Genomic DNA, 115,343 nt, shown 5'->3' on the forward strand with positions numbered 1-115,343 from the left:
ATGGAGACCGAATTCGACGACCCGACCGGAGCAGTCGATGTCGCCGGGACTGATGGGCGCTTCCTCGAACCGCTCGTCGAGCTGGCCAGTCGCGCTGAGATCGAAGCCGAGCAAGAACGGCGGGTGTTGGAACTTGTCGATTATGCATGGACGAACTCCGGCTTCTACAGAGAGTTCTGGGGCGCAGCAGGCGTCACGCCCGCCGACATCACGTCCATCGCCGACTTTTCCGAGAGAATACCGTTGGTGACGAAGGACGATATCCGGTCATACCGCGATCGAACCGGCGACTCGTTCGGAGGCCTACTGTGCGTTCCTTCGACGCAACTGACCTCCGTGGTCACGAGTTCGGGGACCTCCGGTGAACCGGAGCTGATGGCGGAAGTGTGGGACGAGATCCCGCCCATACCCGCGGTGTGCTTGCGCGACATGTGGCAGTGGGGTCTACGTCCAGGGGATCGCGTGATCGCCGCGTCGGGGACATTCAAGAATTATTGGGACACGTTGTACTCCGCCATGGGCGTGATTCCCGTTTACGTCGATTCGTGGATCGGCAATGGTGAGCGACTACTGGAGATAATTCACAGGTACGAGGTGTCGTACGTCCAATTGGTGATGCCCCTACTGCGCGAGCTGGAGTCGCTGGAAGCCAAATACGACATGCGAAAGATGTTGTCCAGTCTGAAGTTCGCGGCGTTCGCCGGACAACCAATGGGCGATGCGTTACGTCGCAAAGTCACCGAAGACTGGGACGTACGCATTGCGATGTATACCAGTGCAGGCGACTGCGGATTGGCCTGGGAGGGAACTGATCGCGACGGCATGTACCTGTGGGAGGACACCATCCTTCCCGAGGTCATCGACCCGTTGTCCTTACGCGGGGTCGACGACAACGAGATCGGTGAACTGGTGTGCACCGATTTCGACAATCGTGTGGCGCCGTACATCCGGTTCAGGTCCGGCGATTTGGTACGCCGGACCAGATCGACGTCGAGTCTCGGGCGCAACCATTCGCGCATGTGGGTAATCGGCAGAATGGGTGACCAGATCCTCGTTGCAGGCAAACCTGTGGTGGTCAGCGAGGTATGGCGAATTCTGGAGTCGCTTCCCGAGACCAGCGACGGCCTTTTCCAGATCATCAAGCATTCGTCGACTATGGATAGACTTCGCATCCGCGTGGGTTACGCCCCGGAAGTGACGGGAGATCCAAGCGAACTCGAAACTCGGATCGTGCGGGTGCTCGAGTCATCGCTAGGACTCGAGATAGACCTGCATCTGATGACTAGTGATGAGATCTTCACCTACTGTTCCAGCGTCGCAAAATTCCCCAGGGTGGCCAAGCAATGACACGCACATCGATGATTCGGGCAACGCATTCCAACGAACGTGCTGCGATCTACGGCCTGGTAGCGACCGCGATCGGCGGTTCCGAGGTGGAATACGAGATCAGTTGGGAAGATCACGAACGTGATCGCGAATGGGCGCGCACCATGGTCGCCAGGGTAGGCATCGGCGCGGAGGATTTCGTTCTCAGTATCACTCCGAACCACGAACTGCCCTGGACGGGGCCGTTCATTCGGGCATTTCGGGATGCGGGTGCCACGTACGTTCCGGTAGAACAACACGGTTGGGATACACCGCGATTCCTTTCAGTGTTGAAGCGGCTACCCATCACGGTAATCTTCGGACTCCCCTCGGAGACACTGGATGCCCTTACCGCCGACAGCGAGGCCATGTCGGTGCTCACGACCAAGCCACGCCTGATCTGGGCTCGCCCCTCGGCCTACCGCGCTCTGCGCCGGCAGAATGTCGAGTGCCTTCCGATGTCACTCATCGGTCCGGCGTTGGGAATCGGGCTCCCGGGCTCGGGCGACGCCATGAACGTCGACGGCACCCAATGGCAGGTCACCTCCAGAGCGAACCGCATCTTTGTGTCGGGGGCAGCGCAACGGGCATCCGGCCTCGGCGATCTCGGGACCGGCCTCACGGGGACGGTCGAGCGCACCGGATCAGACACGCTCGTCACACTATGAACAACAGCTTTCCACTTGGCGGTAGCGTTCCCGTATGACTCCACGCTCCACCGACAGATCGACGAACAGCGTCACCGCAGGGCTACGCGAACGCCGCGTCGAGGCGATTCGCGTTGCCCTCACCGACACAGCGTTGAAGTTGTTCGACGCGTCGTCGTTCGATGCTGTGTCGGTCGCTGATATCGCTTCGGCTGCGGGGATGTCGGAGCGCACCTTCTTCCGTTACTTCCAATCCAAAGATGACGTAGTCCTGCAGTACGAACGAGCCCTCGATGCCCGACTCGTCGACGCGTTGGCACGCAGACCCCCCGGCGAACCCCCACGGGACGCGCTGATGAATGCGTACATCGAAACAGCGGAGACACCGCCCCGGTACCGCGAGAAAGTGCGCAGGCGCGGACAACTGATGTCCGCGGCACCCGGTCTCCAGATTCGAGCGTGGGGCGAAAGACAGTCGCGGGTCGACGCGATCAGTGCCGTTCTGCAGGAACGGCAGTCCATCAACCAGGGGTCCGACGACGAGTGGGCATTGCGCATCCTCGCCGTCGCCATGTCTGCGGTCGCCACCGAAGCATGGACTACGTGGGTCGATAACGGCGGTTCAACGAACCCGGCCGATACTCTCCGGCGTGCTTTCGCCATCGCGAACTCACGCTGGGCGGAGTCCGCGGACCGCGGGGCCGAACACTCCTAGTTCGTCCCGCGAAACACGAACAGCCTGACAGTCAGGGCCGCAACCCGCATGGGTTGCGGCCCTCACTGTTTTACGGCACCCGCTATTGACAGTGACTGACATATAGTTATATCAATTAAAGAATGCCGCGACATTTGACCGAAAGAGACCCGACTGTGCAGACCGAACTCGACGCCGCCGCACTGAACGATTGGATCGGAGACCGACTTCCCGATTCCGGATCGGAACTTCGTGTGGAGCGGATGGCGCCGGGTACCGGCGTCGCCAACGAATTATTCTGGCTCCGACGCGGATCCAGTGTGTGGGTGCTGCGACGCCCTCCCGCCGTGACCAACACCCCCGGGGCCTCGGACATGAATCGTGAGTGGCGAATACTCGGGGCACTCGAGGGCACCACGGTGCCGCACCCGACGCCGTTGCTGCAGGGAACTGCCACCGACAGCCCGATGGGGGTGCCGTTCTTGATCATGGGTGCGGTCGACGGTTTCACCCCGGTCGGACGATTGCCATCCCCATATACATCCCCCACCGCGCGTCGCGAGCTCGCGTTCGCCATGGTCGACGCTGCCGCGGACCTCGGACAAGTCGATTATGTCGAGCGGGGCATTGCTGACCTCGGAAAACCCACAGGCTTCCTCGAACGCCAGGTCTCACGGTGGACCAAACAGGTGGATAGCTACAGCACGCGTGACATCCCCGGTTACAACGCTCTGGCTAACTGGCTGGACGACAACCGGCCCCACACCAATGACGTCGGACTGATGCACGGTGACTACAGCCCGTTCAATGTCATGGCGTCGCAGCACGACACTACGAGACTCGCTGCAGTGGTCGACTGGGATACCGGCACGATCGGTGACCCACTGCTCGATATTGCTCATCTGCTGGCGCGCTGGACCGAGCCCGGCGAAGAACCCGCCATCGGCACCTGGGACATCGGTGACGGAGCAGCAGAACATCGCGACGGCTTGCCCTCCCGGCACGAGATGGCGCAGCGGTACGCACAGCAATCCGGTCGAGATCTGACTTACCTCCCGTTCTATCAGGCTCTGGCACTGTTCAAGCTTGCGTCGATTCTCGAAGGTCGAGTTTCACGGGCACAGTCCCCGGACGATGCGGCCGGCTGGTCCCGCATGGTAGACCGGCTCGTCGATTTCGGTCGGCAATTCGCCGCGGGAGCACGCCGATGATGGCGCGGCAGGTCTCCGACATGTTCGACCTGTCCGGTCGAGTAGCAGTTGTCACTGGTGGAAGCCGTGGGATCGGGCACTCGATAGCCATGGCTCTGTCGCGCGCGGGTGCGTCGGTCGTCGTTGCAAGCCGCAAAATCGATGCTTGCGAACGCGCTGCTTCTGCGATCCAGACCGAAACCGGGAACCGTACGTCGGCGATCGCCTGTCATGTCGGTCGCTGGGACGACTGCCAGAACCTGCTGGACAGCGTGACCTCCGAATACGGACGCTGCGACATTCTTGTCAACAATGCTGGGATGTCACCGCGATACGAGTCGCTCGTCTCGGTGACGGAGGAGTACTACGACAAAGTCGCTGCCGTGAATCTCAAGGGTCCGTTCCGCCTCGGCGCTCTGTTCGGCGATTCGATGACGCGGACTGGGCGCGGCAGTATCATCAATGTCAGCACCATCGGCTCGCTTCGCCCCGGCGCGGACGAACTCGTCTACGCCTGCGCAAAAGCAGGATTGAATGCTCTGACCGTCGGCCTCGCTGAGGCATATGGACCGCATGTGCGTACGAATGCGATTCTTCCGGGCGGCGTGGCAACGGACATAGCCGCGAACTGGCCGCCAGGAATGCTCGAAGAGGCAATCACCGGAACACCGTTGGCTCGAATCGGCGTACCCGACGACTTCGTCGGCGCCGCAACCTGGTTGGCAAGTGATGCCTCCTCCTTCGTAACAGGGGCGCTGATCAGGATCGATGGCGGACGCTACCGCCAGACCAGTTGAGGTCGACAGACCGCATACCTACCATCACGGAGTCACTTGATGATCGACTTTTCCATTCCAGCCGAGACTACCGAACTGCGGGCGCGCGTTGCGAAGTTCATCGACGAGTTAGTTCTCCCCTACGAAGAGCAGGTCGGCACACGCCCGTTCGCCGACATCGTGGCCGAATTGCAAAAGCTCGCTCGCGCCGCAGGCCTCTGGTGCCCGTTCATTCCGACCGAATGGGGCGGTATGGGGTTGGGCCATGTTGCCAACGCCGTCATCCAATTGGAAGTCGGTAGAACCTCCTTGGCCGCCTGGGCGATGAATTGCATGGGCCCGCAGGACGCGACGATGCTGACCTTGCTCGAGTTGGGCACGGACGAGCAGAAAGAAAAGTACCTCCGCCCACTGGTGAACGGCGAACTGCGCGTCTGCTTCGCGATGACCGAGAAAGCCGCTGGAGCCGACGCGACAGGGATGCAGACCCTCGCGGTGCAGGACGGTGACGAATGGGTCATCAACGGCGAGAAGTGGTTTGCCAGTGGTGCCAGCCGGTCGGATTTGGTTCTGTTGATGGCGAAGACGAACCCCGACGCTCCGCGCCACCGGCAGTTCACGACCTTCCTGGTCGAACTTCCCAGCAATGGATTCGAGATCGTGCGCGACATTCCTACTTTGCACGACGCGATCGAACCGAGTTGGCAGGGCGAATTCGTGACCGGGCACGCCGAGATCAGGCTGACCGACGTTCGTGTTCCGTCCGCCAACATCATCGGCGAACTCGGGGGCGGTTTCGAGTCCGGACAGCACCGCCTCGGTTACGGACGCATCCGGCACGGAATGTGGAGCATTGCACGCGCCCAGCAGGCCATGGACCTAGCGGCCGGACGAGTGTTGTCTCGCAGCACCTTCGGACAGGCTCTCGCTGACCGTCAGGGCGTCCAGTGGATGCTGGCGGATTGCGCGCGAGACCTGTACATCGCACGCCTGATGGTCCTTCACATCGCCTACTGCATGGAACAGGGTATCGACATCTCGCAGGAGAATTCGATGGCTAAAAATTTCATTGCGGACATGCTGAGCAAGGTCGTCGACACCGCATTGCAGCTACACGGGTCACTGGGATACACGATGGACACACCCCTTGCTGCCTGGTACGCGGAAGCGCGTATGCAGCACCTGGTCGACGGGCCCGACGAAGTACACCGATGGCGCGTCGGCAAAAAGGTTCTCGCGGCGTTCGAAAGGCACGGGACAACCGCGTCCGCTGCCGGCGGCAGACTCTTCTGACCCAGCCTAAGACCAGACCTTTCCACCCATTCGACCCCTTCCGAAAGCTAGTCCCAACCGAGGAGATGCGATGTCATCTGGACCTGCTCACACCCCACCGGACGCCGCGCCGGATCTGACCGTCGAGCAAATCTCGGCGAGACTCGATCGACTACCCATGAGTGGTGTGAGCCGACGGATTCTCCTGGTGATGGGGGCGGCCTTCTTCTTCGATCTCGCCGACCAGAGCATTCTGGGCATAGTGGCCCCGACTCTGCGCGCCCAGTTGGGTTTCGAACTCGGCGACATCGCAATCCTCGTGTCCTGCACCTATACCGGCCTCTTCCTCGGCGCTGTGCTCGGAGGACGAGCTGCGGATCGGCTCGGACGGCTCCCTGTCATCGTGGCGGCACTACTCACCGCATCCTTGGGATCCGGGTTGCATGCCCTTACGGAGAGCTTGCAAATTTTCATGGCACTCCGGCTTCTCTCGGGCATCGGAATGGGCGCACTGTTCGTCACGGCCCTGACCTACGTCGTCGAGATCAGCCCTCTGCATCGCCGTGGGTCGCGGACCGCCCTGACCTACTTCGCGGGAATGTGCGGGTCCGCCGTCATCGCCACGTTGTCCCGCTTCATCATTCCCAGTGGACCGGACGGATGGCGCGTCTTCTTCGCGCTTGGCGTGTTCGGCGTAGTGGTCATTCCGCTACTTCGCGGAATTCCCGAGTCTCCGTTGTGGCTCCACAGCCGTGGCCGGCTCCAAGACGCCGAATCGGCATTGGCCCGACTGGAAATCGGCACCGCGAACGGTCAGTCACTTCCCGCCGTCGAGACCACCGAATCGAACGCATCCGTTCAGGTCCAGGACGAGAGCAGTTCTGGAGAATGGCGTAACCTGTTCCGCGGCAGTCTCCTCCGCACCACTATCCTGCTGTGCTTGATCTGGATTGTGTACGCATCGATCACGCAGACATTCAGTAGCTGGCTACCTACAATTCTGCAGCTTCGCGGTTTCAGCGGTGAGTCGCTGTTGACCATCAACGCGATTGCAATCTACGGCTCGCCCCTGGGCTGCCTGCTCGCCTTCCTCGTAGCCGATCGTCTTTCCCGCCGAGTCCTGATGGTTGGTACCGCAGTCGGCGCGGCTCTGTGTTCAGCCATCTACGGAGCCGTGCCCGTAGCGGGCATCATCGCCGGCGCCGCATTCGGTCACTTCGTCATGATTGCCTGGTTTGCCCCGCTCCTCGCCGCTCTCATGGCGGAGAGCTTCCCCAGCAACTTGCGGTCGACCGGCAGCGGCGTCGCTTTCGGGGCAGGCCGGATGAGCAACATCGTAGTTCCCTTCACACTGTCGGCCGCGCTCACTTCACTTGGGCCATCGTTCGTCGGGTGGTATATGGCACTCGGCTGGCTGGCCGTTGCCGCAGCAGCGGCTGTTTTGATGTCCAAACGCAAAAGTACTGCGGAGGTTTCCATTCGCGAACCCAAACGCATCGGAACAGAATGACGAGCGTCATCGGACACTCGTAGACCGTCGCCGCTAAGAGCGTGTCTTCATGTGGATGAAGTGCCCTGTGGGACAGGTGTGACTCGTGGTAGATGAGTTGTCGCTGAGGTTGGTTCCGGTGGCATTGTGGGAGATAGTCGAACCGTTGATTCCTCCTTTTGCCGCCCGGCCGCAGGGAGGTGGCAGTGCGCCAGCCAATGACCGAGCGGTGTTCACCGCGATCGTGTACGTGCTCACCAGCGGATGTGTGTGGCGGCACCTGCCGCCCTCGTTCGGGGTAACCGTGCCGACCGCGCATCGACGGTTCAGTGCGTGGTTGCGGGATGGGGTGTTCGAGAAACTCCATCGTGAGGTGCTCGATCGACTCGGTAGCGCGGGCGAACTCGACTGGACGGCAGCGATCCTGGATGCGGCAAGCGTGCGGGCGAGAAGGCGCGCTCACTGACGGGTACCAGCCCGGTCGACCGCGGCTAGAAGGGATCGAAGATCCACGTCCTGTCCGAAAAGAATGGAATCCCACTGGTCGTGGGCGCGACCGGGCGAACACCCATGACAGCACCATGCTGCAACCATCGGTGGCAGCGATTCCGGGCGTGAAGTCTCGGCGCGGGCCGCGCCGACGCAAGCCGGGAAAGCTTCGCGCCGACAAGGGCTACGACTACGACATTCACCGACGGTGACTGCGCGAACAAGGCATCGTCCCCCGGATCGCCCGCCGCGGCATCGAGCGAAACGATCGCCTCGGCCGGTACCGATGGAAGATCGAACGCACCATCGCCTGGCCCACCGGCTACCCGCGCATGACCATCCGCTACGAGCGCCACAGCGAACACTTCGCCGGCTTCCTTCACCTCGCCGCCGCACTCACCTGCTTCAAGAAGCTCCCCACATGAGACACGCTCTTAGGCGCGGACCGGAGCCTTTCAGTCCGATGTCGACTGGGACGATCTCTCCAGGACTCAGTCAATTATCAAGCAGCGCAGCACGAACCAACGGCAATGACACAACCTACTACCGAAACATCTTTAATCGTTATCGGCGAATAGCAGACTGACTGACTGACACAGGACCACATACTCTGTGCCACAGTAGCTTCGGAACACCAATAACGAATATTCCGCCAACTAGACGGCCGCTGCTCGCCGCCGAGGACGTTCCCGCGGTCCTGCGATCCTGGCCGAAGGGCTCCGTGGTGCGGTCCTGGTTGCTCGACCTCATGGTGCAGGCACTGTCCGAGGATCCCCGCCTGGCCGCGATCTCCGGCTACACCGAGGATTCCGGCGAAGGCCGCTGGACCGTCGAAGAAGCCATCGCACACGCGGTTCCCGCACAGGTCATCTCAGCCGCACTATTCCCCGCTTCGCGTCCCGCAAGGACGACTCCCCGGCAATGAAAGCCGTGCCGGTGCTGCGAAAACAGCTCGGCGGGCATGCTCACCGGCTGGCCGAGACCGACGGGATCGCCTGAACCGCAGCCACTCCGACATCTGACATTACTCGCTCCTCGGAGTGGCAGGAGTTGAAGTCCCACCACGTGGGCATAGCCGACCTGCACCTGCGGGAGCTGTTCGACACCGACCCAGGGCGTGGCCGTAAGACCAACGCATCCTCGCCGAGGCATCGTCAAGTTGTTGGCTTGCCCGAGTCTCTGCGACGATCGGCGGTCGTGGCCACTGCAGCGTCGTACAAAGGATTCCGGTATCCGAGCGAGATCATCGCCCACTGTGTGTGGCACTACCACCGCTTCACGTTGAGCCTGCGTGACATCTCGGAGATGATGCTCGAGCGCGGCGTCGTGGTCTCCCACGAAACGATCCGCCAAAGGTACGCCAAGTTCGGCCAGGTCTACGCAAATCAGCTCCGCCGGCGGCGACCCCGACCGGGAGACAAGTGGCATCTCGACGAGGTGTTCATCCGGATCAACGGCAAGCAACACTACCTCTGGGCGCGCCGTCGACCAGGACGGCAACGTCCTCGACGTCCTGGTCCAGTCCCGCCGAAACGCCTTGGCCGCAATGAAGTTCTTCCGGCGGCTCCTCGAGCGATTGCAGTACGTGCCACGCGTGCTCGTCACCGATAAACTGGGCAGCTACCAGGTCGCGCATCGAGAGGTGATGCCGTCGGTCGAGCACCGACGATCGAGGTACCTCAATAATCAGGCGGAGAACTCCCATCAGCCCACGCGACGACGCGAGCGGGGGATGAAACGGTTCGCCTCGCCCGGGCGGGCGCAGCGGTTCCTCTCGGCGTTCGGCGGCATCGCACGGCACTTTCAGGCGCGGCGACACCTGCTTACTGCTTCCGGATGGCGACGCGAGATGACTGACCGATTCGCCGTGTGGAACGAGGTCACCGGTGTCTCTGCCGCAGCCTGAACGATGCGACTCCGACAGGCCCCCCGGCCCCGCATCCAGCAGCCCCGGGCCCAGCAGCCCCGGGCCCAGCCAAGTTGACGATGCCTACCTACACAACACCACACCGCATGCCGATTCACCAGCGGACGCGCCGTAAGTCGTGTGCCTACAGATTTTCGCGTTCCGGCCGCCCTACACCGCCCACACTTTCATTCCTGGAATGGCCCGGTAATGCCTACGGACTGCGGAAGTCCGGACTGTTCAAGGGCCATACTTCACGAATCCAGTCGCCGGTATAGCCGGCGGTTCTCGATTGCAACGGTTGACTGCGAGGCGAGAGCCTCGAGCAACGCGATGTCCACCCACTCGAAAGAGGACTTACGCCGGGTTGCAACGTAGAGGCGCGGTTACGGCACGTCCTCGGATGGAACGTTCGCGAAGTGCGCCTACGCGGGACGCAGCACAGCACGCTTGGTGCAATCGGCACCGATTGTCGCCTACGCCGATCAAAGGGCGTCGGGTGATCCGTCGGGGATCGCGGTCCAACCGGAGAAACTGGACATGATGTGCGTATCAAACGGCGGTGGCAGTTGGGCCGAAACTCCCTCGATGCCGTCCGGAGGTCTCTACTCACGGCTGGGTATACTCGCGGCTGAGTCTCCCATCGAGCGCGGTGTCGAGGTTTTCAGGCCTTCTTCCACGTACGAAGCACGAAGAAGTCTCAATCGCCTACCCACCTCGAAGGCAAGCTCATCGACTGCCGCCGCGGCTGCCGACACCGTCGGGGTCGATCCAAAGTAGCCGTGAACGAACCCTGTGCGCGTCCTGAAGTCGACATCCACACCACTGATGAGCAGTCGCGAAGCGAATGATCGCCCCTCATCGCGCAACGGATCGCGTTCAGCGACCTCTATGATGGCGGGTGGAAGGCCTGCCAAAGCTTCTGCGTAACATGGAGACACCCATGGAAGCCGGTGGTCGTCGAGATCGGGCGCGTACTGTCTCCAGAACCAGCGCATCATCTCAGCTGTAAGACCGTGCCCTCTCGAGTAGTGTCTATACGATTCGCTAGCCATGGCCGAGTCCAGCGGTGGGTACGCCAGCACCTGAAGATCTGGGCCTTGCGCACCCGTGTCACGCGCGCGTAGCGCTACCGCCGCGGCGAGTGTACCTCCAGCGCTGCTACCGGCAATCGCGAGCGATCGTGGATCACCACCGCAGCTAGCGCCATGTTCACGCGCCCACACCATTGCGTCGTAAGCGTCGTCCAGTGCCGCTGGATACGGAAATTCCGGCGCTAGCCGGTAGTCGACGCTGACGACCAAGCATTGTCCATGCACTGCGAATCGTCGACACGCGTCGTCTTGTGTGTCCAGACTTCCCGAAACCCATCCGCCGCCGTGGAGATACACCACGATCGGTAGTCGACCGTCCATGCTGGGTCGGTAGATTCGCACCTCGAGACGGTCGAGAATTCGCACCGTTCTCACATTCGCGACCGCCGTCACTACGTGCCGCACCCCGTCGGTCTGGCGTATGGTCCTGGCGTGCCGGAGGGCCTGGGTATAGTCCACGAAGGCGGCCGCCGGCACTACACCAGGTCCCGTCGGAGGGGGTAATGCTTCCGTCCCCACGGTGCTTACTTCGACCGAACCTGCGCGGACGACAATCGTCTGAGTATGCGCAGCAGCCCAACGTATTTGAGCATTCCGTCGGGCCATTGCGTCACGATGCGACCCGATTCGGCGGAGAAGTAGTTGTTCGCTTGCGTCCACGCGGTTCCTTTCATGCGATCTTGCAACCACACGTTGTATATGTCCGAGTAGACCTGCTTGACCTCGAGGGCACTGATGTTCTCGCGTGCCATACGGCGAATATCGGAAACCACGTAGTCCGCTTGCCGCTCGTGGAAGTAGGTGACAGGTGCCCCTCCGTTGGTATTCGGCCCGTACAGCATGTACAGGTTGGGGAACCCTGGGACCGTCATCCCGAGGAAAGCGAAGGCGCCCTCTTTCCAGACTTCGTGCAAATCAAGCCCACCGCGTCCACGAACGTCCAGGGTATTGAGGTAGTTCGATGCCGTGAAACCGATTGCAGTGACGATTAAGTCGACTTCTCGCTCTGTACCTCGGTTGTCCACGATGCCCGTTCCGGTGAGGCTGTCGACTGCGGTCGGTACCAATTCCACGTTGTCTCGCAACAGTGCAGGGTAGAAGTCGTCGGACAGAACTCGTCGCTTGCCCGAGAACACGTACTTCGGCGTGACTGCATCCCTGAGATCCGGTCGATCCCGAAAAGTCGAATCTATATATTCTCGCGCAGCGCGCTCCGCAGCCCGGTGCACCGCCGAACCCGTCCGATACAGCGCCCCGCCCCACTGAGATCGCTCGAACCGGACGAAATCCAGATACCTGCGAATTTTGTACACCAACGGGTTCGACAGTCGACGCGCCTCGGCCGCGGAGTAGTCGCGATCCCCCTTCGGCAACACCCATCCGGGCTCGCGCTGAAACACGTACAGCTGTTTGACCTTCGGAGCTATCGTCGGAATAACTTGAGCTGCAGTCGATCCAACGCCGACCACTGCGACCGTCTTACCTTCGTAGTCGTAGTCGTGGTCCCACTCTGCGGTGTGAAAACGCGCTCGCTCGAATTGGTCGATCCCTGGCCACGTCGGAATCTTCGGGACACTGAGGAACCCGACAGCGCTGACAACGACGTCGAACTCGAACTCCTCGTCACGATCAGTGACAACTTTCCACACGTGGGTGTCGTCGTTCCAGGTGAGAGAGACGACTTGGGTGTCGAATCGAAAGTGCCCCCGTAGATTCTGCTCGTCGATCGTATTCTGGATGTACTCCAACAACTCCGGTTGGCGTACGTGCGTGCGATTCCATGTGCGGGTACCGAATGAGTACGAGTACATGTCGGACGGGACATCGACCTCGCAACCCGGGTAGTCGTTGATCCACCAGGTACCACCCGGGCCGCTCTGCGCCTCGAAGATGGTGAACGTATCGATGCCCGCTCGTTTCAGTTTGGTGCCCATCGCAACACCTCCCAGCCCACCACCGATCACTGCGACGCGATGTCTCTTTGTCTGCTTGGCCATAAGTCTCTCCATCACACGTTGTCCGGCCACCCGGTGACGATGCGTCGGTATCGAGCCGAAGCACGACCGCTCAGATGAGTTGTGTTGTTGCTCTGTCTTTTTCAGAGCCATTCGAGGGCTGCACCCTCGTATCCGGTCGTAAATCCACCGTCCGCCATGTACAGCGCACCTGTGACGAACCGTGCCGCATCGGACAGAAGAAATCCGACGACCTCCGCCACGTCTTCGGGATCACCGAGTCGCCCGACTGCAGTCCGCGCCGACATCGCGGCGCGTCGAGCCGGACTGACGTCGCGGCGCATGAGTGGTGTGTCGACATACCCCGGGCCTACGACGTTGACGCGTATGCCGTCTGGACCGTATTCGAGCGCAGCTGCTTTCGTGAGTCCGATCAGTCCGTGCTTTGCTGTCACATAGGCCGAGTTCCCCGCGGTGGCCCACACCCCGGCCACCGACGCGACATTGACGATCGCGCCACCGCCAGCGGCGGCCATAGCGGGAATCACCGCACGAATTCCATAGAAAACGCTGGTGAGATTGACATCGATGACCTTGCGCCAATCCTCGTCGGAAAGCTCAGCGATGAACGGGCCGACGTGCCCGAGACCGACGTCGTTGACCGCATAGCGGAGTGCTCCGTACCGGTCGAGCGTCGCATCGACTGCCCCCTTCAGAGACTTCGGATCGGTTACCTCCGTGTGCACCGCCGTGGATTCCCCACCTGCGTCGGCTATTCGTTTCGTCGTCTCCTGCGCTCGATCCAGATTATTGTCCGCCACGACCACCGGCGTACCGGTTCGAGCGACGTGGCTCGCGATTGCCGCTCCGATTCCGGACCCTCCGCCGGTCACGATCGCAGCGGGATTGGATACGGGCATGTTCGACGGACTGTTCATCTCGACAACCTCTTCCAGACTGAACTTCTCGGTTAGAGGCGACGACCCAGGACGCTTGCGTGATCCGGCTCACAGCTCTAGTTTAATTAGTACACATAGTAATCGGATTGCTGGTGTGACGTCCAGCACTTGACCCAACGAAAACAGAGGAGAACATGGTGCCATTGATCGCGATCGTCGAACTGCACATCGATGTGACCAAAGCGGACGATGCAAAAACGGCCATCCGCGAAATGCTTTCGGAAACGCGATCGTTTGACGGATGCGAACGTGTCGACGTGCTCGTCGACCAGGACGATCCGGGGCATCTACGTCTGTACGAAGTGTGGGAGACCAAAGAACACAATGCTGCGTACAGCCAGTGGCGCCGCGGACCCGGCCGATCCACGTCGCTGGGACCGCTCCTGACCACCACACCAGCCTCCGCGAAGTTCGCGGTAGATGACTCGATCTGACCCGAGCCCGAAACGACAAGGAGAGGCTCCGAGTGGAAATCCGAACCGAAACGATGGCAACCCTCGAAAAGCGGATCGCGTACCTGGAAGATGTCGAATCGATTCGCGAAGTCGTTGCCCGGTACGGCTTCAATGCCGATCTGGGGCTTGCGCGAGGCTACGTCGAGAACTTCGTGGCCGACGGTGTATACGAGACAGGCGGAAACGGGAACTTCCGCGGGCGCGACGAACTCAACGAGTTCATCACCGCTCCCGACGGAGTGCACAAGAAGCAAGTGGAAGGCCGCGGTTCCCAGCACACCGGCCTGAACCTCGTCGTTCGTGTGGACGGTGACACCGCATGGGCAGAGGGATATTCGGTGGTCGTGGTTCGATCGGGAGAGGCCGAGTTCGGCATCTACACCGCGGGCTACAACCATTGGGATTTCGTGCGCGTCGAAGGACGGTGGAAAGTCAAGCGTCGTCACCGAGTGGACGTGGGCGATTTGCAGAGACAGCCCGACGGAATCTGGGGTGGAGACGTCATGACCGAATTCCAGACCACAGAGTCCACACGATGACAATGCAGTTCTCGCTGAACGGCAAGCGCGATCGTGACCGGTGCGAGCCGAGGCATGGGTTCTCCGGTCGCCGAATTGTTCGCCGAACACGGTGCCTCGGTGGCTCTCGTCGGGCGCAACGAGAATGATCTGACTGCGGTCGCCGAACGAATAGAGGAATCCGGAGGGTCGGCCCACATCGTGCCGGCCGATCTGACGGACCCCACTGCGGGCGCTTCGGTGGTCGACAGTGCAGCATCGCGTCTGGGCGGGGTCGACATTCTGGTGAACAACGCGGGAGGAGCGTGGCCTAGGTGAACAACGGAAGCAAAGGAATCTTCGAGACGCCGCTCGACGCTGTCAGCAAATTGTTCGATCTCAATGTAACGTCGGCGTTCGCTGCAGGTGCCCAGGCTGCAGAGATAATGCGGCGACAGGGCACCGGCGGAAGCATAATCAACAACACATCGATTGCTGCGCTGGCACCGGACGGCTCTCTCGGTGCTCACGGCGCAGCTAAAGCTGCGCTACAGAACCTCACCACTGCGTGGTCGGTCGAACTGGCACGCCTCCGGATCCGGGTCAATGCTGTGGCTCCTGGCGGGGTCGAGACCGCGAACACGATTCTACGAACCGGCACTCCGGAACAACGTGCGATCGAAGTGTCGAAGATTCCTATGGGCTGGCTGGGGAGTCCGACTGACGCGGCCGCTTGCTTCTTGTTCTTCACCTCGGATGAATCCCGCTTCGTCAGCGGTGCCACCTTGCTTCTGGCGGGGGGCCGTACCCATATATGACACACGACGCAGCCACCCGCCCACTAGGACGGGTGGCTTCGGTTTCGTCAACGAACGGGCTCACCGGCCAGGTCGCTGGTCTCGCGAGTCCACTTCGGTAGCAGACCTTCGATGTCGGCCTTGATGGACATCGCTAGGAACGGGACATTCGGTCGGGCGGTCTGGATGCCGGCCAACATGAACCACAGTCCTGGTTGGGGTGTCGGAACCCAGGCGTGGGCGAACTCTCCGTCGACCAGTGGTGTTCCGATGATGTCGAATCGAGACGCGATTTCCTTGTCGAACCACAGCCCCAGCTCTGCGGCTCGGTTCTGATAGCCGGTTGCCAGTACGACGACGTCGGCCTCGAGAATTGATCCGTCCCGCAAGCGGACACCCTCGGGGACAAATGTTTCGACGTCGCGGTATTGCGTGACGCCGATCGCTCCGCTTGCGACCATTTCCGAGGCACCCACGTTGAGGTAGTAGCCGCCGCCCCGATTGAGGAACTTGCCCAGCCAGCCCGTTCCGTCGTCTCCGTCGTCCATCTCGAATCCTGCTGCCCGCAACTGCGCGTGCAGATCGGCGTCGAGTTCGTTGCCCATCTTCTGGAACGCACGCATGTCCCCTGCCGAACGAGGATGTCCAAGGCCAGCGAAGAACCGCAGATCAACGAGCTCCGGGTCGTAACCGAGGTCGTAGTCGCCATACGCGAGGTTTGCAGTGCTGACGTTCGCAACGGTGATCGGCCCACGTTGCAGCATTGTCACCGGGCAACCGTTCTCCGCGAAATCCTGGGCGACGTCATGAGCACTCGTAGCAGCGCCGACCACGACGGCACGCTTGCCCGCCCAGCCTGCAGCCCCGTTGAAGGTCGACGAATGCTCGACAACCCCTTCGAAGCTCGCCAGCCCTGGCAGATCCGGGATGTTGGGCAGCCCGCCGATTCCACCGGTTGCCAACACAACGTGCTTGGGTCTCAGGACGCGTTCGGTGCCATCCGCACGTGAAATCCGCGCCGCCCATCGTTCATCGGATGGGTTCCATTCTGCGCCGATGAAACTGGTGGCGAGCCACATCTTCAAATCCAAGCTGTCGGCGTAGTACTCGAGGAAGTTCGCCAGCTTGTCCTTGGGGATGTACTGGGGAAACGTGGGTGGAAACGGAACGAATGGAAAATGATTCATCTCGATAGGGTTGTGGAGTGCCAAGTTGTGGTAGCGGTTACGCCAGTTGTCGCCTACCCGTGCATTACGCTCGATGATCAGGTTCTCGACTCCGAGTCGGTCGAGGTGCGCGGCGAGCATCATGCCGCCGTGCCCACCGCCCACGATCAGAACCTCAGGGTCACGGTCATCGAATTTCTGACGGGCATTACGGTTTTCGAGCCAGTTCTGCTTCGGCGTCGTCTTGGTGAACCCGTGTCCGCGAGGAAACGGCGGCGCCGGTGGGTGATTGGCCAGCTCCTCGAGTTTCGTGAACAGGTGGTAGGCACGGAACCCGTACCGCGAGTACTGGTCCGGAGTTGCCCACACGACACCGAGGCCGCGTCCGACAGAGGTACGGTACTCGAACATGAACTCCAGAAGAGTACGTCCGCTCGAGATGACCTCGCCAGGACTGTGGAAGCGATCGGTGATGGTCAAGTCGGCGGGTGACGTGTCCGCCAATCGCGACAACAGTAGTTTCTCGAACGCCTCACGTCCGTGAACCTGCTGAAGAGTCCATGTGAAGGAAAGGTTGTCGCGCCACGTTGCATCTTCAGAGAACAAGTCGGCGAACAATTCCGCGTCGTATTCGTCGAGGACGCGGATGAAGTCGTCCAACCATGGTTGAACATCAATAGGAACCAGGTGGTCTCGGGCATCAGTGGACATCTACGGTGAAGCCTTTCGATTCGGCGCGCCGATTCTCGGCGGTCTGTTAGTGGGGCTGAGCTACTCGCCTACCTTGTGGTGTCGCTGCGTACCGCTCATTGATCAGCAATCCCTTTCCATGCGTACGCGTCCCCTTCTCGACTGATCCGGCCCCACCGCAGCCCCGGAAAATGAGAGCCCACACAGGGAAGCTCGTCACGACAGGCCAACTCACGGATCGCAAGAATCGACCGGCGTGCTGCGGCCTGGTCTTCAGCGACCAAGAACGGCCACACCTCGAGAAACTCGGGAATCGTATGGACGAGATCTCCGAGTATCAGCCCACGCTCGCCACTGGACGACAACTCGAACACTACAGTGCCCGGTGTGTGACCGGGGGCATCGATCGTCGTTATCCCGGGCAGGATTTCGCACCCTCCCCCTTCCCAGAATCTGATGCTGTCACGAAATGGGGCGAACTTGATCGGCGCTGCATCCGTCTCGGGCGTCGACGCCATCGACTCCCATTCGGGAACATGACGATGACCGTCGACGAAGAAGTCCCAGTCACGTTTATCGCAGTGCAGGGTCGCGTTGGGAAAGACAGCCTCACCGTTGTGTGAGATCCATCCGTAATGATCGAAATGCAGATGGGTGAAGACGATGTCCGTGACCTCCGCAGGGTCCACACCGAGCGCGATCAACGACGATCGCAGGGCACCGCCGGTCATCGGGTAGATCGGTTTGGGCCCGAGACCCACATCGAAGAGAACGACTTTGTCGTTGTATCTCACCAGAAACGAACCGATACTCACCACGAACGATCCCGTCACGGATTCGTAGTGATTGGTGTACTTCTCGAACTCGGCCGGATCGACATCGGGGTAGATGAACTCCGGCGTGCACAGATTCTCCCCGTCAATGACCGAGTCGATAAGCATCGAACCTATTTTCATCTTTCTCCTGACTCGATTGACGCGTGCAGACCTGCCGACGACCGATACGAAAATTCGGGGCGCGGACGCATGATGCGACTACTGCACCGCGGTTGCGTCTGCAGTACGAGTGATTGGATTCACACTAATGATCTGTCTTAGTTAGCTATTTGTCAATCACGGATGTTCGCCACCTCCGCTCGGGGAGTGACGGTTCCACCCTCGACCCCATCGCCCACCGCGACACGTTGACGCGCCTCCCGACGGAAGATATTGACGCCGGCAAGCGACAACAATCCAACCACTGCCGCGACAGTGATGAACCACGAAGGCGAGACGAGCTGGTCGGTCCGGAGAACGAGAAGTGAACTGATCAGCGGAGCAAACCCGCCGCCCACGATGTTTCCCAGATTCTGAGCAGTGGATGCAGCCGAGTAGCGCACGAGGGTCGGAAACAGCGAGATGACCAGTCCGAGCATGGGTACAGTCTGAAAAGACACAAGCGAAAGCAGGACGAAATACGCAGGGATGATCACGAAAAGACTGGTTGTCGCTTCCATGATGAGGAACAAGGGGTAGGACAGCAATGCGACGGCAAGCGTCGAAGCACCCAACACCCGCGTTTTTCCGTACCGATCGGTGAACCACCCCGCCAGCGGACTCGCGCAAACAGCGGCGACCGTGAGTGTGCCCGCCACAATGGAGTAGGACTCCCCTGCCGAGAAGTCGTGAGCAGTCTTGAGAAATGTCACCACGTAGGTGTTTGCGACGTAGCCGGTGGTGGTCGCCGCGAACGTCAGTCCGGATGCAAAGAGCAGCATCCACCGGTGCGTCCTCAACACTTCGACGAACGGGAGTCGCGTCGTAGAGGCATTGCTGTGCTCGCGCTCACGGTCCTGCGCGTTGGAGAACTCGGGACTGTCCTCCAACCGGAGGCGCAGCAAGAGGCAACAGATCGTGAGCGGCAGGCAGAGCAGGAACGGAATGCGCCAGCCCCAGTCGTTCATGCCGTCCGTTCCGACTACGTACGTCGTCACCGCAACGACTCCGGTGGCAGTAGCGAATCCGAGCTGCGAGCCAGCCGGAGTGAGCGATACTGCAAGCCCTCGACGTTTGGGCTCGCTCGATTCGGCGGCCAGCGTGACAGCGCCCATCATCTCGCCACCTGCCGAGAAACCCTGCAGCACACGGCAGATAATCAGCAAAGCCGGTGCAAGCAGGCCTATCTGATCGTGCGTGGGCAGAACTCCGATTACGAAGGACGAAGCGCCCATCAGTGCGATTGTGCCTAGCAACGCCGGCCGTCGCCCGCGTCGGTCGCCCAACCACCCGAAGAATATCCCCCCTAGAGGCCTGAATACGTATGCAGTCCCGAACACGGCGAGCGCGGACAGCACCTCAGTGGTCGAACTTTCCGAGGGGAAGAAAGACGTCGCGAAGTACACGGCGAGAAACGCATAGACACTGAAGTCGTAGTACTCGACCAATGTGCCGAACAGTCCAGTAGTTGCGGCGAGCCGGGGCGAACGGCGACGCGCGGTGTCGGCCCGTTTCACCGGGCCCGCACCCGAAGTACTTTCCATCAGTCCTCCATATACAGTGCGAATAGTTGACTATTTGCACTGTATATGGAAGTGGTCCAAATCACTACGGAACGGCAGGTATATCGAACGAAAGTCGCGTGCCAAGAGGTTAGCGGTCTGCAGCGTCACGAACCGTCAAGTAGGTCGAGGACGGAGTGCATCGCCCCGCTTTCCTTCAAACGCCGTCCCGTGTCGAGAATGTGTTGCCGCCAAAGTTCTTCAGCCTCCGCAGCGCGCCGTTGCTCGATAAGCTTGACAACCGCCCTATGGGCTTCACGGCTCCGGGAGGCAGCCTCCTCTCGGACATCCGGGCGGTCGGCGACTTCTCGAAGATATTTGCGATTGGCCAGGTCGATCACGTGCCGCAGCGACTCGATCAGTACTTCGATTGCACCGTTCCCCGCGCGTATGACCAGGAGACGGTGAAACTGGTCCTGACACTCCCACAATCCCTCGGGCGAGCCCGCCCGGCTCTCCGATTTCAGTGCCTCGCCTAATGCAGCCAGATCAGCGTCGGTGTGGAAATCGGCAAGCCGACGCACGCATTGCGGCTCCAGTTCGCACACCGCGGCGTAGACATCGTCGACAGTTGCCTTTTGAAACTCCAGTACGAGTCCCACATATGATGCCACCATCGCGACGCCTGGCGCTTGAACCACCGGCCCGCTGTGCGAGCCTCGCCGGGTGGCAAGCAACGACTCGGCTTCGAGAATCCGGAGGGCCTCGCGGAGGGTCGGCCTCGAGACTCCGAATTCCGCTGCGAGTTCCATCTCCGCGGGAAGCACATCGCCCCGCTGCAGCTCCCCTCGAACTATCCGACGACGAATCGAAGAGGCCACCGCTGAGGATGCCCGGACGGATGTGCGGGCGTCGCCTGCCGGGGCTCGTGATCCGGTGTTCATACGTCGAGCGTACAGACGGCCTTGACTGCACCGAGCGAGAACTCTACGGGATAGCCGAGCCTCCGTCCACCGGCAGAACGGCGCCGGTGATGTAGCGAGCCGTGTCCGATGACAGGAACATCACGGCTTCCGTGATGTCGTCGCAGTCTACGAAGGGTATCCCCATCGGGCTGACCGATCTCGCACGCTCGACGAAATCGAGTTCGTTCGGTTGGTCAAGGTCAGGGGCGAACACCCGGAACATTCCTTCGTTGAGCAACATCGAGGTCTTGACGTTGCCCGGAGCAACGAGATTGACGCGGATGCCGTCGGACGCCAGTTCACGGGCCGAGGACCGCATCAGGCCCACCAGAGCATGTTTCGCCGCGACGTACGCACCGACGTTCGGAAGCCCCTTCAAGGACGCACCCGAACCGATGAGGACAATGGACCCGGCACCATCCCCAATTCGCATATGTCCCGCCGCTGCTTTCAATACGTGCCACGACCCCACGAGATTGACGTCGACGACGGCACGAAAAGTGTCCTCTTCGATGTCCCACACCTTCGGGCCGACCGAGGTGACTCCGGCGTTCGAGACCACGGTGTCGATGCGTCCGAATTGCTGCATTGCGGCGTCGAACACCGACCGGACGTCTTCCCACACCCGAACGTCGACCTTTTGTGTCAGAACGTTCGCACCCAAGACGCGACAAGATTCTGCCGTGCGATCCAAATCGTGCTCGGTTCCGATCTCGTGTGACGCCTCCGGAATCGGGGAGCACACATCGAAGAGCACGAGGCACGCCCCCTCCGCCGCGAATCGGATCGCGTGATTGCGCCCTTGTCCGATTGCCGCCCCGGAAATCGCAACAACCTTGCCGTCGAACCTACCCGCCATGTTTCCCTCGATGATGTCGATCGTCCGTGTAACCGACAAGGTGCAGCTGCAATATCGACCGCGACTTGCCTGCGTCTTCTGTAATCAGTTTACCTATTGTACTGTAAGAGCGTTGTCAACAAGAGTTGTTGCCCGACCCGTCCGTTTCGAGGCGGCGTGTCCCGCCGGACAACCACCGCTCGCGCACTTTTGTCGGCCTTACAGCGGAAGGAACGATGATGATTGGTAACCTGCATCCCAGTACCCGTGGAGGATCCTCGAGGTGAGTTCGTCGACCGAATACGCATCCATCGTCCAAGCGCAGGCGCGCAAATGCCCCGAGCGCGTCGCCCTCGAGTTCCGGAACGAAACCTGGACATACGGGCGACTCGAGACGTCGATCGTCGAAGCAACCAACGCTCTCAGGCGCCTCGGAGTGAAGCCGGGTGACCGCGTTGCGCTTCTGTTGGAGAGCACACCAACCTATGTGGTCTGTCAGTTCGCCATCGCACGCCTTGGCGCCACGTTTGTTACGCCGAACCCGAGTTGGACTGTCCACGAAACACGGCATGCGCTCGAAGCCGCGAACGTCCGGGTGTCGATTGTCGACGCCGATCACGGCCGGCACTCTCTCGACGGCTCATCGATCATCCAGACTGCCGACATCGTTCGGTCCAACGAGAGTGAACCGGCGGAGGACGGGGATTCCCGGCTCGGTCCGACTTCGGAACTGTTCATCCCGTTCTCCTCGGGGACAACAGGATTCCCCAAGGGCGTAATTCACACGGTGGGTAGTGTCGACGGTGCAATAGATCAGCTGATCCGCCACACCGAGCTCGGGCCGGACGATCACCTGCAAGTATCGATTCCGCTGTGCCACATCTTCGGCACAACCATGCTCTCGGCCGCACTGAAAGTCGGTGCGCGAGTGACACTGTTCGAACGCTTCGATTTCGACGAGTGCATCGGTCAACTTCGTACCGGCAATGTCACCGTCTGGCCGCTGGCAGGTTCGGTCGCACATCGGCTGTCCCGCCGAGGAGACCTGTCCGTCGACGACTTTCCGGCGCTGCGATTCTTCATGTGGGGTGGCAGCCCCGTCCCCGCGGAACTGGCCCGACGGATAACCGATGCGACAGGCGTGGGTTTTCTGTGTTCGTACGGCATGACCGAAGCCATGATGGTCACCTTCAACCCGGTGGACGACCCTTCCCGATGGAGTCTCGACTCCCCCGGATTCGCTACGGAGGGAACCGAGCTCAGACTCGGAGACGACAACGAACTCGAGGTACGCGGTCCGAGCGTAGCGACCGGTTACACGCTCGCGACCGATGACGTCGCCGCTCCGGCAGAGTCTCCCTTCAGCGAGGACGGATGGTTTCGAACCGGCGACATCGCAAGGATCGACAGTACCGGCCGGGTATGGATCGTCGACCGCAAGAAGGACATGATCAAGGTGTCCGGCTTCCAGGTCGCGCCCGTCGAAGTCGAGACCGAACTACTCCGCCACCCCGCAGTACTCGATGCCGCAGTCGTCGCGGAGTCCGACGAACGAACCGGGCAGCGCGTTGTCGGGTACATCGTCACGTCCGAGCAGATCGATATGGACCGTTTGCGCGATGCCGCATCAGAACGCCTTGCCTCGTACAAGGTCCCTAGCGAAATTCGGATTGTCGATGCGATTCCCCGTACTAACACGGGGAAGCTTCAGAGAGCTCGGCTCACCGCTGTTCCGATCGAAAATCCTTGATCGGGCAATCAGCTCTGATGCCCGCGTTCGGACAGAACACACAGAGCTCATTGCCTATGCCGGACCAGCAAAACCAACATTCGAGACCAGGAGATGTCATGCGTGAGCGCTTCGCTTCGGTGTCGCGCTCATAGCGCACATGGACTTCGTCCTCGACACCCTGGGCGCGACTTTCGCAATACAGTCGGCCGCAGAATGAATCGACGAACTCCAAAACCCGGACGCTGACCCAATCGACCTTGCCCGGAGGCCGTTCTCAATCTCGAAAACGCCGATCGAAGCCTCGCATGTTCCACCGAATCTGGATCACTGCACGCGCGACGGGGTGATACACCGTCGCCCGTTATACCCCCGCCGACCTAGTATCACTGTCCGAGAGAGGCGTGATCTGACTCATGAGCTTTTAGTCACGACAGAATCTCAACGAGCGTTGCTTCGGAGCTTCCGACCATGCACTTCTCAACGCCGTCGAAGTGCGTGCGCACAACGCCTGGGCTGCAGATACATCGCTCTCACGCAGCAGTGTCACGAGTTTGCTGTACGCCCGGTGCGCTGCCCGATGCGCGGGCCGTTCACGGTCGGGCTCGTGGGCAGCAACGAACTGCTCGTTATGCCTGGAAATTATGTAATAAAGCATGCTCGCGATTACGGTGAGCGCCTTGTTGTCGCCCAGTTCGACGATCGTGCTGTGCGCGCGCGTCCACCGTGCGAATTGGACGGCGTCACCGACGAGATCAGCGCCCTTGTCCACCTCCGCCTGCCGGACACTTCGATCGACGTGCGCGCACGGTAGACGTCCACCAGCGGCGTGCCCTGGTACTGCAGCAGCAGCCCGGTGAAGTTTGCAGCGACCTCGGCGCTGAGAGCGAGAACTCGAGCACCGCCGTGGGCTCCCCGAAGAGCCCTGATGATCGACTCGCTCTCAAGGATTCTGAACGCCTCGCGGAGCGTCGGCGGAGACACCCCGAATGCTCTAATGACGATGCCTCGCTAGGAAGGCGGATCTCCGGGCTGCAGCTCGCCAGTCACGATCTGACGTCTGAGCTGGCCTGCTACCAATTCTCCCGCTTTGGGCACCCTCACGCGTCGCGATCCAGTGTCGACGACCACGGTCGTGCTCCTTGCCATACGACTGTTGCGGGGCGAGCATTGAAGAAATTCGGCCGATATAGCCAGAACTATGGTTTGTTCGGCTCAGCCGAAACCGGGCCTGACCATCGTTACGATCCGCCCCGAGTGCCGGCGTCCGACAGGGTTCTCACGCTGACGGAAACAAGGCGTCGTGCACCAGACAACGGCCCCGGGTTTCTACTCCGCTCGGGGCTCGAGGGACATTCATCCGATCAACGTATGTCTGTCCAGAACCGACTCCAACGGGGAAGGTTCTGAGGCGCAGTTCTGTTCTCGCACCGCAGCACCGCTACCGGAGGTCCAATTCTCCACAGCTGTGTCCTTGCGTGTGTCAGGAACCTGTCGCTTTTTTCTGTCGCTTTCGTTCCGCACGGAATCTCACCGATCCACGATGGATTTCAAGTTGCGTCACTCGATCCCGCAGTCCGGTTCCATCGCCCGCCTCGAATGGACGACTGGCTTTGATGACCAGGCTCCCCCAGCGCCTTCGGAGCGAAACCCTTGACATATGGACGCCTGTTCGACCATTCCGGCCGCCACGGTGGCCCAGGAAGGATCGATTCGTCCGGTCTGATGTGTCACGGACTCATGTCAAGCGAACTCCTGGAACGGAAGCCGCCCTCGTTCGCAGATACCCGCCGATCTCGAGCACCTCCTCACCGCTCAATGGCTTCGGGAAATTGACTGCGCAGAGGGCAAGATCGACCCGCCCGGCTCGGTTGAGCAGGGGTGTACCAATCCATTCCACCTCACGAGGGGTCGGATCGGAGAAATCGACGATAAGATACTGTTCCCGTCTGAGTTCGGTCATCCATTCCTGAAAGGACTCCGGATCCGGAGTCTCGCTGTGCTTGCGATTCTCTCGGAAGATCATCCCTTCGGCTAGCGCCTTCGTTCCAGAACGAGCCGCCGCCGCCACTCCCCGTGAACGCAGAAGTTCCAGCGCGGCCATCACCATGTCAACTTCTCTGCTGTCAGGCTCCGGATAGGCTCGCCCCAGCCATTCCTGCAGTTCGCCCATGGAACGACCGAACAAGAACAGCACTCCGAGCGGCGGAGCGAACGGCTGCGTGCGTTCACCGACGCGGAACAGAGTCGTCACCCGAGAAGGCTCGCCGGCGGCAGCCAGCGGTACCACCCATTCGCCCAGTTGAGCCGTCAGGATGCAATGGGCGTTCAGTTCGTCTGCAATCTCGTTCATGAGTGCACGAAGCGAGCTCACCAGGTGACCCCGCTCCCCCAACGCTGCCTCACCGAGTCCTGTCAATGCCGGCCCGAGGTGCAGACGTCTGTCGCTGTCGCGCAACAGGTAACCTGAGTTCAACAGCGTCTCGGCCAAGGGATGCAAAGTGGATTTACTGATACCGGTCTCCCGCGCGAGATCGGACAAGGTCAAGCTTCTGCCCGGGCGCTGGGCGAGGCAATTGAGCACTGCCACAACCCTGTGGGTCGGATTGGACACCCATCCTCCTCAGTTATCTTTCGCCGAACGTTGACGCTCGATTCCCGTAATCCTATATTCGTATAGTAGAGCATCTCGTTCGATTATTCGAACATTGCATCCGCTGTGCAGCAGCAGTCCCTTGGTTGCCGACTTCGCTCGGTCAATGTGCAGCCATCCTTCACCATCACCGTTTCGGAGGAAAAATGTCCAGTGCGCACGAAGTGAGCCGAGTAGCTGCGGTGGTAGGAACGGGCCCGGATATCGGTCAGGGCTGTGCAACCGCCCTGATACAGGCGGGTACCCACATCGCGTGCCTCGATCGCGACCCAGCATCAGCGAAAGCCACGGTCGACCATGTCGTGGCATTGGGGGGATCGGCGTCAGCTCACGTGGTCGACGTCATGAAAAGGGAATCGGTCAGAAAGGTCCTCACCCAACTCGTCGACTCGTACTCGCGTCTCGACGCGCTGGTCAACGTCGTCGGGGGATCGAGTTGGTCGCTTTCCCGGGAGACCTCCGATGACGAATGGAACCTCGCGTTCGACCTGAACCTCCACCAACAACGGATAGTGGCGCAAGAAGCAATTTCGATCATGAACAGCGGTGCCATCGTCGCAATCGCCTCCGTCAGCGGGCTGACAGCATCCACACGACACGGCGCCTACGGCGCAGCCAAAGCTGGATTGATCAGCCTGGTCAAGACACTTGCAGTCGAAAACGCCCGGCATGGCATCAGAGTCAACGCAGTGGCACCCGGCGCGATCGCAACCGCCTCCCGGGCGGCCGACGCACAACTGGTGGCCGCAATCCCGATGAAGCGGCGCGGCGATCCTACCGAAGTAGGCTCTGCAGCAGCGTTTCTCGCATCGGACGCGGCGTCGTACATCACGGGACAGGTGCTCGTCGTCGACGGTGGGGCCAGCGTCAAACACTCACTACAGGAACTCTGAGCTCATCTGCAGGCGCTCGCCCTGGCGTTTACGACCGAGACACTGACCTCGCCATGAATCGGTTTCGTCCGGTCGAACCGCTAGTAGCGAAATTTTCAGATCGAAGTAGAACCACCAAAGACCTTGCCTGTGATCCAGATCTCGCCTAAGATTCCAATATAAGGACACAGCGTTCGACTATACGAACGGCCGAGCATCTCAGATTTACTGCGTCGCCGTTGAATGAAACTGGCACACGCTCTCAGGAGGATCGAACTTGTTACGCACCAAGCCATCTCGTCGGCGACAGCCATCAGTTGCCATCATCGGCGCCGGCTTCGGCGGTATCGGGGCCGCCGTGAAGCTAAAAGAGGCGGGTTTCTCCCGAATCACAATCCTCGAGAGAGCGGACGGGCCGGGAGGGACGTGGTGGCACAACTCCTACCCCGGCGCTGAAGTCGACACCCCGTCTGTTCTGTATTCCTTTTCGTGGATGCCGTGGAATTGGACCCGAACCCACGTCCGTCAGTCGGAACTGCAGGAGTACCTAGAAGCTGTCATCGACACATACGACCTGGCGGAGGATATGTGCTTCGGCACTACCGTCGATCGTGTCGTGTGGGACGAATACCGGCAGGAGTACGCGGTCTGGTCCGATGATCGCATACTTTTACGTGCCACTCACGTCATCAGTGCTGTCGGACTCCTCGGCGATCCGAAAATCCCCGATTGGGAGGGTCTCGAGGACTTTCAAGGCCCCGTTTTCCACGCGGCGCAATGGAATCACGACATCGATCTGACCGGTCGACGAGTCGCCGTTGTCGGGTCCGGATCTACAGCGGCTCAGCTTGTCCCGGCGCTCGCAGACATCGCGGGAGAAGTCCTCACCTTTCAACGTGAACCTGGATGGATCGTCCCCAAGCACTCCCGTGAGTACACGCCCACCGAGCGTTGGGCCCTCAATTCCAGTTTTGCACAGAGGTTCCTACGGACGAAGTTCGTCTTGCTGCGCGAACGCGACCAAATCGGTGGGGCACTGTGGCGCGAAGGGACGGCCGTCAACACCGCGGCGCGTCTAGGGGCACTTGCGCACATCGATCGGGTTCTGGGCGATCGACCGGACCTAGTCGAGGCGGTCACTCCCACACATCCCTTCGCGGGTAAGCGGCCTGTCATCTCCGATGGGTTCTATCCAGCACTGCTGAAACAAAATGTGAAGTTGGTTCCGCGGGCGGTGAAGGGAATCGTTCGAACGGGTTTGATCGACTCCGACGGCGAGCAACACGATGTGGACGCAATCGTCTTTGCCACCGGCTTCAAAGCTGACTTTCTCACGACCTACGACGTGATCGGCCGAAATGGGATTTCGCTGCATGATCTGTGGAGGGGTGAAGAGACAGCTTTCCTTGGGATAATGGCAAAGGATGTACCCAATTTTTTCATGCTCTACGGGCCGAACACTAACGGTGGAACGATCGTGACCAACCTGGAGCTGCAGGTGAAGTACGTGGTCAGTGCTATCGAAGCGGCGCACCGGCGGCGTGCCTCCGCGGTCGAGATTCGGCCGCTCGCACAGGATCTCTACGACCGCGCTATTCAACGACGTCTCGAGGGGACGACATTTCACTTCGAGAACAACTACTACCGCAGCAAGTCCGGTCGTATATCGACACAATGGCCCGAAGGAGTCATTGTCTACGCGATACTCACCAAACTACTGCGGTGGCCGCTATGGCGCTTTTCGTTCAGACTAGGAAGATCGAACGACAATCGCCCGCCACAAATGCAACCGGAACCATTCGAGAAGCTCAGAACACAGACGCGCGTGGAGGTAGTGCAATGAAATGGGCAGCGTTGGCGGTCCTGTCTTTGTTTGCTGTTCGACGCATGATCGAAACAATCGTCGACGTCACGCGTTCATTGCGCGCTACCCGTGTCCTCAACAACATGGATCTGCGCGCGAACCCCACATCTGGCCTCTGATTCGTGCATCCCTTGACACCCCATTCCACAAAGGACTCAGTGACATCATGACCGTTACCGAAGAAGTAGCAGGCCGATCGAACACGGCCGAGGTTGACGCCACCGCAGCGATGACGATTTTCACCACGTGGCTCGACACGTTCACGAAAGCGCTTTTGAACCGTGACGCAGGCGAACTCTCCGACGTGCTCGCTCCGAACGCGTGGTGGAGGGACATGGTTGCTCTCGATTGGCAGATGTCCAGCCATCACGGGACCGCCGACATCACGAGTTTTGTGTTCTCGAGCCCACAAGCGATCGCGAAGATCACTCTCGACGATATTGTCGCACCGTCGCACACCACACCCGAGCCGGGCACATCATGGATCGAGGGATTCTTCCACCTCGAAACAGGTACGGTTCGTGGACGTGGCCACGCGCGTCTGATCGAGGACTCAGACGGGTCATGGCGCGCGTGGACTGTGCTGACCGAAGGCGCCGAACTCAACAACCGCCCACTCGCCGTTCGTCATCGTCGTCCACGCCCGAGTGGACATGCCACAGAAACGCCATGGCACCACCGCCGTGCGGACTCGACGAGCTTCGAGCGCACCGATCCCGAGGTGTTGATCATTGGAGGCGCGCAGAACGGTTTGGGGTTGGCGGCGACGCTCGGGCTGATGGGCGTCGATACTCTCGTGGTGGAGAAAAGCGAGCGTGTGGGCGACGTCTGGCGCGACCGATACGAATCGCTTGTCCTGCACGCGCCCGTCTATAGTGACCACCTCCCACACTTTCCTTTCCCTGACAGCTGGCCCGTGTACACACCGGCTCGCAAGTTCGCCAACTGGCTCGAAACGTATGCCGAGGCGATGGAACTGAACGTGTGGAACGGCACCGAGGTGGTTTCCGCCGATTACGACCGAGATGCCTCTGCGTGGACAGTCGTGACTCGATCCGACGCCGGCGAGCGAACACTGCGGCCTCGCCACTTCGTCGTCGCGACCGGTACGTCCTCGGTCCCCTGGGTGCCGGGCATTCCAGGACGCGAAGAATTTTCGGGCACTGTCATCCATTCCAGCGAGCACCGCACCGGTCAAGGCTGGCAGGACCGTAACGTCGTAGTCGTCGGAGCCGGCACCAGTGCACATGACGTCGCCGAGGACTTCCATTACGGTGGCGCTCACGTGACGATGGTGCAGCGCGGACCGACGTATGTGCTGAGCCGCGACCGCGGAAACAAGATCCTCTTCGAATCCGCATACAGCGAAGACTCGCTCCCTTTGGATTACGCTGATCTGCAGTCGAATTCGATCCCGTGGCCGCTTCTGTTGCAGATGGCCGAATCTCAGACGGCCGCAATCGCTGACGAAGACAGAGACATGCTCGACGGTCTGGAAGCTGCGGGATTCTCCACGTGCATGGGCGATCGGAGGACCGGTGAAAGATCCGGGCTCATGTCCTTCGGTTGCCGGCCCGGTGGTCCGGGTGGCTACTACGTCGATGTCGGCGCTTCTCAACTGATCATCGACGGCAAAATCGCCGTCAGATCAGGCGTCGGGCTCGACCGCTTCACGCGAAACGGAGTGGTGCTGAGTGATGGGACCGAGTTGGCTGCTGATCTTGTCGTTCTTGCCACCGGCTTCCTCGACATGCGGGAGAGCTCGCGGAAGTTCCTCGGTGACGCGGTGGTCGACAGCACGGGTGCGTTCTATGGAATCGACGAGACCCGCAACGAGCGCGGATTGATCTTTCAACCCTCCGGCTTCCCACACCTCTGGTACGCCGGCGGTGGAGTGATCGAAGTACGACGGTACGGCAAATTTCTCGCTCTGCAGATCGCCGCAGAGCTCGATGGATTGGTGGAATGACGTTGTCCATGGACGAGTTCTACGAGATGGCGGACAGAGTTCGGAACTGGGGCAGGTGGGGCAGCGACGACGAGATCGGCACGTTGAACTTCATCACGCCCGAAATCGTGTGTGACAGCGCACGTTTGGTTACCAAAGGCTCTGTCTTCCAACTGGGAATGGATTTTTCGCCCACCGGGCCGCAGGGTGACCTGCTGTTCCGTCGAAATCCCCTGCACGTGATGACCATCGACGGCGGCGATCGAAACGCTGTGACCGAAACTTTCCCGTCGTGGGAGACCAACGGCCTGGCACAGGAATACGGCGCGTTCATGGGCTCGGACATTCTGAGATTCACCGACGACATGATCATCATGCACACACAGTCGGCAACGCAGTGGGATGCGCTGGCACACGCATACTACGACGACAAGCTCTACAACGGCTTCCCAGCAGACACAGTCAGCAGCGTCGGTGCTTACCGATGCGGCATCGACAAAGTCGGTGTACGAGGAATCACCTCTCGTGCAGTCTTACTCGACATAGTACGCCTCCGCGGTGCCGATACAGCGGTGCCGCACGGGGATCCGATCACCGCAGAGGAATTGGAGCGGGCAGCGAACTCCCAGAACGTGGAAGTTCGCGAAGGGGATGTCGTTCTTGTGCATACCGGCTGGGTCACCAAGTTCACCCGCACGGGCGACAGGGCCCCGTCCGCGGGACTGGACTGGCGAACGGCCGAATGGTTCCGAGACCGACGGGTGGCAGCAGTGGCCGCGGACAACAGTGGTGTCGAAGATGTCGCGTCCGGAATTGCCGGCAACATGCTCCCGATGCACCTGTTGTGTCTGCGCGAAATGGGACTGTCCTTCGGGGAATTCTGGGATCTCACAGCACTCGCGGCGGACTGCGCCGAGGACGGTCGCTACGAGTTCCAGGTTGTGGCCCCGCCGTTGCGGATCTCCGGCGGCGTCGGTTCTCCGATCAATCCTGTGGCACTGAAATGACTGCGACCTCGCGCAAGTGCGCCATCGTCACCGGCGCAGGGTCGGGTATCGGTCTTGCCACGAGCAGTCAACTGGCGGAAAGCGGTTGGCGGGTAGCTATGTTCGATGTCAACGTCATTGACCAGCCTGCTGTACTCCCAGGACGATACGATACCGAGCACCTCGCGCTTCGCGTCGACGTCTCCGATGAAGCGCAGGTCGAGAACGCGATCACCCACACTGTGAAAGCGTTCGGCAGGCTGGATGCAGTGGTCAACAGCGCCGCGATCACTCTCGCCGAGGACTCGGGGATACTCGACGTATCGACGGCAACGTTCGACCGCGTGCTCAACGTGAACCTCCGCGGCACGTTCCTGATGTGCAAATACGCTCTGCCCGAGCTGGTCGCCAGCCAGGGCGCAATCGTCAACGTTTCTTCGGCCGCAGCCGTCATGGGATTGTCGAGCACCGCATATCCCTCGAGCAAGGGAGGGGTGAACGCGCTCACCCGGGCAATCGCGCACCAAATGGCCGACGCGGGGGTGCGGTGCACATCGGTGATGCCGGGGATGGTCAACACCCCGATGCTCGACGTTGCGGCCGGCAAACCCGGGTCCTCCGTTCGCGCCACACCCGGTGTGATCGATCGCCGCGCCGAACCAGAAGAGATCGCTCGACTGATCAGCTTCCTGGTGTCCGACGACGCCCGCTTCATCACCGGTAATTCCATCGCAGCAGACGGCGGGCTCACCAAGTACTAGCCACCTGTCACAAATTGGAACCTCATGACCGCCAAACGGAGACGTCGATGACCTTTCTCGCTGATCCCGAACTCGTCGAACGCCGCAAGGCAATTGCCGCCATGGCAGCGGCACCGCTCGCACGAGGAACGACCGTCACACCTGTAGAACAAGTTGACTTTTCGGCTCTGCTGATCGAACCCCCGACGACCGGGACACACCAAACGCTGGTGCATCTGCACGGCGGCGGATTCCGCCTGGGGTCAGCGGCCGCATGGACGCCATTCCTGAGCCATCTCGCTCACAACACGAACACGCGCATCCTGAACGTCGACTATCCCCTGGCTCCCGAACACCCCTACCCTGCGGCGTTCGCTGCCGCACGAGCAGCAGCCGTATGGGCGTCGCAATCGATGGGCGCGTTCGTTCTGTCAGGCGATTCGGCGGGAGGGGGGCTCGCAGCAGCAGTAGCCCTGACGCTGTCCGAACCGGTTCGTGCACTGCACTCCGGCACGATTCTGCTGTCGCCATGGCTGGACCTGCGCATCGTCAACGAAAGCTTCGACGAATGCGGGCCGTTGGACGAGCTGTTCTCGGCTCGCGCCGCGCGAGACGCAATCGACGCTTATTGTCCCGGCCTCGACGTGACCGAGAAGACGTTGTCGCCCGGATTGGGCGACTGGCATGGCCAACCGCCGATCTTCATCGAAACCAGCAGCACCGAAGTACTCCGTGACGACGCACGTCAACTCGCAGCGCGCGCCCTGTCCAGCGGCGTCCGCGTGTGGTTCCGCGAACTATCAGACCAACCGCACGACTGGCACATCACAAAAGAGCCCGATTCGGCTGTCGTGAAGTCGTCACTGTCAGCGGTCGAGGAATTCTTGTCCATGGCGACGCAGCGCCACGCGTCGGCCGGAATCGGTTCATGAGGCGGGGTCGCTCGGTTGTCTTCCACGGACCTGGTATCGATCTGGAATGCATCGAGCGCGACGTCGCCGCACCTGAAGCACGTCAGATCATCGTCGCGACAACACATGCCGGTGTGTGCGGAAGCGACGTACACCGTCTCGCCGGCGACATACCGGCAGCTGACGCGAGGCCAGTGTATTTCGGTCACGAGGGAATCGGTACGGTTGTCGACGTCGGCAGCGACATCACGGCCGACCGGTCGGGAACACCGATCGCCCTGGGCGATCGAATCTTCTGGTCACCTCCTACACCGTGCGGCGAATGCATCCATTGCGTTGCAGGGGCGTCCACAGCCCTTTGCGAGCGTATGGACTGGCCTCAATCCGTTGGACGCGCATCCTCGGCGTCGTATCAAGATTTCGCGACGCTCTCGTCCACTACACCCTTCTTCCGGATACCGGATTCGACCAACTCCGACGCTGTGATCGCTTTCGGATGCGCGCTTCCCACAGCACTGGGTGGACTGCGCAATCTAGGTCCCATAACCGGCGCGACGGTGTGTATTCAAGGAAACGGTCCGGTGGGGCTCGCAGCAACCATGCTGTGCCGACTTGCGGGTGCACAGGAGATCTTCGTGATCGGCGACCCCGGAACACGAGCGGACGCGGCTCTACAGCTCGGCGCAACCGACGTCCTCGTTCTGCCCACAACGGACCGCGCTGATCGTCACGAACATCTGATGACAGCGACCAACGGAAGAGGCGTCGATGTGGTCATCGAGGCAGCAGGTCACATCACCGCATTCGACGAGGCATTGCCTCTACTGGCAAAGCGCGGTCGTTTGCTCATCCTCGGGCTTTATTCAGGCTCGGTGACAACGCCATTCGATCCTGTACTCGTGAACAACCGAGAACTGAGAATCGTTGGATCTTTGGGTTGTCCGGTCGAAGTTTACGGCCGCGCAATGGAACTTGCAGGCGAACACGACTCCGTCTTCGGACTCAGCGAATTCGTGACCCACAGATTCCCAATCGACCGTGTCCAGGACGCAATCGCGACCGCAGGATCCGGCATCGCAATCAAAACGGTGGTCCAACCGCAACCGAGCACGGAACGAGGCCGAATACAATGACATCGAAGTCCCGAAGCGACCTTCTGGACGGCAAGGTCGCCTTGATCACGGGCGCTGCTCGCGGCCAAGGCCGCAGCCATGCGACCACACTCGCCCGCCACGGCGCATCGATATTGGCTTTGGACATATGCAAGCCCGTCGGCTCCGTAACCTACGCCTCCTCTACCCCCGAAGAACTCCGAGAAACCGTCCACCTGGTCGAAGAGCTGGGACGTCCCGCCATTGCCGCCGAAATCGATGTACGAGATCTGGACTCATTAGCTGAATTCGTTCGAACAGGCAGCACCACACTCGGCAGCCTGGACATCGTGATCGCCAACGCTGGAATCAACATGTGGTCGGGACTGCTCGACACCTCCGCGGACGATCCGTGGCACGACACCATCGGTGTCAATCTCACCGGGGTCTACAACACGCTGAAAGCGTCCGCTCCGATCATGGTCGAGGCAGGCAACGGGGGCTCCATCATCATTACAAGCTCCGCGACCGGGTTGAAAGCCATGCCGGGCATGATCGCCTATGCCGCCTCGAAGTACGGGGTCACAGGCCTCGCCAAGGCTGCGGCACTCGAACTCGGACCGCACGACATCCGAGTCAACTCCATTCACCCATGGGTGGTCAATACGCCGATGGGTGCGATGCCGCCGAAGGGCGAAGAGACTCTGGCCGCCAATCCGTCATTTGTCGACAGCTTCAAACAAGTACTGCACTCACCTGAAGTTTGCAGAACCTGAGGACGTTTCGAACGCGGTGCTCTTCCTTGCGTCGTCCTTGTCACGAACTATCACAGGCGTAGCTCTTCCCGTGGACTCGGGCAACACCATTGTTTGAACGTCCATCTCCTGCTGCCTCCTCAACAGAAAGTCAAAAGAGATGCTAATCATCGACACAGCTGTCGGGTGCAACAAATGACACTCGGGTCGCCACCTCGACTAAACCGCTGGTGGTACGTCGCCACGGGTTCTGTAGCGCTCATCTTCGGATCCAACACGGTAAACGCATTGTTCAACGTGCTGGGAACGCCCATGGCAGAAGAGTTCGGCTGGGAACGAAGCGTCATCAGTACCGGCTTCTCCATCGAAACGATCTTGGTCGGCCTCAGCGTGGTAGCACTCGGTGCAATGATCGACCGCCTCGGTCCCAGACGGCCTGCAATCCCGATGGCCGTCGGTTTCGGTCTCGGGCTGATGGCTATGGCAGCGATGCCGAACAACGAGAACATCTTTTACCTGTTCTGCATTCTGATCGGTTTGTGCGCCGGCGCACTCGCGCCGGTCGCCCACGCCGCAGTCGTCAGTGCATGGTTCGTCGACCGTCGGGGATTGGCCCTGGGGATCCTGATGGCAGGTCTAGGTGCGTGCGGTGTGCTGATGCCACCGTTGGCAGCATGGATCGAGTCGCTTGCGGGCTGGCGCTCCACCTTCATAGTTATCGGCGCCATGTGCGCGGCCATACCGACCGCGATCTACTTTTTCATCACCCGCATGCCCGACGAATACGACGACGAACGTGAGCGAGCACGTTCGGAAGGACGAGTCGGCGGTCAGTCGCTACTACACATTGCACGCGGCACCCGCCAACTGTGGTTGCTCAGCGCGATCAGTTTTCTGGTATCGGCGGCCAGCTTCGGATTGATGTCCCAGGTAGTTCCGATGACTACCGACAAAGGTATCGACCAGGGTTTGGCCATTCTCGCTTTGTCTATCATCAACTTCTCATCGATTTTCGCCCGTCTTCTGACTGGGTATCTCTTCGACAAAATCTTCGCGCCCTTTGTCGGTTCTTTTTTCTTCATTCTTGGCGCCATAGGAGTCGCGCTACTGATTTCATCGTATGCTTCCGCGCCGCTGCTGATCGGTGCTGTGCTTATCGGGGTGGTGCTCGGCGCCGAAACCGACCTCAATGCATATCTTTCGAGCCGATACTTTCCCAAGCATTCCTATGGTCGTGTTTTCGGATTCGCAACGTTCGTCTACACCCTGGGGGCAGCCTTCGGCGTCATGTTGCTTGCTCGCATTTACAGCACGACAGGCTCCTACGCCGCCGGAATCGCACCACTCGTCGGGATGCTGATCGTTGCCATTGTCTGTCTGATCGGCATGGGCCCATACAGATACTCTCGTGATTCCGAGAAGACTGTGGACAGCTCGGACAACAATCCGATGCGAACCGAAAGCGCGTCGTCATGACTACTGGTGCCTGAAGGTGGGCCACTTACCCCGACAACGCTCTACCACCCTTGCCTTACTGCGGCGGCGTGCGTCGTCGTGGAATGCAGAGCGCAAGCTGCACACCAACCGTCACGAAACCTTCGCGGTCCTTGCCATCTGGGTCGCGGCGTTCGCTCCGCTCAAATCGCTCACAATGCCCGTCTGCCGACGATCGAGAGGCAGCTGCAGACTGACCAGAACGGTATGACCTGGGGTGCGACGGCGAGACCGCGGTAACAGTCTCGATCACTTCTTCTTACGGGCCGCCCGCGGATGTCACCGACAAGGGTCGCAAGTACACGGCCGGGGCGTCGGTCGAGACGGTGTACTGCTGGGCGTCGCTCGGCGGCATGTCGTAGGAGCGAGCACGGGCGAACGTGCTCGCGATCTGCAATCAAGTGGCGCCGGAGTTGCGAAATGTAGCGGCGGTACGAATCCAATTGGTAGCCGGAGTGTTCGCGGCCAATCCGAGTCCGGACCATCCGAGACCCAGCCCTTTATCCCCCGGGCCATTCTGGTCGGCGCAACATCATGCCCGGCGGCGATCGATGGACTCGACGTACAGCTCGTACTCCGGAATCCGAAAGCCCGCGCCCCAATCCAGGCCCAGACGGCCACCCGACACCAGATCGACGAGGGCGGCTCCCTCCGCTAGTCGGACGGGGTTGTGAAGGGGCGCCACCACCACGGCTGTGCCGATGCAAGCGCGGCTCGTGCTGGCCGCGACAGCGGACGCGAAGGTCATGGGTTGCGTCAAATATCCGTCGTCGAACTTATGATGCTCGGTGAACCACAACGAGTCGATACCGAGCCGGTCGGCCTCTTCGCACAGTTCGAGAGTGAACGCATCCAGCCGCGCCGGGTCGACAGCCCACCGCAGCGGATTGCGTAGGTCGAAGTACAGCCCCGTCCTCACGGAACAGCGCTCTCACCGACGGTGGTTCCCCGTGCGACCCCAGTCGAGTCGGACGCTCGACCGGAGGGCGCGAACATAAGTACGAGACGACCCCTCCTCGCAGACGACGGAGCGAAGCTGCACCCTACCCTCATGTCGATGAACACGGAGTCCGGCCCGCATTCGACAAGGTTGCCGCCTGCCGGGACCTGGCAAATCGGCAGCAACCCCGTCGACGTCGCCCGGCGCGGGCCCCGCGTCGGTAATCGCCCCGAACACGCCTCCTGCGCGAGGTCAGGGGCGGTGCGGTGCGGAAGTTGTCGCCCCTGCTCCGTCGCGTATATCCCAACGATGGCTACGCCTCGCAGTGGCATTGCCTCACCTTTCGTACATGTTCGGCTACAACCAAATCGACCTGCGTTCGACGATCGGAGTGCGCGTTTGCTTCGATACGATCGGCCCGTCCGCCCCGACTCGACCGACCCAAGTCCGTATCGCAAATACGGTGTAAAGTAAAGAGTTCGCCTGCATTCGTCACCGGGGACAGGTCGACGTCGTTGGGGGCTGATCGCTCATGAGACTTGCTATCCCGACATCTCCGCTGCTCGTTGACGCAGTGCCGACGAGCAGCGGAGATGTCGTCAGCCGTCGATCCCGGACGAGAGCATCGCCCACGGATCGGCGCCACCGGAATCGAGCGCGAGCGCACCCAACTGTTGCTCCCAGTACCGAGCATCGCCGAATTCACTCTGCCACGCCCGCGCACGCAAAGAGAAGTGCCGAAGCCGGTGGTCGAGTGTGAATCCGATGGCGCCGTGGACCTGGTGTGCATTTCTCGTCACGGCGGTGGCCGCTCGTGAAGCTTGCGCCTTGGCAACTGCTATCGCAAATTCAGTAGCGGGCGAGTCGAATCCGTGCATGGCCGCCCGCTGCACCGCAGCAGTGCAGGCGGCCGAGGTGGCCGCCACCTCACCTGCAGCATCGGCTACCAGAATCTGGACCGCCTGAAACTTTGCCAGCGACCGTCCGAACTGCGATCGCTCGGTCACGTGTTCGACCGACAGGTCGAGCGCGGTCTCGAGAACGCCGAGCAGTTGCACCGAACGTGCGAGCGCACCTCGGTACATCCATTCGGCGGCAGTACGCTCGGGAACCGGTGTCACGGCATCGTCCGGCACCTCGATGTCGAATACGATTCGGTCACGCGGCTCGTGTGCCAGGTTGCGACCTGGCAACACCGTTGCCTGTGCGATGGGTACCGACAACACGACCGACTCCTCATCGGACGTCTCACCGAGAACCACCACCGACTCGACATCGCGTGCCCACGGCACCCGGTCACACGCACCGGACACCCGTCGATTCCCGTTGTACGACGGGCCTACCGTCACCGGGCCCGTCCCTGCGCTCTGCGGATGCGCCGGCACTGCTCGACCCGCCGTCGTGAGGAGCCACGCCGCCAACAGGTCACATTCGGCCAGAGGTAGTGCCACTGCATGTTCCGCCGCGACCCGAACGACCGTCGCCGATTCGACGATCCCCGCTCCGCTGCCTCCCGAGGTTTCCGGCGTACTCATCAGAGTGAGTCCGGAGTCGGAGAGCGTGGACCACAGCGCCGCGTCGAACTCGGGTGCAAGTCGCTGAATGTCCAACACCGCGTCGGCTGGGCCCGACACAATGGATCTGGTCAGTTCGTCGACGGCTAGGACGTCTTCCTCGTCCGGTAACACGTACGTGGCAATCTTTCCGGTCATCGAAGCCCCAATCCTTTTGCAATGACGCCGCGGAGGATCTCCGACGTGCCGCCGCGAAGGGTGAACCCGGGCGCGTGCAGCAGACCCTCGGCGACCCGCGCGACCACCTCGTCGGCAGACTCCGGATCGACCGCAACGTCGGACAGGCGCGATACTGTGTCCACGACATCCCCCTCGAAACTCGTTCCCAGCACCTTCACAAGCGCCGCTTCCACATCCACATCACGTCCGGCCGTGAGATCGCCCGCAACGGACAACGACATCTGGCGGAGCGTTACCGCCCGCGCGATCATTCTGCCGATCTCTCCCGTCTTTTCGGTATCGGACCCGTTGCTGCGAACTGTTCTCACGAAGTCCGTGAAGAGGGGCATGCTCGACAGGATGCGTTCGGGACCGGAGCGTTCGACGGCCAACTCGGACGTAACTTGCTTCCACCCGTCTCCCGGCGCACCGAGGACCAGCTCGTCAGGGACGAAAACCTTGTCGAGGACGACCTCGTTGAAGTGATGATGTCCGGTCAACAGTCGGATCGGCCGTATGTCGATACCTTCAGAATTGAGGTCAACGATGAACTGGCTAAGTCCCGCGTGTCGGAGCGAGGTGTCGAGCGGCTCGCTGCGAGCCAGAACGAAGAATGCGGCACAGTGGTGTGCGCCGGACGTCCAGACCTTGGTGCCGCTGATCGACCAACCGCCGTCGACTCTGGTGGCGCGGGTGCGCACACCGGCCAGATCCGAACCAGCTTCCGGCTCGCTCATCCCGATCGCGAAATAGGTCTCTCCTCTCGCGATTCCGGGGAGATACCGGTGCCTCTGGTAATCGGACCCGTGCCGCATCAACGATGGTCCTACCTGCCTGTCGGCAACCCAGTGCGCGGCTACGGGTGCACCGGCGGCCAAGAGCTCCTCGGTGACGACATACCGTTCCAGGAAGGACCGCCCTTGGCCGCCGAAGTGCTCAGGCACGGTCATGCCGAGCCACCCGCGTGCCCCGAGCTTGCGACTGAACTCAGGGTCCCAGCCTGCGATCCATGAATCGACTTGCGGGGTGAACGATCCGGCAGACCGCTCCGCAGCGAGGAAGTCACGTACTTCCGAACGCAACTCGTCTGCACCTGCTGGAAGCTCGGCCACCGGGGTGGCAAAGGTGGTTTTCATCGAAGACCTTCCGGTGCGATGTCCCGTGCGGATCTACGCGTGTCGACCTGTGAATTTGTGCCGACCAGTTTCCGCGTGAGCAATAGATGGTCGGCCGAATTGACGCTGACCCGCTCTCGGGACAGAGCGTCGTCCAACACATCTCGCAGTGCGCGCGTAGCATGAGCGCTCATCAAGCGCTTCGTGTCGCGCAGAGCCACGGCCGGGATCTCGCACAACTTCGTTGCCAGCTCCAACGCCGCAGGCATCACCTGATCGGGCGGAACCACTTCGTTGAGCAGGCCAAGTCGGACCGCCTCGTCTGCTGGAATTCGTTCACCGGTGAAAACGTACCGTTTCGCTCGCATCGGCCCCATCATCGTCGGCCACAGCAGCGCCGCGCCGTCGGCCGGAACCAATCCGATACCGAGGTGAGGGTCCGCCAGGAACGCGCGATCCGACGCGATGGCCATGTCGCACAGCGAAACCAAACTGGCGCCGAGACCGACGGCCGGGCCGTTGACAGCTGCGATTAACGGCTGCGGCAGATCCACCATGCCCAGGACGGTTCGGCGAGCCTCGGCGAAGACCTCGTCTTGAATCGATTGGTCCTGCTGCGTGGCAACCATGCGTGGAAGGTCGCCACCCGCACTGAAGGCCCGTCCAGCACCCGTGAGAATGACTGCATTGCAGCCAGGATCCTCGGCAAGAACCGCCCAGATATCGGCTAGTTCGCGATGCATCACAGCGTCGGCGGCATTCCTTTCGTCAGGGCGGTTCATCTTTACGATGCGCACCGCGCCGACTTCGCTCACCGAAAGCGTATCGAACCGGTTCGCCCAATCGACAGACTTCATGTCGCCTCTTCCCGTCGGTATCGAGCGACCGACAACCAGATGTTATATAGATAACCTATTATACCGAATGTTACGACGCGCCGTGCACGAGCGCCCATGGCCGCGGGTGTGATCGCCGCGCGCATTAGTTTGCTGCGCTGTGCGGGTGAACTCGGAACACGCCGAATGCGTCTTCATGCTTACTTCAGGCGCTCCAGGATCATGGTCATCCCCTGCCCGCCACCGACACACATGGTCTCGAGACCGAACTGCTTGTCGTGCCATTGCAAAGAAACCAAGGCGCCTGGGGCGCAGGTTCATCCCTGGTACCGCGCCTCCTCGCCCGACCGGCACCGCGCCACATAGAGCCGGCACAAACGCGCCAGATAGCGCCGGCAGTCACAACCATGCCTGACTGGCTATGCCTCAACTTGCCGAGACTCTTGGGGCGGATACCTCAGATCAACGAGATCTGCCTCAGCATCAGCCGAGACGGGGCATCGATGATGGCCGCTGCTGTGCTCGCAAGCATGCTTGGGGTGAAGAAGCCCGGCTTCGACATCCTCGACGCATCCCTACACGACGATTACCGAGCGGCACGTGCAATTCCGCGAGCAGCAACGGTTCACCGCGACCGGCGAGCTACCTCCGGTCCACCTCGCCGAAAAGGCACTACCCGAACTTCACCCACATGAGTTGGCGGTCATATCCCGCGAGCACCGGCAGAAGATCTGGTCCAAGACCCGATCGAACGCTGAACCGGGATATCGCCCGCTCGCAAGAACGGCACCGAGGGAGCGGCAATACAGCGGACTCCGCTACTTCTTCGATATCTCCATACGCAAACTCATCCACACCCTCCACGAGCACACCGACGGGGCGTGAACTGCAGTTCGCATCACTCCCGTCGACGAGGCGATCGAGCCTGCGTGTAACTGCTGTGTTTCCAGCCCGAGAAGACTTCCTACCGATGCCCGTCTCACGTTGACGGCGAACGTCTCGGCACTTGAAGATCAGTGCAACCTGATGCGCACAGCGCAACCTGTTGCGTATGACGCATACTCCGGAAAGGACTCCCGATGCCTGCGACTGTAATTCGTCCCCAGAACGATGCCGCGATTCGACGACTCGTGGGTGAGCGCATGGCCGGCCACAGCCTGCCTGCTGATTTCTACACGAGTGATGAGATTTTCAACCTGGATCTGGACGCGATCTTCGGGCGCCAGTGGATCTTCGTCGCCAGTGAGGCGGAAATTCGCGAGCCGGGCGACTACGTGACGATCGAGTTCGGGAAGACATCGCTGATCGTGATCCGCGATGACGATGAGCAGGTGCAAGTGCTGCACAATGTGTGCCGTCATCGTGGTGCGCGGATTCTGCAGCCGGGGGCCGGTTCGGTAGGGAACTTGGTGTGCGGGTATCACCAGTGGACCTATCGTCCCGATGGTGAACTTATCTGGGCCGCGTCGGCTGCCGAAGAATTCGACAAGACCTGCTACAACCTGCGCAAGATACCCTTCCGCAACATCGCGGGCTTGATCTACGTGAACCTGTCCGACGAGCCGAACGATGATATCGATGCGGTCGCAAGGGTGGTCGAGCCCTACTTCGATCAGCACCAGCTGCCCCGGGCGAAGGTCGCCGCGCAGATCGATCTGATCGAAGAGGGCAACTGGAAACTCACCCTGGAGAACAACCGGGAGTGCTACCACTGCGACATGCATCCCGAGCTGGGTTGCACGTATTTCATCACGTGGGGGTACCCAGAGGACAAGATCCCGCCTCACCTGCAGGAGGTCCACGAGCGTTACCTGGCCGCGGAGGCGGAGCTGGAGCACAAGTGCACCGAGCGGGGCCTGGCGTTCCGGGGGGTGGAGGAGCTCGACACACGCGCGTTTGGGTTCCGGGTGCAGCGTGAGGCGCTAGATGGTGAGGGTGAGTCCTATTCGATGACGGGCGCGAAGCTGGTGAAGAAGCTGCTGGGTGACTTCGATGACGCGAAGCTGGGCCGGTTGTCGATGCACACGCAGCCGAACTTCTGGTGCCACTTCATGGCCGATCACGCGATGACGTTCGCGGTGCTGCCAATCGCGCCGGGCAAGACGCTGGTGCGCACCACATGGCTCGTGCATGAGGACGCGGTCGAGGGCGTGGATTATGACGTCGACGAGCTGACCTACGTATGGCGTGAGACGAACAACCAGGACGCCGGTTTCGTCGCGCTCGCGCAGAAGGGCGTGACCGACCCGGCCTATGTCCCCGGGCCGTACGTGCCCAGCGAGTACCAGGTCGACGCGTTCTGCAACTGGTACCTGGACCGGGTGAACGAGTTTATCAACGCCGGCGAAGGACGCGACGACGCATGAAGGGGCCGTTCGGACCCGGCGCGGTCCTCGCCGAGCACGATCGGTGGGACGAGGATCCCGCGGGGCGGCTGCTCACCTGCACTCGCATCGTGCGTCGCACCGATCAGATCGCCACGTTCGAGTTTGCCTCCGACGATCGTCGAGCATTTGCCCACGAGCCAGGCCAGTACGTCACCATCAGCGTCGACATCGACGGGCAGCGGGTTAGTCGTTGCTATACGGTCAGCTCGCCATCCACGCGCCCGTACTCGGTGCAGCTGACCATCAAGCGTGAGCCCGATGGGGTGATGTCGCGGTGGCTGCACGACAACCTGAAGGTCGGCGATCGGGCGGAGCTGAGCGGCCCGGCGGGGGAGTTCTCCACCGCGTTCCATCCCGCCGAGAGGCTCCTGCTGCTCGCCGGCGGGGTGGGCATCACCCCGATGATCTCGATCCTGGAGTCCATTCACGACCTCGCCGAGTCTGTCGACGTCGTGTTGGTGCACAACTCCCGCGCACCCGAGTTCGTCGCGTTCGCCGAGGAGCTGGCCCGTATCAACCAGGACAATCCCCATGTCCGCGTCGTGCAAGCCGTGTCCCACAATCCCGGCGGGAGCTGGCTCGGACCGGTGGGACGCCTAGATGTCGGCATGCTCACCGAGCACGTCCCCGACCTGCGCGAACGCGAGGTATTCATCTGCGGCCCCGACTCCTACATGGTCGCCGCCGAGACACTGCTGCTGGGACTCGGCGTGCCGATCGACCGCATCCACCAGGAGTCATTCGTGCTCGCCGGAGCCGAGGACGTGGCGGTCGACCCCACCGCGGAGGGAACCCACACTGTCACTTTTGCCCGCAGCGGCAAGACCACCACTATCCCGGACGGCCTGACCGTGCTCGACGCGGCCAAGGACGTCGGCATCCGCATCATCACGTCCTGCCAGAACGGGATCTGCGGCACCTGCAAGACCGGCAAGATCTCCGGCGACGTCGACATCGCCCACAACGGTGGCATCCGCCAACGCGAGATCGACAACGGCAAGATCCTCGCCTGCTGCACCCGCCCTCGCGGACACGTCGTTATCGACGCCTGAAACAACCTCGACCACGCTCGCTTGAAAGGAGGTGGACGGCCGCGCAACCGAGCACATCAAAGTTCGGTGCGGCCGACACGCGATGACTTCTGCACATACGACCCGCTCACTTATCGATTCGCTCAAAGACGCCCATTCCCTGGAAGATCAGCCCCAAGAAAATGGGCTGGACAAGATCGTCTTCGGCGTCGCTGCGGTCCTGGCCATCGGATTCGTCGCCTGGGGCGTGATCAGCCCGACGAGTCTCGGCTCCGTCGCCGCATCGGCCCTCCAGGGCGCGATTACCAACCTCGGCTGGCTGTTCGTCATCGCTGCGACTATCTTCACCGTATTCATCCTCGTGGTCGGGCTCGGTCGATTCGGGCGCATCCCGCTCGGGAAGGACGGCGACCAGCCGCGGTTCAAGACGTCGTCGTGGATCGCGATGATGTTTGCCACCGGAATGGGAATCGGTCTCGTGTTCTACGGCGTTGCCGAGCCGCTCTACTTCTACCTGTCCCCACCGCCGGGCACCGTGGAGGCCTCGACACCCGAAGCGCTGAACGTATCCATGGGCCAGACGTTGTTCCACTGGACCCTGTTCCCGTGGGCGATGTACGCCATCGTCGGTCTCGGCATGGCCTACGGCACCTACAGGCTGGGACGCACGCAGCTGTTCTCGTCGATGTTCACGTCGATCTTCGGTGCCAAGGTCGTCAACGGGGCCGGCGGCCGCGTGATCAACGTCCTGGCAATCCTCGCAACCCTCTTCGGCTCGGCCTGCTCGCTCGGCCTCGGCGCGGTGCAGATCGGCGGCGGCATCGAGTCGTCGGGAATCATCCCCGCAGTCACCTCACCCGTTCTCGCCGGCGTGATCGCGGTGCTCACCGCCGCGTTCGTCGCATCCGCTGTCTCAGGGATCGAGCGCGGCATCCAGTGGCTGTCCAACATCAACATGGTGCTCGCCGTGATCCTCGCGATCGTGGTGTTCCTGGGCGGACCGACGCTGTTCATCCTGAACGTCCTCCCCGACGCGATCGGCGCGTTCATCGGGCACCTGCCCGAGATGGCCTCCCGGACCGCCGCGGCCGGCGACGAGTCCATGGCCGCGTGGATGTCGGGCTGGACAGTCTTCTACTGGGCATGGTGGATCTCGTGGACGCCCTTCGTCGGCATGTTCATCGCACGCGTCTCCCGCGGCCGCACCATTCGCCAGTTCGTCACCGGCGTGCTCCTGGTCCCCTCGATCGTCTCCACCCTGTGGTTCACCATCTTCGGCGGCGGCGCCATCGGAATCCAGCAGCGTGCCGAGCACAGCGGGAACACGGACAACGCGATCGTTCAGATCGTCGATGGAACCCCCGACATCAACTTCGATACCGCACTGTTCGGGCTCCTCAACGCGCTCCCCTTCCCGGGATGGCTCACGATCGCCCTCACCGCCCTCACGGTCGTGCTCATCGCCATCTTCTTCGTGACGGGCGCTGATTCCGCCTCCATCGTCATGGGAATGCTGAGCGAGAACGGCACCCAGCACCCGCGCCGTATGACCATCATCTTCTGGGGTGTGGCGACGGGAGGCGTGGCGGCCGTCATGCTGCTCGCCGGCGGATCGGACCCGTCAGCTGCTCTCAACGGCCTGAAGAACATCACAATCGTGTCCGCCGTGCCGTTCGTCATCGTGATGCTGCTGCTGTGCGTCGCTCTGTGGAAGGACCTCTCGCGAGACCCACTCGTGATCCGAACCGACCTCGCCCAGCACCTACTGACGGAAAGCATCTCCGCCGGCGTGGAAACGCACGCCGGCGAGCCCTTTACCCTGAGCACGATCGAGATCACGGCGGTGCCCAGCGCCGCCGACCCCGCTGAGCCTTCCACGCAGAGCGGTAACGCGCCTGCGCGTGGAAACGTTCAACCGACGACCGCGATCACGACCACTGCCCTGGCGAGCGACGTTGCGGATGGTCCGCCGCGCGACTCCGACAAGCCGGTCACCGACAACGTCTGAGCCGACGCGCCCTCTCGAGGGGTGCCGCGCTCCCACCTCGCTCTGCGCGACGGTGCAGCGCCCACAGCGTCCGAGGCACAGTGTGTGCCGGCTGCACCCCGTCCCCGTCCCGTCCCCGAATCAGTGAAGGATTCCCCGTGACTCTCACATCCACATCCGCACGGTCTGCCGGCGTATCCACCGACTCGCCGATCATGCTCACCCTCAGCTGTGCTCAATCGCCCGGCATCGTTCGCACGGTCACCGGCTTCCTTTACGAGCGCGGGTTCAAGATCGAGGAGCATCACCAGTTCGACGACGCCCACCTCGACACCTTCCACCTGCGTAGGTCGTTCACGGGCACCGAAGACGTCGACATCGCACGCCTGGAAGCGGAGTTCGCCGAGATTGCGGCGCATTCGACGTGGACTTCGCGTTCCACGGCACGGAGCCGCCGCGCATCCTCGTCATGGTGTCGAAGTCGGGACAATGCCTGAATGACCTACTCTTCCGTTGGCGCGCAATCACGCTGGGCGGCGAGATCGTGGCGGTTGTGTCTAACCACGAGGACCTGCGGCCGATCGCCGAGGCGGCAGGGCTCCCGTACATCGTCATCCCGATTACGGCCGATACGAAGATGGCCGCCGAGGACCGGCTGCGTGACCTGGTCGCGGAATACGACGCGGACCTGGCCGTGCTCGCCCGCTACATGCAGGTGCTCTCAGACGGTCGCGGCCTCTGCCTCGAGGTTGAGCGTCCGCACCATTTTGCGCTCCCGCCGAACACGCTCCTCGGTCTCGAGTTCCTTCCGCCTGGCCTCAGGACCCGGTCCATTGCTCGGCGTTGGCCTCGACGTTCTCCAAGCAGCACGAGTAGCAAAACTGCACACAGGGATTCACCTGCAGCACCAGAAGGGCAGGGCTTTCGCTTCTGCAGCGGTTAAGACCAACGGGACGGACTCGACGACCGCCGAGGGTTGTGGGCATAACATGAATATGTTTATTCTGTTTACGTACGTGTGTGGATCACAAAAACAAGCGACTATGCGGCTCTATCGAGTCGGTCGGTCTCGATCTGGAGGTCAGGGTGACAACCGCTACGGGTTTCGATCCACTCGAATTCTTGGTTCAGCAGATTGCCTGGTCATCATCGGATATCTGTTGATCATCGCCCACGGCGTCGTCACCTCGCGCGTCGGCCGCCGCTAGACCAGCCCCGTATCCCGCACCCTCCACCCTGGGAGTCGTTATGCTCGACAAACTCTATGCACTTTTCCTATCGTCCCTCGGGCTGTCCTTCGGCGGCTACATCCTGCTCGACGAGGTGGCCGACCAAGTCGACCGGTTGACGACCGACACCGGGAGCAACCTTCCCGACCCAGAAGTTCGATCCGACGCATTCTGATCGGCACCAACGAACTGCCACACCCGCCACTCGCCGACTCGCCAGGGGGAATCCTTCACCGGGAGGTGCTCGGCAACCTGACCAGTAGACCGGCACATCGTCCCTGATGACCGGTCGCATGACCCAGCCAGCGTCGGTCCTTCGTCCAAGCGCGTGGTGGCGGGAATTGCGACTCGTCCGACCAACTCACGTCGACACAACACAGCCACTCTTGTAGGGGACTATCAGTTATTCGGTGAATCTGGATCTGGCACATCGGTTTAGGTTCTCACTCGGGGTGAGCCGGCCCTCGAACGTGATCGCGAATGCGTTCAGTGCCGGCTTCCATCTCACTGCCCATCGTGCTCTGCCCTTCCCTGTCGGGTCCAGCGCCCGGGTCGCGAGATGTAGACACTCGAGCGCCGATTGGTCCGTTGGGAAGTGCCCGCGTGCCCGGATCGCCCGCCGGTACCGTGCATTGAGGCTCTCGATAGCATTCGTGTCTGATATGAAATTTGGTAGGTGCCTCGCGAAGTTCCGTGCACGCCCTGATCGTCTCCTCCGCCGGCACCGTGTACGTCGACTCCCACACCCGCCTGAGCGTCGGCCGGCGCAGAGCCGGGCAGACCATCACCCTGCTCCGCGACGACGACCATGTCACCGCCTACACCGCCGACGGCGACCTGATCGGACACCTACACCTCGACCACACCAAGCGCTACCAAGGACAACGTCAACCCGTCTAGAATCTGTCTCGCATCTACGCAGACACCCGTGTCTCACATCAACGTAGACAGCACAAACCGCGGGCGGTTAAGAAGTACTCACAGCGAGGACGGTGGCCACCGGAGTCGAGGTGCGGCCGATCAGCTTCTGCAAATCGCCGCTCTGCGTGTCGAGGGCGCCGGTGGCTACTCCCGCATCGGAATCGGCGAGCATCTGCGCCACCGGTGCCGGCAAGCCGGCGCCTTCGAGCAGGGCGGCGTACTCGTCCTGCGGGAGGTCCTTGTACGACACCGGGCTACCGACCACCACGGAGAGGGCCTCGGCCAGCTGTTCGTATGTCAGCCGCTCGTCACCACCGAGCTCGTACACCGCTCCCGCCTGCCCGTCGGCGACCAGGACGGCGGCGGCCGCCTCGGCGTAGTCCTTGCGCGCGGCCCCGGCGATGATGCCGTTTCCTGCGCTGCCGAACAAGGAACCCGTCTCCCGGGCCGTGGCCACAGCGCCCAGGTAGTTTTCCCAGTACCAGCCGTTGCGCAGCAATGCGAAGTCGATTCCGGACCCGTCGAGCAGATCCTCGGTGGCGCGGTGCTCGGCAGCCAGTCCGAGCGGGCTCTTCTGCGCATCGAGGACGCTGGTGTAGGCGATGAACCCGACACCGGCTGCCTTCGCCGCGTCGATGACGTTGCCGTGCTGAATCACTCGTTGCCCGACCTCGGAACCCGACACGAGGAGCAGCTTGTCGACACCACCGAGCGCCTTGTCCAGCGAGGCACGGTCGCTGTAGTCGGCTTGCCGGACGTCGACGCCCTTGTCGGTCAGGTCGGTGGCCTTGGCGGGTGTGCGAACGAGCGCCACGATCTCCCCGGCGGGGGTGCCCTTGTCGAGGAGAGCCTCGACGGCGAGGCGGCCGAGATGTCCTGTTGCACCGGTGACGGCGATGGTCATGGGAACTCCTAGCGTGGGGGTTGTTGTTTCAAGTGCGCACGTCTCATTATGCACTAACTATTCGTAAGTGCAAGTTTGACGGTAAGCACTTCTCCGATGAGGGGTAGAGTGGTGAGCATGTCCGAGCTCGAACAGACACCGCGCGAGGGCGCAGACGCCACCCTGGAAGCCGACGTCTTCGCCCGCGGGTGCACCTCTCGCGAAACCCTGCAGACCGTCACCGGCCGATGGGGTGTGCTCGCGCTCGCGGCGTTGGCCGAGGGCAACTACCGCTTCAGCGCACTACGCCGGCGCGTCGACGGAGTCAGCGAACGCATGCTGTCGCAGACCCTCCAGGCGCTCGAACGAGACGGACTCGTGGTCCGCGACGTACTCGAGGCGATACCCCCGAAGGTGGAATACAGCCTGACACCGCTCGGTGCCGAGATCGCCGAACATCTCGTCGGCCTGATCGAACTGGTCGAGTCGCGAATGCCCGAAGTGTGGGCGGCGCAGCAGAAGTACGCCCAACGCCGGACCGATCAGAACTAGGCCCGCATACACGAAACGAGGCCCGCACAGTATCTGTGCGGGCCTCGTTTCGTGTCGAGGATCAGAAGTTGATCATGTGCCCGGCGAGGCCGTGGATGGCCTCCTGCAGGGCTTCGCTGAGGGTGGGGTGGGTGTGCACGTTGCGGGCCAGCTCGTTGACGGTGAGGTCCCACTTCTGCGCGAGGGTCAGCTCGGGCAGCAGCTCGGAGACGTCGGGGCCGATGAGGTGGCCGCCGAGCAGCTCGCCGTACTTGGTGTCGGAGATGAGCTTGACGAAGCCGGTGGAGTCACCGAGGCCGTGTGCCTTGCCGTTGGCGGCGAACGGGAAGTTCGCCACCTTGATGTCGTAGCCCTCGTCCTTCGCCTGCTGCTCGGTGAGACCGAAGCTGGCCACCTGCGGCTGGCAGAACGTGGCGCGCGGCATCATCCGGTAGTCGTCGATCGGCAGCGTCTCGGCGCCGGCGATCGTCTCGGCCGCCACGACACCCTGCGCCTCGGCCACGTGGGCGAGCTGCAGCTTCATCGTCACGTCACCGATCGCGTAGATGTGCGGCACCGACGTCTGCATCGTGTCGGTGATCCCGATGGCACCGCGATCGGTGAGCTGGACACCGGTCTTCTCGAGGCCGAAGCCCTCCACGCGGGGGGCGAAGCCGACCGACTGCATCACCTTGTCGACCACGACGGTCTCGATCTCGCCGCTCTTGTTGTCCTTGATCGAGACGGTGACCTTGCTGCCGTCGTCGTCGATGCTCTGCACAGCCGCGCCGGTCTTGACCTTGACGCCGAGCTTCTTGTACTGCTTCTCGATTTCCTTCGAGATGTCCGCGTCTTCGTTGGGCAGCGCCCGGTCGAGGAACTCGACGATCGTGACGTCCACGCCGTAGTTCTTCAGGACGTACCCGAACTCCATGCCGATCGCCCCGGCCCCGACGATGAGGATCGAACCCGGCAGATCCCGGGTCATGATCTGCTCTTCGTAGGTGACGACGTTCTCGCTCAGCGAGGTACCCGGCAGCAACTTGGTGGTCGAACCGGTCGCGATGATGGCGTTGTCGAACGTCACCGTCTCGGTGCCACCCTTGGTCAGTGCGACCTCGATGGTGTTGGCGTCGGTGAAGGTGCCCTTGCCGTCGTACTCGGGAATCTTGTTCTTCTTCATCAAGAAGTGAATGCCCTTGACGCGCCCCTCCGCGACCTTGCGGCTGCGGTCGTAGGCGGCGCCGAAGTCGAAGGACGCTTCACCGGTGATGCCGAACAACTTGGCCTCTTTCGTGAAGAGATGCGCAAGCTCGGCGTTACGGAGGAGAGCCTTCGAGGGGATGCAGCCCACGTTCAGGCACACACCACCCCAGTACTTCCGCTCGATGATGGCGGTACTCAATCCCAGCTGTGCCGCGCGGATAGCAGCGACGTACCCACCGGGACCGGCTCCGAGGACAACGACGTCATAGTGTGAGGTCACGGTTGTTCAGGGTAGTCCCGTCCGGATTCGGTGTCTCACCTCGGTCGTGTTACCCGCCAGTAGCCCAGACTGCCGCCGCGACACGGGCGAAATTTCCCCCGTATACGGCCTCGATGGACGGCTCGTCGAACCCCCGATTCCGCAGAACGCGATCGAGAGTCAGCACATCCTCCGGCGGTACCCACTGCAGCGGACCCCACGCCGTATACGCGTCCGAGAACGAGCCCGCATTGTTCGTGATCTCCGCGACGAAGTCCGCGGCGTCGAACGAGTAGTCCGAGCCGATGCCGACGTGCGCGGGACCCACCAGATCGACCGCCTCCTCGATGTGGTCGGCCATCGCCGACAACCGGCGGGCATGGTCGTCCGGCCCATTGACACCCAGAAAGATGCCGACCCCATTGATCCCGATCACGCCACCCGTCTCCGCGCAGGAGCGAGCCTGATCGTCGGTGATGTTGCGAGGGTGATCCCACAATCGCCGCAGGTTGGAGTGGCTGTAGATCATGGGGCGCTCGGTAACCGCGGCAAGGTCGAGTCCGGTACGTATCGAACAGTGGGAGCCGTCCACGGTCATCCCCACCCGATTCATCTCCCGCACGAGGTCGCGGCCGTAGCCGGTCAGCCCGGTGTCGTCGGCGTCGAGGCAACCGCACCCGGCGGCATTCGCATGGTTGTACGTGGGCAGCAGCGATCGTGTGCCCAGACGGTGAAAATGGGCCACGTTTGCGAGGTCGCCGTCGAGCGGGGCGGAATCTTCGAGGTCGAATGCGAGCGCGATACCACCGGCGCCGCGTACTGCGCCGACGTCGTCGAGTCGTGTCACCAACTCGATGTCACCACCGGCCTGGGCACGAAAGCTCTCGGCGATCGCCGTCGACGCCGCCTTGTCCTGCGGGGAGTAACCGATGTTCACCGACACGTAGCTGCCGGCCGGACGGCGGTAACGGCGGAGCTCGTCGATAGTTGCCGACGGTGTCAGCGGCAGACAGCAGTGCTGCTCCCACAACGGGTACTGCCCGGGTGTACTCACGCCGCCGAGGCTATCGGAGTGCTTCCTGCAACAATGGCCGTCATGACGGACCCTTATCTCTGGCTCGAAGATGTCACCGCTGACCGGTCTCTCGACTGGGTGCGGGAACGCAACGCGCGGACCGTCGGCGAGTACACCGAGAACTCGGAGTTCTCCGAGCTCGAGGGCCGGATCCTGGAGTTGCTGGATACCGACGCGCGCATTCCCTACGTCTCCCTGCGCGGTGACTATCTGTACAACTTCTGGCGCGACGGTGAGCACAAGCGCGGAATCTGGCGGCGCACATCCCTGGCGGAATACCGCTCCGAGGATCCGCAGTGGGACGTGTTGCTCGACGTCGACGAACTCGCCGAGCGTGAGGGTGAGAATTGGGTGTGGGCAGGGGCGAGTGTCCTGCGCCCAGCACAGACGCGCGCTTTGCTGTCGTTCTCGCGGGGCGGCGCCGACGCATCCGTGGTTCGCGAGTTCGACCTGGGCACACGGCAATTCGTTACGGACAATCCTTTCGACGTCCCGGAAGCGAAGACCAGCATCAGCTGGATCGACGAGGACAGCGTCTACGTGGGCACCGACTTCGGTGAAGGCTCGATGACCGATTCCGGCTATCCGAGGATCGCGAAGCGCTGGCATCGCGGTACCCCGTTGTCCGAGGCGGTCACCGTGTTCGAGGGCGAGAGCACCGACGTGTCGGTGGGCGCCTCCTATGACGACACTCCAGGATACGAGCGGCACTTCGTCGGCCGATCGATCGACTTCTACAACTCCGAACGGTACGAGTTGTTGCCGGACGGTTCGCTGTTGCGCATCGACACGCCCGACGACGCGGGAACGTCCGTCTACCGCGACTGGCTGACGGTCCGCCCGCGCACCGACTGGGAGGTGGACGGCACCATCTATCCCGCGGGTTCGCTGCTCGTCACCGACTACGCCGACTATCTCGCCGGCTCGCGGGAATTGACGCCGCTGTTCACACCCGACGAGCACACGTCCCTGGAACAGGGCACGTGGACTCGCAACCACCTGCTTCTGGTCACCCTCTCGGACGTGCAGACCAAATTGTCGGTGCTCACGCCCACCGAAACCGGCTGGGACGAGAAGCCGCTCGACGGCGTGCCGGAACTCACGGCCAGTGGTGTCATCAGCACGGATGCGCGCAGCGGGGACAATTTCTTCGTCAACAGCAGTGGATTCACCACTCCCGCAACTCTTTTCTACGGCACCGTCGGCGGACCGCTGGAACCTGTCAAGCAGGCGCCCTCCTTCTTCGACGCCGACGGTATCTCGGCGTCCCAGTACTTCGTCGCATCAGACGACGGAACGGAGATCCCGTACTTCGTCGTACGCCGCGACGACGCCGACGGCCCGTGCCCCACACTCCTGTACGGATACGGCGGGTTCGAGAACTCGATGGTGCCGGGATACAGCGGGTCGGTCGGCTTCGCCTGGCTCGAACGCGGAGGTGCGTACGTCGTCGCCAACATTCGCGGTGGCGGCGAATACGGCCCGTCGTGGCACACCCAGGCCGTCCGTGAAGGCCGTCACAAAGTGTTCGAGGACTTTGCCGCAGTCGCGCGCGACCTGGTCGCGCGCGGCATCACCACGACGAAGCAACTCGCGGCTCAAGGTGGAAGCAACGGCGGTCTCCTGATGGGCGTCATGCTGACCCGCTACCCCGAACTCTTCGGGGCGATCGTGTGTCAGGTACCGCTCCTCGACATGAAGCGGTACCACCTGCTGCTGGCCGGGGCGTCGTGGATGGCCGAGTACGGCGACCCCGACGATCCCGAGGACTGGAAGTTCATCAGCGAGTATTCGCCGTACCAGAACACCAGTGCCACCGCCGAGTACCCACCGATTCTGGTGACCACCTCCACGCGGGACGACCGGGTCCATCCGGGCCATGCCCGCAAGATGACCGCCCTCCTCGAGGAGCAGGGCCACGAAGTCTGGTACTACGAGAACATCGAAGGTGGACACGGCGGGGCCGCGGACAACGCTCAGGCCGCGTTCAAGTCGGCGCTGACGTTCATGTTCCTGTGGCGCACACTCACCCGCCCGTGAGTACTTCTTAACCACCCCATGTTAATAAGTACTCACGGCTAGGTGTGGTCATGGATCCAGTCGACGACCCGATCGACCGTGTCGACTGGCTCCCGGATCCACCCGTTGTGACCCTGCGGTCGCGGGTTGTGCCAGATGGTGACGTCGGCATGTGGGAGTTTGGCGACGAGATTCTTCGCCGAAGGGCCCGGCGCGAGGTCGTCGCCCTCGATAGTCACCGACAGGACGGGCAGCTTCAATCTGCCGATCCGTTCCTCGTAGTCGATGTCTGCGCCGTCGGGTTCGATCTTCCCGGTGCGCGCGAAACGGGACCAGTCGGAAATCAGTACCTTCGACTGCCTGCCGAACCCGCCGATGTCGAGCCTGCCGCCCGGCCAGAAACCGGCGAGATTGGCCGTCATCGACATCGCGGCCGCACCGACGAGCATTCGCGGCGAGTGCATTCCGGGAAATCCCCGGTGATATGGCGACCCCGACGCGACGAGCACGATTCCGCCGAGCCGGCCACGAATCCGCGCCGCGTACATCACGCCCAGCTGACCACCCATACTGTGCCCCAACAGGAACGGCGTCGCAGCCGGGAAATGTTCGCGCACCACCTCGAAGATGGCGGGAAAGTCGACCGACACCAGCTCGTGGTAGCCGTACCTGCTGGCACTGCTCGGACGGGGACGGCTGTCACCCTGTCCGCGTAGTTCGCCGATGGCCGCATTGAATCCGCGGGACATCAGCTCCTCGGCGAACGGCTCGTAGTAGCCGGCAGGAATTCCCAGGCCGGGAAACACCACGACTACGGGTGCGTCGTCCCGCCCGGCAAACAGGCGAACCGGGGTGGTCGTTCCGTCGGGCATCTGGATCGGTACTGTCTCCACTCCGCCAGACTAGACGGCTCGACCCCCGCGGATTCGCGATCCGCAGGGGTCGAGACACAAGTCAGTGCACGAGGACGGTGGTGTCCGGCCCGGTGGCTACAGGCCGATCGACGACGCCAGGAGGGGCCACGACTTGTGGAGGTCCTCCTGCCAGTACGGCCACGAGTGGGTGCCGACGGGACGGAAGTCGAAGGTGGCGGGAATCTGCAGCTCGTTCAGCTTGTCCGCCAGCGCCCGGGTGCACTGGTTGGTCGCCGCCTCGATGGCCCCGCCGAGGATGATCTGGTTGGCGAACGTCTCGACGTTTCCGTTGATCCCCGGACCGTCGAGGCGATCGTTCGGCCCCGGAATGCCGGAACCGTTGCTGACGTAGATGTCGAGGCCGCGCAGCTTCTCCGCATTGAGGTACGGATCGTTGGCCGTCCAGGCCGGGTCGTCCACGGGGCCCCACATGTTGCTGGTGTCGCCGCCGCCGCGGGATTCGACGACCATCCGGACATACGTGCGACCAGGGTCGGTGCTGGTCATGGCGCAGCCACTATAGGCGCCGACACTTTCGTACAGCTCGGGTGCCGACTGCGCGAGGCTCAGTACGGAACTGCCGGCCATGGAGATTCCGGCGATCGAGTTGACACCGTTGGTGCCCAGCTCGGCGTCGACGATGGGCGGGAGTTCCTGGGTGAGGAACGTCGTCCACTTGTTGTTGCCCAGTTCGGGATCTTCCTGCCGCCAGTCCGTGTAGTAACTGAAGGCGCCCTGCATCGGTGTGACGACGTTGACGTTCTTGTCGGCGAAGAAATCGACCACGTCGGTCTTCGCCTGCCAGGTTGCGGAGTCCTCGCCGCCACCCGCGCCGTTGAGCAGGTACAGCGTGGGCCTTGGAGCACTGGTGTCCGCGGGCGTGATCACCCGGAGCGGAATGTCGCGGTCCATCGACGCCGAGTAGACGTGCATCGTCAACTGCCGATCGTCGATCTTCTCGGTACGCAGGAGTCGCGAGCTGCCGTCGGCGACGGTCGCGTCATCCACCGGGTCTGCGGACACAGCCTGCGCCCCCGCCCACGGAAGAGCCGCTGCGAGGGCGAGCGCGAGTGCCAGCCGAACCCCGTACCTACCCGCTGCCGTGCGGTTGCCCATTATTCTCCTTTGCTGCGAAGCCGCCTGCCCGACTCCGAAGAGACGAGAACTGGAGCCCACAGTGTGTCATGTGGGCTCCAGTTCTCAACTGGATGTTGGTGGAGACGCGCTGTCTACGCCTCTGATGACCCCGTCAGCAAGTCGAGAAGTCCGGTGAGTATATCGAGCAGGCCAAGGATTTGAGTGGACATATTTTTCTCTCCCGATCGACTGTGTTGGTTTTCGATCTGCGCCATGGGTCGGCGCTTCACTCTTTGTACCCGACCGAAGGCGAAGACCAAAGAAATTTCGCGGACATATCTCGAATAGTTACCTGGCGTTCGGAAGAAAGATCATCGGGTTATTCGCCAATTACCTGGCTGGCACGGCCCACGACCAGCGGATCTACCGTCCCCACCACTTCGAAGTCCTTGTTCTCGTAATCGAACAGCGACAGAACATACTTCATTGCATTGATGCGCGCTCTTTTCTTGTCATTGCTCTTGACTACCGTCCACGGAGCAATATCGGTGTCCGTGAAGCGAAACATATCTTCCTTGGCCGCGGTATAGGCGCCCCATTTATCCAGTGAGGCAATGTCCATCGAGGACAATTTCCACTGGCGAACCGGATCGACCTGACGGATGGCAAAACGGGTCCGCTGCTCGAGTGGTGAGACAGAGAACCACAGCTTGGTGAGGCTGACACCGTCGTCGACGAGCATGCGTTCGAAGAGCGGCGTCTGATGCAGGAACCTGTCGTATTCGTCTGCGCTGCAGAATCCCATGACGCGCTCGACGCCGGCGCGGTTGTACCACGACCGGTCGAACAACACGATCTCACCTGCCGCAGGGAGATGCTGCACGTAACGCTGGAAGTACCACTGGGTCGACTCGCGCACCGACGGCTTCTCGAGTGCCACGACACGCGCACCGCGCGGATTTAGGTGTTCCATGAACCGTTTGATGGTGCCACCCTTGCCGGCGGCGTCGCGTCCCTCGAACACGATGACGTGACGGCGTCCGGTGTCCTTCACCCAGTTCTGGAACTTCAGCAGTTCGATCTGGAGCAACCGTTTGGCAACTTCGTATTCGTCGCGGGGCATCCGCTCCTCGTACGGAAAGCCCTCCCGCCAGGTATCGACGATCAGACCGTCGGTGAGCGTGACGAGCACGGGATCATCGTCGTCCTCGTCGTCGACCCTGAACGCGGAGGTGTCGCGGAGGTCGACGGCAGTAGCCAGATCCGCGTACGCGCTGAGGAAGCCGGGGCGTTCGTCGATGTCGGTCATGGGGCGGAATCTAGCGGCGTGAGGCGTCCTCGAAGTGACCCGGGCGTGAACGGGAAACGCGCTCTCAGCACGATGTCGGGGTGAAAGACCAGGGTGGAGATCGGGGTACATCCCGATGTGCCCTACCAGCGGGCTGAGCAGACTGGACGCATGACATTCGACAGCAACACTCCTCGCCAGTTCACCCGCTCCGACAACCAGAAAATGCTCGCCGGCGTCTGCGGCGGCATCGCCGAATACTTCGGTGCCGACGTCAACCTCGTCCGACTCCTGGCCGTCGTCGCCACACTCGTCACCGGCGGCACCGCGGCTCTCGTCTACGTGGCAGCGTGGATGCTGATGCCCGCCAAGTAGGCGCACGGGGCAAAGGGCCGAAGGCCCGGAACTCCCTTGCGGGAGTCCCGGGCCTTCGGGGTGTTCGGGTGGAGCGGGTGGTACGGACTCAGAAGTCCATGCCGCCCATGCCGCCGGTCGGGTCGCCCGCGGGCGCTCCGGCCTTCTCCGGCTTGTCGGCGACGACGGCCTCGGTGGTGAGGAACAGAGCCGCGATCGACGCTGCGTTCTGCAGCGCGGAGCGGGTGACCTTGACCGGGTCGTTGATGCCTGCTTCGAGCAGGTCGCCGTACTCGTTGTTCGCAGCGTTGAGGCCGTGACCTGCGGGCAGGTTGCGGACCTTCTCGGCGACGACGCCGGGCTCGAGGCCGGCGTTGAAGGCGATCTGCTTCAGCGGAGCTTCGAGGGCGACGCGAACGATGTTCGCACCGGTGGCCTCGTCACCTTCGAGCTTGAGGTCGTCGAGCGCGGGGGCCGACTGCAGCAGGGCCACGCCACCACCGGCAACGATGCCCTCTTCGACGGCAGCCTTGGCGTTACGCACGGCATCTTCGATGCGGTGCTTGCGCTCCTTGAGCTCGACCTCGGTGGCGGCACCGGCCTTGATGACTGCAACGCCACCGGCCAGCTTGGCCAGGCGCTCCTGCAGCTTCTCGCGGTCGTAGTCGCTGTCGCTGTTCTCGATCTCGGCGCGGATCTGGCTCACGCGACCGGCGATGGCGTCGGAATCGCCGGCACCCTCGACGATGGTGGTCTCGTCCTTGGTGATGACGACCTTGCGAGCCTGGCCGAGCAGCTCGAGTCCGGCGGTCTCCAGGGAGAGGCCGACCTCTTCGCTGATGACCTCGCCACCGGTGAGGATGGCGATGTCGGCGAGCTGCGCCTTGCGGCGGTCACCGAAGCCGGGGGCCTTGACGGCCACGGACTTGAAGGTGCCACGAATCTTGTTGACCACCAGGGTGGACAGGGCTTCGCCCTCGACGTCCTCCGCGATGATGACCAGCGGCTTGCCCGACTGGATGACCTTCTCCAGCAGCGGCAGCAGGTCCTTGACGGTGGAGATCTTGGAGCTCACGAGCAGGATGTACGCGTCCTCGAGGACGGCTTCCTGACGCTCTGCATCGGTGGCGAAGTACGCCGAGATGTAGCCCTTGTCGAAGCGCATGCCCTCGGTGAGCTCGAGCTGCAGGCCGAAGGTGTTGGACTCCTCGACCGTGATGACGCCTTCCTTGCCGACCTTGTCCATGGCCTCGGCGATGAGCTCACCGATGGACGGGTCGCCGGCGGAGATACCAGCGGTAGCAGCGATCTGCTCCTTGGTGTCGATCTCCTTGGCGGTCTCGAGCAGACGCGCGGTGACGGCCTCGACGGCCTTCTCGATGCCGCGCTTGAGGCCGAGCGGGTTGGCGCCGGCAGCAACGTTGCGGAGGCCCTCACGCACGAGAGCCTGAGCGAGCACGGTTGCGGTGGTGGTTCCGTCGCCGGCGACGTCGTCCGTCTTCTTGGCGACCTCCTTGACCAGCTCGGCACCGATCTTCTCGTAGGGGTCCTCGAGCTCGATCTCCTTGGCGATGGAAACACCGTCGTTGGTGATCGTGGGAGCTCCCCACTTCTTCTCGAGCACGACGTTGCGACCCTTGGGGCCCAACGTCACCTTGACTGCGTCGGCGAGGGCGTTGAGTCCTCGCTCGAGGCCGCGACGGGCCTCTTCGTCGAACGCGATGATCTTGGCCATTGCGAAGTGATCCTCCGGATTGGGGGGTGACACACAGGACGGCCGCTTGCCGGGTCGCCCCATTTACGCCTTGGGCCGGGGTCAGTGCCCGCGACGGACGACCAGGGGTGTCTAGGTTCCCGGTCTCACCATCCCGACCTGGCACTCACGTGTCGCGAGTGCCAAGTGCATTTCTAGCACTCGACCAGGGTGAGTGCAAGGTCGGGACGAGACCACCGGGTCAGAGGATCAGCGCATGGCGCAGACCTGGCCCGTGTTGAGGTTGAACGCGAGCGACAGGGCACCGACGCAGTCGACGCCGTTCGCGTCGGAGCTGGCGCCCGACCCCCAGCCGGCGATCGCCACGGTGGTGGTGCCGTCAGCCGCCCCGGACCGCGCGATGCCGCCGCCCAGCGACACGGCATACGCCTGACCCGAACCCGTCGACGCACCCAGAGATGTTCCAAACCCGTTGGCATAGGTGGTGGTGGAGCCGTGCCCGTTGGCGACGCTCACCGCGGTCCCGCTCTCCATGGCCGTCGCCCGCGCGACACCGGCCTCGGTCGCCTTGGCACCACAGCTCGCCGTGTCCGACACCTGGATGTCGTTGACGGACGGCGGGGAGACACAGGTGACGGGGGCGGCACCGGCGACACCGGCACCGGCCACCGAGAGTCCCGCCGCGACACCCAGCCCGACGACCATCGCCGCTCCCGCACGCGCCAGCCGGCGGCCGAACAAAGAGGAGATGCGGGTACGAGTGGCCGAGGCGGTGGACGTGGCGGGCGTGGAGACAGCGAGCATGGAAGCTCCTTCTGGGAACGTCGATTTGGAGGATTCGCCGCGAGAGTACCCGCTCCCGGCCGGTTAGTCCCAGAGGGTGTTCAGGCGAGTCCGTCGAGCAGCTCGGGGAGCTGCGCGACCGAGTCGATGACGTGGTCGGGGCGCTGCACAGCAAGGTCGAGAATCGACTGCCGGAACTTGCCGGTGCGCACCAGCGCACCGGTCAGGCCTACCCGTTGTGCGGCGAGGACGTCACCCGTCAGATCGTCACCGACCATGACGGCCGCTTCGGGGTCGGTGCCCATGAGCTCGGTTGCGGTGAGGAAGGCGGCCAGCGAGGGCTTGCCGACCGAGACGACGTTCGTTCCCGCAATTTCTTCCAGGCCCGGAAGGTAGGCGCCGGTGTCGATGCACAGTCCGTCGCGGGTTGCCCACGTCGTCCCCCGATGCATGGCCACCACCGGAACCTCGTCGAGCATCAACTCCACTACCCGGCTGAGCGCGCGATGGGTGAATTCGGGGCCTGCGCCACCGAGCACGACGACCTGCGGATCGTCCTCGTCGAGTTCGATGCCGGCGAGGTCGGGCGTGATGTCACCATTGTTGAGCACCCAGGCCCGCGCGCCCGGGTAGGTGGTGCGGAGGTACTCGGCGGTGAGGCGAGCGGCGGTGACGATCTCGCCGGGCTCTGTGTCGATACCCGCGTTCCGCAGCGCACCCGCTATCTCGTCACACGTCCGCGACGTTGTATTCGTGAGATACGCACACGCAAGTCCCCGATCCCGCACCTCGCGCACGGCGTCGGCCGCGCCGTCGATGGGATGCCAAGAAGTAACCAGAACTCCGTCTATATCGAACAGGATTCCCTCGACCGCAGTCATGGGTTCGAGCCTATCCGGGCGACCGCTGAGCGTGACAGACCACAACGGGGCAGGGAGCGTGGTGCACGAGATTCTGGCTGACCGATCCGAGCAGTGCACCGAGCACCTTGCCCCGGCCGCGGCTGCCGACCACGAGCAATTGCGCGGCAGAGGCGTGCCGGATCAGGACGTCGGCAGGTGCGCCCTCCGTGGTTGTCCCGGCCACCTGCACGTCGGGGTAGTCCTCGGCCCAGGTGGCGAGGCAGTCGGAGACGACGGCCCGCTCCGCTTCTTCGTACGCCGCCCAGTCAACGTATTTCGACGCGTGTGCGAGCCCGTGCCGCCGCTCGCTGCTCCAGGCGTGCACGACCTCGAGTCCGACGCCGAACGCCGAGGCGAGGGCGAACGCCTGGCGGACGGCGAGTTCGCTGACGTCACTGCCGTCCACACCGACGACGATCGGGCGCTGGTCCGGTGACGGGGCTTCGCGGGCACCCCGGAACACGGCGACCGGGCACTGCGCGGAGTTGATCGTGCGCAGTACCGTCGAACCGAGCAGGTAATCCGTGATGGCACCCGCACCCTGCGCGCCGAGAACCACCATCCGGGCGGCGCGTGACAACTCGATCAGGTGGGCGGCTGCGGTCCCGGTCCGCAGGTCTGTCTCGACAGGAAGTCCGGGGTGCTCTTCCAGCACGGCCGTGCGGGCGGTGTCCAGCATCGCGTTTCCGTCTTCCCGAAGTTCCTGGATGAACTGCGCGTCGATCATCATTGCGGTGCCGTTGTAGAACGTCGCCCCATCCGGGTAGGCATGCGCGAGCAGCAGCGGGGCACCGAGCCGGACTGCCGTCGCCGCGGCCCAGCGTGCCGCGTCGAGAGCAGGCCGTGATCCGTCGACACCGACCACCACCGGTGGGCCCGCGTATTCACTCATGTACCTCTCCCTCTATGGTTCGAGAACTGCTGCACCGCTGAACTTTCCGTCGGCCAGATCGCGCAGCGCCCGATCTGCGTGGTCGAGTGGATAGGGATGGGTGTCGACCCTCAATCGATGGTCCGCCGCGAATCGGAGGAACGCGACGGAATCTGCCCGGGTGTTGGCGGTGACGCTGCGGACCTGCCGCTCCCGGAACAGATGCTTCTGGTAGTCGAGCCGCGGAATGTCTGTCAGATGGATGCCCGCGACGGCGAGCGTGCCGCCGTCGGCGAGCGCCTCCAACGCCGTGGGCACCAAGTCTCCGGCGGGTGCGAACAGGATCGCCGAGTCGAGCGGTTCCGGTGGGGTGTCGCGCACCCCTTGCACCGACGCCGCGCCGAGTTCCTCGGCAAGTGCCCGTGCCTGCGCGCCTCGCGTCATGACGTGCACGCGGACACCGCGGGCGAGCGCAACCTGGGCGGTGAGATGGGCGCTGCCCCCGAAGCCGTAGATACCCAAGGCGCCGCCGTCCGGCACCTCGGCACGCATGAGGGCCCGGTAACCGATGATCCCGGCGCACAGGAGCGGCGCGAGCTCGGCGTCCGGATAGCCGTCCGGGAGTTGCAGCGCGTAGTCGGCGGGCACCGTCGTGAATTCGGCGTATCCGCCGTCCGCGTCCCACCCCGTGTAGCGCGACTGCCGGCACAGATTCTCGAGGCCGCGACCGCACGCCGGGCACCGACCACAGGTGTGGCGCAGCCAGGCGACACCGACGCGATCTCCGGCGGCACAGGCCGCGGAGACGGAGTCGCCCACTGCGACAACCTCTCCCACCACTTCGTGACCGGGAACGACCCGCGGTCGGTGCGCGGGAAGATCACCCTCGGCGATATGTAGGTCGGTTCGGCACACCCCACAGGCCAGTACCTTGATCAGCAATTCACCCGGCTCGGGCTCGGGGAGCGCTTCGATGTCCCACTGCAGCGGAGTGCCCGCAATCGGTCCGGGGCTGACGGCGCGCCACGCACCCATCGTCCGGATTCCGCGTCGCGTCGCCGCCATACCCACAGGATGCCCGCGGCGCGGCGCCGACGCCACGAAATCCGCAGTGTCGCGACCGCACGCCGCGCCGGGATGGTTACCTACTGCCGCATCGGGCCCGGTCAGCCCGGGCTCTGCGTATGCTTGCCCCCCGCCGGCGGAGAAACGGGCGAGTCCGTGGGCGCCGGCGTGGGAGTGGGAGCCGGCGTGGGAGTGGGAGCCGTGGCTTCGACGGGCGGCGCACCGGTGGTGGGCGCGGTGGCCGTGCTGGTGTCGGTGTCGCGGTGGGTGGCCTTCTTCGCCAGCTCACCTACCTTGTGCTGCACGTGCGGGGCCTTCTCCTTCACCACCTCGGTCGCGCCGCTCACCTTCTCCTGCACGGTGGGGTTGTGCCAGACTTCGAGGGATTGATCCCTCATCTTCTCGTAGGTTTGCCTGCCGGACCGGGTGCCCAGGACGAAACCCACGGCTGCCCCCGCTGCAAAAATCAACGCTCTCTCCATGACCTCTCCTGACTGTTGTGCGACAAACGTGTACGGATCACCGTCGCAATGCCCTGCTACACAGCTATGCCCTCAGCGCCCGAGCCCAAACTTCCTCCACGACGGACGACCTTCGGCCGCGCCGGATGAAACACCTCTCGTCGGAACCATTCGAGTCGGTCCCGGCCAACTAGGCTCCGAGCATGGACCTGCGCGGTGAAGACCTGTTCACGGTTGCGGGGTCTCTGGCCGAGCTGATCGGCGCCCCGATCACGATCGAGGACGAGAACTCGACGGTGCTCGCGTATTCGAGTGGTGAGCAGGCGGTGGACGAAGCGCGGATCGGGACCATCCTTGGCCGGCAGGTGCCGGGACGGTACCGGCAGTTGCTCACCGAGGCCGGTGTGTTCGAACGCCTTCACCACGACACCGACGTCATCTATGTCGATCTGCACGTTCCCGACATGCGACCGCGGGCGGCGATCGCGGTGCGTGACGGCGGGCGCCCGGTGGGGTCCATCTGGGCAGCCGTCACCGCCTTTCCGACGCCGGAACAGGAAGCGATCCTCCGGTCCGCCGTACCGGTCGTGGCCGAACATATCGCCGCGCAACGCGAACGGGTCGATGTCACACGGCGATTGCAGGTCGACCGGGTCCGTGCCCTCCTGACCGGCGGCGAGCCCGCTTTCCGGGCCGCCGACGACCTGCGGTGGAGCGGTCCGATGACGGTTGCCGCGGCGGCCCCGGTCACGCTCGGCTCGTCGCTGCCGTCCGGACTGCTGGCCTCCCTCGGTCTCTACCTGGACACGCTGGCCGTCGAATCCGTCGCAGCCCAACTCGACGACACCATTTATGTGGTGATCGCCGCCGGGGAGAAGGAGGTTCGCCGTCTCTCCGAGAATTTCCTCGGACGTGCGCGCAGTGGACATGCCTTCGTCGTCGCGGTCGGGCGGGGGGTCGACACGGCAGGACAGGCGCATCTGTCGCGCGGTGACGCCGACCGGATACTCGCGGCGCTGCAACACGCCTCCCGTGGCGGTGTGGTCGGAACCATGCGGGACACGCTGGCGTCGGTCCTCGCGCTGCGCGTGGCCGACATCTTCGACGGGTTGGGCACGCTCACCCCGCTGGCCGCCCTCCTTGCGCACGACGAGCAGCACGGCACCGACCTCGTGGCCACGGCACGCGCGTTCCTGGACCATGGCGGCGACGTGGCCGACGCCGCCGCAGCCCTGCACGTCCACCCCAACACCCTGCGCAACCGGCTCCGGCGCTGCGTCGAATCGTGCGGCGTGGACCTCTCCGACGCGGACACCCGCCTCGTCCTGATGCTGCATTTGAAACTGCGCGGACTGCGCGAGCACTGAGCCGTGGACCCACCCTGGCCGATTGCACAACGTGGACGGTCCGGCACTGGCCGAACGGCTACTCCCCCCGCGTGATCGTCGATCGATGATGGACACATGAGCACAACTGCGCGCCCGGAGCATGTCGCAATCGTCGGAGCCGGTGTCGTCGGCCTGTCCACTGCCTGGTTCCTACAGGAGCGTGGGGTCCGCGTCACCGTCGTCGACCGGGAAGGTGTTGCGGCCGACGCCTCCTGGGGGAATGCGGGGTGGCTTGCTCCTGCCCTCACCCTGCCGCTCCCGGAGCCCGCCGTCCTGAAGTACGGCCTCCGCGCGATGCTGAATCCCTCCTCCCCCGTGTATGTTCCGTTCACCACCGACCTCCGCCTCCTCCGTTTCCTCGTCGGTTTCGCCCGGCACTGCACTCCCGCACGATGGGCGGAGGCGATGAAGGTCTACGCCGAAGTGAACCGGATTTCCCTGGGCGCCTACGACCAACTCGCCGAGGGCGGCGTCGCCGAACACACCCATCTCGCCGACCCCTTCCTGACTGCGTTCACGTCGGACGCGGACCGGGAGGTGCTCGTCGACGAGTTCCGCCACGTGGAGGCGATCGGTGGCGAGGTCGAGTTCGACCGGCTCGATACCGACGAGATCCACTCCCTGGAACCGAGTCTCGGGGAGGGCGTGCCCTGCGGTCTCCGCCTGCGGAACCAGCGCTTCATCGATCCGCCGCGGTTTGTGCATTCTCTCGCCGACGCCGTCCGCGCACGGGGTGGCGACATCGTCTCCGGATTCGACGTCACCGCGGTCCAGGACCGTGGCGCGTCCGACGTTCGGCTCGCCTCTGCCCGCGGAGATTCGGTGTCGGCCGATGCGGTCGTGATCGCGAACGGCGCCCGGCTGGGCACACTGGCACGTCCCTTCGGCGTCCGGGCACTGGTCCAGGCCGGCCGTGGCTACAGTTTCAGCGTCCAGCCACAGCAGATGCCCAAGAATCCCGTGTACTTCCCCACTCAGCGGGTGGCGTGCACCCCGTTGCACGACCGCTTCCGTGTCGCCGGAATGATGGAATTCCGGAGTCCCGACGCACCGCTCGATCCCCGACGGGTCCAGGCAATCATCGATGCCGCGACACCCCTGTTCACCGGTATCGACTGGAATGCCCGCCAGGAGGAATGGGTGGGTTCACGGCCGTGCACCACGGACGGGCTGCCCCTCGTCGGGGCCACCCGCTCGCCTCGCGTGCACGTTGCCGGCGGCCACGGAATGTGGGGTATCGCGCTCGGCCCCCTCACGGGCCGCCTGGTGGCCCAGTCGATGACGGGGGGCGAACCGTCCGCGGTGTTGCGGCATTTCGACCCTCTGCGCTGAGCCCGTCCTTCGTCTCAGGCCAATGCGCCGACCACCGCCTCGGCGCAGGCAAGGAGGGTGCCCGACGACGCGAGCGCCACCACCGCGTCGATCTCGGGGGCCAGGTACCGGTCGGTTCCGGGTCCGGCGACGTGCTCCCGGATCGCGTCGCGTACGGCACCCGTTGCAGGCGAAGGCTCGAGCGGCGCACGGAGGTCGAGTCCCCGTGCGGCAGTCAGCGCCTCGACCGCGAGGACCCTGGTGAGCCCGTCGAGGGCGCGGCGAAGTTTGCGGGCTGCCGACCACCCCATCGACACGTGATCCTCCTGCATCGCCGACGACGGAATCGAGTCGACACTCGCAGGCGCGGCCAGGCGCTTGAGTTCGGACACGATCGCGGCCTGCGTGTACTGGGCGATCATGTGGCCGCTGTCGACGCCGGGGTCGTCGGCGAGGAACGGGGGCAGCCCGTGGTTGCGGGCGACGTCGAGAAATCGGTCGGTGCGGCGCTCGCTCATGCTCGCCACGTCCGCGACCACGATCGCCAGGAAATCCAGGACGTAGCCGAGCGGGGCTCCGTGGAAGTTGCCGTTCGACTCGACGCGGCCGTCCGCAGTCACCACGGGGTTGTCGACGGCGCTCGCGAGTTCGCGCGCCGCGACCTGCTGGGCGTGGGCGAGGGTGTCGCGCGCGGCGCCGGCGACCTGGGGGGCGCAGCGCAACGAGTAGGCGTCCTGGACCACCGTGCACCCGGGCCCCGCGTGGCTGCGCACAATGTCGGAGCCGGCCAGCAGCCGTGTCATGTTCTCGGCCGCTGCGGCCTGCCCGGGATGCGGCCGCAGCGACTGCAGGTCGGCGGCGAAGACCCGGTCCGTGCCGAGCAAGCCCTCGACGCTCATCGCTGCCGTGATGTCGGCCAGACGCAGCAGGTGACCCAGGTCTTCGCAGGCCAGCAGTAGCATGCCCAGCATGCCGTCGGTGCCGTTGACGAGGGCAAGACCCTCCTTCTCCTCCAGCGACACCGGTGCGATTCCGGCGGCTCGCAGCGCATCGGCGGCGGGGGTAGGACAGCCCTCTGCGTTTCGCACGGTGCCCTCACCGATCACGGCGAGGGCAACATGTGCCAGCGGCGCCAGATCGCCCGAACAACCCAGGCTCCCGTACTCGTACACCACCGGAGTCAGACCCGCCGACAGCAGGTTCGCGTACACCTGCGCGACCTCCGGCCGAACGCCGGTGTGGCCCGTGGCGAGAGTCGAGAGCCGCAACAACATCAGCGCACGCACCACCTCACGTTCCACCTCCGGCCCGTTGCCGGCGGCGTGGGAACGGATCAGGCTGCGCTGCAGCTGCGCGCGCTTGTCGACCGGAATATGACGGATCGCGAGGGCACCGAACCCCGTCGAGACGCCGTACACCGGTTTCGGGTCCTCGGCGAGAGCCTCGATCCACCGACGACTTTCCGCCATGGTGGACAGAGCCTCTTCGGAGATCCGCACCGGGGCGCCGAGCCTGGCCACCCGAACCACTTCTTCGGCAGACACCGGGCCGACACCGACGACGACAGGCTCTTCGGTACCCACAGACTCAGTGTCCACCCCGGCGCGGGGTGTAGGTCGGGAATTGCGGGGTGCCAACGGCGATTACACGTCGCCGCGCAGAACCTCTTCGATTTCGCGTGGCGTCATGAGACGTTCGAGTTTTTCACTCGGCCACGAGGACGGACGTCCTTGCAATCGGGCAGATTCGAGTAGAGGGAGAGGGCTGCGGTCCCGCCGCAGGATCGAATGAACATTCACGACGATCACTTCCGAACACCGACTCGACGACGTGCCAATGCGCTGGCACCGAACCATTGCACTGATTTTTCTATCGCTCATCGTGCCTCGGGAGTTACACAGTTTCGGTGAGGCGCGCGGAGCGAAGCGACAAACCCGTTCCGGAGCGAAGCGACAACCTGTCCGGAGCGGACGCAACGAACTCATCGGGGTACAAAGAAGTGACCTGCCGCACATCCTCGTTCTCCGAGCGCCTACGATGACGGCAAAGTAGTTGTAACTACCCGTACCACCTTCCCTGACTGGAGACAGCCGATGGCAAACACCCTCGAAGCAAGCATCGAAATCGACGCCACCCCGCAGGATGTGTGGGCGGTGGTGTCTGATCTGAAGCGGATGGGTGAGTGGAGCCCGCAGTGCCGCACGATGCGCGTCCTGGGCGGTGTGGTCGAAGAAGGCACGAAGACGATCAACATCAACCGCAAGGGCATGCTCGTGTGGCCGACCACCTCGAAGGTCGTCAAGTTCCAGCCGAACAAGTCCATCGCCTTCCGCGTCGTCGAGAACCGCACCATCTGGTCGTACGAACTCCAGCCCACCGCCGGCGGAACCAAGGTCATCGAACGCCGGGAGGCGCCGACCGGAACGACCAAGGTGTCGCAATTCCTGGTGAAGACCGTGCTGGGCGGCAACGACGACTTCGAGGTCGAACTGATCGAGGGTATGAACACCACCCTGGCCCGTATCAAGGCGGCCGCCGAAGCCAGGTAACCCGCTTGACTCTCGACCTGGTCGAGCCTTCACCGTGAACCGCATGGAGAACTCGGATGACGTGAGGGCGCAGATCGGTCGAGGTCAGGAACTCGCGATAGCAGGCGACGCCGAGGGCGCCCGACATCTCTTCGCCGAGGTGTGGGGCGCCCTCGAGGCGTTTCCTGAGGGCAATCGCGATCCGCTTCACATCGTGACCCTCGCCCACGACATGGCCGACGTTCAGAGGAATTGCGCTGGGATCTGCGTGCGCCCGAGGCCGCGGACACGCTGACGGATGATCGCACGTACAGGTGAACGCGGGTTTTCTCCTCGACGCGATCGCCGCCCTCCCCGGCGATCAGCTGACGTTTCGCTTCGGCGGCCCCATCGCACCGCTCGCCATGTGTCCGCGGTCCGTTTCCTCCTCCGCCTCGGTGAGTGCGTACTCTCTCCTGATGCGTTACAGCCGGCCGCGCTCACGTAACCTGTGAGGGCGCCGCAACGGCAGGTAGCCGTCCCGCCCGACACAGTTAGAGGAGCCCGTGGCCCGTAAGCCCAGACCACCCGGAACCGCGCAGACCTCAGGGATCGGCCATTTCGTCGATCTCGCCCGGGGAGCCGTCCCACCGCTTCATCCGGCCGGACTGCCCTTCGTTCTCGCACCGCTCGGTGTGGCGGTCCTCGGCCGCAACCGCAAGTGGGTCCGGCGTGGCGCGCTGACCTCCGCCGCAGCGTGCGCCGCGTTCTTCCGGCATCCGCATCGTGTTCCTCCCAACCGGGTGGGCGTAGCGGTCGCGCCTGCCGACGGTGAAGTCGCACTCGTCGATACCGCCGTGCCGCCGGCCGAACTCGACATGGGCTCCGAGCCCCTGCCCCGGGTCAGCATCTTCCTGTCCGTGCTCGACGTCCACGTCCAGCGCAGCCCGGTCGGCGGAGTGGTGCAGAAAGTCGTGCACCGGTCGGGCCAATTCCTGTCCGCCGACCTTGCCGATGCCAGCGAGGTGAACGAACGCAACAGCATGCTGCTGCACACCTCGGACGGCCATGACGTCGCGGTGGTGCAGATCGCCGGCCTACTGGCCCGGCGAATCGTGTGTGACGCCGCGGTCGGCGACACCCTCCCCATCGGTGACACCTACGGTCTGATCCGGTTCGGCTCCCGCGTCGACACCTACTTCCCTGCGGGCACCACCTTGCTGGTGGAGCGTGGCCAGCGGACGATCGGTGCCGAAACCGTCATCGCTCAACTGCCGTGATCGCCAGTACGAAGCAGCGGAGAGGGAGACCACGGCAAGCGGTGCGCTTGCTGCCGAGTGTCGTCACAATTCTCGCGTTGTGTGGTGGGCTGTCCGCGGTGAAGTTCGCGCTCGACGGCGATCTCGGGACCGCGCTGGCGATGATCGGTGCCGCCGCGGTGCTCGACTCCCTCGACGGGCGGATCGCCCGGCTCCTCGACGCCACCAGCAAAATGGGTGCGGAGCTCGATTCGCTGGCCGACTCCATCTCGTTCGGTGTCGCCCCGGCCCTCGTGCTGTACGTCACCCTGCTGGACGGGCAGAGTTTCGGTTGGATCATCGCGCTCATCTACGCAGTGAGCATCGTGCTGCGGCTCGCCCGCTTCAACACTCTGCTCGACGACGACGATATGCCGGGTTACGCCAGCGAGTACTTCGTCGGCGTCCCGGCACCCGCGGGAGCCTTGGTAGCGCTCACGCCCTTGGCGGCGGCAGCGCAGTGGGGCGACGGCTGGTGGTCGTCGTATCCGGTCGTCGTGGCGTGGACGGTGTTCTCCGCGGCCCTGATCGTCAGTCGCATTCCGACTCTGGCGCTCAAGACCGTGTCCGTGCCGCCTCGCATGGCAGCAGGTCTGCTGGTGCTGGTGGCGCTCGCAGCGGCTGCGTTGGTCACCTATCCGTTCATTCTGCTGATGGCCCTCGTCGCCGTGTACCTGGCGCACATTCCGTTCGCCGTCCGCTCGCAGCGGTGGGTGGCGGCGCGGCCGGAGACCTGGGAGATCAAACCGGCAGAACGGCGAGCCATCCGGCGACAGCCCGACACCCGCGGACGGCGCTCCGCGGCGCGGCTCGGGTTGCGCCGTCCACGAGCCCGATAGTGCACTCGCGCACGTAGGCTCGACGCGTGACCTCACCGGAACTCGCGCTCACAGTCCGACTGAACACTTCGGCCGCCGACACGCGACGCGGCGTCGTACGGCTCCATCCGGAAGCGCTCGCCGCGCTCGGTCTCCGCGAGTGGGACGCGATCGCGTTGGTGGGGGCGCGCCGGACGGCAGCGGTGGCGGGTATCGCGCCGGCCGGAACGCCCACGGGCACCGCGCTGCTCGACGACGTGACGATGTCGAATGCCGGCCTCACCGAGAACGCCACCGTCGTCGTGACGCCGGTGACCGTGTACGGCGGAAGAACGGTCACGGTCAGCGGCTCCAACCTGGCGGTCACCTCGATCTCGGATGTCACCCTGCGACAAGCCCTCCTCGGGAAGGTCCTCAGCGTGGGTGACGCGGTGTCCCTGCTCCCCCGCGACCTAGGCCCCGGGACCAGTACGGCGCCCGCCACCCAGGCACTGTCCCGGACCTTCGGCGTCGCATGGACGTCGGAACTTCTCACCGTCACCGGGGTGGACCCGGCGGGCGGCCCGGTGAGTGTGCAACCCAACACCGCGGTCGGGTGGGGTGCGGGAACGCGCACCGCGGTCTCGTCTGCCCCGGCGCGCCTGTCGGCGACGGTGACCGAATCCGCGGCCGTCCCACCCCTGCCCGTCGAGGACCTCGTCGGGGCGCAGACCCAGGCCGCCAAACTGACCGAGTGGCTGGGACTCGCGCTCGACGAACCCGAACTGCTCCGCAAGCTCGGGGCGTCGCCTCACCTGGGAGTCCTTGTGACCGGGCCGGGTGGCGTCGGTAAAGCCACCTTGGCCCGCTCCGTGCTGGCGTCGCGGCGCGTCGTCGAACTCGACGGTCCCAGCGTCGGCGCTCTCGAAGCCGGTGCACGACTGCAACGGGTCACAGCAGCAGTCGACGCGATCAGCGGCAGCGGGGTGCTACTCGTCACCGACATCGATACCCTGCTGCCCGCGACTCCGGAACCCGTCTCCGCCCTGATCCTCGACCAACTCCGCCGTGCCGTCGACACCGCCGGTGTCGCATTCGTCGCGACCACCGCGCATCCGGAATCGACCGACACCCGGCTGCGCGGCCAGGAACTGTGCGACCGCGAACTCGCCCTGACACTGCCCGACGGCGCCACCCGACGCGCCCTGCTCGAACTGCTGCTGCGGAAGGTGCCCACCGACGGGATCGCCCTCGATGCCATCGCGGCCAGGTCGCCCGGATTCGTGGTGGCCGATCTCGCAGCACTGTGCCGGGAGGCAGCGTTGCGGGCCGCCTCCCGCGCCACCAGATCACCGGCCGACCCAGCTCTGACCCAGGAGGATCTGCTCGGCGCCCTCGACGTGATCCGCCCCTTGTCGAGGTCGGGGAGCGAGGAGCTGGCCATCGGCAGCCTCACTCTGGACGACGTCGGTGACATGGTCGAAACCAAGCAGGCCCTCACCGAGGCGGTGCTGTGGCCGTTGCAGCATCCGGATTCGTTTGCACGGCTGGGTGTCGACCCTCCGCGCGGAGTCCTGCTGTACGGACCTCCCGGCTGCGGCAAGACCTATCTTGTTCGGGCCCTTGCCAGTACGGGACACCTCAGCGTGCATGCCGTCAAGGGCGCCGAGCTGATGGACAAGTGGGTGGGCGCGTCCGAGAAGGCGGTGCGCGAGTTGTTCCAGCGGGCCCGCGACTCTGCGCCGTCCCTCATCTTCCTCGACGAGATCGACGCGCTGGCCCCGCGCCGCGGTCAGAGTTCCGACTCCGGTGTCTCCGACCGCGTGGTGGCCTCGCTGCTGACCGAACTCGACGGCGTCGAGCCTCTGCGCGATGTCGTGGTGCTCGGCGCCACCAACCGACCCGACCTGATCGACCCCGCGTTACTGCGGCCCGGACGCCTCGAACGACTCGTGTTCGTGCCGCCGCCCGACGCGGAGGCGCGCAAGGCGATCCTGCGGACCGCCGGCAGTTCGGTCCCGCTCGCCGACGACGTCGCCCTCGACGACCTGGCCGACAACCTCGACGGCTACTCGGCCGCCGACTGCTCGGCGCTCCTCCGTGAAGCTGCGCTCGCCGCGATGCGCCGGAGCATCGACGCCGCCGACGTCACCGCCGCCGACGTGGCCGCAGCACGCGAGAAGGTGCGCCCCTCGCTCGACCCCGAGCAAGTGGCGCACCTCAAGGCCTATGCGCTGTCGCGCCCGTGAGTACTTCCTAACCGCCCACGGTTAACAAGTACTCACGGGTCAGGACCAGCGGCCGAGCAACGTCGCGGCGTGCGCGGCGAGGGCAGCTTGGAAGAACGGACCGAAGCTCACCCGTGCGACGCCGAGCGGTCCGAAGGATGCCGGGTCGTCCTGGTCGGGCAGGCCGATCGCGTTGACGGGCAGCGGCAGCTCCGAAGTGAGACGTTTCTGGGTGGCGTCGTCGTGGCGGCCCACCGGATACAGGACGTCGGCGCCGGCGTCGGCTGCGAGCTTCAGCCGGGAGATGGCACGGTCGACGCGATCGGCATCGTCGCCGACCTTCTTGACGAACAGGTCGGTCCGCGCATTGACCACGACGTGCACGCCTGCGGCGTCGGCGGCCTGGCGTAGTTTCCCCACGAAGTCGGCGTGCTCCTGCGGCTCACGCAGCCGGCCGCCTTCACTGTGGACGGTGTCCTCGATGTTCAGCCCCACGGCGCCGGCGCCGATCAAGCCGTCGATGAGGCGAGCGGGTTCCTCCCCGTAGCCGGATTCGATGTCCACCGAGATGGGCAGGTCCACGGCGGAGGTGATCTGGGCGATCCGATGCAGCAGCTCGTCGAAGGTGATTCCCTCGTTGTCGGGCTTGCCGATCGAGTCCGACACCGGATGGCTACCGACCGTGAGTGCTCGGAAACCCGCGGAGACAGCCAAATTCGCGGACCACGCGTCCCATACCGTCGGCAGGATGACCGGGTTACCGGGCTGATGCAGCTGCAGCAGCGTTGTGGCCTTCTCGTGGATCGACGTCATGGGTGGGCTCCTCGCCTCGGAAAGTGTTGGACGGAGTCGTTCTCGGTACGCCTTCGTTGGCAACGCGAGGTGGGTGCCGTCCATTCCTCGCTGCTCGAGTACCGTGAGTGGATGGACTTCCGCGAACCCCTGTCGGCGGCGGCGGCCCTCGCCTCCGGCGCACTGGCCGGGTTCGTTCTCACCAATCCCCGCAATCGCGCGTGGGCCATCTATGCGTCGGATCGTGAGATCGACCGGTGGCTCAGCAGCCAGCCGACCGGTGTCGTGGTTGCCCTCGTCCTCGCCGTGATCGCTGTGGCCGGACTGCAGCGGTCGGGCTCACGCCGCGCCTCGTGGATCGTCGCCGCGGCGTGTGCACTCGTCCTGATCGCAACCCGCTCGGCGGTGGCGGGGGCAGGTGGTGTCGACACGCTGATCGCATTGCACTTCGCGAAGACCGCAACCGCGGGGATTCTTCTCGGAGCCGCGGTCGCCGCAGTGTGGGGACGGTGGGGTCCGCAGCTGACGCTGACGCTCGGCGCGGCGGGAGCGTTCGTTCTCGCGAGCGTCGCGCGACTACCACGCGGTGACACCGAGTATCTCGAACCGGCAAGCCGGAGTACGTCCGCGATCGGGGAACCACCGATGTGGTTGCTGATCGGGACGCTGGTACTGGCGCTCGTTTCCACCGCCCTCGCCCAGAAGCAGTTCCGGGTGCAGCGTCCAGAACGTCGCACCCTCCAGACGGCACTGGCCGCGGCACTGGCTCTCGCTCTCCTCAACCGGCTACTCGGTGCGTGGATCGACGACCACGAATTCGGTGAACCGCTGACGGTATGGCTCATCATCGGCTTCTGCCTCGTCGTGGTGCTGGTATGCACGGAGGTGTCCGCACGCTTGCTCCCCCGTGCCGACGGGCATTTCCTGCTGGCCGCCACGGCAGTCACCGCCGCGGCCATGCCCGTCCTCGACGACCTCCGGACCCCGCGCGTGACAACCCCCGCCTCCGCCGTCCTGATCGTCGGTGTCACAGCGTTGGCATTGGGTATCGCGGTCGCGGTCCGGGTTCCTCCGACGTTGCGACGACCGTACTGGGGGCTCGGGCTCGCCGCCCTCGTTCCCCTGACCACCGCCATACAGCCCGACTTCGGCAGTGACGGCGTCCTCCTTCTCGCCCGGCTCTTCCTCCTGTGCACCGGGATGGGGTTTGCGCTGGCCGCCGCGCTCCCCGCGTCGGCGCCGGTCGCAGTTCTGGGCCTGGCGTTGCCGTTCGCCTCGCTCGTCTTCGTGGCGGCAACCACCATCCCGGGCAGCCGGGTCGTGTACGCCGGAGCCTATGAACCGCTCGGCGCTGTGGCGGCGTTCACCGGCGAGGCCGACGGCCCCTCGCCCGTCTCGGCGGCATCGGACCATCTCGCGGGGATCGCGATGCTGGCCGTCGTGGCGTACTGCGCCTACTCGATACGGTCGCGTCGCCCACCGCTGGAAAAGACAGCACCGCTCACCTAGTCGAGCAGACCCAGCGACTGCAGCCGGCGAAACACCAGCATCGAACCGGGCGCGACGTCGGGCATCGCCGCGTACTCGTCGACCGTGAAGTACCGCAGTTCCGCGATCTCGCTCGTCGGCCGCGGCTCAGCGCTCAGTTCTGCAAGAAAGCACGTCATGTGCAGGGCGGTGCCTTCGGGATGCCCGTACGCCGGCGCTTCGAAGACTCCCAGTTGCTCGAGGGTGCCGTCCACGATCGCGGCGTCGAGTTCTTCCCAAATTTCCCGGTGCAGCGCCTCTTCGGCGTTCTCGCCGGGATCAATCTTGCCGCCGGCCATGTAGAACGCCGACTTTCCGACCGATCTCGTCTGCAGAAGCCGCCTCTGGCGGATGTGAGCGAGGGCTGCGGTTCGGATCTCGGCGGGCACGCCTCACAAGATAGAACAGCCCGCCGCGGCCCTGAAATGACGGAGCGCGACAGGCTCGCCCGTTTCGTCCGGTTTGCCGGGACTCGAGGCCGCAACCTGGAACCAGTAAGATGTACGTCGTAGACCAACTCGCTAGCTTCGCGAACGGTCTACACCGACTCGGTTCGCTGCGTTCCGACACCCCGCCGCCCGCTGACCAACGACGGAGTGCCTTTTGCTCGCTGTTCTGCTCGCCCATGCTGTCGCCGCCGTTCTGGCTCCGCTTGTGGTGCGCATGTTCGGCCGCAACGCTTTCTATCCGCTCGCGCTCGTCCCGCTGGTATCACTCGGCTGGGTGATCGCGCACTGGGGGACGGTGCAGACCGTCTCACTCGAGTGGATCCCCGGCCTGTCGATGAACATCGACTTCTGGTTCGATCCCCTGGCCGCCATCATGTCGGTGCTCGTCCTCGGGATCGGCGCCCTGATCTTGATGTACTGCGCGCGGTATTTCACCGACGACGAGCCGCGGCTGGGCATTTTCGCCGCGCAGATGGTGGCGTTCGCCGGCGCCATGTTCGGGCTCGTCGCCAGCGACAACATGTTGTTGCTGTACACCTTCTGGGAGTTGACGACGGTCCTGTCGTTCCTGCTGGTCGGCCATTATGCCGAGCGCGCCTCGAGTCGCCGGGCCGCGACGCAGGCGCTGCTCGTCACCACCGCGGGTGGGCTGGCCATGCTCGTCGGCATCATCATCCTCGGCCAGGTCGGTGGCACGTACAACCTGTCGGAACTGATCGAGGTCGCACCTCGCGGCTGGCTCGCCGGTGTCGGCGTTGTGTTGGTCCTCATCGGTGCGCTGTCGAAATCGGCGATCGTCCCGTTGCATTTCTGGCTGCCCGGAGCGATGGCGGCCCCCACTCCGGTCAGCGGTTATCTGCATGCCGCGGCCATGGTGAAGGCCGGCATCTATCTCGTGGCCCGGCTGTCCCCCGGCTTCGCCGACGCCGCCCCGTGGCGATTCACCATCGTCACGCTCGGGCTGCTGACGATGGTGCTGGCCGGGTGGCGTGCGCTGCGGGCCTTCGACCTCAAACTCGTCCTCGCGTTCGGCACCGTCAGTCAGCTCGGATTTCTCATGGTGCTCGTGGGTCTGGGTACGCGGGACGCCATGCTGGCGGGGCTGACCATGGTGGTCGCCCACGCGATGTTCAAGGCGGCGCTGTTCATGGTGGTCGGGATCATCGACCACTCCACCGGCACCCGGGACATCCGGAAACTGGGCCACCTGGGCGCCCGCGCACCGGCGCTGACGGTGTTCGCGGCCCTTGCCGCGGCCAGCATGGCCGGACTGCCGCCGTTCCTGGGTTTCGTCGGCAAGGAAGCAGCCTTCGACTCGTTGCTGAGCACCACGGCGCTCGCGGACCCCGCTCGCCTCGTGGCCGTGGCCGTGGTGGTGGTCGGATCGATCCTGACCTTCGCCTACAGCGTGCGATTCATGTGGGGGGCATTCGGGCGCAAGCGGCTCGAGAATCCCACCGTTGCCGTGCAGAAAATGCACGCACCCGGCCCGATGTTCCTGGCCGCGCCCGCGGTGCTCTCGGTGCTCGGTCTGGCCGCGGGTGCGGCGTCACCCCAACTCGAGAAGCTGCTGGTTCCGTACTCGCAGACTCTGCCTGCCGAGGGTGCTTCCGACTACCACCTCGCGCTGTGGCACGGCGTGAACACCGCCCTGCTGTTGACGGTGGTCGTGTTCGCCGTCGGCACCGCCCTGTTCGTGGCGCAGCGGTGGGTCATCCGGTTGCGGTTCGAACATCCACCTCTCGGCAACGCCGACCGCATCTACGACGCGACACTCCGCTTCATGGACGCCCTGTCGATGCGGCTGACCGGCGCCACCCAGCGTGGTTCGCTCCCCCGGACCCAGGCGATCATTCTCGCCACGCTCGTCGTGCTGCCGCTCGTTCTGCTGTTCACCGGCAGCCGCACCGACGCCGACCTCCGACTGTGGGACTCGCCGGTGCAGTTCGTGATCGGGCTGATGATGGTGGCCGCCGCGCTCGCGGCGACGGTGATGCGCAACCGGCTGGCCAGCGTCATCCTCGTCGGCCTCAGTGGATACGGCTGCGGTGTCCTGTTCGCGCTGCACGGCGCCCCGGACCTGGCACTGACCCAGTTCCTCGTCGAAACGCTGACTCTGGTGATCTTCGTGCTGGTGTTCCGCAAGCTTCCCGCAGAGGTCGACGAGAGCAGGGCCATCGGTTTCAAGCTGCCCCGGGCACTGCTCGCGGTCGCGGTCGGCGCCACCATCACCACGATCGGTGCCTACGCGATCAACGCCCGCAACACGGTGCCCATTCATGGGTTACTTCCCGACGCCGCGTACTACATCGGAAACGGCAAGAATGTCGTGAACGTCCTACTCGTCGACATCCGAGCCTGGGACACGCTCGGCGAAATCTCGGTTCTGCTCGTCGCCGCGACGGGTGTCGCGAGTCTGGTGTTCCGCAATCGCCGCTTCGGCAGTGCGCCCCGCGTGTCGGACGCCCCTGCGGTCACCGTCGAACAGGCGTCCGCGCAGTCGGAGACGACGTGGCTGCTCGGTGGAGATCTCATCGATCCCCGACACCGTTCGCTGGTTCTCGAGGTGACCACCCGGCTGATCTTCCCGACGATCATGGTGCTGTCGGTGTACTTCTTCTTCTCCGGGCACAACGCACCCGGTGGCGGATTCGCCGGCGGTCTGACCGCGGGGCTCGCCCTTGTGTTGCGCTATCTCGCGGGCGGCCGTTACGAGCTGGGAGAAACGGTCCCCATCGACGCCGGCAAGATTCTCGGGCTGGGCCTCACACTCGCCGCCGGAACGGCCCTGGTGTCGTTGTTCCTCGGCGCACCCGTGCTGTCGTCCGCAGTGTTCGAGGTGACGGTCCCGCTGCTGGGACACATCAAGCTGGTCACCGCACTGTTCTTCGACCTGGGTGTGTACCTCATCGTGGTCGGTCTCGTCCTCGACGTGCTCCGCAGTCTCGGCGCACGTCTCGATGCACAGATCGAGGTGAACCAGAAATGAGCGCAAACATCGGATTCCTCGTCATCATCGGCGTCCTGGTGTCTGCAGGCGTCTACCTGCTCATCGAGCGCAGCATCACGCGCATGCTCCTGGGACTGCTGCTGTTCGGCAACGGGATCAATCTTCTGATCCTCACGTCGGGTGGCTCGGACGGAAATCCCCCGATCGTGGGCCGCGACTCCATCCACGAGTCGATGGCCGATCCCCTCGCGCAGGCGATGGTGCTCACCGCGATCGTCATCACCATGGGCATTGCGGCCTTCGTCCTGGCTCTCGCGTACCGGTCGTTCAAGATCACCACCGCCGACCTCGTCGAGAACGATCCCGAAGACACCCGGGTCCTGCTGCGGCGTTCGCCCTCGGAAGCCCCCGACCGCGACCGCTCCGACGACCCCGTCACCGGCGAGCCCAGTTTCACCGGTGACGCCTTCGACCGGAACGGTAATCCCATCCCCTTGGAAGAACTACGGAACCTCGAAGACCTCGAGGGTTACGAAGAGCTGCACACCGGCGATTTCGACGACGACGAAGACGACAAGGCCACGATCGGAAAGAAGCCGTGACCCTGTCCCCGCACCTCGTCACCACACTCGCCCCGCTGCCCGTTCTCGTGCCCATGCTCGCCGCCGCCGCGACCCTGGTACTCGGCCGGCGTCCCCGCGCCCAGCGGGTGATCACCCTCACCGCACTGATCGCCGTGCTGGTCGTGTCCGCACTGCTCCTGTACCTCGCGGACCGCGACGGTACGACGGCGATTCAAGTGGGCGGCTGGGACTCCCCCATCGGCATCACCCTCGTCGTCGACCGTTTGTCCGCGATGATGCTCGTCGTCTCTTCGATCGTGCTGCTGGCCGTCATGGCATACGCGGTCGGTCAGGGCATCCGCGACGGAAGTGAAGACCAGCCCGTCTCGATCTTCCTGCCCACGTATCTGGCCCTCACCGCAGGAATATCCAACGCCTTCCTCGCCGGTGACCTGTTCAACCTGTATGTCGGTTTCGAGGTGTTGCTCGCGGCCAGCTTCGTCCTGCTGACGTTGGGAGCGAGCGCCGAGCGGGTCCGCGCCGGCGTGTCCTACGTGATGGTGTCGATGGTGTCGTCGCTGATCTTCCTGGCCGGCATTTCCTTCGCCTACGCGGCCACCGGCACCCTCAACCTCGCCGACATGGCCACCCGGCTCGACGGCATCCCGTCGGGCACGCGCACCGCCATCTTCGGTGTCCTGCTCGTGGCGTTCGGGATCAAGGCCGCGGTCTTCCCCCTGTCGACGTGGCTCCCCGACTCCTACCCGACCGCGCCGGCACCGGTCACGGCCGTCTTCGCGGGTCTGCTCACCAAGGTGGGCGTGTACGCGATCATCCGCGCGCACACGCTGCTGTTTCCGGAGGGCGAACTCGACAACGTTCTGATGGTGTGCGGCCTGCTGACGATGCTCGTCGGCATCTTCGGTGCGATCGCGCAGAGCGACATCAAACGCCTGCTGTCCTTCACCCTGGTCAGTCACATCGGCTACATGGTGTTCGGTATCGCGCTGTCCACGCAGTCGGGACTCTCGGGTGCCATCTACTACGTGGCGCACCACATTCTCGTGCAGACCACGCTGTTCCTCGTCGTCGGTCTCATCGAACGACAGGCCGGGTCGTCGTCGCTGCGCCGGCTCGGCGGGCTCGCCGCCGCCAGCCCCGTCCTCGCCATCGTCTTCCTCGTCCCTGCTCTGAACCTCGGGGGCATCCCGCCGTTCTCCGGGTTCATCGGCAAAGTAGCCCTCCTGCAAGCGGGTTCCGCGGACGCCGGGGTACTGGCCTGGATCCTCGTCGGTGGCGGCACCCTCACCAGCCTGCTCACCCTGTACGTGGTGGCCCGTGTCTGGACCAAGGCGTTCTGGCGGGCCCGCGCCGACGCCCCGGAAGGTGACCTCGCCGATGTGAGCCCGTCGGCTCTGATCGACGAGTCCGAGGCCGACATCCCGTTCGACGATCGCGCCGACGTGGGGCGCATCCCCGCGATGATGTTGCTACCCACGGTCGCGCTCGTCGGGGTGGGCCTGGCCATGACGGTCTTCGCCGGGCAGATCATCTCGATCAGCGACCGTGCTGCCACCGACCTGCAGGACCGCTCGATCTACATCACCGCCGTCCTGGGCGATCGCAGCGGGGCCGAAGCGCAGGAGGCGCCGCGATGAAACGCGAGAGATTTCTCCAACTCAGCGCACTGGTCTGGTTGACGGCCGTATGGATTCTCCTGTGGGGAAACCTCAGCATCGCCAACGTGGTCGGCGGAGTCGCGGTCGGTGTGCTGATCATGGTGCTCATGCCCCTGCCGAGGGTGCCGGTCCAGGGGCGCGTGCACGTCCTGTCGCTCCTCCGGCTGGCCTGGAAATTCGTGTACTACTCGCTCGAATCGAGCCTGCAAATCGCCTGGCTGGCGGTACGCCCCGGTCCGCCACCGGTCACCGGCGTTCTGCGGTACCAACTCGGAATCAAATCGGATCTGGTCCTCACCCTGTTCATCGACGTCGTGAATCTCATTCCGGGAACCATGGTGCTCGAGATCGATCAGGTTCGACGGATCGTGTACGTCCATGTACTCGACATGGGTTCGGCGAAGGCGGTCGGCCAGTTCTACCGCACGGTCGCGCAACTGGAACGCTTGTTCATCGCCGCCTTCGAGCGCGACTCCGAATGGAAGCCGAGTGCCTGGCACTTCGGCGACGAGCAGTACGAGGACCCCGCTCAGGAGGGCACCACATGACAGTCGTCTCCGTCATCTCCGGGATCGTTCTGGTGATCGCCGGCGTGCTGACCACCTTTCGGCTTCTCGACGGGCCCAACTCGCTGGACCGCCTCGTCGCCCTCGACACCCTGATCGCACTCGCCATGTGTGGTCTCGCGGTGTGGGCCGCCTACACCGGCGACACCACGATCGTCCCCGCCATCGTCGCCCTGTCGCTGGTCGGCTTCATCGGTTCCGTGTCGGTGGCCCGCTTCCGGGTGAGTGACAAGTAATGACCAGTGTCCTGAACTACATCGGCGCCGGTCTCATGCTGGCGGGCTCTCTTCTCGCGCTCACCGCGGCCATCGCCATCGTGCGTTTCCCCGACACTCTGCGGCGCATGCACGCCGCCACCAAACCGCAGGTGGTCGGACTGAACATGGTGCTGGTGGGCGCCGTGATCGAACTGCGGGGCAACGTCGACATCTGGATGTTGATCCTCGTCGGCGTCTTCACCCTCTTCACCGCTCCTGTCATCGCGCACAGCGTCGGCCGCGTCGCGTACCGGGAGCAACGCGATCAGGACGGGCTGATGATGATCAACGAGCTGGAGCCTCCAGAGCGGCCGTGACCGCAGGCCGGGAACCGACGGTGCCCCAGCGGTGCAGCGCGCTGTCCTCCCGGGCGAAGAAGGTCGCGTAGAACCCGAGAATCACAGCGGCGAGGACACCGATCACGATCGGTCCCGAGACCTCGGGGAAGCGGCCCATCGGCACGGCGAGATAGCGGTAACTGAGCAGCAGTACGACGAGTGCGATCGTCCCGCCGCCGACGAGCCGAATCCGGAACCAGCCCCACCCGCGTTCGGGGTCCCGCAGGGCCGACTCGATGGTCAGGCAGAGCACGGCTCCCGCCACCAGGTCGACTCCGTAGTGATAGCCGAAGCCGAGCGTCGCGGTGAGAGTGCATACCAGCCAGAACGTGCCGCCGAGCCGAAGCCACCAGGTGCCGCCGCGCGAATGGATGAACAGCGCGAGCGCCCAGGCGGTGTGCAGACTGGGCATGCAGTTGCGGGGTGTCACCGCATCGAACGCCATCGGCGCAGGGGTGAAGTCGGGCGTCGGAACGAAATTCGGCCAGAAGTTGCCGGCCTGAAAGCCCTGCCCGTCGGTGCCGAATGCGAAGATCGGCCCGACCACGGGGAAGAGAAGGTAGAAGATGGGCCCGACGAGGCCGATCAGCAGGAACGTGCGGACGAGATAGTGCGTGGGCCAGCCGTTTCTCAGCTGATAGATCGCCACCGCGATCGCGGCGACCGGTAGTTCGATGTAGACCCAGTGCAGAACCCCGTAGCCGACCGAACCGAGAGCATCGACCAGCTGTCCCATGTGCCACGACGGATTTCCCAGCGCATGGTCGGCCAGCTGCGCGTATTCATCGAGAACCATCGGGCCGGCCATGATCGTGATCTGCAACCACGCATCGCCGAACTTGGTCGCGAGAATGAGCAGGGCACCGAGCGCCACCCCCTTCAGCGCGCTGTGCCGCTGCTCGCCGGTCCACCGGACCGCGGCGTAGACACCGACCGCGGTGAGGACCCACGTCGCACCGTTTCCCACGGTGAGTGGGCCCCCCGCCGCGTACCGCACAGCCGCAACGGACACATCGATGCCGGCCGCGGCCGACAGGGCCACGATCCGCTGCCGTGACGTGAGCCCGACCATCGCGAGCGCGAGCCCCGCCCAGGGGACGGACGCCGACTTCGGTGTCAAAACATAGTCACGAACAAGGCTTTCGAGTGGCCCCTGGAATCCCTGCGCCGACGCGAGCAACTGCACCGTCACCAGCGCAGCCACGACCCCCAGCACGCCACCGGCAACGAGCGTGGGCGACCGGTCGACGGACCTCCCCGGCCGTGCAACGGCTACTTCGTCGATCGACACCCGGCAAGTGTAAACAACACATGAACGGAAGGTGGACAAGCGTCCGACCCCGGCACCGCGGTGTCAGGTGCCCAGCTCCTTCACGAGAGCATCGACCACGGCCACCAGATCGCCCCCGGTGGCCTCCGCGACCTGGCGTTGGCGCTGATAGGAGGCCCCGCGGCGCGGGATATCGGCCACAGCCGCCAGTTCGTCCGCACACCCGAGACGCGCAGCGGTGGGTGCGAGCTTCTCGAGCAGATCGTTCAGGTCGTCGGTGACGAGCCTCTCGTTGCTGTCCGAGTCGAGGATGATCTCGGCGTCGAGCCCGTACCGCGCCGCCCGCCACTTGTTTTCCTTGACATGCCACGGCTGCAGGTTCGGCAGGTTCTCGCCGGCCTCGAAACGCCGGTCCAGATCGACGATCAGGCAATGCACGAGCGCCACGAGCGCACCGAGTTCGGCGCGGGTCGAAATGCCGTCGAAAACCCGCACCTCGATGGTGCCCCAGCGCGGAGCCGGGCGGATGTCCCAGTGCATGCCGCCGATCTTGGTGATCACCCCGGTTTTCATCTGATCACTGATGAAGTCCTCGTACTGCGCCCAATTCGCGAACTGGTAGGGCAACCCGGCCGTGGGCAACTGCTGGAACATCAGCGCACGGTTACTGGCGTACCCGGTGTTGACGCCCGCCCACATCGGTGACGACGCCGACAACGCCAGTAGATGCGGATACCGCTGCAGCAGAGCATTGAGAATCGGGAACACCTTCTGCGGTGACGACACACCGACGTGAACGTGCACACCCCAGATCAGCATCTGCCGCCCCCACCACTGCGTGCGTTCGATCAGCTCGTCGTAGTCAGGTGTGCGGGTGACCAACTGAGTGGACCACTGGGCGAACGGGTGGGTGCCGGCGCAGATCAGGTCGACACCCAGAGGGTTGGCAGCCCGCCGCAGCAGATCGAGCGACTCGTCGAGATCGCTCATTGCCTCGCCGACGGTGGAGTGGATGCCGGTCACGAGTTCGACGGTGTTGCGCAGCAACTCCTTGGTGATGCGCGGATCCTCGGGGCCCGCCAGATTCGCCACCGCATCGAACACCTCGGCGGCCGTGTTGGAGAGATCCCGCGTGACCCTGTCGACCAGCGCGATCTCCCACTCGACACCCAGTGTCGGCCGCGGCGAACCGGGAAAGGGAACTACCACGATTCCGATCCAACCACAGGCCGCACGGTGCGGCAGTACACCGACATCCCGGCGTCAACCGGGATGTCGGAGATCTCAGCTTTCGCCCAGGACACCGCAGGCCACACGTGAGCCTGCGTCCCCGGTGCTCAGGGTTTCCTGATCGGGAGCGGGTGCGTACCGGGTGGGGATGTTCGCGAAGTTGTCGGCGCCGGAGTGGATCATGACCGCGGTCCCGGCATCGCTGTTCTTCAAGTCCTCCACAGTGAAGGCGTCAGTGGTAGTGACCAATTCGCCGGTACCGTCTTCGAGGATCTGCAGCGAGGTGAGGTCTCCGCTGGCCGGGTGGCCGGAGTGTCCCTCGACCTGGAAGTGTCCACCGGCGGAGAGGAAGTTGCCGGGTGCACCGCCGGTGGGGGCGACGGAGTTCGTCTCGCATTTGCCGACCGAATGCACGTGGAAGCCGTGGAACCCGGGAGTCTGGTCCTTGACGGACACGGTGACCTCGACGTGCTCGCCGGACTGCGTGAAGGTGGCGGTGCCGACGTCGTTACCTTCGGCATTCTTGAACGTCGCAGTGAGGGTGTCGCTTCCGCTCTCGCTGTGCCCGCCGGCCGAACCGTGGCCTGCATCGCCGGGAACGTCTGCGGCACTGGGATCGGCGGCTCCGGTCCACACGGGGGGCGTGGTACCCGAGACGTCGGACGGCTCCTCGTTGTTACTGCAGGCGGTCAGCCCCAACGCAGCGATGGCCACCACGGGGGTGACAATGCGCCAGGACATCCGACGGGTAGTACTCGAGGCCATCAATACCGCTCCTTTGAGGTGGCGAAGAAGTGCATCTGATCATAACCACGACGCCCCTGGACCGGCCTTCCGGTCCAGCCTGCCCCGGCGCTCGCGCTACCCGGCGGCGGTGACGATGACGATGACGCCTGCGGAAGAGTTCGCGATACCGGCGAATCGGGGTTTGGCCGTAGCCCCCAGTTCGGCGGCGATCTGCGTCGCCGCTTCCTTCTCGGCAGGCGAATTGCCGTAGTAGACGGTGGTTTCGGAGATCGTTCCGTCGCTGTAGTTCCCCGTTTCGGCCACCGTCCAGCCGGCCTCGGTGAGTTCGGTGGCCGTCTGTCCGGCGAGTCCGGTGACGTTGCTGTTGTTGAACACCCGCACGGGCACCGACGACGCGTCGGCGGACGCGGATGTACCCGAGGCGCCGGACGTGGTGCTCGCCGACGCGGACGTCGAGGTGGCACCCGACGCCGACGCGGTCGCAGTCGTCGTGCGCGCCGCGGGCGAAGCCGGCGGAGCCGCGGAGGCGGTCGTGACGGTGGCCGCAGTGTTCCCCGAGTCCGAATCGCCGAGTGAGGCGAACCCGAGACCGGCGAAGAGGATCGCGAGAGAAATCAGCACCATGGCGAGGGCACGTAACGGCGGGCCGGACGATTGCGGATTCTGATTGCTCACGGTGTCGACCTTAGCGACCGGGCTACTAGGTGACGTCGAACCCGAGGCGACGGGCGGCGCGAGCCTTCTGCCTGCTGGCGCGCAGACGCCGCAGCCGCTTTACGAGCATCGGATCTGCCGCGAGCGCCTCCTGGCGGTCGACCAGGGCGTTGAGCACCTGGTAGTACCGGGTTGCCGACATGTCGAAGAGCTCCTTGATTGCCTCTTCCTTGGCCCCGGCATACTTCCACCACTGGCGCTCGAAGGACAGGATGTCGTGTTCCCGACGGCTCAGTCCGTCGGTCCCGACCTCGTCGACCCCTGCGGAGTTGTCGTTGTCGGTGCGCTCGGACTGGTTCCGACTACGCGCTGTTGCGCCGTCCATGTCACTCCTCGACTACTAGCTCTCGCTCGAATTCAGCGAAACCACGTTCCCCCGGCTCCTCGATCGCGTGGGTCGACCGAGCAACGAATTACACAGCTGTACTTCAGCGACTATTCAACCATGAGGAAGGCCGCAGGCAGTGCCGGCGACGCGGGCGCGCCGCACTATCCTTGACAACCATGGCCATCCTCCCCATCCGGATCGTGGGCGACCCGGTACTGCACAAGCCGACCGAGCCGGTGTCCCAGTCACCCGCAGAGCTCGCCGAACTCATCGCGGACATGTACGACACGATGGACGCCGCCAACGGTGTCGGGCTCGCCGCCAACCAGGTCGGCGAGTCACTGCGCGTGTTCGTCTACGACTGCCCCGACGTCGACGACAGCGGCAAAGCCTTCCGCCGTCGCGGCTGCGTCGTCAATCCGGTGCTCGAAACGTCCGAGGTTCCCGAGACCATGCCCGACCCGGACGACGACGTCGAAGGCTGCCTCTCCGTGCCGGGCGAGCAGTTCCCCACCGGCCGCGCCGACTGGGCCAGAGTCACCGGCACGGACGCCGACGGCAATCCCGTCGACATCGAGGGGCGCGGATTCTTCGCCCGGATGCTGCAGCACGAGGTGGGACACCTCGACGGTTTTCTCTACGTCGACATGCTGATCGGCCGCAACGCGCGGGCAGCGAAGAAAACGATCAAACGCGCCGGCTGGGGCGTCCCGGGCCTGAGCTGGGTGCCGGGAACGGTCGAAGACCCCTTCGGGCATGACGACTGACATTCCTGTCGGTAGCCGGGTGGTGCTGCGTTACGCATTGCCTCCCGGCCACAGCCATCCGATGACCGACGTCGTCGGGATTCTGGAGGGCGTCGCGCCGTTCGTCACCGTCCGTGCGGCGGACGGTTCGGTCGTCGAGGTGGAACCGGACCGGGTCATCGCACTCAAGGCCGTCCCCGCGCGGCCGGTCCGCACCAGCGAGATCCGAGCGCTCGAACTGGCTTCCGCCGACGGTTGGCCGGGAGTCGAACACGCCTGGATCGACGGGTGGCTGGCCCGGTACGGTCACGGATTCACCGGGCGCGCGAACTCGGCGGCCCCTCTCGGTGACCCGGGCACGGTCGGCGACCTGGCAGACAGCTCCCCCGGCAGCACGCTCGATCGTCTGCGCGACTGGTACGCCGAGCGCGAGCGCCCGTTGCGGCTTCTGCTTCCCGATCGGCTGGGAAGGGTGCCACCAGGATGGAATCTCAGCGACGAGGTAGTGGTGATGGCCGCAGATATCGCGAATCTCACTCTTCCCCGGGGCCCTCGCACGACCACGATCACCGATCGTCCCGACTCCGATTGGCTCGCGCTCTACCGGTACCGCGGGTCCGCGCTCCCCGACTTCGCGGTCGACGTGCTCGACGCCGTCCGCGGCGGCACGCTCGGCTTCGGCCGGATCGGCGCCGCCGACTCCACCCTCCTCGCAGTCGCACGCGGTTCGGTGACCTCGGCCCCGGGCGGCCGCCTGTGGGTGGGACTCACCGCGGTCGAGGTGGCGCAGGCCCACCGTAGGCGCGGTATCGGCAGCCTGATCTGCGGCGAGATGATCGCGTGGGGTCGCGAGCAGGGAGCGACCCATGCCTGCCTGCAGGTGGCCGCGGAGAACGAGGGTGCTCAGGCGATGTATCGCGGCCTCGGCTTCGTTGCACACCATCGGTACCGGTACGCGACGGAACCTGTCGGCGGCGGGCACTAGGCTGGCGGCGTGCGCATCGCTACTTGGAACGTGAATTCTGTTCGTGCCCGTACCGACCGGATCCTCGACTGGCTTCAGCGGACCGACACCGACGTGTTGGCCATGCAGGAGACCAAGTGCAAGGATGAGCAGTTTCCGTACGAGCGTTTCCGCGAGCTCGGTTACGAGGTGGCGCACGTCGGTATCAGTCAGTGGAACGGGGTGGCCATCGCGTCCCGCGTGGGGCTGACGGACGTTCGGATCGGTTTCGACGATCAGCCCGGGTTCCACAAGGATCCAGAGGTTGCCCCTGTCGAGGAAGCCCGCGCGATCGGTGCCACGTGCAACGGTGTCCGCGTGTGGAGCCTGTATGTTCCGAACGGACGCGAGCTGGCGGATCCGCACTACACCTACAAGCTCGAGTGGCTGTCGAAGCTGCGTTCGGATGCGGTCCGGTGGCTGGAGAAGAATCCCGAGGAGCAGATCGCCTTGGTCGGCGACTGGAACATCGCGCCCACCGACGACGACGTGTGGGATCCTGCCCTCTTCGAAGGCAAGACGCACACCTCCGCACCCGAGCGGGAGGCGTTCCGGTCGTTTCTCGAGTCAGGTTTCACCGATGTGGTGCGGCCGCACACGCCGGGTCCGGGCGTGTACACCTACTGGGACTACACGCAGCTGCGATTCCCGAAGAAACAGGGAATGCGGATCGACTTCATCCTCGGCTCGCCCGCTTTCGCCGGCCGGGTCGACAAGGCGGAGATCGACCGCAACGAACGTAAGGGCAAGGGCGCGAGCGATCACGCGCCGGTCATCGTCGACCTCGGAGACTGACGCACCTGCACGAGCGTGGAGGCGTAGAGACGTTCAGTCCTCGACGAGGATGTCGAGGGACTCCGGGTGCCGCGAGAGATAGCGCTGGACGTAGGTGCAGATCGGGCGCACTTTCCACCCGCGAGCGCGTGCCTCGTCGAAGGCTGCGCGGACGAGTGTTTCCGCCAATCCCCGTCCGCCGAATTCCTCTTTCACCACCGTGTGCATGAACGCCACAACCTCCCCCGGTTTCGCCGTGAAGCCGGGAATGTCGTCCTCGTCGCGATAGCCGAGAATCCCGACGAGTTCGTCACCGAGCCACAAGTCGAAGCGTTCGTGAGCCGGATTGTCGAGTACACGAACGTCGGCGGCCGAGACATTGCCCGACGCCGAGACACTGCCCGACAGGGAAGACTTCGAAATGTGATCCATGCCACCATGGAACCAGTAAGTCGCAGACTGGGGGAGCACAAACGCCGTAACCGGGATCGATTCGTTGCCGGGTTTTTCGCGTCCAGCGGTCAGCGTTCGATCGGTACCACCAGATCGCGATACTCCGGATGGGCCGACAAGAAGCGCTGGACGTAAGTACACACCGGTCGCACCTTCCAGCCGTATCCCCTGGCCAGGTCGAGGGAGCGCCCCACCATCATCGACGCGAGTCCGCGATGCCCGAAGTCCTCGACGATCACCGTGTGCATGAACGAGACGATCGGAGCCGGGACGCCGGTCGGGCGCCGACCGGCCGTCACCCCCACCCCGGCGCCGGCCCCGGTCGGCGGCCCCGAGAGGTCGTAGTATCCGAGGATTCCGACCAGATCCCCACTCAGCCGCAGCTCGAAGCGGTTCTGGCCGGCATTGTCGATCACGTCCACAACCTGCGAGTCCGTCAGCACTGCGACCTCCTGGTGTTTGCTTCGTGATCAAAACGTGATGTACGTCACCATTTATACCGACTCACCGGGCTGCTGTCCAAGGTTCCCCCGAATGATTTCTCACAGACATGTCGGTTACAGTCTGTGCGACAACTACACATCCACGGGGGCTCGCACCAGCGGGCTGAGAGGACGGCTAGGGCCGTCGACCGTCGAACCTGTCCGGGTAATGCCGGCGTAGGGAGCATCTCGATGAGCAGAACTGTATCTACGGCCACGTCCGTCACGACGGGGCCGATCGCAGGCAGCACCAAGGAATACGTGCAGTGGAGCGACGACATCCGCGTACCGGTCCGGCGCGTCCACCTGACCAACGGTGAGCATCTCGACCTGTACGACACCTCCGGCCCGTACACCGATCCCAACGCCCAGATCGACGTTGCCGCCGGACTGCCCCGCATCCGCGAGCAGTGGTCCGGGGATCGCGGGCAGACCCAACTGGACGCCGCCCGGGCGGGCGTCCTCACCCCGGAAATGCGGTACTGCGCTGCGCGCGAGGGTGTCTCACCGGACACCGTGCTCGCCGAGGTCGCTGCGGGGCGGGCCGTGATCCCGGCCAACCGCAAGCATGCAGAACTCGAGCCGATGATCATCGGCAAGGCGTTTGCAGTGAAGATCAATGCGAACATCGGCAACAGTGCGGTCACCTCCTCGATCGCCGAAGAAGTGGAAAAGATGGTGTGGGCCACCCGTTGGGGCGCCGACACCATCATGGACCTCTCGACCGGCAAGAACATCCACGAGACACGCGAGTGGATCCTGCGTAATTCACCGGTCCCGGTGGGCACCGTGCCGATCTATCAGGCACTCGAGAAGGTGAACGGCGATCCGACCGCCCTCACCTGGGAGATCTACCGGGACACCGTGCTCGAACAATGCGAGCAGGGCGTCGACTACATGACGGTTCATGCCGGGGTGCTGCTGCGATACATTCCGCTGACGGCGCGTCGCGTCACCGGCATCGTCTCGCGCGGCGGCTCCATCATGGCGGCCTGGTGCCTGGCACATCACCGGGAGTCGTTCCTGTACACGCACTTCGAGGAGCTGTGCGAGATCCTGCACCGCTACGACGTCACATTCTCGCTCGGCGACGGACTCCGGCCGGGTTCGATCGCGGATGCCAACGACGAGGCGCAGTTCGCGGAGCTTCGCACCCTGGGTGAGCTCACGAAGATCGCGAAATCCCATGGCGTGCAGGTGATGATCGAAGGCCCCGGACACGTGCCGATGCACAAGATCGTCGAGAACGTACGCCTGGAGGAGGAACTGTGCGAAGAGGCGCCGTTCTATACCCTGGGCCCATTGGCCACCGATATCGCCCCGGCCTACGACCACATCACGTCGGCCATCGGTGCGGCGATGATCGCGCAGGCGGGCACCGCCATGCTCTGCTACGTGACGCCGAAGGAGCACCTCGGGCTGCCGAACCGCGACGACGTCAAAACCGGCGTGATCACGTACAAGATCGCCGCGCACGCGGCCGACCTCGCCAAGCAGCACCCTCGGGCGCAGGAACGAGACGATGCCTTGTCCAAGGCGCGCTTCGAATTCCGCTGGCACGACCAGTTCGCGCTGTCCCTCGACCCGGACACCGCCCGCGAATTCCACGACGAGACCCTGCCTGCGGAGCCCGCGAAGACGGCCCACTTCTGCTCGATGTGTGGCCCGAAGTTCTGCTCGATGCGGATCTCCGCCGATGTCCGGGAGTACGCCGAGAAGAACGGCCTCGATTCGGTGGAGGCCATCGAAGCGGGTATGGCCGAGAAGTCGGACGAGTTCGTCGGCGCAGGTGGCCGCGTATATCTGCCCGTCGAATCCGTCACCTCAGAGAATCGGTAAGGTCCCCTCCGTGAAGCTGCTGCCCCTGGCCCCCGACGGCCAGACCCCCGTCCGAGTCCTCACCATCGCCGGCACCGATTCCGGTGGTGGCGCCGGAATTCAGGCCGACTCACGGACGATGGCTCTGTGCGGTGTCCACGCATGCGTCGCGGTGGCCGCCGTGACCGTGCAGAACTCCGTCGGTGTGAGCGGGTTCCACGAAATTCCACCCGAGACGGTGGCGGCGCAGGTCCGCTCCGTCGTCGGCGACATCGGCGTGGGAGCGGCGAAAACGGGCATGCTGGCGTCCACCGCCATCATCGAGGCCGTCGCGAGTGTCTGCACAGAAGTGGGGATCGGGCGCGAGCATCCGGTCCCGCTCGTCGTCGACCCGGTCTGCGCGTCGATGCACGGCGATCCGTTGCTCCACGCCGAAGCGCTCGACGCCGTACGGAACACGTTGATCCCGATCGCGACGGTGGTGACACCGAACCTCGACGAGGTCCGGCTCATCACCGGGATCGAGGTGGTGGACGACGCCACCGCGCGCCGCGCAGCCGAGGCTCTGCACGCGCTCGGGGCCCAGTGGTCGATCGTCAAGGGTGGGCACCTGCGTACGTCGGAGGTCAGTACCGACCTGCTCTTCGACGGGGACACCTTCCGGGAGTTCAGCAGCCCCCGGATCGACACCGGCAACGACCACGGAGGCGGCGACACCCTCGCGGCGGCCATCGCCAGCGCACTCGCCCACGGGTGGTCTGTGCCCGACGCCGTCGCGTTCGGCAAGGAATGGGTCACCAAGTGCCTCGAGGCGTCGTACGACCTGGGAGCCGGTCATGGCCCCGTCTCCCCCCTCTGGCGACTTCGTCCCCCGTGAGTACTTATTAACCTGCGGCGGTTAAGAAGTACTCACGGGCGGCGGAGCCGCAGCCGCCAGATGCCGAGGTCGGACGGCACCCCGCTGGGGGCGGGGGCGAAGAAGGCGCGGCGCCACGGTTTGACGCTGATACCGAGTTCCTCGAGCGTCCCCGGCTGAAGCGCCGAGAGGGTGGCGGACGACGCCATGACGTTGCCGTCCCCGCCGAGTTCCATCATGCGGGCCGCGATGGTGACGTCGACGCCGAGCCAATCGCTGCCGAGCTGCCGGGGAACCCCCGTGTGGATTCCGACCCGCATCCGCGGACGGTAGCCGTCGACCTCGACATTCCGGAGCGCGTCCTGCGCGGCGAAGACTGCGTCGACGGCGCGATCAGGGCTGGGGAAGACGGCCATCACGCCGTCGCCCATCCGCTTCACGACGTGCCCGCCTCGGTCGACCATCGGTGTCTCGATTGCTTTGGCGACGTCTCGTAACAGCGCGAGGGTGGCGGTATCGCCTGCGGGGAGAGACCAGCTCGAGAAGCCGACGAGGTCGGTGAACACGATGGTCACTTCCCGGGTTCCCCGGCCGCGGCCGGTGCGCTCGAGCAGCGCTTGCCACACCTGCAGGGCGCCGAGGCTCATCTCCCGGGACGCTCCCGGCTGATGGTCGAGGAAGCGGTCCGCCACGCGGGCCACGGCGCGTGCGGTGCCGGGGCCTGCGGTGGACAGCGGGTCGCCGAATGCCGGATCTCCCGGCAAGGCACGGCGGACCCTGCGCAGTCCTTCGATCAGCTGGGGCCGACGGTTCAGTGCCCCCACCCAGCCCAGAACCTTGTCCTGTCTACTCTCCTCCGACGCAGCGTCGAGTTCGGCAGCGCTGTCGTCGGCCGGGTCTTCGCTCACGAGCGCAAGGGTAACCCAGCGTCACAGGCAGAAGCCCGTGACGAATCGGACGTCACTGCGCTGCCCGAGCCTTCTCCCGATCGGCGCCGGTGGGGACACCGTTGGGACCGGCCAGTGATTCCGCGTAGACCCCGACTGCGTAGGCCACCGCGGACGCATTCTTCGCAAGAGCTGCCCGGTCGATGTTCGCGAGGGTGTCGGTCGGGCTGTGGTAATGCTTGTCGAACACGGCGTCGGGTGTGCCACCCCATTTCTGGGCCTCCTCGGCGGTCTTCTTGTCGTCGGCACCACTGAACACCCCGCCCGACGGAATCTTCTGCTCGATGAACGGACCGTAGTCGGAGCGGCCGTCGAAATCGGTGCCGTTCGCGGCAATGCCGTTCTTACCGAGGTACTCGACGAAAGTGCGCTCGATTCCCGCCGAACCTTCGGGGCCGGGCCCTTCGCCGACGTTGTCGGAGTTGTCGCCGTCGTAGGTCAGGTAGCCGGCGTTCTCCGAGCCGAGCATGTCGAAGTTCAGGTAGAGCGCAATGTCGTTGCGTTCCGCCTCGCTCAGGCCGGTGACGTAGGCCTCGGAGCCGAGCAGGCCCAGTTCTTCGGCGCCCCAGAAGGCGAACCGCACCGCGTTGTCGGCGTCCGGGGAACTGCCGAGCTGGACCGCCGTTTCGAGGATCGCTGCCACGCCGGTGCCGTTGTCGTTGATGCCGGGACCCTCGGGAACGCTGTCGAGATGAGCGCCGACCATGACGACATCGTCGGTGGAGCCCGTCGTGGTCTGGGCGATGACGTTACGGGACGTGCTGGTCTCGGTGCTGGTTTCGAGCGTCAGCGTGACGTCTCCGCCGCCCTGCCGGAGCGTGTCGCCGTCGGCCCTGCTCACCCCGCCGGTGGGAATTTTGCCCGCCGACGGATCGCCGAGAGTGCCGCCGCTCATCGGCCCGTCCTCGTTGTTGACCACGATCACGGCCGAAGCGCCGCGCTCGGCCGCTATCTGCTGTTTGGCCGAGAACGGGCAGATACCCCGGTTGACCAGCACGATCGCTCCGTTGACGTCGAGACCGTCGTAATCCGTTGCCTCACACCCCGGGGTCTCGTCCTGGCGAGCCGGCACCAATCGCGCCGTCAGTCCCTCGGGTCCGGTGGACGGGCTGTAGGACAGTGCTCGTACCTCGAGGTCACGATCGCGCGACCTGAGTTTCTCGGCGGCGACATCGAAATTGTGGAACTCGAATTCCGGGGTCTGGACATCGAAGCCGTTGTCCGTCAGAACTTGTGCCACGTAGTCGACGCTGGCTTCGTATCCGGGGGTGCCTGCGGCGCGGTTGCCGTCGTTGTCGTCGGCGATGGTTTGCAGTTCCTCGAGATGCGCCACCAGCGCGTCCTCGGTGACCGATCCGGCGAGTGCGCTCGCGTCGACCGGTGGCGACTCCGGTTCGCTCGTGGACGAGCATCCGGCCAGCACCAGCGCACCGGTCACTCCGACGGTGAAAAGTCCCCGTAGTCGCATGTCGGGAGCCTAACGCAGAACCACCTGTGGGCCGGTGCGAATGGATGTCGCACCGGCCCACAGGCTCCCCGCCCTGCCTACGATCCCAGCCAGGTCTCCCGACGTTCACCTGGCGGAGAGGCAGGGCGAAAGTACTCTATCGGTCTCACGCGTCGCGCTTGTTCACCACCACCAGGCTGGCCCCGAAGATCACCAGGACGAACACCGCGAAGTACACGAGACTGCCCCACGGTCCCCAGTGGAAGTCCACGCCCTGCGGTGCCCCGAGGAAGTGATTGGCATTGAGGAACGGCAGGAACGGCATGATTTTCTCACCGAACGATCCGAACAGGTTGAACAGGCTTTCGATCAGTAGCGGCCAGAGCAGCAGTAGCGCGATCGCTCCCGCCGACTGGCGCAGCAACGCACCGATCCCGACGGCGAGCACGACACACAGGAACGCGTAGATAGGCACTCCGTAGATCGACCGCCACGCATCCCCACCGGAGAGTGTGAGGGCAGCACCTGCCTCGTTGCCCGCGGTCGCCTTCGCGATGGCGTACGCCCCGAAGGTGAGGACGAAGGTCAGCACGGCACCGAACGCGCCGATCAGGCCGGCCTTGGCGACGAGGACGGAGGCGCGGTTCGGAATCGCCTGAAACGTGGTGCGAATGACCCCGAAGCGGTATTCACTGGTCACGGCCAGGGTCGCGAGGATCATCAGGACCAGGACACCGAATCCGGAGACGCCGCCGACGGCATCGGCCATCTGCGGCAGGAAGGGTTCGAAATCGGGTTCCTTCCCGTCCGCCAACTGGTCGTTGAAGGAGTTGATGCTGGCCTTCGCGCTCAACCCGATGACCGCGGCCAGGCCGAGACCCAGCACGACGATGATGACGGTGCACCACCACGGCGACCGGGTGGAGGTGATCTTGATGCGTTCCGCATTGAGAACAGCCATTACAGTGCACCCCTCATCACGTCGTCGACGCTTTCTGCGTGGTACTGCACGTCGTCTCCTGTCAGTTTCATGAAGGCGTCCTCGAGCGAACCGCGCTGAGACGCCAACTCGTGGAGGGTGATTCCCTGCGATCCGGCGATCGCGCCGATCACGTCGGTGGACGAATCGACCACGACGAGCGCCTGCAGCCCGTCTGATCCGTCCTCGCGGACCGTGAGCCCATTCGACGTCAGCGCGCTCCGCAGCGCATCCAATTGCGGACTGCGCACCCGCACCGTCGATTCCGAGGACTTGCTCACGAATTCCGACACCGTCGTGTCTGCGATCAGGCGCCCACGGCCGATGACCACCAGATGCTCTGCGGTGAGTGCCATCTCGGAGAGCAGGTGGCTCGACACCAGCACGGTGCGTCCCTCGGCCGCGAGGCGCTGCATGAATTTGCGGATCCACACGATGCCCTCGGGGTCGAGACCGTTCACCGGCTCGTCGAACAGCAGAACCTTCGGGTCACCGAGAAGGGTGGCGGCCAGGCCGAGTCGCTGGGACATGCCGAGCGAGAACCCACCGGCCTTCTTGCCGGCCACCTCCGTGAGGCCCACGAGGTGCAGCACCTCGTCCACCCGGCTCTTCGGCAGCGAGTTCGAGGCCGCCATCCACTGCAGGTGGGCGCGGGCGGAGCGGTTGGGATGCACCCACTTGGCGTCCAGGAGTGCGCCCACGGTCCGGAGCGGCTGCACCAGCTCGCGGTACGGCTTGCCGTCGATCAGCGCCGTGCCCGCGGTGGGACGGTCCAGCCCGAGGATCATCCGCATCGTCGTCGATTTGCCTGCACCGTTCGGCCCGAGGAAGCCGGTGACCATACCCGGCTGGACGGTGAACGTCAGGTTGTCCACCGCCTTCGTCGCACCGAAGGTCTTTGTCAGTCCCCTCACTTCAATCATGGTGACGAGGATGCCCGAACCATGGGGTGAGGCGCATCCGCCGTGGGTCTACTGTCGACTCGTCCCGTGGTACCACCCGTCCCTGGACCCACCCCGACAGAACCCTGAGAACGCCACCCGCACGGAAGCGGTCAGGACGACGCCTGGGCCCAGAATCGCTTGGGTATCCGGCCCGCGTGACGTGCCTCGTATCCCGCCACGACGGCGCCGCGCATCGCCGACGCCATCAGCGCCGGGTCCTTGGCCCGGGTGACGGCGGTGGCGAGGAGGACGGCGTCACAGCCCAATTCCATCGCCAGGGTGGCGTCGCTCGCGGTTCCGATGCCGGCGTCGAGAATCACCGGCACTCCGGCCCCGTCGACGATCATTTCGATGTTGTGCGGGTTGGCGATGCCCAATCCGGTTCCGATCGGTGACCCCAGGGGCATCACGGCAACACACCCGATGTCCTCGAGCCGACGGGCCAGCACCGGGTCGTCCGTGGTGTACGGCAGGACGACGAAGCCGTCGTCGACCAATTGCTCTGCCGCACTGACGAGCTCGATCGCGTCGGGCATAAGGGTGCGTTCGTCGGCGATCACCTCGAGCTTCACCCAGTCGGTTTCCAGCGCTTCACGGGCGAGCTGCGCGGTGAGCACCGCCTCGGCCGCGCCCCGGCAACCCGCGGTGTTCGGCAGCGGAGCGATGTCGAGCCGCCGCAGCAGGTCGAGCACGCCGGTGCCGCCGGCCGCGTCGACCCGGCGCATCGCGACGGTCGTCAACTCGGTGCCGGATGCCACCAGCGCCTCTTCCAGCACGGTGAGGTTGGCTGCCCCGCCGGTGCCCATGATCAGCCGCGAGTCGAAGGTGCGGCCGGCGATGGTCAGGCCCTTCTGCGCGACCGGCGTCACGTCAGCCACCCTGCACCGCCGTGAGGATCTCGATGTCCCAGCCGCGGTCCACGACTTCGTCCCAGCGGGCCTTCGGGAACACGGCACCGTTGACTGCTACCGCGATGCCCTTCGTGGGCAGGTTCAGCGTCTCCAGCAGCTGGGCGACGGTGGGCGCTACCGCGAACTCGTGGTCCTCGCCGTTGACGGTGATGCCGACGGGCACCACGACTTGCTGCTCACTCATCTCTACCTCGCTACTTTCTCGAAACGTCCGGGATCGGCAGCCTTCACCTCGGCGAGAGCCGATCCCTCCAACAGTGCCACCGTCGCGTCAGCGGTGACGGGGGTGAGCAGGACGCCGTTGCGTCCGTGTCCCGTCGCCACCACGACCCGATCCGACACTCGCCCGATCAGGGGCAGATTGTCGGGAGTCATCGGCCGCAGACCGGCCGAGGCCTCGCGCAGTTCGTACTCACCGATCGCAGGCATCAGTGCTTCGGCGTCGGCGATGAGATCGCGCACCCCGGCGACGGTGACCTGGGTGTCGTGGCCGGATTCGTGCTGAGTCGCGCCAACGACGATTCCGTCGGCCCGCGGCACGAGGTACGCGGGACGGCCGTGCACACTGCCACGGATGGTGCGACCCGGCGCCGGCGTCACCCCGGGACGGGCACGCAGTCGCAGGATCTCCCCCTTCACCGGGCGAACCGGAAGACCCGGCCACAGCGACGGCGACGCGACGCCTGCGGTGAGGACGATCTGGTCGGTGTCGAGCAGGCCGAGGTCGGACACACTCTCCTCGATCAACTCCACTCCGGCGTCGACTGCGCACGTCCGCAGTGCCGCCAGCAGCAACCGGTTGTCGACGGCGAGTTCCGCGACCGCAAGCAGTCCGAGCCGAACCCCACGCCCGAGCATCGGCTCGAGTTCGCGCACCTCGCTGCGGCTCAGGATCTGCAGATCGCGTCCCTGCGCACCTACCCATTCGGCGATGGTGCGCAGATCTTCGGCATCGGCGGCGTCGAGCGCGACGGTGAGTGAACTGGCCGACGTGAACAGCTCGACACCGGCGGCGGCCTCGAGCTCCTTGCCGAAGTCGGGCCACCGGTCCAGTGACGCACTGCCCAGCTCGAGGACACTCTCCTCGCCGGGCCAGCCCTCGGACAGCGGTGCCAGCATTCCCCCTGCCACCCACGACGCACCCGAGCCGATCGCCGGGTCGTACAGGCGGACCGACCACCCGGCGTGGGCGGCGCGCCACGCAATCGACAGCCCGATCACCCCGCCGCCGACGACGGACACCGACCGTGGTCTCAGAACCGTTGACATCGAACACCACCTCACTTCCTGCGCCGGCATGATCCGGGTCAGGTATGACGGTCGGGCTCGGCGTGAGCCCCTCTCAGCCCCACGATCCCGGGACTCCCGTGTTGCACTTTCACCGTAGAGGCTACCGTCATGCCGTGACCACCTCGCATCACACCAGCCATGCAGAACGTCGGCGTCGCCTCGGAGCTGCGCGTTTGTACCTGTGTACCGACGCTCGACGCGAGAAAGGTGACCTGGCACAGTTCGCGGAAGCCGCGCTGTCCGGTGGTGTCGACATCATCCAGCTCCGCGACAAGGGCTCGGCCGGCGAGCGCGAGCTGGGTCCGATGGACGCACGCGACGAACTTGCGGCACTGTCCGTGCTCGCCGCCGTCGCACGGAGGCACGGCGCCCTGCTCGCCGTCAACGACCGCGCCGACATGGCGCTCGCAGCCGGTGCCGATGTCCTGCACCTCGGCCAGGGCGACCTTCCGGTGCCGTACGCCCGGAACGTCGTAGGGCCGGACGTCCTGATCGGCCGGTCCACCCACAGCCGGGCGCAGGCCAGTCTCGCGGCGATCGAGGACGACGTCGACTACTTCTGCACCGGGCCCGTGTGGGCCACCCCCACCAAGCCGGGACGCACGGCAGCGGGCATCGAGCTGGTGCGGTCCACAGCCGATGCGCAGCCCACCCGACCCTGGTTCGCGATCGGTGGCATCGACGAGTCGCGAGTACCGGAGATTCTGGCTGCGGGAGCCACCCGCATCGTCGTGGTGCGGGCGATCACGGAGGCCCGGGACCCTCAGGCGGCGGCGCGCTCACTCGCCGGAATGCTCCGCGGCAACAGCTGAGTTACGGCTGATCCAGCCAGCCCAGGACGGTCGACGGCTCCAGGGTGAGGACGGTGCCCGCGAGTTGGTCGACGAGTTCGGGGTCAGCGGTCACCACGGCGGTCACCGTTCCGACGGTGGTGCCATGGCCTGCCGGCTCCGCAGTGCCACCGAACACCTCGAGCGAGTCGAGCACCTCGATGCGCGGGAGCCAGCCGTAGGTTCCGTCGGGCAAGTGGATCGTGCGAGGCAACGCCTTTGACAAGTGTGTCAGCGAGGCGTGCTCCCCCAGAACGTCGTGCCCGGCGAGGACGAGCCGTACCTCGGTGGTGCGCAGCATCTGCCAGCCCGCTTGGAACCCCGGATGGAGCGGCAGCCCTGCAACGTCGGATTCACGAACCCAGCGCAGCTCCGTGCTCTCACCGTTGGCAACGGTGGGGAGCGGGCGCTCGGCGTCGGCGATCACCGTGGTGTAGCTCCAACCGCTGGCGGCTTCCATCGTCACGACCTCGGTGCGCACCCGGATGGCCGCGCTCTCGATGCCGGTCTCCTCGTGGGCTTCCCGGACCGCAGCATGGGTCGTCGTCTCGTGGCTGTCCCGGGCGCCGCCGGGCAACGCCCACGTCCCGCCTTGATGGCTCCAGACCGCACGATGTTGGAGCAGCACCGCCGGCGTCTCGTCCGCGAGCGGAGCACGCAACAACAATCCGGCCGCACCGTGCTTGCCCCAATGACGACTGCCGTCCGGACCGGTTGCCCAGCCGTCCCCGTCACCACGCATCGACTACCCCTGTCCGACCTGATGGGTCACCTGCAGTTCCCTCACACTAACGGTTTCTCCCGGCCTCGCCAGCTCACGGCCCCGTTCGGGCTCCGTTCGGCCGGGGGCACGATCCCGCGCTCCGTCCGGTTGACCGCCTCCCGGCGCGGCAGCTTATATGCTCCCCACACAGTGCGGCCGTTTCCAGAAGGGGTGCGACGTGGTTCTGCGTGAGGCACCGTCGATCGAACCCCACGGTAGCCGAGCTTTGTCGGCCCTCGGGGACGACGAGGTCGATCCGGCGGTGGCTCGCCGTAGGGAGTTGCGCGCCTTCCTCCACTCGACCCCGGCCAGACTGACCGGTCTCGGCATTCTGCTCATGCTCCTGTGCGTGGCCGCCGGTCTGGTGGCCACCTCCACGGTGAACGGCAGGGCGGCCACGCTCGACGCCGTCCTCGTGGATGCCGAACCGCTGTCGTACTCGGCGCAGAATCTGTATATCGCGTTGTCGGTGGCCGACGCCGCAGCCACGACGGCGTTCATCTCGGGGGGTCTCGAGCCGGGAGACCTTCGGGACAGGTACGCGCAGGCGATCGGCACGGCGTCGGCGGATCTCGTCCATGCCTCCGGCGGGCTGGCAGCGAGCGAAGCGGACAGCCGCCGACTCCTCGCCTCCATCTCCACCGACCTCACCGTGTACACCGGGCTCGTCGAGACCGCGCGGGCGAACAACCGGGTGGGCAACCCCGTCGGGGCGGCCTACCTCGGGGAGGCCTCGACGCTGATGCAGACGAGCCTGCTTCCGATGGCGCAGCAGTTGCACGCCGGGCACGAGGCCCGTGTGGCGTCGACGCAGAGTAACTATTCACGGCCTCCGTGGTTCGCTCTCGCGCTCCTGCTGACTGCCGCGGTGGGATTGGTCCTCACCCAGGTAGTGCTGGCCCGGCTCACTCGGCGCACGTTCAATCTCGGTTTGATCCTGGCATCGTCGGCGACCGCCATTCTGCTGGCATGGATGCTGATAGCAGGGCTGATCTCGGCTCTCGACACCCATCGTGCACTCACCGAGGGTGCCCGGCCGCTGCACGAATTGACCACCGGCCGCATCCTCGCCCAGCAGGCGCGCACCGAGGAGACACTCCGGTTGGTGCGGCGCGATTCGAACGGCGACTACGACGCGGTGTTCGACGACAAGTCCGCTCAGCTCGGTGCGGTGCTGTCGAACTATGCGCGCGAGGACGACAACCCGGTCGGTGACGCCGAGGTGACCCGGGCCGAGGAAGCATGGAACCGATGGTCGGCGGCGCACGAACGGATGAACACCGTTCTCGCCGAAGGCGATTTCCTCACCGGCGCGGCCATCGCCATCGGACCCGGAGACGAGAATTCGGCCGCCCAGTTCACTGCTCTCGACGATGCACTCACCGAAGGCATCGACTCTGCCCGTGATCACCTTCGCTCCCATGTGGCGTCCGCATCCGGGGTGCTGACAGCGTTGGGCCCGGGGGCCTTCGCCCTGACGCTGATCGCCGTGATCGGAATTATCATCGGACTGTGGCCGCGGTTGAGGGAGTATCAGTGAGGCCGCACCGGATAACACCCGTGGTGCTAGCGCTGGCGTTGCTCCTCTGCGGTTGCGCCCAGTCGACGTCGGGGCACGTCGGTTCGCCGAGCATCTCGTACACCGAACCGCCGTTGCCCGCCGGCGTCGCCCCGGCACCGACGGACCGTTCGACACCGGCTCCCGCGCCGGGCGGCGATTGCGGCGATCCCACAGCCAGTCTGCGCCCCGTTTCCGACGCAGGCGCACCACCACCGAGCCCGACCGTCGACGCCATCCGCGCGCGGGGCCGGCTGATCGTCGGGTTGGACACCGGCAGTAACCTCATGAGTTTCCGCGACCCGGCAACCGGCACGATCGAGGGGTTCGATGTCGACATCGCCCGTGAGATCGCACGGGATCTGTTCGGTGACCCGGAGCGCCTGGAGTACCGAATTCTCACGTCCGCCGATCGTGAACGGGCGCTGCAGCAATCGCTGGTCGATGTCGTCGCCAAGACGATGACGATCACCTGCGACCGGCGAGAGCGGGTGGCGTTCTCGAGCCAGTACTTCGAGGCGCGACAACGCGTCCTCGTCGTCAAGGGCTCGCCCATCCGCGGTCCGGCGGATCTGGCCGGACAACGGGTATGTGTGGTGCGCGGCACCACCTCGTTGGAGCGGTTGCAGCAGGTGGCGCCGACGGCAGAGATCCTCACCGTGCCGATGTGGTCCGACTGCCTGGTGGTGTTGCAGCAACGGCAGGTCGACGCGGTGACGTCCGACGACACGATTCTGGCCGGACTGGCATCTCAGGACCCGTACCTCGAGCTCGTCGGGGACAGCATGGGCGCCGAACCGTACGGAATCGGCATCACCAAATCGAACGAGGACCTGGTGAGGTTCGTCAACGGCACCCTCGAGCGGATCCGCCGCGACGGAACCTGGACCGACTCATACAACCGCTGGTTGTCGATGCTGGGACCGTCGCCCGTCCCTCCGGCCGCCGTGTACCAGGACTGAGGCCCATGTCCCAGGAGAATACGGGGTCGCCGGATCCCGACGTCGCCACCGAGGCTGCGCCCCGCAAACCGGAACAGGCCACTCAGGCTGCACCCCGCGAACCGGAACAGGCCACGCAGGCTTCGCGTCCATCGGGGGCCTCGACGACAGGTCGTTCGACGCGGTCACCGCGCAGTCGCTCCGGCGGCCGCCTGCGCCTGGGTGGTGGGCTCGTCGAAGTGCCGGTGGTGAAGACGGTCGACCCGGCTTCGGCCGTGCTGTCGGACCCGACGGTTCCCGAGAACAAGCGGTTCTGCTGGAAGTGCGGCAATCCCGTCGGCCGGAAGTGCGCCACTGCGGAAGAGTGCGAGTTCGGCACATGCCCTTCGTGCGCCGCCACGTTCGACTTCCGGCCGCTTCTGCAGCCAGGGGAGCTGGTGAGCGGCCAGTACGAGGTGCAGGGATGCATCGCGCACGGCGGTCTCGGGTGGATCTATCTCGCGATCGACCGCAACGTGAGCGATCGATGGGTGGTTCTCAAGGGTCTGTTGCATTTCGGTGATGCCGAGGCGCAGGCGGTCGCCTTGGCCGAACGCCAGTTCCTCGCCGAGGTGGCGCACCCGAGCATCGTGAAGATCTACAACTTCGTCGAGCACCCCCGATCCGACGGGACTCCGATGGGGTACATCGTCATGGAGTACGTGGGCGGGCACTCTCTGAGGGACGTTCTCTCGACGCACCATCGCCCCGAACGGATGCCCATCGAGCAAGCCATCGCCTATGTGCTGGAAATACTTCCGGCACTCGACTATTTGCACTCCACGGGCCTGGTCTACAACGACCTCAAGCCCGACAACGTGATGGTGACCGAGGATTCGCTCAAGCTGATCGACCTCGGCGCGGTCGCGGGCATCGAGGACTACGGCTATCTTTACGGCACACCGGGTTTCCAGGCACCGGAGATCGTGAAGACGGGCCCGACCGTCGCCTCCGACATCTACACGGTGGGCCGCACGCTGGCGGTGCTGACGCTCGACATGCCCTCCGACAAGGGCCGGTACCTCGACGGGATACCGACCCCGGATCACGCGCCGCTGCTGGCCGAGTACGAGTTCTTCCATCGACTCCTGCTGCGTGCCACCGATCCCGACCCCGCGAAGCGTTTCCGCTCGGCGCAGGAGATGGCCGGCCAGCTCACCGGCGTACTCCGTGAGGTACTCGCGCAGCAGACCGGCGAGGAACACCCCGGGCTCTCCACGGTGTTCAGCAGGCAGCGAACAACATTCGGCACCGACGAGGCCGTCGAACAGACCGACGTCTACGTCGACGGTGTGCAACGGGAGCAGAAACTCGATGCGCGCTCGGTGGCGCAGGCCCTGGCGGTGCCGCTGATCGATCCCACCGACCCCAACGCTCCCCTGCTGGCCGCCGCCGTTCACAGCGAACCGCAGCAGACGCTCGACTCCCTGCGACATGCCCGGGACAACGGCATCGAACGCCTCGTCGGAAATCCCGATGTGTCGTTCTCCCGCGAACTCACGCTCGCCGAGATCAAGGCCCACCTCGATCTCGGTGACGCGGCCACGGCACTCACTCTGCTCGGGGAAGTGGAGCGAGACGTCGGCGACAACTGGCGGATCGACTGGTATGCAGGAATCGCCGCACTGCTCTCCGGCGACTACGAGGCAGCCTTCTCCCACTTCGAAGGCGTGCTGCAAGCGATGCCCGGTGAGACGGCACCCAAGCTCGCCCTGGCCGCGACCGCCGAGTTGATCCTGCAGCACTGGGATACCTCGGACCCGGCCCCGTGGCGGTCGTTCGCGGAGAAGTACTACCGGTCGGTGTGGCGCACCGACCACAACGCTGTGAGTGCGGCATTCGGGCTGGCACGGCAACTCACCGAGCGCGGAGACCTTTCCGGTGCCCTCGCGGCGCTCGACGAGGTTCCCCCCACCTCCCGGCACTTCACCGTGGCCCGGATGACCGGTGTGCTGGTGCTGCTGTCCGGGCGGCCGATCGACAAGATCGAGGAGTCCGAGCTGCGCGAGGCGGCGCTTCGTGTCGCCGCGCTGCCGCACGAAGAGAGCCGGGCACTTCAGATGCGCACCCTCGTACTGGGTACCGCACTCGACTGGATACGCAGCGGCCACACGTCGACCACCGAACAAAGACCTTTTCTCGGCGTGCCGTTCACCGAACACGGGTTACGCACGGGCGCCGAGGCGGCGCTGCGCGCACTGGCCCGCAAAGCACCCGAACGCACCCACCGCTATGCACTGGTCGACCGGGCCAACACCATTCGCCCGAAAAGCCTGTTCTAGCAGTCGGTCACCGGCTCAGCCACCCACCAAGTCGACTGCCGCCCGGGCAATCGCCAACTCCTCGTTGGTGGGGACGACGAGAATTTCCACCTCGGAGTCGTCCGAGGAGATGCGCCGGGCCGACCGGGATTCCGAGCTGTTGCGGGTGTCGTCGACGATGATGCCGAGACGTTCGAGCCCCGCCAGGCTGTCGCGCCGGACATCGACGTTGTTCTCGCCCACTCCCCCGGTGAACGTGATGACGTCGGCACCACCCAGCTCCACGAGGTAGGCGCCGATGTATTTGCGAAGCCGGTGCACATACACGTCATAGGCGAGCGCGGCGTCCGCGTTTCCCTCACCGACGAGGGTCCGGAGCGAGCGGAAGTCGTTGACACCGGACAGCCCACGCAGACCCGACTGCCGGTTGAGCAGATCGTCGATCCGGTCGACCGTCAGTCCTTGCCGATACAGATGAAGGAGGACTCCAGGGTCGATGTCACCACTGCGCGTACCCATGACGAGGCCCTCGAGTGGCGTGAATCCCATGCTGGTGTCGACGGCGCGGCCGCCGTGTATGGCGGACGCCGAGGCGCCGTTGCCCAGATGCAGAACTATCTGGTCGAGCTCGGAGGTGTCCCTGCCGAGGAACTGGGCGGCACAGGACGACACGTACTGGTGCGACGTCCCGTGGAAGCCGTAACGGCGAATGTCGTACTCCTGCGCGATGCTCCGATCGATGGCATAGGTGGACGCCGCCGCGGGCAGGGTGTGGAAGAACGCGGTGTCGAATACTCCGACGTGCGGGACATCGGGAAGCACTTCCCGTGCCACCTCGATGCCGATCACGTTCGCCGGATTGTGCAGCGGCGCCAGGCTCGACAGATCGGAGATGGCGCGCACTACGTCGTCGTCGATGATCGTGGGCTCGTAGAACACCTTGCCACCATGAACGAGGCGATGTCCCACGGCGACGATCCCCGCCTCACCGAGCGGCCGGCCGACCTCGGCGACCACCTCGAGGACCGTCTTCAAACCCGCACGATGGTCGGCGATGACACCGTGTCGTTCCTCCACGCCCGTGCGGTGTCGGTACACGATGTGACCGTCCGGTTCGCCGATCCGCTCGATGAGCCCGGAGGCGATCGACTCGCCGGTGTCCGGCTGGATGAGCTGGAACTTGATCGACGAAGAACCGGAGTTGAGTACCAGTACCGATCCTGCGGTGTCGTCGCTCACGTGTCTGCCCCCCGAGGTTCGAGCGCCGCGGCCTGAATGGCCGTGATGGCCACCGTATTGACGATATCCTCGACCAGCGCGCCCCGGGAGAGGTCGTTGACCGGCTTGTTCAGACCCTGCAACACCGGTCCGACGGCGATGGCACCGGCACTGCGCTGCACCGCCTTATAAGTGTTGTTGCCGGTGTTGAGATCGGGGAAGATGAACACCGTCGCCTTACCCGCCACCTGCGAGTCGGGCATCTTCTTGTCGGCCACACTCTGCTCGATGGCGGCGTCGTATTGAATCGGTCCTTCCACCAACAGATCCGGTCGCCGCTCACGGACTACGGCGGTGGCGGAGCGCACCTTGTCGACATCCGCGCCGGTCCCGGAGTCGCCGGTGGAGTACGACAGCATCGCAATGCGCGGGTCGATGCCGAACTGGGCGGCAGTCTCAGCGGACGAGATCGCGATGTCGGCCAGTTGCTCGGCGGTGGGGTCGGGCACTACCGCGCAGTCGCCGTAGGCGAGGACGCGGTCGGACAGACACATCAGGAACACGCTCGACACCGTGTTCACACCCGGCCGAGTCTTGATGATCTCGAACGACGGCCGAATCGTGTGCGCGGTGGTGTGCGCGGCGCCGGACACCATTCCATCCGCTATTCCCCTGTGCACCATCATGGTTCCGAAGTACGAGATGTCGCCCATCACCTCCCGTGCACGCTCGAGGGTCATGCCCTTGTGCGCGCGCAGCCGGGCGTACTCCTCGGCGAACGAGGTGGTGTACTCCGAGGTTCGCGGATCGAGGACCTGCGCCTCGGAGAGGTCAACACCAAGTTCGGCGGAACGCCTGCGTACCCGTCCCTCGTCTCCGAGGAGTGTCAGCTCCGCCACCTGGCGTTGGAGCAAACGGCCCGCGGCCCGGAGGATACGGTCGTCATCACCCTCCGGAAGGACGATGTGCCTGCGACCGCGCCGGGCCCGGTCGATCAGCTGATACTCGAACATCTGCGGTGTGACCACCGAGGGAATCGGAAGTTTCAGCCGTTCGACGAGAACAGCGGGATCGACGTGCTGCTCCATGACGCTCAACGCGGTGTCGACCTTGCGTTGCGAGCCGACGGCCACCCGGCCCCGCGTCTGCGCGGCAACACTTGCCGTGTCGAACGTCCCCAGCGACGTGGTGAGGATCGGGAGACGCGGTTTCAAACCTGCCATGAGGTCGGCGATCGCGGGATGCGGGAGCAGACCACCATTCATGATGATCCCGGCGAGCGACGGAAACCCTTCCGCGTCGTGGGCGTTGACCATCGCCAGCAGTACGTCGGAACGGTCGGCAGGCGCGATCACCACCACCCCATCACTCAGACGCTCGAGGATGTGCTCGGCCGTCATACCGCCGACCATCACCCGCAGCGCTTCACGGTGCAGAAGCTCGGGATCCCCACTGAACAAGGTGCCGTCGACGGCGTCGAGCAGTTCTGCCATGGTCGGCGCGGTCAACAGCGGAATCTCCGGCAAGCTCCACGCAGGCACGCCGGTGGAGGACAGCGCGGACGTGACCGCGCCGAGTTCGTCCGGGTTGCACCGATTGGCGATCACCGCGATCAGATGAGCGTGATGTGCCTTCAATTCGCCTATGCACAGCGCAGCGAGCTGGGCCACCTCGTCAGGACTGCGGCGTGCTCCCCGCAATGCGAGGAGCACCGGCGCACCCAGGTTGACGGCGATCCTCGCGTTGTACCCGAGCTCACTTGGACTGGCCACGTCGGTGTAGTCGCTACCGATGACCACCACGGCATCGCACTGCTCGGCCATCGTGTGATACCGCGCGACGATCTCACTGAGCGCGCCATCGGGGTCGGCGTGGACGTGCTCATAGGTAACACCCAGGGACTGCTCGTAACCGACGTCGGCGGTGGTGTGCTCGAGCAGCAACTCCAGGATGTAGTCGGTCTCCTCCGTCGATCGCGCGATCGGCCGGAAAACACCCACCCGTGCCGCCGAGGCACACAGCATCTGCAAGACACCCAACGCAATGGTGGATTTACCGGTGTCCCCCTCCGGCGAGGCGATGTAGATGCTCGACGGCGCCGAACGGCCCGGCGGACTCACTGGTGCGGAGGTTCCAGGTGCAGCCATGGCCATAGCGTATCCGGCGGTCCGCGCCGGCGCCGTCGCCGTCGGCACCTCCGGCCACCACGATTGACAGGGATCCTGCGAAGCGGTCAGATGACATATGGCCGAATCACCCTTTCCCGACGTGCGGTGGGGCAGCGAAAACAGCTTCCTGCGTGAGCCCGCTGCGACCTTCGCCGCTACCCGGCCGGGGTCGTGGGTGATTCGGAAGCTCGCCGGAGTAGACCGGCGTCTACTCGAGAAGAGCGGTGGTCGTTTCACTGTTCTCGGCCCGATCGCCGCGCCGGTGGTGCTTCTCACCACGACGGGCCGCAGGTCCGGGAAGCCGAGGACCAGCCCGCTGCTGTACTACCGCGAGGGTGACCGAATTTACGTGGTGGGCAGCAACTTCGGGCAAGAGAAACACCCCGCCTGGTCCGCGAACCTCATCGCGGAGCCGCACGCGACGGTGACCATCGGGGGAAAGGCGATCCCGGTGACCGCCACTCTCCTCACCGAACCGGAACGAACCCGCATCTATCGTGAATTCGATGCCATGGTCAGGGTCTACGGCGTCTACGAGACCCGCACCGATCGCAACATGCGGGTGTTCGCACTGACTGCCACCTGACCAGACGTCATTGCGTCATCAGCGCGACCCGCTCGCCAGCGCTACCCCGGGATATCTGTTCCCGCCCGTACCATCTACGTGGGGACAATCACAGCGCCGCAAGTTGCCAGAGGTTTGCTCGTGGTGTGTGGTGGAACCAGGAGATGAGGCGGACAACCGCCGGGAAAGGGGGAAACATGCTTGCAGCCAGACAGTTACGCCCGTATGTGGTGGCGCCTGTGCCGCTGAAGCCGAATCCGCCCGACCCTGATCAGTGAGTTCTCCCCCCACGTCGACTCGAAGACAGGCAGATATATGAACCAGAAGTCCCGGCGAGGCCACGAGCCTGCAGATACGGACCCCGAATCAGGAGACTTGTCCGCCGACGATCTGGCCGCGGCCATCGAGGGGTTGACCGGCATCCGCACCATCGCGCGGTCTCCAGATGCCAGGCCGACCCCCCGCACCGTTCGGCGCGAACCGCCTCGATAGGGCCCGATCAGCACACTCCATCAGTGGACCAGAACTGGCCCCGCATCGGCGTCCTGCTGCGGAATCTCGTTGCGATACAGTGTCATCGACACCAACGCGCCGACAGCGAAAATGCTGCGGCCACCCAGAACGCGGAGTGATAGCCGGCCAGCGCCGCACCCTCGGCGAGCTGCTGCGCCCACGACGGCCGGATCCCCAGACACGGCTTGCTCGGCGCTGTAGTTGTCTGCTGCTGAGGCTGCGACACTGCTGAGGAGGACAATCCCGATCGAACCGCCGACTTGCTGCGCGGTGTTCACCGTGGCCGAAGCGACGCCGGCGTCGTCGGCCCGCGCTCCCGCCGTGGAGGAGGCCATCGCGCTCGAGAAGACGAATCCGAGACCGAGCCCCACCGCGCCAAGACCCGGCAGGATGCCGGTGAGGTAGGCGCAGTCGACATCGATCGCGGTCAGGAATGCCATCGAGTGCAGAGACGAGCAGACCGGACGTAACAAGTATCCGCGGGCTGAATCGATTGGCCAGCACCGCTCCCGAGAACGAAGCGCTCAGGGCGATCGACGCGACCATCGGCAGAAAGGCGATACCGGTCGCGATCGGGCTGTATCCGAGCAGCTGCTGGAGGTAATAGGTGAGGAACAGAAAGATCCCGAACATGCCTACCGCAGAAATCAACATCACCAGATTCGAGGCACCACGCAGCCGGATCGGTCAGCACCGGCTTCGCGCTCGACGGTCTCCGCGCAAACCGGGATGGCCACAGCAGCCTGGGCGTACCCGCGCTCAGCGAGACCAACTGCACCGAGCGATGAAACGTCTCCACGGCGTCGACTGACGTCGGTCACTGTCCGCTCGACGCCGAGTCGACGTCGAGTTCGCCGTCGTGGGCGAACACGAGACGTCCGTCGTCGAGAGCGACCGCCCACCGGTGCACCGGAGCCCAGTCGCGGCCGAGTGACTGCCCCGACGTGGTCAGTTCCGCGAAATCCTCGATCACCACACCCTGCGCCGTCGTTTCCGTCTCGCGCCGAACCCGGACACGGGCTCCGACGACGATGTCGGGTTTCACAGGGTTCTGCTCGGGCATTGCTCATCCAACTTTCTTCGAAGGAGGGCCGCGGGCGGCCTGGTTGTTCCCACACCCGCTGGGGTGAGCGGGTGTGGGAACAGCCGACGACCCCGAGTCGGGGGAGGGACCGCCGGCCGATCCCGAACCCTGCGCGTTGCGGTTCGGGAGCTTGTTGCCGACTGCAGGCACACCCACTACAGACCATCAGCAAACATTCAGCAAGCCAACTCCGGGCGTGTGTGGGAATCATCACCCACCGGCTCGATGGGCGGCGTATCCGTCAGCGAGTCCAGCATTTGTACACGAGCGGCCTTGACGTAAATCATTCTGAGGTCCATATTACATGTTACGTCTCGTCACACTGATATGGAGGACGCTCATGACCCGTTCTACGCTCGAGCTTCGCAACCCGAGGATCACCGATCGCCAGGACACGGGTACACGGCTCCTCGAATCCTCCGCGAGGATGTCGTACGACCCCATGGTCGAGGTCGACTGGGATGCACCGGTCCCCGACGACCTGTACGGCCTGACGCCGGAATGGTCCACACTGTTCGGAACCCCGCTGTGGAACGAAATGACGTTCGAGCAGCAGATCACCCTGACCAAGCACGAAGTGTCCTCGATCATGGGCACCGGCATCTGGTTCGAAATGATCCTGCAGCAGATGGTCATCCGGGACATGTATGCCAAGGATGCCTCGCAGGCGCACTTCCAGTTCGCGCTCACCGAAGTCGCCGACGAATGCCGGCACTCCGTGATGTTCGCTCGTACCGCCGAGAAGTTCGGCTGCCCGTCGTACGTGCCGCGCCGTGCCGTCGTCAACCTGGGTCGCGGATTCAAAGCTCTCGCGTCGGGAGAGGTCGCCTACGCCGGCATCCTGGTCGCCGAAGAAATCCTCGACGTCATGCAGCGCGACTGGATGAAGGACACCCGTGTTCAGCCGATCGTTCGGGTGACCAGCAAGATCCACGTGGTCGAGGAAGCCCGGCACATGCGTTTCGCTCGTGAGGAGACACTGCGCCGTGCAGCGGGCACCAGCAAGGCTCGCCGGGCGGCCAGCCGCGGCGCCATCGCGATCGCGGCGAACCTCATCGTGTCGAGCATGATCAACCCCGCTGTCTACGCCGCCGCCGGGCTGGACACCGAGCGAGCGCTGCGCGAGGCGAAGAACAACTCGTTCCGCGCCGCGAAGGTACGCGAAAGCTCGCAGCCACTGATGCGCTTCCTCGCCGACGCGGACCTGCTGGGCGGGCCGTCCAAGCGCCTGTACAAGCGGGTGCACATGCTCTGAGGCGCTCCGCGCCTGTGAGTGGTTAACGAGTCTCTACACTCGTTAACCACTCACGGGCGGCGAAGCCGCCTAGCCGCGCAGCCGGGGGGCGAGGTCACGTTCGAAGAGCTCCAGGAACCGCTTCTGGTCATGCCCGGGCGCATGGAACACCAGATGATTCAACCCGGCGTCGAGATACGGCTTGATCTGCGCCACCGCCTCATCCGGATCCGACGCCACGATCCACCGCTTCGCGACCTGCTCGATCGGCAACGCATCCGCCGCCTTCTCCATCTCGATCGGATCATCGATCGAATGCTTCTGCTCCGCCGTCAACGACAACGGCGCCCAGAACCGGGTGTTCTCCAACGCCAACTCCGGATCGGTGTCATAGGAAATCTTGATCTCGATCATTCTGTCGATCTCCGCGACCTCGCGCTCCGCCTTCGCCGCCCCCTCCGCGACCGCCGGCAGCAACTTCTCCGTATACAACTCCATCCCCTTACCCGACGTACAAATGAACCCGTCCCCACTGCGCCCGGCATACCGGGCCACCACCGGACCACCCGCCGCGATGTACACCGGAATCCCGTCCTCGGGCACGTCGTAAATCGACGCCCCCTTCGTGGAGAAATACTCGCCCTCGAAATCGACCCGATCCCCGAGCCACAGCTCCCGCATCAACCGCACCGACTCCCGCAACCGCGCGAACCGCTCCTTGAACTCCGGCCACTGCCCCGCAAAACCCGTCGCGATCTCGTTGAGCGCCTCACCGGTACCCACCCCCAGCATCACCCGACCCGGATACAGACATCCCATCGTCGCGAACGCCTGCGCCACCACCGCCGGGTTGTACCGAAACGTCGGCGTCATCACCGACGTCCCCAACTGCAACCGCTCCGTCCGCTCCCCCACCGCCGTCATCCACGCAATCGAGAACGGCGCATGCCCACCCTCGTGCCGCCACGGCTGGAAATGATCCGACACCGTCGCCGAATCCATCCCGTGCGCCTCCGCCAGCACACCCAGCTCCACCAACTCCCGCGGACCGAACTGCTCCGCCGACGCCTTGTATCCCAGCTTGAGCTCGTGGGCCACCGTGTACTCCTTCGTCGTCACGTCCGGTTCGCGTTATGCAAACCTCTTCTGCAGGTTAGAGAACGGCGACGACGCTGGCGAGCCCCGCTCCCAGCGCCACCACCGTCAGAGCCACGGCGAACAGCCTCAACTCGTGGGGCGGTGGCATCGGCGCGCCGTCGCGTAGGGCCTTCTCGACCTGAGACCACCGTCGCAGTCCGACGAGGGCCGCTGCCGCGGCGAGACCGATCAGAATCAGGCCGAGGGTCGTCCGCACCCACCCGGTGCTGAATTCGGGGACTAGGTGGATCATCGCGAGACCACCCGCGAGCAAGGCCAGCGAACTTCGCATCCATGCCAGGAACGTCCGCTCACTGGCGAGTGTGAATCGCTCGTCGGGCCGGTCGGTGTCCGTCATCGATCCATCTATACACCGGTTCCGTGGAACCGCGACAAGCAGGTAGCCCGGCGTCTTAGATTGGACGAGCAGGCCACAGGCAGGGGGCATCATGCGACCGTTCGACGTTCTGCGACGCTCGGCCCCTCTCCGTGGACTGGTGGTGACGATTCTGCTGTTGTCCGCGTGGCTGGCGCTCGGACCGCCGCCCGCCTCGGCGGAGCCGCGGATCACCCGGGTGGACGTCTACTCGGAGGCGATGGGCCGCTGGGTTTCCAACGACGTCATCTCGCCCGCTTCCGGTGCGTCCGCACCCACCTTCTACCTGCTCACCGGGATCGGCGGCGGATCGGACGGCATCTCGTGGTTCAACAACACGCGGGTCCGGGACTTCTTCGCCGACAAGCATGTGAACGTCGTGATGCCGATCGGTGGCCAGTACAGCATGTACACCGACTGGGTCGCGGACGATCCGGTGCTCGGGCGTAACAAGTGGCAGACGTACCTCACCCACGAGCTTCCCGCCGCAATCGACAGCCGGTTTTCGACAACAGGCTCGAAAGCCATCGGCGGAGTCTCGATGGCGGGCAGCGCGGTACTCGACCTGGCGGCGCAGGTACCGGGTTTCTACCGTGCAGTGGGCTCGTACAGCGGGTGCGCACAGACCAGTGGCGTGCTCGGCCAGGCGATGGTGCGGTCGATGGTCGAACTGCGGGGCGGCGGTAACGCCGCCAACATGTGGGGTGCGCCCGGGGATCCCGC

General features: G+C 64.3%; 108 protein-coding genes, 6 pseudogenes and 2 riboswitches (1 of these 116 only partly in view). Of the genes and pseudogenes, 63 read left to right on the plus strand and 51 right to left on the minus strand.

Annotated elements, in window-relative coordinates:
* From R4P95_RS02435 to R4P95_RS02480, 10 genes and pseudogenes are all read left to right on the plus strand, one after another.
* Positions 1–1,347, plus strand: a complete 1,347-nt coding sequence (locus R4P95_RS02435) for a phenylacetate--CoA ligase family protein (RefSeq protein ID WP_317743472.1) — start codon at positions 1–3, stop codon at positions 1,345–1,347.
* Positions 1,344–2,033 carry a hypothetical protein gene (locus tag R4P95_RS02440; RefSeq protein WP_317743473.1) on the plus strand — a complete coding sequence of 230 codons (690 nt, stop codon included), beginning with the start codon at positions 1,344–1,346 and terminating at the stop codon, positions 2,031–2,033. The genes R4P95_RS02435 and R4P95_RS02440 overlap by 4 nt, the downstream gene beginning before the upstream one ends.
* 34 nt (positions 2,034–2,067) lie before the next feature.
* Positions 2,068–2,727, plus strand: a complete 660-nt coding sequence (locus R4P95_RS02445) for a TetR family transcriptional regulator (protein ID WP_317743474.1) — start codon at positions 2,068–2,070, stop codon at positions 2,725–2,727.
* 155 nt (positions 2,728–2,882) lie between these two features.
* A complete protein-coding gene (locus tag R4P95_RS02450) occupies positions 2,883–3,917 on the plus strand; it encodes a phosphotransferase family protein (RefSeq protein WP_317743475.1) in 1,035 nt (344 codons plus the stop codon).
* Complete coding sequence (locus tag R4P95_RS02455) at positions 3,914–4,693, plus strand: glucose 1-dehydrogenase (RefSeq protein ID WP_317743476.1); 780 nt, start codon at positions 3,914–3,916, stop codon at positions 4,691–4,693. Before R4P95_RS02450 ends, R4P95_RS02455 begins: the two co-directional genes overlap by 4 nt.
* A gap of 39 nt (positions 4,694–4,732) precedes the next feature.
* The gene (locus R4P95_RS02460) at positions 4,733–5,965 is read left to right on the plus strand and encodes an acyl-CoA dehydrogenase family protein (protein ID WP_317743477.1); all 1,233 of its coding nucleotides are present in this window, start codon (positions 4,733–4,735) and stop codon (positions 5,963–5,965) included.
* A 70-nt stretch (positions 5,966–6,035) separates the two neighbouring features.
* Entirely contained in the window at positions 6,036–7,454 is a 1,419-nt protein-coding gene (locus tag R4P95_RS02465; protein WP_317743478.1) for an MFS transporter, read from the plus strand.
* A gap of 85 nt (positions 7,455–7,539) precedes the next feature.
* Positions 7,540–8,230 (plus strand): annotated as a pseudogene (locus R4P95_RS02470) (IS5 family transposase); the annotation flags it as partial.
* 359 nt (positions 8,231–8,589) lie between these two features.
* Positions 8,590–8,921: pseudogene (locus R4P95_RS02475) on the plus strand (6-phosphogluconate dehydrogenase); the annotation flags it as partial.
* Between the two features lie 198 nt (positions 8,922–9,119).
* Positions 9,120–9,828: pseudogene (locus R4P95_RS02480) on the plus strand (IS6 family transposase).
* Between the two features lie 605 nt (positions 9,829–10,433).
* On the opposite strand, the gene R4P95_RS33490 reads toward R4P95_RS02480, so the two are convergent.
* The 3 genes from R4P95_RS33490 to R4P95_RS02490 all read right to left on the minus strand — a co-directional run bounded on the left by R4P95_RS33490 (position 10,434) and on the right by R4P95_RS02490 (position 13,815).
* A complete protein-coding gene (locus R4P95_RS33490; RefSeq protein WP_397517666.1) occupies positions 10,434–11,528 on the minus strand; it encodes an alpha/beta hydrolase in 1,095 nt (364 codons plus the stop codon).
* On the minus strand, positions 11,447–12,919 hold the full coding sequence (locus R4P95_RS02485) for an NAD(P)/FAD-dependent oxidoreductase (RefSeq protein WP_317743479.1): 1,473 nt from the start codon (positions 12,917–12,919) through the stop codon (positions 11,447–11,449). The genes R4P95_RS33490 and R4P95_RS02485 overlap by 82 nt, the downstream gene beginning before the upstream one ends.
* Positions 12,920–13,020: 101 nt before the next feature.
* Positions 13,021–13,815: an SDR family NAD(P)-dependent oxidoreductase gene (locus R4P95_RS02490; RefSeq protein ID WP_317743480.1), complete on the minus strand. Its 795-nt coding sequence runs from the start codon at positions 13,813–13,815 to the stop codon at positions 13,021–13,023.
* A gap of 155 nt (positions 13,816–13,970) precedes the next feature.
* Here R4P95_RS02490 and R4P95_RS02495 point away from each other — a divergent pair, with 155 nt between their 5' ends.
* Genes R4P95_RS02495 through R4P95_RS02510 form a run of 4 tightly spaced genes read left to right on the plus strand, consistent with a single transcriptional unit; the run spans position 13,971 to position 15,606 of the window.
* Positions 13,971–14,270: a putative quinol monooxygenase gene (locus R4P95_RS02495; protein WP_317743481.1), complete on the plus strand. Its 300-nt coding sequence runs from the start codon at positions 13,971–13,973 to the stop codon at positions 14,268–14,270.
* A 32-nt stretch (positions 14,271–14,302) separates the two neighbouring features.
* The gene (locus R4P95_RS02500) at positions 14,303–14,830 is read left to right on the plus strand and encodes a nuclear transport factor 2 family protein (RefSeq protein ID WP_317743482.1); all 528 of its coding nucleotides are present in this window, start codon (positions 14,303–14,305) and stop codon (positions 14,828–14,830) included.
* A gap of 33 nt (positions 14,831–14,863) precedes the next feature.
* On the plus strand, positions 14,864–15,127 hold the full coding sequence (locus R4P95_RS02505; protein ID WP_317743483.1) for an SDR family NAD(P)-dependent oxidoreductase: 264 nt from the start codon (positions 14,864–14,866) through the stop codon (positions 15,125–15,127).
* Positions 15,124–15,606: an SDR family NAD(P)-dependent oxidoreductase gene (locus tag R4P95_RS02510; RefSeq protein WP_317743484.1), complete on the plus strand. Its 483-nt coding sequence runs from the start codon at positions 15,124–15,126 to the stop codon at positions 15,604–15,606. The genes R4P95_RS02505 and R4P95_RS02510 overlap by 4 nt, the downstream gene beginning before the upstream one ends.
* 47 nt (positions 15,607–15,653) lie before the next feature.
* On the opposite strand, the gene R4P95_RS02515 is transcribed toward R4P95_RS02510, so the two are convergent.
* The 5 genes from R4P95_RS02515 to R4P95_RS02535 all read right to left on the minus strand — a co-directional run bounded on the left by R4P95_RS02515 (position 15,654) and on the right by R4P95_RS02535 (position 21,741).
* Positions 15,654–17,462, minus strand: a complete 1,809-nt coding sequence (locus R4P95_RS02515) for an NAD(P)/FAD-dependent oxidoreductase (RefSeq protein ID WP_317743485.1) — start codon at positions 17,460–17,462, stop codon at positions 15,654–15,656.
* 95 nt (positions 17,463–17,557) lie between these two features.
* Positions 17,558–18,382, minus strand: a complete 825-nt coding sequence (locus R4P95_RS02520) for an MBL fold metallo-hydrolase (protein ID WP_317743487.1) — start codon at positions 18,380–18,382, stop codon at positions 17,558–17,560.
* A 167-nt stretch (positions 18,383–18,549) separates the two neighbouring features.
* On the minus strand, positions 18,550–19,959 hold the full coding sequence (locus tag R4P95_RS02525) for an MFS transporter (RefSeq protein WP_317743488.1): 1,410 nt from the start codon (positions 19,957–19,959) through the stop codon (positions 18,550–18,552).
* 125 nt (positions 19,960–20,084) lie between these two features.
* Positions 20,085–20,861 (minus strand): FadR/GntR family transcriptional regulator, encoded by a 777-nt coding sequence (locus R4P95_RS02530; protein WP_317743490.1) that lies wholly within the window; start codon positions 20,859–20,861, stop codon positions 20,085–20,087.
* Between the two features lie 43 nt (positions 20,862–20,904).
* Positions 20,905–21,741 (minus strand): mycofactocin-coupled SDR family oxidoreductase, encoded by an 837-nt coding sequence (locus R4P95_RS02535; protein WP_317743491.1) that lies wholly within the window; start codon positions 21,739–21,741, stop codon positions 20,905–20,907.
* A gap of 262 nt (positions 21,742–22,003) precedes the next feature.
* Here R4P95_RS02535 and R4P95_RS02540 point away from each other — a divergent pair, with 262 nt between their 5' ends.
* From R4P95_RS02540 to R4P95_RS33495, 3 genes are all read left to right on the plus strand, one after another.
* The gene (locus R4P95_RS02540) at positions 22,004–23,470 is read left to right on the plus strand and encodes a class I adenylate-forming enzyme family protein (RefSeq protein ID WP_317743492.1); all 1,467 of its coding nucleotides are present in this window, start codon (positions 22,004–22,006) and stop codon (positions 23,468–23,470) included.
* A gap of 586 nt (positions 23,471–24,056) precedes the next feature.
* The gene (locus tag R4P95_RS02545) at positions 24,057–24,263 is read left to right on the plus strand and encodes a hypothetical protein (RefSeq protein ID WP_317743493.1); all 207 of its coding nucleotides are present in this window, start codon (positions 24,057–24,059) and stop codon (positions 24,261–24,263) included.
* A 605-nt stretch (positions 24,264–24,868) separates the two neighbouring features.
* Positions 24,869–25,066 carry a hypothetical protein gene (locus tag R4P95_RS33495; RefSeq protein ID WP_397517674.1) on the plus strand — a complete coding sequence of 66 codons (198 nt, stop codon included), beginning with the start codon at positions 24,869–24,871 and terminating at the stop codon, positions 25,064–25,066.
* Between the two features lie 121 nt (positions 25,067–25,187).
* Here R4P95_RS33495 and R4P95_RS02550 read toward each other — a convergent pair whose 3' ends face one another.
* On the minus strand, positions 25,188–26,063 hold the full coding sequence (locus R4P95_RS02550) for a helix-turn-helix domain-containing protein (protein WP_317743494.1): 876 nt from the start codon (positions 26,061–26,063) through the stop codon (positions 25,188–25,190).
* Between the two features lie 185 nt (positions 26,064–26,248).
* Here R4P95_RS02550 and R4P95_RS02555 point away from each other — a divergent pair, with 185 nt between their 5' ends.
* The 9 genes and pseudogenes from R4P95_RS02555 to R4P95_RS02595 all read left to right on the plus strand — a co-directional run bounded on the left by R4P95_RS02555 (position 26,249) and on the right by R4P95_RS02595 (position 36,745).
* Complete coding sequence (locus R4P95_RS02555; RefSeq protein ID WP_317743495.1) at positions 26,249–26,995, plus strand: SDR family NAD(P)-dependent oxidoreductase; 747 nt, start codon at positions 26,249–26,251, stop codon at positions 26,993–26,995.
* A 256-nt stretch (positions 26,996–27,251) separates the two neighbouring features.
* Positions 27,252–28,817, plus strand: coding sequence for an NAD(P)/FAD-dependent oxidoreductase (locus tag R4P95_RS02560; protein ID WP_317743496.1), 1,566 nt, complete (start codon positions 27,252–27,254; stop codon positions 28,815–28,817).
* 187 nt (positions 28,818–29,004) lie between these two features.
* A complete protein-coding gene (locus R4P95_RS02565; protein ID WP_317743497.1) occupies positions 29,005–30,807 on the plus strand; it encodes an NAD(P)/FAD-dependent oxidoreductase in 1,803 nt (600 codons plus the stop codon).
* Entirely contained in the window at positions 30,804–31,793 is a 990-nt protein-coding gene (locus R4P95_RS02570) for a cyclase family protein (protein ID WP_317743498.1), read from the plus strand. Before R4P95_RS02565 ends, R4P95_RS02570 begins: the two co-directional genes overlap by 4 nt.
* Positions 31,790–32,533, plus strand: coding sequence for an SDR family oxidoreductase (locus R4P95_RS02575; RefSeq protein ID WP_317743499.1), 744 nt, complete (start codon positions 31,790–31,792; stop codon positions 32,531–32,533). Before R4P95_RS02570 ends, R4P95_RS02575 begins: the two co-directional genes overlap by 4 nt.
* Before the next feature lie 47 nt (positions 32,534–32,580).
* A complete protein-coding gene (locus tag R4P95_RS02580) occupies positions 32,581–33,444 on the plus strand; it encodes an alpha/beta hydrolase fold domain-containing protein (RefSeq protein ID WP_317743500.1) in 864 nt (287 codons plus the stop codon).
* Positions 33,441–34,556: a zinc-binding dehydrogenase gene (locus R4P95_RS02585; RefSeq protein ID WP_317753815.1), complete on the plus strand. Its 1,116-nt coding sequence runs from the start codon at positions 33,441–33,443 to the stop codon at positions 34,554–34,556. Before R4P95_RS02580 ends, R4P95_RS02585 begins: the two co-directional genes overlap by 4 nt.
* A pseudogene (locus R4P95_RS02590) lies at positions 34,553–35,387 on the plus strand (mycofactocin-coupled SDR family oxidoreductase). Before R4P95_RS02585 ends, R4P95_RS02590 begins: the two are co-directional and overlap by 4 nt.
* Positions 35,388–35,464: 77 nt before the next feature.
* On the plus strand, positions 35,465–36,745 hold the full coding sequence (locus R4P95_RS02595) for an MFS transporter (RefSeq protein WP_317743502.1): 1,281 nt from the start codon (positions 35,465–35,467) through the stop codon (positions 36,743–36,745).
* A gap of 550 nt (positions 36,746–37,295) precedes the next feature.
* On the opposite strand, the gene R4P95_RS02600 is transcribed toward R4P95_RS02595, so the two are convergent.
* The 5 genes and pseudogenes from R4P95_RS02600 to R4P95_RS02620 form a co-directional block, all read right to left on the minus strand.
* Entirely contained in the window at positions 37,296–37,682 is a 387-nt protein-coding gene (locus R4P95_RS02600) for an LLM class flavin-dependent oxidoreductase (RefSeq protein WP_317743503.1), read from the minus strand.
* 620 nt (positions 37,683–38,302) lie between these two features.
* Positions 38,303–39,415: an acyl-CoA dehydrogenase family protein gene (locus tag R4P95_RS02605; protein WP_317743504.1), complete on the minus strand. Its 1,113-nt coding sequence runs from the start codon at positions 39,413–39,415 to the stop codon at positions 38,303–38,305.
* The gene (locus R4P95_RS02610; protein WP_317743505.1) at positions 39,412–40,572 is read right to left on the minus strand and encodes an acyl-CoA dehydrogenase family protein; all 1,161 of its coding nucleotides are present in this window, start codon (positions 40,570–40,572) and stop codon (positions 39,412–39,414) included. Before R4P95_RS02610 ends, R4P95_RS02605 begins: the two co-directional genes overlap by 4 nt.
* Positions 40,569–41,408: an enoyl-CoA hydratase/isomerase family protein gene (locus R4P95_RS02615; RefSeq protein WP_317743506.1), complete on the minus strand. Its 840-nt coding sequence runs from the start codon at positions 41,406–41,408 to the stop codon at positions 40,569–40,571. Before R4P95_RS02615 ends, R4P95_RS02610 begins: the two co-directional genes overlap by 4 nt.
* 179 nt (positions 41,409–41,587) lie before the next feature.
* Positions 41,588–41,680: pseudogene (locus tag R4P95_RS02620) on the minus strand (acetyl-CoA acetyltransferase); the annotation flags it as partial.
* A 307-nt stretch (positions 41,681–41,987) separates the two neighbouring features.
* Here R4P95_RS02620 and R4P95_RS02625 point away from each other — a divergent pair.
* From R4P95_RS02625 to R4P95_RS02655, 7 genes are all read left to right on the plus strand, one after another.
* The gene (locus tag R4P95_RS02625; RefSeq protein ID WP_317743507.1) at positions 41,988–42,272 is read left to right on the plus strand and encodes a hypothetical protein; all 285 of its coding nucleotides are present in this window, start codon (positions 41,988–41,990) and stop codon (positions 42,270–42,272) included.
* A 194-nt stretch (positions 42,273–42,466) separates the two neighbouring features.
* Complete coding sequence (locus tag R4P95_RS02630) at positions 42,467–43,753, plus strand: aromatic ring-hydroxylating dioxygenase subunit alpha (protein ID WP_317743509.1); 1,287 nt, start codon at positions 42,467–42,469, stop codon at positions 43,751–43,753.
* Positions 43,750–44,826 carry a hybrid-cluster NAD(P)-dependent oxidoreductase gene (locus R4P95_RS02635; protein ID WP_317743510.1) on the plus strand — a complete coding sequence of 359 codons (1,077 nt, stop codon included), beginning with the start codon at positions 43,750–43,752 and terminating at the stop codon, positions 44,824–44,826. Before R4P95_RS02630 ends, R4P95_RS02635 begins: the two co-directional genes overlap by 4 nt.
* A gap of 82 nt (positions 44,827–44,908) precedes the next feature.
* Entirely contained in the window at positions 44,909–46,813 is a 1,905-nt protein-coding gene (locus tag R4P95_RS02640; RefSeq protein ID WP_317743511.1) for a BCCT family transporter, read from the plus strand.
* A 137-nt stretch (positions 46,814–46,950) separates the two neighbouring features.
* Positions 46,951–47,289, plus strand: a complete 339-nt coding sequence (locus R4P95_RS02645) for a hypothetical protein (protein ID WP_317743512.1) — start codon at positions 46,951–46,953, stop codon at positions 47,287–47,289.
* Positions 47,217–47,735 carry a formyltransferase family protein gene (locus R4P95_RS02650; protein WP_317743513.1) on the plus strand — a complete coding sequence of 173 codons (519 nt, stop codon included), beginning with the start codon at positions 47,217–47,219 and terminating at the stop codon, positions 47,733–47,735. The genes R4P95_RS02645 and R4P95_RS02650 overlap by 73 nt, the downstream gene beginning before the upstream one ends.
* A gap of 305 nt (positions 47,736–48,040) precedes the next feature.
* Positions 48,041–48,196, plus strand: a complete 156-nt coding sequence (locus tag R4P95_RS02655; RefSeq protein ID WP_317743514.1) for a hypothetical protein — start codon at positions 48,041–48,043, stop codon at positions 48,194–48,196.
* Positions 48,197–48,424: 228 nt separating this feature from the next.
* On the opposite strand, the pseudogene R4P95_RS02660 reads toward R4P95_RS02655, so the two are convergent.
* A pseudogene (locus tag R4P95_RS02660) lies at positions 48,425–48,691 on the minus strand (transposase); the annotation flags it as partial.
* A 23-nt stretch (positions 48,692–48,714) separates the two neighbouring features.
* Between R4P95_RS02660 and R4P95_RS02665 the strand changes: the two are divergent.
* Positions 48,715–48,921, plus strand: coding sequence for a hypothetical protein (locus R4P95_RS02665; RefSeq protein ID WP_317743515.1), 207 nt, complete (start codon positions 48,715–48,717; stop codon positions 48,919–48,921).
* Positions 48,922–48,988: 67 nt separating this feature from the next.
* Here R4P95_RS02665 and R4P95_RS02670 read toward each other — a convergent pair whose 3' ends face one another.
* Positions 48,989–49,846 carry an SDR family oxidoreductase gene (locus tag R4P95_RS02670; protein ID WP_317743516.1) on the minus strand — a complete coding sequence of 286 codons (858 nt, stop codon included), beginning with the start codon at positions 49,844–49,846 and terminating at the stop codon, positions 48,989–48,991.
* 117 nt (positions 49,847–49,963) lie between these two features.
* Here R4P95_RS02670 and R4P95_RS02675 point away from each other — a divergent pair, with 117 nt between their 5' ends.
* Positions 49,964–50,377, plus strand: a complete 414-nt coding sequence (locus tag R4P95_RS02675) for a helix-turn-helix domain-containing protein (RefSeq protein WP_317743517.1) — start codon at positions 49,964–49,966, stop codon at positions 50,375–50,377.
* A 61-nt stretch (positions 50,378–50,438) separates the two neighbouring features.
* Here the strand turns inward: R4P95_RS02675 and lpdA are convergent, their stop codons facing one another.
* Both lpdA and R4P95_RS02685 read right to left on the minus strand, forming a co-directional pair.
* A complete protein-coding gene (gene lpdA, locus R4P95_RS02680) occupies positions 50,439–51,842 on the minus strand; it encodes a dihydrolipoyl dehydrogenase (RefSeq protein ID WP_317743518.1) in 1,404 nt (467 codons plus the stop codon).
* A gap of 49 nt (positions 51,843–51,891) precedes the next feature.
* On the minus strand, positions 51,892–52,875 hold the full coding sequence (locus R4P95_RS02685) for a dipeptidase (RefSeq protein WP_317743519.1): 984 nt from the start codon (positions 52,873–52,875) through the stop codon (positions 51,892–51,894).
* 42 nt (positions 52,876–52,917) lie between these two features.
* Between R4P95_RS02685 and R4P95_RS02690 the strand changes: the two genes are divergently transcribed.
* Positions 52,918–54,936: a prolyl oligopeptidase family serine peptidase gene (locus R4P95_RS02690; protein ID WP_213573170.1), complete on the plus strand. Its 2,019-nt coding sequence runs from the start codon at positions 52,918–52,920 to the stop codon at positions 54,934–54,936.
* Between the two features lie 38 nt (positions 54,937–54,974).
* Here the strand turns inward: R4P95_RS02690 and R4P95_RS02695 are convergent, their stop codons facing one another.
* From R4P95_RS02695 to ppk2, 3 genes are all read right to left on the minus strand, one after another.
* Positions 54,975–55,808, minus strand: coding sequence for an alpha/beta fold hydrolase (locus tag R4P95_RS02695; protein WP_249353955.1), 834 nt, complete (start codon positions 55,806–55,808; stop codon positions 54,975–54,977).
* Between the two features lie 96 nt (positions 55,809–55,904).
* Positions 55,905–56,945: an alpha/beta hydrolase gene (locus tag R4P95_RS02700; RefSeq protein WP_213573171.1), complete on the minus strand. Its 1,041-nt coding sequence runs from the start codon at positions 56,943–56,945 to the stop codon at positions 55,905–55,907.
* A gap of 340 nt (positions 56,946–57,285) precedes the next feature.
* Positions 57,286–58,215, minus strand: coding sequence for a polyphosphate kinase 2 (gene ppk2 / locus R4P95_RS02705; protein WP_213573172.1), 930 nt, complete (start codon positions 58,213–58,215; stop codon positions 57,286–57,288).
* Between the two features lie 150 nt (positions 58,216–58,365).
* On the opposite strand from ppk2, the gene R4P95_RS02710 reads away from it, so the two are divergent.
* Entirely contained in the window at positions 58,366–58,569 is a 204-nt protein-coding gene (locus tag R4P95_RS02710; protein WP_213573173.1) for a PspC domain-containing protein, read from the plus strand.
* An 88-nt stretch (positions 58,570–58,657) separates the two neighbouring features.
* On the opposite strand, the gene groL is transcribed toward R4P95_RS02710, so the two are convergent.
* The 6 genes from groL to R4P95_RS02740 form a co-directional block, all read right to left on the minus strand.
* A complete protein-coding gene (groL, locus tag R4P95_RS02715; protein ID WP_109327707.1) occupies positions 58,658–60,283 on the minus strand; it encodes a chaperonin GroEL in 1,626 nt (541 codons plus the stop codon).
* 228 nt (positions 60,284–60,511) lie between these two features.
* Positions 60,512–61,066, minus strand: coding sequence for a DUF6764 family protein (locus tag R4P95_RS02720; RefSeq protein ID WP_213573174.1), 555 nt, complete (start codon positions 61,064–61,066; stop codon positions 60,512–60,514).
* An 80-nt stretch (positions 61,067–61,146) separates the two neighbouring features.
* Positions 61,147–61,926, minus strand: a complete 780-nt coding sequence (locus R4P95_RS02725; protein ID WP_159920152.1) for an HAD-IIA family hydrolase — start codon at positions 61,924–61,926, stop codon at positions 61,147–61,149.
* Between the two features lie 10 nt (positions 61,927–61,936).
* On the minus strand, positions 61,937–62,839 hold the full coding sequence (locus R4P95_RS02730) for a universal stress protein (protein ID WP_317743520.1): 903 nt from the start codon (positions 62,837–62,839) through the stop codon (positions 61,937–61,939).
* A 12-nt stretch (positions 62,840–62,851) separates the two neighbouring features.
* On the minus strand, positions 62,852–63,853 hold the full coding sequence (locus R4P95_RS02735) for a zinc-binding alcohol dehydrogenase family protein (protein ID WP_213578234.1): 1,002 nt from the start codon (positions 63,851–63,853) through the stop codon (positions 62,852–62,854).
* Positions 63,854–63,984: 131 nt separating this feature from the next.
* Positions 63,985–64,365, minus strand: coding sequence for a YtxH domain-containing protein (locus R4P95_RS02740; protein WP_317743521.1), 381 nt, complete (start codon positions 64,363–64,365; stop codon positions 63,985–63,987).
* Between the two features lie 182 nt (positions 64,366–64,547).
* On the opposite strand from R4P95_RS02740, the gene R4P95_RS02745 reads away from it, so the two are divergent.
* Both R4P95_RS02745 and R4P95_RS02750 read left to right on the plus strand, forming a co-directional pair.
* Entirely contained in the window at positions 64,548–65,711 is a 1,164-nt protein-coding gene (locus R4P95_RS02745; protein WP_317743522.1) for a PucR family transcriptional regulator, read from the plus strand.
* Positions 65,712–65,807: 96 nt separating this feature from the next.
* Positions 65,808–67,064: an FAD-dependent oxidoreductase gene (locus R4P95_RS02750; protein ID WP_317743523.1), complete on the plus strand. Its 1,257-nt coding sequence runs from the start codon at positions 65,808–65,810 to the stop codon at positions 67,062–67,064.
* Between the two features lie 14 nt (positions 67,065–67,078).
* Here the strand turns inward: R4P95_RS02750 and hutH are convergent, their stop codons facing one another.
* The gene (gene hutH / locus R4P95_RS02755; protein WP_213573180.1) at positions 67,079–68,626 is read right to left on the minus strand and encodes a histidine ammonia-lyase; all 1,548 of its coding nucleotides are present in this window, start codon (positions 68,624–68,626) and stop codon (positions 67,079–67,081) included.
* Positions 68,627–69,136: 510 nt separating this feature from the next.
* On the opposite strand from hutH, the gene R4P95_RS02760 reads away from it, so the two are divergent.
* The 5 genes from R4P95_RS02760 (at position 69,137) to R4P95_RS02780 (ending at position 73,894) form a co-directional block, all read left to right on the plus strand.
* Positions 69,137–69,592 (plus strand): SRPBCC family protein, encoded by a 456-nt coding sequence (locus R4P95_RS02760; protein ID WP_213573181.1) that lies wholly within the window; start codon positions 69,137–69,139, stop codon positions 69,590–69,592.
* 43 nt (positions 69,593–69,635) lie between these two features.
* Positions 69,636–69,866 carry a hypothetical protein gene (locus R4P95_RS02765; protein ID WP_317743524.1) on the plus strand — a complete coding sequence of 77 codons (231 nt, stop codon included), beginning with the start codon at positions 69,636–69,638 and terminating at the stop codon, positions 69,864–69,866.
* A 250-nt stretch (positions 69,867–70,116) separates the two neighbouring features.
* Positions 70,117–70,830 carry a phosphatidylserine decarboxylase gene (locus tag R4P95_RS02770; protein ID WP_213573183.1) on the plus strand — a complete coding sequence of 238 codons (714 nt, stop codon included), beginning with the start codon at positions 70,117–70,119 and terminating at the stop codon, positions 70,828–70,830.
* A complete protein-coding gene (gene pssA / locus R4P95_RS02775; protein ID WP_109327683.1) occupies positions 70,827–71,687 on the plus strand; it encodes a CDP-diacylglycerol--serine O-phosphatidyltransferase in 861 nt (286 codons plus the stop codon). Before R4P95_RS02770 ends, pssA begins: the two co-directional genes overlap by 4 nt.
* A gap of 26 nt (positions 71,688–71,713) precedes the next feature.
* The gene (locus tag R4P95_RS02780; protein ID WP_317743525.1) at positions 71,714–73,894 is read left to right on the plus strand and encodes an AAA family ATPase; all 2,181 of its coding nucleotides are present in this window, start codon (positions 71,714–71,716) and stop codon (positions 73,892–73,894) included.
* 39 nt (positions 73,895–73,933) lie between these two features.
* On the opposite strand, the gene R4P95_RS02785 is transcribed toward R4P95_RS02780, so the two are convergent.
* Positions 73,934–74,686 (minus strand): isocitrate lyase/phosphoenolpyruvate mutase family protein, encoded by a 753-nt coding sequence (locus R4P95_RS02785; RefSeq protein WP_213573185.1) that lies wholly within the window; start codon positions 74,684–74,686, stop codon positions 73,934–73,936.
* Between the two features lie 111 nt (positions 74,687–74,797).
* Here R4P95_RS02785 and R4P95_RS02790 point away from each other — a divergent pair, with 111 nt between their 5' ends.
* Entirely contained in the window at positions 74,798–76,174 is a 1,377-nt protein-coding gene (locus R4P95_RS02790) for a hypothetical protein (protein ID WP_317743526.1), read from the plus strand.
* On the opposite strand, the gene R4P95_RS02795 is transcribed toward R4P95_RS02790, so the two are convergent.
* On the minus strand, positions 76,171–76,581 hold the full coding sequence (locus R4P95_RS02795; protein ID WP_317743527.1) for an NUDIX domain-containing protein: 411 nt from the start codon (positions 76,579–76,581) through the stop codon (positions 76,171–76,173). The two genes, R4P95_RS02790 and R4P95_RS02795, sit on opposite strands and share 4 nt — an antisense overlap.
* 214 nt (positions 76,582–76,795) lie before the next feature.
* Here R4P95_RS02795 and R4P95_RS02800 point away from each other — a divergent pair, with 214 nt between their 5' ends.
* Genes R4P95_RS02800 through mnhG form a run of 6 tightly spaced genes read left to right on the plus strand, consistent with a single transcriptional unit; the run spans position 76,796 to position 82,973 of the window.
* Positions 76,796–79,630, plus strand: coding sequence for a Na+/H+ antiporter subunit A (locus tag R4P95_RS02800; RefSeq protein ID WP_317743528.1), 2,835 nt, complete (start codon positions 76,796–76,798; stop codon positions 79,628–79,630).
* Positions 79,627–80,193, plus strand: coding sequence for a Na(+)/H(+) antiporter subunit C (locus tag R4P95_RS02805; protein ID WP_109327673.1), 567 nt, complete (start codon positions 79,627–79,629; stop codon positions 80,191–80,193). Before R4P95_RS02800 ends, R4P95_RS02805 begins: the two co-directional genes overlap by 4 nt.
* Positions 80,190–81,812 carry a Na+/H+ antiporter subunit D gene (locus R4P95_RS02810; protein WP_213573188.1) on the plus strand — a complete coding sequence of 541 codons (1,623 nt, stop codon included), beginning with the start codon at positions 80,190–80,192 and terminating at the stop codon, positions 81,810–81,812. The genes R4P95_RS02805 and R4P95_RS02810 overlap by 4 nt, the downstream gene beginning before the upstream one ends.
* The gene (locus tag R4P95_RS02815) at positions 81,809–82,381 is read left to right on the plus strand and encodes a Na+/H+ antiporter subunit E (protein WP_317743529.1); all 573 of its coding nucleotides are present in this window, start codon (positions 81,809–81,811) and stop codon (positions 82,379–82,381) included. The genes R4P95_RS02810 and R4P95_RS02815 overlap by 4 nt, the downstream gene beginning before the upstream one ends.
* Positions 82,378–82,635, plus strand: coding sequence for a monovalent cation/H+ antiporter complex subunit F (locus tag R4P95_RS02820; protein ID WP_109327667.1), 258 nt, complete (start codon positions 82,378–82,380; stop codon positions 82,633–82,635). Before R4P95_RS02815 ends, R4P95_RS02820 begins: the two co-directional genes overlap by 4 nt.
* Entirely contained in the window at positions 82,635–82,973 is a 339-nt protein-coding gene (gene mnhG / locus R4P95_RS02825) for a monovalent cation/H(+) antiporter subunit G (RefSeq protein WP_109327665.1), read from the plus strand. The genes R4P95_RS02820 and mnhG overlap by 1 nt, the downstream gene beginning before the upstream one ends.
* On the opposite strand, the gene R4P95_RS02830 is transcribed toward mnhG, so the two are convergent.
* From R4P95_RS02830 to R4P95_RS02850, 5 genes are all read right to left on the minus strand, one after another.
* Positions 82,942–84,279, minus strand: coding sequence for a phosphatase PAP2 family protein (locus tag R4P95_RS02830; RefSeq protein ID WP_317743933.1), 1,338 nt, complete (start codon positions 84,277–84,279; stop codon positions 82,942–82,944). The two genes, mnhG and R4P95_RS02830, sit on opposite strands and share 32 nt — an antisense overlap.
* A gap of 69 nt (positions 84,280–84,348) precedes the next feature.
* Positions 84,349–85,473 (minus strand): glutamate--cysteine ligase, encoded by a 1,125-nt coding sequence (locus tag R4P95_RS02835; protein ID WP_213573191.1) that lies wholly within the window; start codon positions 85,471–85,473, stop codon positions 84,349–84,351.
* Positions 85,474–85,548: 75 nt separating this feature from the next.
* On the minus strand, positions 85,549–86,259 hold the full coding sequence (gene sodC / locus R4P95_RS02840) for a superoxide dismutase[Cu-Zn] (protein WP_213573192.1): 711 nt from the start codon (positions 86,257–86,259) through the stop codon (positions 85,549–85,551).
* A 96-nt stretch (positions 86,260–86,355) separates the two neighbouring features.
* A complete protein-coding gene (locus R4P95_RS02845) occupies positions 86,356–86,865 on the minus strand; it encodes a LytR C-terminal domain-containing protein (RefSeq protein ID WP_397517673.1) in 510 nt (169 codons plus the stop codon).
* Between the two features lie 76 nt (positions 86,866–86,941).
* Entirely contained in the window at positions 86,942–87,280 is a 339-nt protein-coding gene (locus R4P95_RS02850; protein ID WP_109327656.1) for a DUF3263 domain-containing protein, read from the minus strand.
* 179 nt (positions 87,281–87,459) lie between these two features.
* On the opposite strand from R4P95_RS02850, the gene R4P95_RS02855 reads away from it, so the two are divergent.
* Genes R4P95_RS02855 through R4P95_RS02865 form a run of 3 tightly spaced genes read left to right on the plus strand, consistent with a single transcriptional unit; the run spans position 87,460 to position 89,827 of the window.
* Complete coding sequence (locus R4P95_RS02855) at positions 87,460–88,050, plus strand: peptide deformylase (RefSeq protein ID WP_109327654.1); 591 nt, start codon at positions 87,460–87,462, stop codon at positions 88,048–88,050.
* Positions 88,040–89,014: a GNAT family N-acetyltransferase gene (locus R4P95_RS02860; protein WP_317743530.1), complete on the plus strand. Its 975-nt coding sequence runs from the start codon at positions 88,040–88,042 to the stop codon at positions 89,012–89,014. Before R4P95_RS02855 ends, R4P95_RS02860 begins: the two co-directional genes overlap by 11 nt.
* Before the next feature lie 9 nt (positions 89,015–89,023).
* Positions 89,024–89,827 carry an exodeoxyribonuclease III gene (locus R4P95_RS02865; protein WP_213573195.1) on the plus strand — a complete coding sequence of 268 codons (804 nt, stop codon included), beginning with the start codon at positions 89,024–89,026 and terminating at the stop codon, positions 89,825–89,827.
* Between the two features lie 33 nt (positions 89,828–89,860).
* Here R4P95_RS02865 and R4P95_RS02870 read toward each other — a convergent pair whose 3' ends face one another.
* Together R4P95_RS02870 and R4P95_RS02875 are read right to left on the minus strand one after the other, a co-directional pair.
* Positions 89,861–90,238: a GNAT family N-acetyltransferase gene (locus R4P95_RS02870; RefSeq protein ID WP_213573196.1), complete on the minus strand. Its 378-nt coding sequence runs from the start codon at positions 90,236–90,238 to the stop codon at positions 89,861–89,863.
* 89 nt (positions 90,239–90,327) lie between these two features.
* On the minus strand, positions 90,328–90,702 hold the full coding sequence (locus R4P95_RS02875; protein ID WP_213573197.1) for a GNAT family N-acetyltransferase: 375 nt from the start codon (positions 90,700–90,702) through the stop codon (positions 90,328–90,330).
* Positions 90,703–90,834: 132 nt separating this feature from the next.
* A riboswitch (TPP riboswitch) is annotated at positions 90,835–90,942 on the plus strand.
* Between R4P95_RS02875 and thiC the strand changes: the two genes are divergently transcribed.
* Both thiC and thiD read left to right on the plus strand, forming a co-directional pair.
* Positions 90,934–92,580, plus strand: a complete 1,647-nt coding sequence (gene thiC / locus R4P95_RS02880; RefSeq protein ID WP_213573198.1) for a phosphomethylpyrimidine synthase ThiC — start codon at positions 90,934–90,936, stop codon at positions 92,578–92,580. Its footprint overlaps the riboswitch before it by 9 nt.
* A 10-nt stretch (positions 92,581–92,590) precedes the next feature.
* A complete protein-coding gene (gene thiD, locus R4P95_RS02885; RefSeq protein WP_213573199.1) occupies positions 92,591–93,436 on the plus strand; it encodes a bifunctional hydroxymethylpyrimidine kinase/phosphomethylpyrimidine kinase in 846 nt (281 codons plus the stop codon).
* 32 nt (positions 93,437–93,468) lie between these two features.
* Here thiD and R4P95_RS02890 read toward each other — a convergent pair whose 3' ends face one another.
* The 7 genes from R4P95_RS02890 to thiO form a co-directional block, all read right to left on the minus strand.
* Entirely contained in the window at positions 93,469–94,323 is an 855-nt protein-coding gene (locus R4P95_RS02890) for an adenylate/guanylate cyclase domain-containing protein (protein WP_317743531.1), read from the minus strand.
* Positions 94,324–94,375: 52 nt separating this feature from the next.
* Positions 94,376–95,830 carry a M20/M25/M40 family metallo-hydrolase gene (locus R4P95_RS02895; protein WP_317743532.1) on the minus strand — a complete coding sequence of 485 codons (1,455 nt, stop codon included), beginning with the start codon at positions 95,828–95,830 and terminating at the stop codon, positions 94,376–94,378.
* A gap of 145 nt (positions 95,831–95,975) precedes the next feature.
* On the minus strand, positions 95,976–96,770 hold the full coding sequence (locus R4P95_RS02900) for an ABC transporter permease (protein WP_109327640.1): 795 nt from the start codon (positions 96,768–96,770) through the stop codon (positions 95,976–95,978).
* Entirely contained in the window at positions 96,770–97,711 is a 942-nt protein-coding gene (locus tag R4P95_RS02905) for an ABC transporter ATP-binding protein (RefSeq protein ID WP_213573202.1), read from the minus strand. The genes R4P95_RS02900 and R4P95_RS02905 overlap by 1 nt, the downstream gene beginning before the upstream one ends.
* Before the next feature lie 131 nt (positions 97,712–97,842).
* Positions 97,843–98,610 (minus strand): thiazole synthase, encoded by a 768-nt coding sequence (locus R4P95_RS02910; protein ID WP_109327637.1) that lies wholly within the window; start codon positions 98,608–98,610, stop codon positions 97,843–97,845.
* Entirely contained in the window at positions 98,603–98,827 is a 225-nt protein-coding gene (gene thiS / locus R4P95_RS02915) for a sulfur carrier protein ThiS (protein ID WP_159920084.1), read from the minus strand. The genes R4P95_RS02910 and thiS overlap by 8 nt, the downstream gene beginning before the upstream one ends.
* A gap of 2 nt (positions 98,828–98,829) precedes the next feature.
* Positions 98,830–99,912, minus strand: a complete 1,083-nt coding sequence (gene thiO / locus R4P95_RS02920) for a glycine oxidase ThiO (RefSeq protein ID WP_317743533.1) — start codon at positions 99,910–99,912, stop codon at positions 98,830–98,832.
* Positions 99,909–100,022, minus strand: a riboswitch (TPP riboswitch). Its footprint overlaps the gene before it by 4 nt.
* A 24-nt stretch (positions 100,023–100,046) precedes the next feature.
* On the opposite strand from thiO, the gene thiE reads away from it, so the two are divergent.
* Positions 100,047–100,745: a thiamine phosphate synthase gene (gene thiE, locus R4P95_RS02925; RefSeq protein WP_213573204.1), complete on the plus strand. Its 699-nt coding sequence runs from the start codon at positions 100,047–100,049 to the stop codon at positions 100,743–100,745.
* 1 nt (position 100,746) lies between these two features.
* On the opposite strand, the gene R4P95_RS02930 is transcribed toward thiE, so the two are convergent.
* Positions 100,747–101,505 (minus strand): NUDIX hydrolase, encoded by a 759-nt coding sequence (locus R4P95_RS02930; RefSeq protein WP_317743535.1) that lies wholly within the window; start codon positions 101,503–101,505, stop codon positions 100,747–100,749.
* A 199-nt stretch (positions 101,506–101,704) separates the two neighbouring features.
* Between R4P95_RS02930 and R4P95_RS02935 the strand changes: the two genes are divergently transcribed.
* Genes R4P95_RS02935 through R4P95_RS02945 form a run of 3 tightly spaced genes read left to right on the plus strand, consistent with a single transcriptional unit; the run spans position 101,705 to position 106,346 of the window.
* Positions 101,705–103,066, plus strand: a complete 1,362-nt coding sequence (locus tag R4P95_RS02935) for a hypothetical protein (protein WP_317743536.1) — start codon at positions 101,705–101,707, stop codon at positions 103,064–103,066.
* Positions 103,063–104,046, plus strand: a complete 984-nt coding sequence (locus R4P95_RS02940; protein ID WP_317743537.1) for a transporter substrate-binding domain-containing protein — start codon at positions 103,063–103,065, stop codon at positions 104,044–104,046. The genes R4P95_RS02935 and R4P95_RS02940 overlap by 4 nt, the downstream gene beginning before the upstream one ends.
* A gap of 5 nt (positions 104,047–104,051) precedes the next feature.
* Positions 104,052–106,346: a serine/threonine-protein kinase gene (locus R4P95_RS02945; protein ID WP_317743538.1), complete on the plus strand. Its 2,295-nt coding sequence runs from the start codon at positions 104,052–104,054 to the stop codon at positions 106,344–106,346.
* Between the two features lie 15 nt (positions 106,347–106,361).
* Here R4P95_RS02945 and R4P95_RS02950 read toward each other — a convergent pair whose 3' ends face one another.
* Both R4P95_RS02950 and pta read right to left on the minus strand, forming a co-directional pair.
* Positions 106,362–107,564: an acetate kinase gene (locus tag R4P95_RS02950; RefSeq protein ID WP_317743540.1), complete on the minus strand. Its 1,203-nt coding sequence runs from the start codon at positions 107,562–107,564 to the stop codon at positions 106,362–106,364.
* Positions 107,561–109,696 carry a phosphate acetyltransferase gene (gene pta / locus R4P95_RS02955; protein ID WP_317743541.1) on the minus strand — a complete coding sequence of 712 codons (2,136 nt, stop codon included), beginning with the start codon at positions 109,694–109,696 and terminating at the stop codon, positions 107,561–107,563. Before pta ends, R4P95_RS02950 begins: the two co-directional genes overlap by 4 nt.
* A 91-nt stretch (positions 109,697–109,787) precedes the next feature.
* Here pta and R4P95_RS02960 point away from each other — a divergent pair, with 91 nt between their 5' ends.
* Positions 109,788–110,297 carry a nitroreductase/quinone reductase family protein gene (locus R4P95_RS02960; RefSeq protein ID WP_213573211.1) on the plus strand — a complete coding sequence of 170 codons (510 nt, stop codon included), beginning with the start codon at positions 109,788–109,790 and terminating at the stop codon, positions 110,295–110,297.
* Positions 110,298–110,788: 491 nt separating this feature from the next.
* Here R4P95_RS02960 and R4P95_RS02965 read toward each other — a convergent pair whose 3' ends face one another.
* A complete protein-coding gene (locus R4P95_RS02965; RefSeq protein ID WP_317743542.1) occupies positions 110,789–111,229 on the minus strand; it encodes a hypothetical protein in 441 nt (146 codons plus the stop codon).
* Between the two features lie 377 nt (positions 111,230–111,606).
* Positions 111,607–111,852: a hypothetical protein gene (locus tag R4P95_RS02970; protein WP_213573213.1), complete on the minus strand. Its 246-nt coding sequence runs from the start codon at positions 111,850–111,852 to the stop codon at positions 111,607–111,609.
* A 361-nt stretch (positions 111,853–112,213) separates the two neighbouring features.
* On the opposite strand from R4P95_RS02970, the gene R4P95_RS02975 reads away from it, so the two are divergent.
* Positions 112,214–113,128, plus strand: a complete 915-nt coding sequence (locus R4P95_RS02975) for an AurF N-oxygenase family protein (RefSeq protein ID WP_159920062.1) — start codon at positions 112,214–112,216, stop codon at positions 113,126–113,128.
* A gap of 69 nt (positions 113,129–113,197) precedes the next feature.
* Here the strand turns inward: R4P95_RS02975 and fgd are convergent, their stop codons facing one another.
* The gene (gene fgd / locus R4P95_RS02980) at positions 113,198–114,205 is read right to left on the minus strand and encodes a glucose-6-phosphate dehydrogenase (coenzyme-F420) (protein ID WP_317743543.1); all 1,008 of its coding nucleotides are present in this window, start codon (positions 114,203–114,205) and stop codon (positions 113,198–113,200) included.
* A 55-nt stretch (positions 114,206–114,260) separates the two neighbouring features.
* Positions 114,261–114,602: a YidH family protein gene (locus tag R4P95_RS02985; RefSeq protein ID WP_213573215.1), complete on the minus strand. Its 342-nt coding sequence runs from the start codon at positions 114,600–114,602 to the stop codon at positions 114,261–114,263.
* A 91-nt stretch (positions 114,603–114,693) separates the two neighbouring features.
* Here R4P95_RS02985 and R4P95_RS02990 point away from each other — a divergent pair, with 91 nt between their 5' ends.
* Positions 114,694–115,343, plus strand: the 5' portion of a protein-coding gene (locus R4P95_RS02990) for an alpha/beta hydrolase family protein (protein WP_317743544.1). The gene runs 310 nt beyond the window's last position; 650 of the gene's 960 nt are visible here — the first part of the coding sequence; it begins with the start codon at positions 114,694–114,696; the stop codon falls past the right edge of the window.

Source organism: Rhodococcus sp. IEGM 27 (assembly GCF_033142305.1).
GTDB classification, from domain to species: Bacteria; Actinomycetota; Actinomycetes; order Mycobacteriales; family Mycobacteriaceae; genus Rhodococcus_F; species Rhodococcus_F oxybenzonivorans.

Coding starts and splice junctions, on each gene's coding strand:
- R4P95_RS02930 (WP_317743535.1), bottom strand. CDS start 101,505: ATGCGTGGTGACGGGGACGGCTGGGCAACCGGTCCGGACGGCAGTCGT.
- R4P95_RS02640 (WP_317743511.1), top strand. CDS start 44,909: ATGACTTCTGCACATACGACCCGCTCACTTATCGATTCGCTCAAAGAC.
- R4P95_RS02580 (WP_317743500.1), top strand. CDS start 32,581: ATGACCTTTCTCGCTGATCCCGAACTCGTCGAACGCCGCAAGGCAATT.
- R4P95_RS02805 (WP_109327673.1), top strand. CDS start 79,627: ATGAGCGCAAACATCGGATTCCTCGTCATCATCGGCGTCCTGGTGTCT.
- R4P95_RS02850 (WP_109327656.1), bottom strand. CDS start 87,280: ATGGACGGCGCAACAGCGCGTAGTCGGAACCAGTCCGAGCGCACCGAC.
- R4P95_RS02790 (WP_317743526.1), top strand. CDS start 74,798: ATGGACTTCCGCGAACCCCTGTCGGCGGCGGCGGCCCTCGCCTCCGGC.
- R4P95_RS02985 (WP_213573215.1), bottom strand. CDS start 114,602: ATGACGGACACCGACCGGCCCGACGAGCGATTCACACTCGCCAGTGAG.
- R4P95_RS02575 (WP_317743499.1), top strand. CDS start 31,790: ATGACTGCGACCTCGCGCAAGTGCGCCATCGTCACCGGCGCAGGGTCG.
- R4P95_RS02815 (WP_317743529.1), top strand. CDS start 81,809: ATGAAACGCGAGAGATTTCTCCAACTCAGCGCACTGGTCTGGTTGACG.
- R4P95_RS33490 (WP_397517666.1), bottom strand. CDS start 11,528: ATGGCCCGACGGAATGCTCAAATACGTTGGGCTGCTGCGCATACTCAG.
- R4P95_RS02635 (WP_317743510.1), top strand. CDS start 43,750: ATGAAGGGGCCGTTCGGACCCGGCGCGGTCCTCGCCGAGCACGATCGG.
- R4P95_RS02730 (WP_317743520.1), bottom strand. CDS start 62,839: ATGAGTGAATACGCGGGCCCACCGGTGGTGGTCGGTGTCGACGGATCA.
- R4P95_RS02855 (WP_109327654.1), top strand. CDS start 87,460: ATGGCCATCCTCCCCATCCGGATCGTGGGCGACCCGGTACTGCACAAG.
- R4P95_RS02615 (WP_317743506.1), bottom strand. CDS start 41,408: ATGAAGTCTGTCGATTGGGCGAACCGGTTCGATACGCTTTCGGTGAGC.
- R4P95_RS02860 (WP_317743530.1), top strand. CDS start 88,040: ATGACGACTGACATTCCTGTCGGTAGCCGGGTGGTGCTGCGTTACGCA.
- R4P95_RS02710 (WP_213573173.1), top strand. CDS start 58,366: ATGACATTCGACAGCAACACTCCTCGCCAGTTCACCCGCTCCGACAAC.
- R4P95_RS02895 (WP_317743532.1), bottom strand. CDS start 95,830: ATGCGACTACGGGGACTTTTCACCGTCGGAGTGACCGGTGCGCTGGTG.
- R4P95_RS02820 (WP_109327667.1), top strand. CDS start 82,378: ATGACAGTCGTCTCCGTCATCTCCGGGATCGTTCTGGTGATCGCCGGC.
- R4P95_RS02515 (WP_317743485.1), bottom strand. CDS start 17,462: ATGTCCACTGATGCCCGAGACCACCTGGTTCCTATTGATGTTCAACCA.
- R4P95_RS02720 (WP_213573174.1), bottom strand. CDS start 61,066: ATGCTCGCTGTCTCCACGCCCGCCACGTCCACCGCCTCGGCCACTCGT.
- R4P95_RS02570 (WP_317743498.1), top strand. CDS start 30,804: ATGACGTTGTCCATGGACGAGTTCTACGAGATGGCGGACAGAGTTCGG.
- R4P95_RS02970 (WP_213573213.1), bottom strand. CDS start 111,852: ATGCCCGAGCAGAACCCTGTGAAACCCGACATCGTCGTCGGAGCCCGT.
- R4P95_RS02525 (WP_317743488.1), bottom strand. CDS start 19,959: ATGGAAAGTACTTCGGGTGCGGGCCCGGTGAAACGGGCCGACACCGCG.
- groL (WP_109327707.1), bottom strand. CDS start 60,283: ATGGCCAAGATCATCGCGTTCGACGAAGAGGCCCGTCGCGGCCTCGAG.
- R4P95_RS02670 (WP_317743516.1), bottom strand. CDS start 49,846: ATGACCATCGCCGTCACCGGTGCAACAGGACATCTCGGCCGCCTCGCC.
- R4P95_RS02700 (WP_213573171.1), bottom strand. CDS start 56,945: ATGGGCAACCGCACGGCAGCGGGTAGGTACGGGGTTCGGCTGGCACTC.
- thiC (WP_213573198.1), top strand. CDS start 90,934: ATGAGCAGAACTGTATCTACGGCCACGTCCGTCACGACGGGGCCGATC.
- R4P95_RS02520 (WP_317743487.1), bottom strand. CDS start 18,382: ATGCTTATCGACTCGGTCATTGACGGGGAGAATCTGTGCACGCCGGAG.
- R4P95_RS02595 (WP_317743502.1), top strand. CDS start 35,465: ATGACACTCGGGTCGCCACCTCGACTAAACCGCTGGTGGTACGTCGCC.
- R4P95_RS02440 (WP_317743473.1), top strand. CDS start 1,344: ATGACACGCACATCGATGATTCGGGCAACGCATTCCAACGAACGTGCT.
- R4P95_RS02605 (WP_317743504.1), bottom strand. CDS start 39,415: ATGACCGGAAAGATTGCCACGTACGTGTTACCGGACGAGGAAGACGTC.
- R4P95_RS02555 (WP_317743495.1), top strand. CDS start 26,249: ATGTCCAGTGCGCACGAAGTGAGCCGAGTAGCTGCGGTGGTAGGAACG.
- R4P95_RS02630 (WP_317743509.1), top strand. CDS start 42,467: ATGCCTGCGACTGTAATTCGTCCCCAGAACGATGCCGCGATTCGACGA.
- R4P95_RS02690 (WP_213573170.1), top strand. CDS start 52,918: ATGACGGACCCTTATCTCTGGCTCGAAGATGTCACCGCTGACCGGTCT.
- pta (WP_317743541.1), bottom strand. CDS start 109,696: ATGGCCATGGCTGCACCTGGAACCTCCGCACCAGTGAGTCCGCCGGGC.
- R4P95_RS02760 (WP_213573181.1), top strand. CDS start 69,137: ATGGCAAACACCCTCGAAGCAAGCATCGAAATCGACGCCACCCCGCAG.
- R4P95_RS02490 (WP_317743480.1), bottom strand. CDS start 13,815: ATGAACAGTCCGTCGAACATGCCCGTATCCAATCCCGCTGCGATCGTG.
- R4P95_RS02785 (WP_213573185.1), bottom strand. CDS start 74,686: ATGACGTCGATCCACGAGAAGGCCACAACGCTGCTGCAGCTGCATCAG.
- R4P95_RS02535 (WP_317743491.1), bottom strand. CDS start 21,741: ATGGCGGGTAGGTTCGACGGCAAGGTTGTTGCGATTTCCGGGGCGGCA.
- R4P95_RS02675 (WP_317743517.1), top strand. CDS start 49,964: ATGTCCGAGCTCGAACAGACACCGCGCGAGGGCGCAGACGCCACCCTG.
- R4P95_RS02740 (WP_317743521.1), bottom strand. CDS start 64,365: ATGGAGAGAGCGTTGATTTTTGCAGCGGGGGCAGCCGTGGGTTTCGTC.
- R4P95_RS02485 (WP_317743479.1), bottom strand. CDS start 12,919: ATGGCCAAGCAGACAAAGAGACATCGCGTCGCAGTGATCGGTGGTGGG.
- R4P95_RS02845 (WP_397517673.1), bottom strand. CDS start 86,865: ATGGTGCTGATTTCTCTCGCGATCCTCTTCGCCGGTCTCGGGTTCGCC.
- R4P95_RS02445 (WP_317743474.1), top strand. CDS start 2,068: ATGACTCCACGCTCCACCGACAGATCGACGAACAGCGTCACCGCAGGG.
- R4P95_RS02945 (WP_317743538.1), top strand. CDS start 104,052: ATGTCCCAGGAGAATACGGGGTCGCCGGATCCCGACGTCGCCACCGAG.
- R4P95_RS02460 (WP_317743477.1), top strand. CDS start 4,733: ATGATCGACTTTTCCATTCCAGCCGAGACTACCGAACTGCGGGCGCGC.
- R4P95_RS02965 (WP_317743542.1), bottom strand. CDS start 111,229: ATGGCATTCCTGACCGCGATCGATGTCGACTGCGCCTACCTCACCGGC.
- R4P95_RS02530 (WP_317743490.1), bottom strand. CDS start 20,861: ATGAACACCGGATCACGAGCCCCGGCAGGCGACGCCCGCACATCCGTC.
- R4P95_RS02870 (WP_213573196.1), bottom strand. CDS start 90,238: ATGGATCACATTTCGAAGTCTTCCCTGTCGGGCAGTGTCTCGGCGTCG.
- R4P95_RS02905 (WP_213573202.1), bottom strand. CDS start 97,711: ATGATTGAAGTGAGGGGACTGACAAAGACCTTCGGTGCGACGAAGGCG.
- R4P95_RS02435 (WP_317743472.1), top strand. CDS start 1: ATGGAGACCGAATTCGACGACCCGACCGGAGCAGTCGATGTCGCCGGG.
- R4P95_RS02565 (WP_317743497.1), top strand. CDS start 29,005: ATGACCGTTACCGAAGAAGTAGCAGGCCGATCGAACACGGCCGAGGTT.
- R4P95_RS02960 (WP_213573211.1), top strand. CDS start 109,788: ATGGCCGAATCACCCTTTCCCGACGTGCGGTGGGGCAGCGAAAACAGC.
- thiO (WP_317743533.1), bottom strand. CDS start 99,912: ATGTCAACGGTTCTGAGACCACGGTCGGTGTCCGTCGTCGGCGGCGGG.
- thiS (WP_159920084.1), bottom strand. CDS start 98,827: ATGAGTGAGCAGCAAGTCGTGGTGCCCGTCGGCATCACCGTCAACGGC.
- R4P95_RS02765 (WP_317743524.1), top strand. CDS start 69,636: ATGGAGAACTCGGATGACGTGAGGGCGCAGATCGGTCGAGGTCAGGAA.
- R4P95_RS02455 (WP_317743476.1), top strand. CDS start 3,914: ATGATGGCGCGGCAGGTCTCCGACATGTTCGACCTGTCCGGTCGAGTA.
- R4P95_RS02900 (WP_109327640.1), bottom strand. CDS start 96,770: ATGGCTGTTCTCAATGCGGAACGCATCAAGATCACCTCCACCCGGTCG.
- ppk2 (WP_213573172.1), bottom strand. CDS start 58,215: ATGACCGACATCGACGAACGCCCCGGCTTCCTCAGCGCGTACGCGGAT.
- R4P95_RS02655 (WP_317743514.1), top strand. CDS start 48,041: ATGCTCGACAAACTCTATGCACTTTTCCTATCGTCCCTCGGGCTGTCC.
- R4P95_RS02750 (WP_317743523.1), top strand. CDS start 65,808: ATGAGCACAACTGCGCGCCCGGAGCATGTCGCAATCGTCGGAGCCGGT.
- R4P95_RS02745 (WP_317743522.1), top strand. CDS start 64,548: ATGGACCTGCGCGGTGAAGACCTGTTCACGGTTGCGGGGTCTCTGGCC.
- R4P95_RS02735 (WP_213578234.1), bottom strand. CDS start 63,853: ATGGGTGCGTGGCGCGCCGTCAGCCCCGGACCGATTGCGGGCACTCCG.
- R4P95_RS02610 (WP_317743505.1), bottom strand. CDS start 40,572: ATGAAAACCACCTTTGCCACCCCGGTGGCCGAGCTTCCAGCAGGTGCA.
- R4P95_RS02975 (WP_159920062.1), top strand. CDS start 112,214: ATGACCCGTTCTACGCTCGAGCTTCGCAACCCGAGGATCACCGATCGC.
- R4P95_RS02725 (WP_159920152.1), bottom strand. CDS start 61,926: ATGACTGCGGTCGAGGGAATCCTGTTCGATATAGACGGAGTTCTGGTT.
- R4P95_RS02495 (WP_317743481.1), top strand. CDS start 13,971: ATGGTGCCATTGATCGCGATCGTCGAACTGCACATCGATGTGACCAAA.
- R4P95_RS02465 (WP_317743478.1), top strand. CDS start 6,036: ATGTCATCTGGACCTGCTCACACCCCACCGGACGCCGCGCCGGATCTG.
- sodC (WP_213573192.1), bottom strand. CDS start 86,259: ATGGCCTCGAGTACTACCCGTCGGATGTCCTGGCGCATTGTCACCCCC.
- mnhG (WP_109327665.1), top strand. CDS start 82,635: ATGACCAGTGTCCTGAACTACATCGGCGCCGGTCTCATGCTGGCGGGC.
- R4P95_RS02585 (WP_317753815.1), top strand. CDS start 33,441: ATGAGGCGGGGTCGCTCGGTTGTCTTCCACGGACCTGGTATCGATCTG.